Below are 112,430 nucleotides of genomic sequence, written 5' to 3'. Positions count from 1 at the left end.
ATCGGTGATCGGGTAGCCGAGCGGACCGGCCTCCCAGCCCAATTCCTCGAACTTTCCCCACAGCGTCTCCGGGATGGCGTGCGCACCGGTGTCCGGATGCCAATAGATGTACCCGTGCTCGAATTGGGCGAAGCGGCCCGCGCCGTCAGGCGTCGCGATCTCGCCCTCTGTGATCCGGCGACCGAGCCACGGATTCGCGGCCGCGCAATCATTGATCGCGTTCGGCTCCGACCCGCCCGGCTCGCCGGTGGCGAAGCCGCGCACGTCGTCGGCGAACACGTCCCAGGGGAAATTCGGCCCGACGTCGGTGTGCGTGCCGATGCCGAGACACTCGGTGACGTACTTGTGGTCGGAGATTCCCTGGCGCCGCTGGTAGGGCGGCGCGATGACATGCGTGTCGAAACCGTATTTGCGCGCGTCCTGCACCGCGAGCCAGGCCGCGATCCGAATGTCGTCGCGAATGCGCAACCAGTCGTTCCGGCTCCACGCCACGCGGCTGCCCGCGAAGCAGAGGTTGATCGTGAACGGGTTCGCGTCCAGCACCGACCAGCTGGCCAGATCGGTGTCGACCACGTCGACCACCACACGATCGCGAACCGTGTAGTGGTAGCTCACCCCATTCGCCGGATTGTTCAGATAGTTGGCCAGGCTCTCGGCCGTTCCGTTGCCTTCCTGGGTGTGCAGCAGGAAGTTCTCGACGCGCGCCCCGTGACGGCTGGACGCGGAGTTGCCCATTCGGTCCAATTCGACGTAGTCCGGCTTCGGCATCGCTCCCCCTGGATTCGAGCTGGCCTTCGACCACTGGCCGTAGTCGTCGGCGAGGACTTTGTTGACATCCACCACGACGCCTGCGACCCAATCGCGGTCGATGCGGATCTGATGGAGGTGCGCGGCCGGATGGTCGCCGTTGATCGAGGAATCGCCGGACCAGTTGTGCTGCCAGAACCAGGTGGCGACGCCGTCCTCGAGCGCCCACTCGATGCATCGGGCATTGCCGTACATGCCGGTCCATTCCAGCCCGACGACCGATGCCCAGCCCCGCAGAAACGGTGCGATCAGCGAATTCCACTCGTTCAGCGACGGATTCGCGTCAACGGGGGCATACAGCGGACGGAAGCCGGGTCCACCGGCCGCGAAGTGGTAATCGAGCGCGATCCGCGCATGATGCACACCCGCCTCGTAACCGCCTTTCCAGTCCGATGTCTCACCCTTGCCGTACTGGTAATTGGTCACTATTTCCAGTCCGATGGCGCGCAATCGGTCGCAGTATTCCCGCCGCAGCGGCTTAGCGCCGAAATTCGTGCCCGGGCGGGAATCGCTGAAGTAGCCTATGACGCCGGCGTATCCGGCGTCCTTGATCGCTTGCGGCTCGATGAGTGCGGCGGAGAAGTCGATCAGCTCAGTCATCGCGCACCCCCTGGTTCGTACGAGCCCGCGTATCGGTCGGTGGCAACGCGTTGTATTCGTACATCTCAGCAACTTTCGGCAGATGGAGAACCCGACACTGCTGATTTTCCCGCGTGTGCGCGAAGTATGCCAGTATGTCTCGTTTGTGGCTCATCCGGTGTTTGCGCGTGATCTGAGCAGGCTCATCGCGAGACATGTTTGCGCACACCAGACTACAAACGGACTCGTAACCGAAAACATGCTCGTCAGTCGGTAATCAGATCTGCTGAAAGTTCGCTACCGCCCGCCATACTGGTCGGCCGCTTCGCTGCACCATTCCGGTCGGGATCACCGTGACGAATTGCGCCGAGCCGCTGCGGAATTCGAGGGAAACCATTCGACGGCACGCCGTTCGCCGAACACGGCAACAGCTGCCCACCGCCCCGAGCAGCATCCCTGGGGTGTCCAACCGACAGCAGCAGCGGTTCATTCGAACCACCTCCGTCCTCGCCGACTGCCGAACGGGCGACTCTCCACCCCAGCCGTCGGCACGACCGAACCGCCCAACCGACCTCGGGCCCAGCGCGCCTCACCACGCTCGCAACGGATCCCCTCGCTCGCACGACGAACCAGCCCGGCCTCATCCAGCTCACTTGACACTGCCCGCTACCAGCGGTGGACACGCGGCGGCTGACGGAGCCCCCACCGAGCACGGCCTCTACCACTGAGCTTCAGACGCGCAGCGGCTGACAGAGCCCCCTGTCAGGATTGAACTGACGACCGCTCGCTTACAACATCGAGTACGGCCTCTACCACTGAGCTTCAGACGTGCAGCGGCTGACAGAGCCCCCTGTCAGGATTGAACTGACGACCGCTCGCTTACAAGGCGAGTGCTCTACCACTGAGCTAAGGAGGCGGGAAAGCGGTTGTCATCATAACCGGGCTCGCCGTCTGTGTGACAAACGGAATCCGCGTTCGGCAATGAACGCGACCCGGCCCACAACCGCTTTCGAGTGAAGCGAGATCGAGCGTTGCCCGCGGCCCGCTCAGGCCCGAGCGACCGGCCCGCCCACGACGACGTCACAGGCGGCGGTCGCTCGAGCATGAGCCGAGACAGAGCCGCGAACCTGCCGCGCCGTGGGCGCGGCACTCGGCGGACCGATCAGGACTGGGCGCCCTGACGGGCCGCATCGTCCGCGGCCATGGCGTCGCGCAGGCTCTTCGGACGCATGTCGGTCCAGTTCTTCTCCACGTACTCGACACAGGCGGCGCGGCTGTCCTCGCCGAACACGACTCGCCATCCGGCCGGAACCTCTGCGAAGGCGGGCCACAGGGAATGCTGTTCCTCGTCGTTGACCAGGACGAAGAAGCGGCCGTCTTCATCATCGAAGGGGTTGGTGCTCAATTTCACCTCACTGGATACTGGCGCTATGTACGGGATCGCTCCTGGTTCACACGGTGCCGGGTTGCTGCCAACCCCTGGCGCCGAGAGACCCCGAGCGTTGTTTCGACACTAGCAAGCAAGACGTTACGCCTGGGCGGTTACCTACGCTGTCGCCTCGCCGACGCGCAATCAGCCCGCAAAGAAGTCGAGCAGAATCTTGTTGACCGCCTCCGGCCGTTCCAAATATCCGAAATGCCCCGCGTCCGGTATCTCCTGGTACCGCGCGCCCGGGATCACGTCCGCGATCTCCCTGGACAGATACGGCGGAATCATCCGGTCGTCGGCGAAACCGATCGAAAGACAGGGCACGCGGATCGCCCGGTAGGCCTGCACCCGATCGAAATCGTGGTCCATCCGCCGCTGCGCCCTGATGCCGGGCGAGACCGGCCCGCCGGTGAACTCGAACAGGTCGAGCCAGTCGCGCGCGGCGTTGGGCTCGGCCATGGTCGCGGGCGAGAGGTTCATGACCGCGGTGATCGCCGCCTCGTATTTCGGCGGCAGTTTCACCCCGGCGGCGTCGAGCTCGTGTTCGCCGAGCGACAGCGTCTTCTGGAACTGGTCGAGTCGCCCGTGCCCGGCCATGAACACCGCCTTGCGCACCAGCTCGGGGCGGGCCAGCGCCAGCTCCTGCGCCACGCGCGCTCCCATCGAGGTGCCCACCACCAGCGCCGGGCCCTCGTCCAGGAACTCGATCAGGGCGGCGGTGTCCGCGACCAGCTCGTCGACGGTCATGCCGGAGGCCGCCTCGAAGGACGGCGCGATCCCACGGTTGTCGAACGTGCACACCCGGTAACCGGCCGCGACCAGGGCGGGGACCTGGTGCAGCTCCCACACCCGTCCGGGACTGCCGGTGCCCATGATCATGACGACGAGCGGCGCGGAGCCCTTGGTGTCGGTGCCCCTGGCGCGGTCACCCTTCACCTGGTAATTGAGGGAAATCCCGTTCACCGTGGCCAGCGGCATGTCGACCCTTTCGTGGAGTTGGTGCTGCTCCCCCACGGTATAGGGACCGGCGGGGGCGACGCACCGACCGGGGTGCCCTGGTGGCGCGTGCCACGCTTGCGCCAACGCCCCGGCGGGCGCACCTCCCAGCGTCGCATACCATTGACTTTTCGCAGGGTAAGAGCGCACTAAGCCGGGAGGACTTGACGATGGCCGCGAAGGGCAGCGCGAACGACATTGCGGACGACGATCTGGAACCGCTCGCCGACGAAACCGCGCGTCAGGCTCAGCGGGTGGTCGCGGCCTACGCCGAGGACGCCGATGAGTGCCGGATGTTGTTGTCCATGTTGGGTATTGGACCGAACGCTCGAGGCGAATAACCTCGTTCTCGACGCCAACGGCGACGTCGACTACACAACTCCAGCGGGATACAGCAACGCGCAAAGGATGCGTGAGTGGACCAGATGAACCCGTCCGACGACTCCGAGCACGCCAGAGAAACCTCGACTGCTGACACCGCGGCGGGAACCACCGGCTCCGGCGCGGGCTCCGGTTTCGTCGTCGTCGCCAATCGGCTCCCGGTCGACCTCGAACGACTTCCCGACGGCAGCACCCGGTGGAAACGCAGCCCCGGCGGTCTGGTGACCGCCCTGGAATCGGTCCTACGCAACAACAAAGGCGGCTGGGTCGGCTGGGCGGGCGTCCCGGACGTCGACGTGGAACCCATCATCGAGGACGGCCTGGAGCTGCATCCGGTCCCGCTGTCGGCGAAGGAGGTGGCCGACTACTACGAGGGCTTCTCCAACGGCACCCTGTGGCCGCTCTACCACGACGTGATCGTGCGGCCGGTCTACGACCGCAGGTGGTGGAGCGCGTACGTCACCGTGAACCGGCGCTTCGCCGAGGCCACCGCCAAGGTCGCCGCCGAGGGCGCGACCGTGTGGGTGCAGGACTACCAGCTCCAGCTGGTGCCGAAGATGCTGCGCATGCTGCGCCCCGACCTGACCATCGGGTTCTTCCTGCACATCCCGTTCCCGCCGGTCGAGCTGTTCATGCAGATGCCGTGGCGGACGGAGATCGTGGAGGGCCTGCTCGGCGCCGATCTCATCGGCTTCCACCTGCCCGGCGGCGCGCAGAACTTCCTCTACCTGGCCCGCAGGCTGGCCGGCCAGCCGACCTCGCGCGGCTCGGTGGGCGTGCGCTCCAAGCTCGGCGTCGTCCAGGTGGGTTTCCGTACGGTGCGGGTCGGGGCGTTCCCGATCTCGATCGCCTCCGCCGAAATGGACGAACACTCCAGGCGCAGGTCGGTGCGCGAGCGCGCCGCCAAGATCCGGGCCGAACTCGGCAACCCGAAGAACATCCTGCTCGGCGTGGACCGGCTGGACTACACCAAGGGCATCGACATCCGGCTCAACGCGCTGGAGGAATTGCTCATCGATGGCCGGGTGGATCCCTCCGAGACCGTCATGATCCAGCTGGCCACTCCGAGCCGCGAACGGGTCGAGAGCTACATCCAGATGCGCGGCGACATCGAACGCCAGGTAGGCCGGATCAACGGCGAGTTCGCCCGGGTCGGTTACCCGGTGGTGCACTACCTGCACCGCCCGATTCCGCGCGACGAGCTGATCGCGTTCTTCGTGGCTGCCGACGTCATGTTGGTGACGCCGCTGCGCGACGGCATGAACCTGGTGGCCAAGGAGTACGTCGCCTGTCACAGCGGGCTCAACGGCGCCCTGGTGCTCAGCGAGTTCACCGGCGCCGCCGCCGAGCTGCGGCAGGCGTACCTGTGCAACCCGCACGACCTCGACGACGTGAAGGACGCCATCGTCGCCGCGCTGGAGGACGAGCGCGACGTCAAGCGCAGGCGGATGCGTTCACTGCGCAGGCAGGTGCTGGCCCACGACGTGGATCGCTGGGCACGGGCCTTCCTCGACGCCCTGGCGCAGGACCAAGTAGCGGGTAGCGCGCTGCTCACCGACGACGACGTCTACCCCGAGGACCGCGAACCACGCTGAATCCCGCGTTCACAGGAACCACCCAGCTTCGGTCCAGGAACTTCGCAGGCGGATACCGGACCATGAAGCCATGAGTGGCGCGTCCGTGCAGCAGACACCCGAAGCCAGGGTCCTGGTGGTCGACGACGAGCCGATGATCGTCGAACTGCTCGCCGTCAGCCTGCGCTACCAGGGCTTCGAGGTCGACACCGCGGCAGACGGCGCGCAGGCGCTGGACAAGGCGCGCACCTTCCGCCCGCAGGCGCTCATCGTGGACGTGATGATGCCCGGCATGGACGGCTTCGGCCTGCTGCGCAGGTTGCGCGCCGATGGGGTGGACGCGCCGGTGTTGTTCCTGACCGCGCGCGACGACGTGCAGGACAAGATCACCGGCCTCACCTTGGGGGCCGACGACTACGTCACCAAGCCGTTCAGCCTGGAAGAAGTGGTGGCCCGGTTGCGGGTCATACTGCGCCGCGCCGGGCATGCCGCTCGGCGGCGGGAGAGTTCGCGTCTGCGCTTCGAGGACATCGAGCTCGACGACGACACCCACGAGGTGTGGAAGGCGGGCGAGCCGGTCGCGCTCTCGCCCACCGAGTTCACGCTGCTGCGCTACTTCATGGTCAACGCGGGCACCGTGCTGAGCAAGCCGCGCATCCTCGACCACGTGTGGCGCTACGACTTCGGCGGCGAAGTCGGCGTGGTGGAGACCTACGTCTCCTACCTGCGCAAGAAGGTCGACACCGGCGATACCCGGCTGATCCACACCTTGCGCGGCGTCGGCTATGTGATGCGCGCGCCGCACCGTAAGAGCGGTACATGAGCCCGGGCCGGACCGTCACGGCGCGCGCGAAGATTTCCGGCCTGCTCTCCTCGGTCCCGCTACGCGTGACGTTGATGGTTCTGCTGGTGCTCACCGCCGGGCTCGGCCTACTGGTCTCCGGCATGGTGGTCACCTCGGCGCTGGAACAGCAGCTCACCGACCGCACCGACCAGCAATTGCGTGACGGCGCGATGGAATGGGCCAGGCGGGGGCCGCCACCGCCGGTGCTGCCTGCCGAACCACGCCACGCCCCCAGCCAGTTCTACGTGCGCGTGATACGCACCGATGGGCGCGCGTTCTTCCTGCGGGCGTTCGGTGTCGAGGACGCCGAACCCGATCTGCCGACCACGCCACGTTCGGGTCCGTACACGGTCGGCTCCACGGACGGAGGTCCGATCCGGTGGCGCGCGCTGACCGTGCGCACACCGGACGGCACCACGACCGTGGCGCTGCCGCTCACGCAGAACACCGACACCGTGCACCGGCTGGTGATGCTGGAGCTGATCGTCGGGGCGATCGTCCTGGCCGTGCTGGCGGTGATCGCGTACTTCGTGGTGCGCAGCAGTCTGCGACCGCTGCGCCGGGTGGAGAGCACCGCAGCGGCCATCGCCCGCGGCGACCTGCACCGCCGTGTCCCGGTGCGCGGCACGAACACCGAGGTCGATCGGCTGTCCAGGTCACTGAACGGGATGCTGGCGCAGATCCAGCGCGCGTTCACCGCGACCGCGGCCTCCGAGGAGGCGGCGCGCCGGTCCGAGGAGCGCATGCGTCGCTTCATCGCCGATGCCAGCCACGAGCTGCGCACCCCATTGACCACGATCCGCGGGTTCGCCGAACTGTATCGCCAGGGCGCCACGGACGATCCCGCCACTTTCATGGACCGCATCGAGCGGGAGTCCCAGCGAATGGGTGTGCTGGTGGAAGACCTGCTGACGCTCGCCCGCCTGGACGCGCAGCGCCCGCTGGAACTGGGCCCGGTCGACCTCCTCGCCGTGGCCAGCGACGCGGTGCACAACGCGCGGGCCGTGGTCGCCGCCGGGCACACCGACGGACCCGTCCGCACCATCGAGCTGACCATCGAGCCGGGCGAGGGGACGCTCGAGGTGGTCGGCGACGAGGCGCGACTGCGTCAGGTGCTGGGCAATCTGCTGAACAACGCCGTCACGCACACCGCGCCCGACGCGAAGGTGACGGTGTCGCTGACGCCCGCCCCCGATCACGTGCTGCTGGAGGTGGCCGACACCGGGCCGGGCCTGCCGCCGGAAGACGCCGAACGCGTCTTCGAGCGTTTCTATCGCGCCGACACCTCCCGCGCGCGAACCAGCGGCGGCACCGGGCTCGGCCTGTCCATCGTGCAGGCGCTGGTCACCGCACACGGCGGCGAGGTGGGCGTGCGGAGTTCGACCGAGGCCGGGACGACGTTCACGGTGCGGCTGCCACGCCGGGCGTCCTCGGAGTCGTCCTAGCGCCTCGGGCCGCGGTCTCTGCTCAGACCGGCGTGACCGCTTCGACCAGCCAGCGCGAGTCGGACTTCGTCAAGGCGACGCGCACGCGGCTGCCGGTGGTGGTGCCCTGCGGAGTGTCCTTGCTCGTCATGACCTGGTTGAGGAACAGCAGAACCTGCGCGTGCGAACTGTCGGCGGAGATGACACCGCCCGCCTGCGTCGTCGCGGTGACGGTGAGCTGCTTCTCCTTGGCGCCCGGCGCGATCTGCTTCTCGATCAGGGTCAGGTAGTCCGCGCGGAAGTCGCCGGTCAGGTTGTCGGCGGACTTGGGCAGCTCGGTGTCCACGGTCTGCGGGTTGTAGGTGAACATGGCCTCGACGGTGCGGCCCGCCGTCGCGACCGCGTCCTTGCGCGACTGCTCGGCCTGACGGTCGTCCCAGTAGCGGTATCCGTTGACGCCGCCGATCACCGCGGCCACGGCGACCACCACACCGAGGAGCGCGAGCAGGATCCTGCCTCGAATTCCGTTCATGGTGTGTCCTCTCTGGCATGAACGGGGCCTTCCGTGGTCACGCTCCGCTGCCGCCTCCAGGCCTGACCGTTCATGCAGTGTCCTCTCCGGCATGAACGGGGCCTTCCGTGGTCACGCTCCGCTGCCGCCTCCAGGCCTGACCGTTCATGCCACGAACTCCACATCGGATACGGTCAGCCCGGAATCACCGCGGGAGACGGTGACCCGGAACCGGTAGTACCTGGTCTGCGGCTCGGCTTGGCCGGCATTGGTCAGCGACTGCTTGGCGGCGACCAGCACCCGCCCGGAGCGATCGTCGTCGCTCTCCAGCGCGGCCTCCACGATCTCGCCCGTGGAGACGACCTTGGCCTGCTGCACGATGCTGGTGAACGGATCGACCCGGCCGTCGAACTCGGTCTTGAACTCGCCGGAGGCCAGCGAGAGGATCCGGTCGATGTCCTGCTTCGCCGAATCGGCGCGGATGGTGGTCAGGTTGACGATGGCCTGCCTGGCGGTCTCCACGTATTCCGCGCGGCGCTCGTCGCGTTCGTGCGCCGAGCGCGTCGCGAGCACCGAGAGGGTCGCGCCGCAGACGAGCGCGATGACCAACAGCGCGGCCGCTGCCATCGCGAGAATGCGCGAGACGCCGCGGCCCTTGCTCGGGGCGGGTTTCCGCTCGGTCGACGGCGCCTCGGAGTCCGGCGCGGCCTCGGCTTTCGCCAGGGCGACCGTCGCCTTGCCCGCGTCGGCGGTGGACGTGTCCGAGGCCGGTACCGGTTCGCCCGGAGGGTTCGACTCGGCCGCGACGGAACCCTGCCCCTTGTCCGCGACGGCGGTGCCCGTCGCGCGGGCGGCGGAAGCCGCAGGGGCCGAAGTCTTCCCGTCGCTGGTGGCCGCGTTCTCCTCGACCGGGGGCCCGGCCGAGCGCACCGCACGCCGCCGCGAGCGGTGACCTTCTCCGTTGCTCTCACTCATCGTTGCTGCTCCTCGAGCATCGCCTGCCAGCTCGACGGTACCGTGCCCGAACCGCCCGGTCCGATATCACCCTGTCGGTAGGTCCGCCCGTCGGTGCCGATGTACACGCCGGTGGACGGGTCGTACGCTCGCGCGGAGGCTGGTGTGCCGCCGCCGTAACTCGCCGGTGCGACAGCGGGGGGCTCGCCCGCGGACGCCGCCGCGGGCGCGACCGGCTGCGGCGGCCCGAACGGCGGGTTGTCGCCCAACGGAACGTACCCCGTCCGGCACAGTTCCGGCGTCGGGGCGCGCACACCGGGCACCTCGGCGCACGGCGTGTTGCGGATGCCGCGCACCGCCTCGGGAGCGTCCTGCGGCACCTTGCAGTACAGGCCCGGCGGCGTTTCCGGGGTGTCGTACTCGCTCGGCGAGCGCCGCTGGTCCGGCGGGAGGAAGCCGGTGGTGCACGCGGGCGGGTCGTTGACCAACGCCATGAAGTCGACCAAGGCGCCGTATTCGAGCGGGCCGCGTACCGCGGTCAGCAGCGCGGCGACCAGCGGCGGGTAGATCACCAGGATCTGCTCCAGCCCGGCGTGATACGTGACCGCGACCTGGCCGACGCTGACCAGGTTCGACAGCAGCAGCGGCAGCGTCGGACGCAGATCGTCGAACAGGTTGGTCACCCGCTGCATGGACGAGGGGCCCTCGCGCAGGATGCCGCGCAGTGCGGGGTCGTGGCCGCGCAGCTGATCGGTGACCGTCGCCAGATCGGCGGTCCAGGAACGGATCGCGGCGTCCGAGCGGATCTGGGTGTCCAGCAGCGGTCCGATCTGGTCGAGCAGCTGTTTGGTGGGTTCGGCGTTGGCCTGCGCCTCCTGCACCAGCAGCGACGCGGAGTCGATGAACCGCTGCAGGTCCGGTCCCGCGCCGTTGAAGGCGAGGAACGCCTCGTCGATGACCTGCCGCAGCCGGGTGTCCGCGACGCTCGACAGCAACCGGTCGGCCTGGTCGAGCAGCGCACCGACGTCTTGCGGCAGCTTGGTGCGCTCGACCGGGATCACGCTGCCGTCGCGCAGGTTCCCGCCCGTACGCTTCTCGGCGGGCACCAGGTCCACGTACTGCTCGCCGACCGCGGAGACGCTGCGCACCCACGCGTCGACGTCGGCGGGGATCTTGTAGTCGCTGCCGATGGACAGTTTCGCGTCGACGCCGACAGGGGTGAGCCGGACTTCCTTGACCACGCCGACATTCGTGCCGCGGTAGGCGACGTTCGCCGTCGGATAGAGACCACCGGTCGCGGCGAGCTGCACCGTGACCTCGTAGCGGCCGATGCCGAACATCGCGGGCAGCTTCACGTATGTGCCGCCCATGACCACCAAGCCGATCACCGTCAGCACGGAGAAGATGATCAGCTGGGTACGAACGAACCGGGTGAGCGTCACTGTCCCGGACCCCCTTGCGGCACGGTGTTGCCCGGCATGGGCACGGTCAACCCGGGTATCGCGGGCAGGCCGGGTATCGGCGGCAATCCCGGAATGGACGGCGGCGGCTGACTCGCCGCCGGAGGTGGCGCCTGCAACGGACCGGTGGCGGGGTCGCCGTTCTGCGCGGCCGTGCCCGGCGCGAAGCTCCCGAGTGCGCCTTCCACGCCGCCGAACCGCCCGCCCAGCGGTGTGCCGGTGAGGAAGTTCGAATCCAGCCGCTTACCGGTGATGTCCACGGTCATGAACAGATTCAGATAGTCGCCCTTGATGGCGTGGTCGAGGTTCTTCATCGGAAACGGGAAGGTGGCCAGGATCTTCAGCGCCTCGGTGAGGTTGTTGCCGGTGTCCGACAGCGACTTCAGCGCGGGCACGAGGCTGTTCAGGTTCGCCTTCAGGTCCTCGCCGCTGGCGGCGACGATGCGCCGGACGACGTCGCTGAGCTCGCCCAGCGCGCTGAGCGCCCGGGTGATGTTCGCCCTGCGGTCGGCCAGCACGGTCAACGCCGGATGGATCTGCTCGATGGCCGCAGCCACCACGTCGCGCTGCTGCGCCAACTGACCGCCGAGCCGGTCCAGTCCGCTCATGGCGGCGATGATGTCGCCGGTCTGGCGGTCCAGGTTGGTGGTGAGCTCGTTCAGCTGCGGCAGCAGGTCCCTGATGGCCTCCTCCCGCCCGGTGAGCGCGGAATTCAGTTCGCGGGTGATGGTTTCCAGCTGCGCCACACCGCCGCCGTTGAGCACCACCGACAGCGAGGACAGCACCTGCTCGGTGGTCGGAAAGATCCCGGCCCGCGCCAGCGGGATGACGTCGCCCGCCTTCAACCGACCTTCGGGGGCCTGATCGGTCGGCGCGGCGAGCTCGAGATGGTTGGACCCGAGCAAACTGGTCTGCCCGATCTTGGCGACGGTGTTCGCCGGCAGATGCACGTCCGGGTTCAGCATGACGGTGACCAGCGCGTGCCAGTCCTCCACCTCGATCTTCGAGACCGTGCCGACCGTCACGTCGTGCACGCGCACCGGCGAATTCTGGGTCAGCGTGGTCACGTTCGGCATCTGGATGCGCACTTCGTAGGAGCCGGGCGCGGTGCCCTCGGTGCCGGGCATCGGCAGCGAATTCAGTCCGTCCCACTGACAGCCGGAGACGCCGAGCGCCACCGCCAGCCCCACCGCGACGGCGGCGGTGCGGCGCAATCGCCGCGTCGGCATCATCGGACTCCTCCCGGAATGGCCAGTCCGGCGATGCCGTCGGGCACGCTCACCGGAGCGGGCTGCGGCTGCGCCGGCGTCTGGTTCGCCACCTGCCCGGCCAGACTGGGATCGGTGTACACCAGCTGATCGGGGAACGCGGTCACGCCGCTGGCCGGGTTGGTCATGATCGGCACGTAGTTCATGCTCAGGCTGTTGATCACCGGCGCCAGGTACTGCGCGCAGAGGTCGGCGCTGCGATCGGCGTCGTTGGTCTCCAGCGCGCGGACCGAACCGCACAGGAATCCGAGCGGGTCGGCCGGGTTGTTCAGCGCGATCGCGCCGGTCAGGGTGCCTTGGGCCGGTTTGTAGATCTGGTAGAAGTTCACCAGCGCGGTCGGGCCGGAGTGCAGGACCCGTTCCAGCTCCGGCCGCTTGTCCACCAGTACCTGGGTGGCGTCGGCCAGCCGCTGCACGCCCTCCGTGAGCTCGGCGCCGCTGCCGTCGATGAACCGGCGCACGTCGACGATCGCCGCGTCCAGATTGTCCAGTCCCGCACCGAGGTCCGTGGAGACTCCGGCCAGCACCGACGACACCGAGGCCAGCCGTCCGCCGAACTGCACGATCTGCTCGTTGCTCGCCGACAGCACCTCCACGAACTTCTGCAGGTTGCGCACCGTGCCGAACAGGTCGGTGCGGCCGTCCGACAGCGTGCTCAACGTGGCCGACAGTTCGCGCAGGGTGTCGCGGAACCGCTGCCCGTTGCCGTCGAGGTTGTCGGCGGCGGTGTCGACGAAGCGGCCGAACGATCCCTGCTTGTCGTCGCCGACCGGGCCGAGCGCGGTGGCCAGCTTGGACAGCTCCGCCTTGATGTCGTCCCATTCGACCGGCACCGCGGTGTGCTCGATCGGGATCACGCTGTCGTCGGCCAGCTTCGGGCCGCCGGTGTAGGCGGGCGCGAGCTGGATGAAGCGTGCCGAGACGAGCGAAGGCGAGATGATCACCGCCTTCGGATCGGCGGGCACATCGATGCCGCGATCGAGGGTCATCGTCACCTTCACCCGGTCCGCGCCGGGTTCGATCGCGTCGATCCGGCCGACCTTGACGCCGAGCACCCGCACGTCGTCGCCCGCGTACAGGCCGGACGTGGACGGGAAATACGCGGTGACCTTGGTGGTTCCGATCCGGGTCAGGCCCGTCCACGCGACGGCGACCACCAGCGCCGCGACGACCACCGCGGCCGGCACCAGCGCCCAGCGGGGCAATTTCCGTACGGCGTTCAGCATGTACATGCCCCCAGACGCAACTCCCTCGTCGTCGAGGCCGAACTATCGAGGGCTCGAGACGGGTAAGGGATGGACGGGTAAGGCCCTCTCATCGCGGCGGCTCCTGTATCGCGGGTTCGATCGACGGGGGCGGCGTGAGGTAGCTCTCCAGATCGTTCGGCAGGTGTTGCGGCCACACCAGCGCGTCCACCAGCGGCTGGAGCGTCTTGCTCGCGGCGTTGACCACGTACGCCTGGAAGTAGGGGCCGCTGCCGACCTGTTCGCCCAGGGCGGCGGCGAACGGGCCGAGCCCGTCCAGTGCGTCGGCGAGGTTCTGCTTGTTCCGCTGCAACAGCGCCACCACCGAATTCAGCTTGTCGAGCGCGGGCCTGAGCTGTGCCTCGTTGTCGGCGACCAGGCCGGACAGCTGCTGGGCCAGCCCGTTGACGTAGACGATCAGCTGCCCGAGCGCGGTGCGCCGCCGGTCCAGTTCACCGAGCAGTTCGTTGCCGTCCAGCAGCAGCGCGTTGATCTGGTTGCCGCGGTCGGCGAGGATCTTCGTGACGTTCTGCGCCCGCTTCAGCAGATCCGTCAGCGCTTGGTCGCGCGCGTTGATGCTGCGCGAGAGCGCGGTCACGCCGTCGAGCGCCGAGCGCAGCGGCGCCGGTGTGTCGGCGAACGTTTCCGAGAGCACGTCCAGGGTCTGGTCGACCCGGTCCAGGTCCAGGTCGTGCACCGTGCCCGCCAGGTCGCTCAACGCCTCGTTGAGCGAGTAGGGCGAGGTGGTGCGCTCGAGCGGGATGGTGTCGTCGGTGCGCAACGCGCCGGGGCCGGACGGCGTCACCTCGAGCGACTTGCGGCCGAGCACCGTGTTGGTCTTGATCGCCGCGGAGGTCTTCTCGCCCAGCACGATCGATTCCGCGAGGGTGAACCGGACGAGCACTTTCGCGCCGTCCAGGCCGACCTTCTCGACCCGCCCGGAGCGCACACCCGCGACCTGCACCGGGTCGCCGGGAAGCAGGCCGCCCGCGTCGGCGAAGTAGGCGGTGAACGTCGCGCCGGAACGGATGAACGGCAGCCGGTCGAATTGCAGTGCCGACAGCGCCACCGCCACCGCGAGCACGAGGCCGACGATGCCGATGGTGATGGCGGGTGATCGCTGCTCGTTCATCGGTTGTCCGCACACCTTCCGGTCGTCTGCGCCCCGGGCATGTTGATCTTCATCGTCTGTCCGTTCGGGCCGTCCACCAGGAAGTTCGTCGAGCAGACGTAGAGCTGGAGGAAGGAGCCGTATGCGCCGATGCGGATCAGCTGGCGATAGGTCGTCGGCAGCCGTTCCAGGACCCACTCGACGGTGTCCGACCCGGCGTCGAGGTTGGTGGCCAAGCGACCGGTCTGCTCGATGGTGCCCTGCAGGTCGGGGCGAGCCTGGGCGAGCAGGTCGGTCAGGTCGCCGGTGGCCCCGGCGATCCGCGGGATAGCGTCGCCGATCTGGTCCTTGTCGGCCGCCAGTCCGCTGATCAGCCGCTGCAGTTCGGCGATCGTGGTGGCGAATTGGTCGCCGCGCTGATCGATGGTCTGCAGCACCGCGTTCAGGTTGTCGATCACGCTGCCGATCAGCGCGTCGCGGTCCGCCAGCGTCTTGGCGAAGGACCCGCCGCTGTTGAGCAGGGCCACCAGCGTGCCGCCTTGCCCCTGGAAGATCTGCAACAGCGCGTTGGTCAGGTCGTTCACCTGACCGGGGTCGAGGCCGCGCAGCAGCGGCCGGAAACCGCCGAGCAGCATGTCCAGGTCGAGTGCGGGCGCGGTCTGCTCTTCGACGATGGTGCCGCCGGGCTGCAGCACGCGGTTGGAGCCGGGCCCTTCGGACAGCTCGAGGTAACGGTCGCCGACCAGGTTCTCGTACCTGATCGCCGCACGGGTACTGGTGAGCAGCCGGTACTTGCGGTCGACGTCGAACTCGACGTGCGCCAGGTAGTCCTTGCCCACCTTCACCGAGGTGACCGAGCCGACCGGCACGCCCGCGATGCGCACCTTCGCCCCGGGCAGTACACCCGAGGAACTGGTGAAGACGGCGTGGTAACCGTGCTCCCGTGCGAAGCGCATCTGGCTGAACACGACCGCGAGGCCGGCGAAGATCAGCGACATCACGAGCGTGAAGATGGCCAGTTTGACGGTGGTCGCGGTGTTCTTCACGGGCGCGGCACCCCCGGCAGTCCGGCGAACAGGATCTGGAAGATCTTCGGCGGATTGACGGTCAGCGTCGTCGACGGCGTGTACACATGCCCCTCCGAGGTGTCGGTGACGACGTAGTCCGCGTGGCTGCCCGGCTCCCGGTCCAGTAGGCCCGCGCACTGCGGGCCGCCGGTCGCGTTGACCTTGGGCAGATCCTCCGGGTAGGTGTACGGCTTCGCGCCGTACATGAAGCCGGTGTTCAGCGCCACGCCTTCCTGTAGACCGCCGAAGACCGCCTCACCCAGCGGCAGCGCCTTGCCGAGGCCGCCGATCAGGCAGTACAGCGCGGGCGCGTATTCCTCCAGCAGCCCGGTGGTCGGGCGCAGCAGATCCAATGCCGTGCCGAGCTGGTTCTCGTTCTCGCGCAGAACAGCACCGGTGGTGTCGGCCAGCCCGGTGAGATTCACCAGGACGTTGTCGAGGCTGTCCTGCTCCTGGGCCAGGGTCTTGCTGGTGACCGTGAAGTTGTCCACGGTGCGCAGCAGGTCGTTCACCGTGTCCGCGTACAGGTCGGTGACCTCGCCGGTCTTCGCCAGATCCTGTTGCAGCGTGGGTAGATAGGGGTTGATGTCGCGCAGGTAGGCGTCGCTCTGCTCGAGCAGCTCGCCGAGCTTCTGCCCACGGCCCTGCAGGGCCGTGCCGAGGGCCGACAGCGTCGCGTTCAGCTTCTCCGGCTCGATCTTGGCGAGCACATCCGACAGGTGCTGGAACAGCGTGTTGAACTCGACGGTCACCCGCTGCGCGGTCAGGGTCGCGCCCGACCGCAGCGGTGTGGACGACGGCTGTTGCGGGACAACGAAGTTGACGTACTTCGCGCCGAACACCGTGGTGGACCTGATGTCGACGTCCGCGTTGGACGGCACCAGCCGCAAGAGATCCGGATCGAGGGCCAGTTTCAGTCTAGCGCCCTCGTCGGTGTGGTCGACGGACGCGACGCGGCCGATCTCCACACCGCGGACCTTCACCTTGGCGTCCGGGTCGAGTACCAGGCCGCTGCGCGGCGCGTCCACCGTCACGGTGGCCGTCGGCGTGAACCCGCCGACGAACATGATCAACGCGACCGCGACGATCGCGACCAGCGCCAGCACCATCGCGGCACCGGCCAGTTTCAGGCCGAGCCCGCCGCGCAGCGCCCGCACGAGGCCGCTTTCCGTTTGCTTCGATTCCGCCATGTCGCTTATCCGGAGAGATGGAAGTTGCCGGAGGTGCCGTAGATGGCCAGCGAGATCAGCAGGGTCACCATGACCACCGCGACCAGCGAGGCGCGCACCGCGTTGCCCACCGCGACGCCCACGCCGACCGGCCCGCCCGCGGCGTTGTAGCCGTAGTAGGTGTGGATCATCATCACCGCCAGGGCCATGAAGATCGCCTGGGCGAAGGACCAGAGGATGTCGCTCGGGATGAGGAACGTGGAGAAGTAGTGGTCGTAGACGCCCGCCGACTGCCCGTAGATCACCACGGTGGCGAACCGGCTGGCCAGGAACGAGGCGATCACCGCGAGCGCGTACAGCGGGACGATCGCGATCATTCCGGCCAGCACGCGGGTGCCGACCAGGTAGGGCACCGGCCGGATCGCCATCGACTCCAGCGCGTCGATCTCCTCGGCGACCCGCATCGCGCCCAGTTGCGCGGTCGAGCCCGCCCCGATGGTGGCGGCCAGGCCGATGCCGGAGATCACCGGCGCCGCGATCCGCACGTTGATGAACGCCGCGAAGAAGCCGGTCAGCGCCTCGACACCGATATTGCCCAGCGAACTGTAGCCCTGCACGGCGATGGTGCCGCCCGCGAAGAGGGTGAGGAACCCGACGATCACCACCGTGCCGCCGATCACCGCCAGCGCGCCGCTGCCCATGCTGATCTCGGCGATCAATCGGATGGTCTCGGTCCGATAGTGCAGCAGCGCCCGGGGAATCGCCCCGATCGCCTGGGCATAGAACACGGCATGCTTGCCGAGCGAATCGAGCGAGTCCGACATCCGGCGCATCCGGCGCACGGTGCGGGGAAAGCGGGATTCGATAACGAAGGCCATCGCGTCACCGCGCCGTGAACTTGATGCCGACGGCGGTGACCACCACGTTCACGACGAACAGGGCCATAAAAGCGAAGACTACGGTCTGATTCACCGCATCACCGACACTCTTGGGACCACCTTTGACATTCAGGCCCAGATAACAGGCGACCAGTCCGGCGATCAGCCCGAACAACCCGGCTTTCACCTCCGAAATGATCAGCTCGGGCAGATGGGTGAGCAGCGTGATGCCATTGACGAACGCGCCGGGGTTCACGTCCTGCAGATACACCGAGAACAGAAATCCGCCGACTATGCCGATGGTGCACACCAGGCTGTTGAGCATCAGTGCGACGAACATCGAGGCGAGCACCCGGGGCACCACCAAGCGGTGCACCGGATCGATGCCCAGCACCCGCATCGCGTCGATTTCCTCGCGGATGGTGCGTGCGCCCAGGTCGGCGCAGATCGCGGTGGCGCCGGCCCCCGCGACGATGAGCACGGTGACGATCGGACCGACCTGGGTGACCGCGCCGAAAGCCGCGCCGGCTCCGCTGAGGTCGGCCGCGCCGATCTCGCGCAACAGAATGTTCAGCGTGAAGCTCACCAGCACGGTGAACGGAATGGCCACCAGCAATGTGGGCACGATCGAGACCCGCGCGATGAACCAGGACTGGTCGATGAACTCCCGCCATTGAAAGGGTCTGCGCACGCTGGCGCGTGCGACATCGGCGGTGAGTTCGAAGAATCCACCGACGGCCCGCAACGGCACGGCAAGGACCTCGTTCATCCGCGATCCTCCTTGCTCAACCGGCGTACACAGCACACGGCGCGAATCAACCGTGGCCGCACCGCCGGAACGATTAGAACATGTTCACCGTGTTGCCGGTAGCATTTTTCACACTTTTGAAGTGCAATTTTTCGAAATATCGGCATATAAATTTGGAACCGGTGTCAGTGGGGAAAGATCCCACCTTTGTGAGGTAGGACATAACCCGTCCCTATGTCTACCAAGCGCCGATCCCATGATCAACAGTTGGACAGCTGATCAGTAGCGCACCGGCGGCGAGCCGCCGCGGCTCACCCCAGCTCGGTCAGCGAAGATGCCGAGAAGGTTCGGCCGTCCGGACGATCGGCGAAGTAGCCGCCCAGCGTGTCGGCCAGGTCCTGGGCCGACCACTGCCCCGCGTCCGCGTCGAACCGGCGTTCTACGACCGGCGCGGCCATGAGTGCCACCATCCCCCCGTAGACGACGAACAACTGCCCGTTCACGCCCTCCGCCGCCGGCGAAGCCAGGTAGGCGACCAGCTGGGCCACGTGATCGGGCGACAGCGGGTCCACCCCGCCCTCCGGAGCGGGGCTGAACACCGCCTCGGTCATCGCGGTTCGCGCCCGCGGCGCGATCGCGTTGGCGCGCACCCCGTAGCGGGACAGCGCCCGCGCGGCGGAGAGCGTCAGCGCGGTGATGCCCGCCTTCGCCGCGCCGTAGTTCGCCTGACCCTCCGGGCCGAGCAATCCGGCCTCCGACGAGGTGTTGACCAGCCTGCCGTAGACCGGCGCGCCCGCCTGCTTCGACTTGCCGCGCCAGTAGGCGGCGGCATTGCGCGACAACAGGAAGTGACCGCGCAGGTGCACCGCGAGCACGGCGTCGAAGTCTTCGTCGGACATGTTGAACAGCATCCGGTCGCGGGTGATGCCCGCGTTGTTGACCACGATGTCGACCGACCCGAAGGACTCCTCCGCGGTGCGGATCAGCGCATCGGCGGTCGCGCGCTCGGCGATACTGCCCGCGACGAACTCCGCCTTGGCACCGAGCGCCCGGATCTCACCCAGCGTGTCGGCGACCGCGTCCGACTCCGAGAGGTCGTTGACCACGACCGACGCGCCCGCCCCGGCCAGCGCGAGCGCTTCGGCCCGCCCAAGTCCGGCGCCGCCGCCGGTCACGATCGCTACTCGGCCCGCCAGGCTCAGATCATTGCTCACGCGGCCGACTCTAGAACGTGTTCCAACTTACGGCAAGGGTCGCTCACTGCAGACGCAGCGCCGCCTTGGGGCACTGCGCCACGGCGTCCTCGACATCGGCGAGCCGATCGTCGGGCACGTCGGCGTTCGCGATGTGCAGTACGTCCTCGTCATCGAGTTCGAACACGTCGGGGGCGATTCCGACACAGATTCCATTCGCTTCGCACTGATCCGGATCGACACTGATCTTCATGGCAACTCCTTTACCACCGCTCTGGCCGAAGCCTAACAAGCCGATCCGCTCCACCGGGGCGGCATCGGGGGGATTCGGTATCAATACTGGAACATGTTTCAGTCCATATGCAATGATCGGGGGAACCCGATCCAACGAAGGCTCGGTCCTATCCGCCCCGCCGACTCCGCAAGCTCCGTCGGCCGACCATCCCCCATGAGGTATTGCCATGCGCATTGCGTACACGCCGCAACAGGAGCAGCTGCGCGCGGAGTTGCGCGACTACTTCGCGCGGCTCATCACTCCCGAACGCAGGGAGGCCCTGAGCGCGCAGACGGGCGAGTACGGGCAGGGCAACGTGTACCGCGAGGTGGTTCAGCAGATGGGCCACGACGGGTGGCTGGCGCTGGGCTGGCCCAAGGAATACGGCGGCCAGGACCGCCCCACGATGGACCAGTTGATCTTCACCGACGAGGCCGCGATCGCGGGCGCGCCGGTGCCGTTCCTGACCATCAACTCGGTCGCGCCCACGATCATGCATTACGGCAGCGAGGAACAGAAGAAGTTCTTCCTGCCCAAGATCGCGGCCGGTGAACTGCACTTCTCCATCGGATACTCCGAGCCGGGCGCGGGCACCGACCTGGCCAGCCTGCGCACGACCGCGGTACGCGACGGCGACGACTACGTGATCAACGGCCAGAAGATGTGGACCAGCCTGATCGCCTACGCCGACTACGTCTGGCTGGCGGTGCGCACCGATCCGACGGCCAAGAAACACAAGGGCATCAGCATGCTCATCGTGCCGACCACCGCCGAGGGCTTCTCGTGGACGCCCGTGCACACCATGGCGGGGCCGGACACCAGCGCCACCTACTACCAGGACGTCCGGGTGCCCGCGAGCGCGCTGGTCGGCCAGGAGAACGGCGGCTGGGCGCTGATCACCAACCAGCTCAACCACGAGCGCGTCGCGCTGACCTCGGCCGCGCCGCTGGCGCTGGCGCTGCGCCAGACCGTCGAATGGGCGAGCGACACCAAGGCCGGCGACGGCTCCCGCGTGATCGACCGGGAATGGGTGCAGCTCAACCTGGCCAAGGTGCACGCCAAGGTCGAATACCTCAAGCTGCTGAACTGGGAGATCGCCAGCCGGGCCGACGCGGGCGGCGACGCGGCCCCGCGGCCGTGGGACGCCTCGGCCTGCAAGGTGTACGGCACCGAGCTGGCCACCGAGGCCTACCGGTTGCTCATGGAGGTGCTCGGCCCGCAGGCATACCTGCGCCAGGACTCCCCCGGCGCGCAACTGCGCGGACGCCTGGAGCGGATGCACCGCGCCGCACTCATCCTCACCTTCGGCGGCGGCACCAACGAGGTGCAGCGCGACATCATCGCCATGACCGCCCTCAAGCAGCCGGCCGCTGCGCGCTGATCGAAAGCAGGGACCCCACCATGGATTTCACCCCCACCGAAGCCCAACTCGATCTCGGCCGGCTGACCGGCGAGGTGTGCGGCAAACTGGTCACCGCCGATCGGCTGCGCGAGCTCGACAACAGCCGGGGCGGCGCGGCGGGAGCGGACACCGAGCGGTTCGACCAGCCCCTGTGGAGCTCGCTGGCCGAGACCGGTGTGCTCGCGGCGGCGCTGCCCGAGGCGGTCGGCGGCAGTGATCTCGGCGCGCTCGAGCAGACCGCCATCCTGCGTGAGCTGGGCAAGCATCTCGCGGCCGTGCCGTATCTGTGGTCGATCGTGCTCGGCGCGGGCGCGCTGGCGCGATTCGGTGATGCGGCGCAACAGGATCTGGCCACCCGAGCGGGCGCGGGCAGCGTCATCCTCACGGTGGCGCTGGCCGAGGAACGCAACTGGGAACCCGCCACGCCGACCACCACCGCCGTGGAGACCGCCGACGGCTGGCGGCTGACCGGCGCCAAGACCACCGTGCCCTTCGCGAACCGGGCAGAGCGAATTTTGGTGCCCGCCACGGTGTCCGGGGCGACCGCGGTGTTCCTGGTCGATCCCGCGACGGCGACGGTGACTCCGCAGCAGGTCGTCGACCGCAGCCCGGAGTTCGCGGTCGAACTCACCGATACGCCCGCCGAACTCGTCGGCGCCGTCGCCGACGGCGCGGCGATCCTGGACTGGATCCTCACCCGCGCCTGGCTCGGCCTGAGCGCCTCGCAGCTCGGCACCCTGGAACGGGCGCTCGATCTGGTCGCCGAGTACGCCAGGGAGCGTGAGCAGTTCGGCAAGGCGGTCGGCAGCTTCCAGGCCGTCGCCCAGCGGCTCGCCGACGCCTACATCGACGTCCAGGGCCTGCGCCTGGCGGTGACCCAGGCGGCGTGGCTGCTGTCGGAGGACCTGCCCGCGGCCGAGGCGGTGCACACCGCCAAGTTCTGGGCCGCCGACGCGGGCCACCGCGTGGCGCACACCGTCGTCCACGTGCACGGCGGCGTCGGCATCGACCGCGACCACATCGTGCACAACTACTTCACCGCCGCCAAGCACAACGAGTTCGCCCTCGGCGCGAGCACCGACCACCTCCGCGCCCTCGGCGCGTTGCTGGCCACGTAACCGCATCCGAACGATTCGGCCCGCACGGCGTCCTGCCGCGCGGGCCGATGTGCGTCTCGTAGCGTGTCAGCTCTCGAACTTCGCCATATGCTCTGCGATTGCCGGTACGTCCAACACACCCTGACATACATCGAGCACGAACTGCTCAGCGTCGTCGACGTCGAAGCGAGGGTCCAGCCGATGACCGTTCATCTGCAGGAAAACCCAGCTGGCATACCACGCCAGTCGCTTGTTGCCGTCAACCAAGCCGTGGTTGCGGGCGATCGACTCCATCAGCGCGGCGGTCTTCTGCCATACATCGGGGTAGGCATCCTGTCCGAACACGCTGGACTGCGGGCGCGCCAGAGCGGAGTCCAGCAAGCCGTAGTCGCGCACCGTCGGAGTGCCCAACCGCTCCGCGAGATTCAGCAACTCGGGTAGCGTCAGGTACTCCATCAGGCCAGCCTCCGGTTCAGCTCCTCACTGACGCGCAGGACATGATCGGCTGCCTCATTGAACAGTCTGGAATGCTCGTTGATCGCCTTGATCACAGCATCGTGGACGAACTGCTGCATACTGCGGCCCTCAGCCTCCGCACGTTCGCGCAAGGCGCCCAGTTCCTCGTCGGAAAATCGAATGTTCAGGCCGGCCATAGCCATATAGTACTACGTGGTACCACCCGATACCGCTCCACTCTCAATCGGCCGGAATCGACGTCAGATAGCGCTGAAGGGTGGGGCCGACCTCGGCGATGATCTGGTCTCGGGTCAGGGCGACGACCGGGGGCAGGCGCAGAACGTAGCGGCACAGAGCCAGGCCCAGCATCTGGGTGACGATCAGGCCACCCCGGCGGGGGGCGTCGGCGGGATCGCCGAAACGCAGGACGGCGGGCAATATCTGCTCGGCGAAGATGGCGCGGACGCGTTCGGCGACCGCCTCGTCGGTGATCGATGAGCGCAGCAGAGTCAACAGCACCTCCTTGTTCGGCTGTCCTTCCCAGATTTCGAAGAAGCGACGCACCAGCAGCTCGCCCAGGGTGTCCGGCTCCGCGGAGCCGAGGTCGGGCAGATCCAGCCGCACGTCGACCGCGGCCGCGAAGAGCCCGTCCTTGCTGCCGAAGTACCGCATGACCATGGACGGGTCGATGTCGGCGTCGGCGGCGATGGCGCGGATGGTCGCCTTGCGAAAACCCTCGGCGGCGAACCGTGCGCGGGCCGCCTCCAGAATCGCCGCACGCGTCGCTTCCGAACGGCGAACGGGGGCTTGATCAGGCTCAACGGTCATGCCAACAAGTGTAGGCCAACAACTGTTGACTTCCCAGCCCAGCCGGGGCTACGGTTATGCCAACAAACGTTGGCCTACAAACGTTGACTTGAGGAGTTCCGATGAACGCCACGCCGAACCCGCTGCCCGCCACCACCTCCGTCGTGATCGTGGGCGCGGGCCCCGCCGGACTCACCGCCGCCATCACGCTGGCCGACGCTGGCGTGGATTTCGTCCTGCTGGACCGGCTGAGCGAAGGCGCGAACACCTCGCGGGCCGCGGTCGTGCACGCCAGGACGCTGGAGGTGCTCGAGGAACTCGGCATCGCCGACGAGTTGGTCGCCTCCGGTGACGTCGTCGCGCGCTTCACCGTGCACGACGGCGGCCGCACGCTGGCCACCATCGACTTCGACGGCCTCCCGACGCGATACCCGTACACCCTGATGACGCCACAGGACATCACCGAGGCGGTGCTGCTGAAGCGGCTGCGGAAGGCGGGTGGCGACGTGCACCGGCTGTACACGGTCAGCCGGGTCGCCGAACAGAACGAAGGCGTCACCGTCGAATACACCGACGCCGCTGGCACGCCGGGCAGCATCCGCGCCGATTACGTCATCGGGACCGACGGCATGCACAGCGTCGTCCGGGAACAAGCCGGCATCGGGTTCACCGGCGCCACCTACCCGGAATCCTTCGTCCTCGCCGATGTGCGGATGGACTGGCCGATCCCGCGCGACGAAGTGGCCCTGCATCTCTCGCCGGAGGGGGTCACCGTCGTCGCGCCGCTGCCGGACGAGAACGAGCCGAACCGCTACCGCGTGGTCGCCACTCTGGAAACGGCGCCCGAGCACTCGACCGTCGAGGACGTCCAGGCCCTACTGGACGCACGCGGCCCCGGTGGCGCGGTACGGGTGCACGAGGTGCTGTGGAGCTCGCGCTTCCGCGTGCACCACCGTGTCGCCGACCGCTACCGCAGCGGCCGCATCCTGCTCGCGGGCGACGCCGCCCACGTGCACAGCCCGGCGGGCGGCCAGGGCATGAACACCGGCATCCAGGACGCCGCCGCCCTCGGTCCTTTGCTGGCCCGCGTATCGGCAGGCGAGCCGGACATCCTGCTGGACGACTACGAGACGATCCGCCGCCCCGTCGCCCTCGGCGTCGTCTCGTTCACCGACCGCATGACCAAGATGGCGACCCTGCGTCAACGCCCCGCCCGCGCCCTGCGCAACCTGATCCTCACCACCCTGGCCCGCGTTCCCGCCTTCCGCTACCGCCTCGCCTACCAGTTGGCCGAACTCGCCAACCGCTGAAGGACGCGAGGGACTTATTTCGCGCTCGCCACCGCGTGGTCGTCGGCGGGGCGAGACTGGGTTTGTTCCTTGGCCCAGCGGTAGTCGGGCTTGCCCGCCGGGGAGCGCTTGATCTCGTCGACGAACCACAAGCTGCGCGGGAGTTTGTACGGTGCGATCTCTTGGGTGAGCATGGGGCGCAGCTCCTCCAGGGTGGGGCGGGACTCGCCCCGGCACTGCACGACCGCGACCACCCGCTGGCCCCAGCGCTCGTCCTCGATGCCGACCACGAGCGCGTCGAAGATCTCGGGGTGCGTCTTGAGCGCGCCCTCGACCTCCTCGGGGTAGATCTTCTCGCCGCCGCTGTTGATGCTGACCGAGCCGCGGCCGAGCATGGTGACCGAGCCGTCCTCCTCGACCCGGGCGAAGTCGCCGGGGATGGCGTAGCGGATCCCGTTGAACTCCTTGAAGGTCGCCGCGGTTTTCGCCTCGTCCTTGTAGTAGCCGAGCGGGATGTGCCCGCGCCGGGCCAGGATGCCGACCTGGCCGGAGCCGGGCTGCACCGGATCGCCGTTCTCGTCGAGCACGTCGGTGGAGGCGTCGATCTTCACGCGCGGCCCCCCGGTGTGCGTCGCGCCCTTGGCCACGATGGCGATACCGCCGAAACCGGTCTCCGACGAGCCGATCGAATCGGAGATCATCCGGTTGGGCAGCAGCTCGAGGAACTGGTCCTTGAGCGCGGGCGAGAACAGCGCCGCGCTGCTGGCCATCACGTACAGGCTCGAAAGGTCGTAGGGCTGCCCGGTCTCCGGGTTGCCCTCGATCAGCGCGTCGAGCATGGGGCGCGCCATCGCGTCACCGGTGATGAAGATCAGGTTGATCTTGTGCTTGTCGATGGCCCGCCACACCCCGTGCCCGGAGAACTCCGGGATCATCACGGCCTTGCCGCCGCCGAACAGGCTGTGGAAGGTGGCCCACTGCGCGCCGCCGTGGATCATCGGCGGAATCGGGAAACGCGTCATCGGCGGGCTGCCCGCGCCGACCTTCGCCAGTTCCCACTCGTCCTTGACGTATTCGCCGGTGATGAAGTTGATGCCGGCGCCGAGCACGCGCCACACGTCCTCCTGACGCCACATCACGCCTTTGGGCATGCCGGTGGTGCCGCCGGTGTAGACCATGTACAGGTCGTCCGGGGAGCGTTCGCCGAAGTCGCGCTCACCCGAGGACTGCGCGAGCACCGTCTCGTAATCCGCCGAATCCGCTGCGGTGGGAATCGTGCCGGTCGTATCGTCGTCGACGACGACGACCGTGCGCAGCTGCGGAGTCTTCGGGCGCACGGCCGCGACCCTGTCGCTGTAGCGCCGCTCGTGGATCAGCGCGACCATGTCCGAGTTGTCGAAGATGTATTGCAACTCGTTCTCGACGTATCGGAAGTTCACGTTGATCATCACGGCCCGCGCCTTGAAGATCGCGACCATGGCCTCGACGGCCTCGATCGTGTTGCGTGAGTAGATGCCCACCTTGTCGCCCGGCTGAACTCCCTGTTCTTGCAGGTAATGGGCGAGTTTATTGGCCCGCTCCTCCAACTGGGCGTAGGTGACCTCGCGGCCGTCGTCGGCCAGCGCGACGCGGTCGGGCATCAGGTCGATGGCATGTTCGACAAGGTCCGCTATGTTGTAGCTCACAGCCTTAAAAATAGAACGTGTTACTGTTTCTGACAAGGCTCGAAGTCAGGAGATATCAGCGATGCCGCACTGCCTCATCGAGAAGCGCGACCATGTCCTCATCGTCACCATGAACCGGCCCGAGGCGCGCAACGCGCTGTCCGGGGAGATGATGGCGATCATGAAGGACGCCTGGAACCAGGTGGACGACGATCCGGACATCCGGGTGGCGATCCTGACCGGCGCGGGCGGCGCGTTCTGCGCGGGCGCCGATCTCAAGGGCATGACCTCCGAGCACCCCGGCGACACCATCGACGGCGGCGGCTGGAATCCGGCCAAGCTGGAGGCGCTGCTCAAGGGCCGCAGGCTGACCAAGCCGCTGATCGCGGCGGTCGAGGGCCCGGCCATCGCGGGCGGCACCGAGATCCTGCAGGGCACCGACATCCGAGTCGCCGGGGAGAGCGCGAAATTCGGTGTGTCCGAAGCGCGATGGGGACTGTTCCCGCTGGGCGGCTCGGCCGTGCGGCTGGTCCGCCAGATCCCCTACACCATCGCCGCGGAGATCCTGCTCACCGGCAGGCACCTCACCGCGGCCGAAGCCAAGGAGATCGGCCTGATCGGGCACGTGGTGCCGGACGGCACGGCACTGGACAAGGCCCTCGAGATCGCCGGGCAGATCGCCGCCAACGGCCCGCTCGCGGTGCAGGCCATCCTGCGCACCATCCGGGAGACCGAGGCCATGCCCGAAGAGGACGCCTTCCAGATCGACGCCGAGCTCGGCATGACGGTGTTCCGCTCGGCCGACGCCAAGGAGGGCCCGCGGGCGTTCGCGGAGAAGCGCAAGCCCTCTTTCACCGGAAGCTGACGATGCTGAGGATGCTGACGAGAGCCCGACGCCCCCGGTGCGCGTACGCATCGGGGGCGACCCCTCGCCGGGCTCAGTCGGCGCCCGGGTAATCCATCCAGAACGGCTCCCACTGGTGGCCGTCCGGGTCGATGAAGGTGCGGCCGTGCATGCCGACCTGCGCCTCCTGCGCACGCTTGTCCTCGTTCACCTCTTCGGTGCCGCCTGCCGCCAGCGCGGCGGCGGTGAGGCTGTCGACCTCGGCGGCGCTGCCGAGCGCGAGCGCATACGCGGCGTTGATCGCCGCCGTGGTGTCGGCGACCGGCCGCTTGCTGAAGGTGGTGAAGAAGTCCTTGATGAGCAGCATCAGGCAGATGTTGTCGTCGACCACGATGCAGGCGGCGTTGTCGTCGGTGAATTCCTGGTTGACCTTCCAGCCCAGCGCTTCGTAGAACGCCTTCGACCGGTTCAGATCGGCAACCGGGAGATTGATGAAGATCATCTTGCTGCTCATGGCCTCTTCCTCTCGAGCAAGTCCGTTTCGTATCACCGGATATGACGGGCCACCCACGACAAACTCATCGCCCGAGCGCCGGTGACGCGTCCCACAGGCCGGGCAGGTTTAATGATCTTGATCAGCGGAGCCCCTCGAGTTCGAGGGCCTGTTTTGTGTCGGTGGCCTGTGGCAGGGTGACTCCCATGAACGACTCGTCCGGCTCCCCAGCCGGCCTCGCTCCCGATGTGCTCGCGGCGTTCGAGACCCATCGCAGAGAACTGTGCGCTTATGCCTACCGCATGCTCGGCTCCTCCTTCGAAGCGGAAGACGCCGTGCAGGAGACCTATACCCGGGCGTGGAAGTCCTATGACTCGTTCGAGGGCCGCGCCAGCCTGCGCTCCTGGCTGTACAAGATCACCACGAACGTCTGCCTGGACATGCTCGACGGCCCGCAGCGCCGGGCCCGGCCGATGGATCTGTCCGGTCCGTCGCGGCCGGATTCGCCGCTTCCCGCGCCGCAGCCGGACTACGTCTGGATCGAGCCCATCCCGAACGCGCTGGCCTTCGGCGCCGATCCGGCCGAGCGCGCCAGCGCCAAGGACACGCTGCGCCTGGCCTTCGTCGCCGCCTGCCAGCACCTGCCCGCCACCCAGCGCGCGATCCTGATCATGCGTGAGGTGCTGCGGTTCTCCGCCAATGAGACCGCCGAGGCGCTCACCATGTCGCCCGCGTCGGTCAACAGCGCGCTGCAACGGGCGCGCGCCACCATGTCCAAGGTGCAGCCCGCGGCCACCGACACCTACGACGAGACCGACGAGGACCAGCGCCGGCTGGTGGACAACTTCGTCAAGGCGTTCGAGGCCTACGACATGGACACGCTCACCACCTTGCTGAAAACGGATGTGGCGCTGTCCATGCCGCCGATCGAGCTGTGGATCTCCGGCCCGGAGAACGTGGCCGCGTTCATGCTCGGGCACGGAAGCGCTTGCCGCGATTCGCGAATGGTCCGCCTGGAGGGCGCTAACGGCCTGCCCGCCTTCGGCCACTACAAGCCGGGCGAGGAGCCGGGCGTGTGGGTGCCGTGGTCGATCACGGTGCTGGAACTCGACGGCGACACCATCGCCGGGCTGAACTTCTTCCTCGACACCGAGAAGCTGTTCCCGCTGTTCGGCCTCGCGCCCGAACTGCGCGAGCGCATCTGACCCGGAACCCGCGAATGCGCCCTTCGCGGTAGTCGCGAAGGGCGCATTCGCTTTTCGGCGTCGTCGCGCGGCCGGACCGCAGCCCCAGCGGACCGGCTACTCCGCCGCCTCGCCCCCGCCGGATCCGGGGCGGACTCTCACCCGACGCCGTCCGGCGGCGCGTGTCAGGACGCGGGGATGTACCGCTCGCGGAGCTTGCGCTTGTAGAGCTTGCCGTTGGGGTCGCGCGGCAGTTCGGGAAGATAGTCGATCGACTTGGGCATCTTGTACTTCGCCAACTGCGTGGCGGCGAAAGCGAGAAGCTCCTCGGTGAGCGCGTCGCCCGCGGCCACCCCGTCGGCGGGCTGCACGACCGCCTTCACCTCCTGGCCCCAATCCGGGTGTGGGATGCCGAAAACCGCCACATCGGCGACCTTCGGGTGGGTGATCAGAACGTTCTCGACCTCCGCCGGATAGATGTTCACGCCACCGGACAGGATCAGGTCCGAGCGCCGGTCGTGCAGGTAGAGATAGCCGTCCTCGTCGAGGTGGCCGATGTCGCCGACGGTGAACAGGTCGCCGACGCGCGAGTCCTCGGTCTTCGCCTTGTCGTGGTGGTACTCGAAACTCGAAGCGCCCATGCGCATGTAGACCAGACCCGTCTCACCCGCCGGGACCTCGGAGCCGTCTTCCTCGCTGAGCACCTTGATCACCGACCAGGGCCACGCCTTGCCGACCGAGCCCGGCTTGCGCAACCACTCGGAGCCGTTGATCACCGTGCCGCCGCCCTCGGTGGCCGCGTAGTACTCGGTGACCGTCGGCCCCCACCACTCCAGCATCTGCCGCTTGGTCTCCTGCGGGCAGGGCGCGGCGCCGTGCACCATGCTGCGCAGCGAGGACACGTCGTACTTGGCGCGCACCTCCTCCGGCAGCGCGAGCAGGCGGTGGAACTGCGTGGGCACCATGTGACTGTGCGTCACCCGGTGCTTGTCGATCAGCCGCAGCATGTCCTCGGCGTCCCAGCGATCCATCAGAACGAGCTTGTGGCCCAGCTGGATCGAGATGGTGGCGAAGTTCAGCACCGCGGTGTGATACAGCGGCGAGCCGCAGATGTGCACGTGGTCGTCGTAGGGCGTGAGTTCGAACAGGCCGAAGAACGCGGTGGTGTGCGGCGGAACGACATCGGGGTCGGCTCCGGTCAGCGGACGCCGAACACCCTTGGGCCGTCCCGTGGTTCCCGACGTGTACAGCATCGGCGCGCCCGTGCTGCGATCGGACGGGCGGCCGGTGTCCGCGGCGCCGAGCCAGGCCACCGACTTGAAGCCCTCGATCTCGCCCACCGCGAAGCGCGCCGTCGCGGGCAGCCCCGCCTCGTCGGCGGCGGCCTTCGCGGCGGCGGCGAAACGATCGCTGGCGATGAACGCCTTGGCCTCGCTGTCGGCCAGGATGTAGGCGACCTCCGGGCCGGTGAGGTGCCAGTTCACCGCGACGATGTACAACCCGGACTGGTAGGCGGCGAAGTAGGCCGCGATCGCCTCCACGCAGTTGTGCACCATGCTGACCAGCACGTCACCGGTCTTCAGGCCCAGCCCGCGCAGGCCGGTGGCGTAACGATTGGCGAGCGTGGCCAATTCGCGATACGTCACCTCCCGGCCCCAGGGATCGACCATCGCGATCCGATCGGGTTCGGCTTCGGCGATGTTCCACAGACCGAGAATTTTCACTGACTCCTGCATGGGGGGATTGTGAGGAGGCGGAGCCGACGGGGCTGGTGAGGCAGTCACCCCATTGAATCTAGAACGTGTTCTACTGTTCGACAAGGGGTGCGAGCCGATGCAATTGCGCGACATCCGGAACCGACACCAGCATCATCGTCACGCCCGCGGCCTCCCACACCCGCAGTTGCTTGCGGACGTGCTCCTCGTCGCCGATGATCGCGGTGTCCAGAATCAGCTCGTCCGGCACCACCGCCGCCGCCTCGGCCTTCTTGCCCGACTGGAACAGCCGGCCGATCTCGTCGACCTCGCGGTCGTATCCCATCCGCCGGTACACCTGGGCGTGGAAGTTCAGCTCGGGCGCGCCCATGCCGCCGATGTAGAGCGCCATGATCCAGCGCATCCGCTCCAGCTCGCTCGCCGGATCGTCGGTGATCACCACCTGGCAACTCGCGGCGATCTCGAAATCGTCCCTACCGCGCCGCGCGCCCGCCCGCGCGAAGCCCTCGTCGAGCCAGTCGTCGTACATCCCGGCCAGCCGGGGCGCGTAGTAGATGGCCAGCCAGCCGTCGGCGATCTCGGCGGTGAGCGCGACGTTCTTCGGACCCTCCGCGCCCAGCCAGATAGGCAAATCCGCACGTAGCGGATGCACGATCGGCTTCAGCGGCTTGCCGAGGCCGGTCGAGCCCGAGCCGGTGTAGGGCAGCGGATAGTGCGGGCCCTCGTTGACGACCGGAGCCTGGCGCGCCAGCACCTGGCGCACGATCCCGACGTATTCGCGGGTGCGCTGCAAGGGCTTGGCGAACGGCTGGCCGTACCAGCCCTCCACCACCTGCGGACCCGAGACGCCCAAACCGAGGATGGCGCGTCCGCCGCTGAGGTGGTCGAGGGTGAGCGCGTGCATGGCGGTCGCGGCGGGCGTGCGCGCCGACATCTGCACCACCGACGTGCCGAGGCGCACCCGCCGCGTGGACGAGCCCCACCAGGTGAGCGGGCCGAACGCGTCCGACCCCCAGGACTCGGCGGCGAACACGGCGTCGAACCCGGCTTCCTCGGCCGCCACCACCAGCTCCCCCGCGTTCACGGGCGGCTGGGCCATCCAGTACCCGAGTTGCAATCCGAACTTCACGCCGGACCCCTTTCCGATCAACTGCTTGCCACCAGAGTTAGAACCTGTTCTACTCGATATCGTGACTCAGGGGAATACTGCATCCACGGCAATCGCTGGTGGTAGCGGCACGGCATTGAACACAGCCGCCGTGCCCGATGTACTCAGCGCGCCCCTACGGATGCGTTTCGATTACACCCGCTCCGTCGGATCCACCATCGGGACATTTCTGACCCAGTTGCGCGACCACAAGATCGTCGGCGCGCGCGGCTCGGACGGCCGGGTGATCGTGCCCCCGCCGGAATACGACCCGATCACCGCCGAACCGCTGACCGAATTCGTCGACGTCGCCGACACCGGCACCGTCGAATCGTGGACCTGGGTGCGCGAGCCCCTGCCCGGCCAGCCGTTCGACCGCCCGTTCGCCTGGGCGCTGATCCGGCTGGACGGCGCGGACACCACGCTGCTGCACGCGGTCGACGTCGCCGCGCCCGAGGACATCAGCACCGGCTTGCGGGTGACCGCACGGTGGGCCGAGCAGACCGAGGGCAGCATTCGCGACATCGCCTGCTTCGAGCCGGGCGAGAACTCCGCCGCGCCGGTCCAGGCCGCGTCCGCCGATCCGGTGGCCGTGATCACCACGCCGGTCGATTTGTCCTACAAGCACACCGCGTCCCCGCAGGAGACCGTCTACCTGCGCGGCCTCGCCGAGGGCAAGCTGATCGGCGCGCGCACCGACGCCGCGGGCAAGGTGTACTTCCCGCCGCGCGGCGCGAACCCGACCGACGGCAGGCCGACCGACGAGTTCATCGAGCTGCCCGACCGCGGCACGGTCACCACCTTCTGCATCGTGAACGTGCCGTTCCTCGGGCAGCGGATCAAGCCGCCGTACGTGGCGGCGTACGTGCTGCTGGACGGCGCCGACATCCCGGTGCTGCACCTGGTGCTCGGGTGCGAGGCGAGCGAGGTGCGCATGGGCATGCGGGTGGAGGCGGTGTGGAAACCGCGCGAGGAGTGGGGCTACGGCCTGGAGAACGTGGACCACTTCCGTCCCACCGGCGAGCCGGACGCCGAATACGAGACCTACTCCCATCACCTCTGAGAGAGGCGCACGTTGACTGACAACGCCACCGACATCGCGGTCGTGGGTTTCGCCCACGCTCCGCACGTGCCGGAGACCTTCGGCACCACCAACGGTGTCGAGATGCTGGTGCCCTGCTTCCAGCAGCTCTACGACCGACTCGGCATCACCAAGGCCGACATCGACTTCTGGTGCTCGGGCTCGTCCGATTACCTTGCCGGACGCGCGTTCTCGTTCATCTCGGCGGTCGACGCCATCGGCGCGGTGCCGCCGATCAACGAGTCGCACGTGGAGATGGACGCGGCTTGGGCGCTGTACGAGGCGTGGGTGAAACTGCGCTCGGGGCAGGCGACGACGGCGCTGGTCTACGGCTTCGGCAAGTCCTCCGCGGGCACGCTGCGCCAGGTGCTCACCATGCAGCTGGACCCGTACCTGGTCGCGCCGCTGTGGCCGGACGCCTGGTCCATCGCGGGCTTGCAGGCGCGCGCCGGCCTGGACGCGGGCCGCTGGACCGAGCGGGACATGGCGGCCGTGGCGGCGAGCGACTCCGGTGACGTGGACAGCCTGCTCGACCAGCCGTATGTCGCCGATCCGCTGCGCGCGCACGATATCGCGCCGATCACCGACGGCGCGGCCGCGATCGTGCTCGCCGTGGGCGACCGAGCCCGCGAACTGTGCGAGCGTCCCGCCTGGATCACCGGCATGGCGCACCGGGTCGACACTCCCGTGCTCGGCGCGCGCGACCTGAGCGTCTCGCCCTCGACGGCGGCGGCCGCCCAGGCCGTCACCGGCGGCGATGTCAGCGGCTTCGACATCGCCGAGTTGCACGCCCCGTTCAGTCATCAGCAGTTGATCCTCGCCGAGGCGATCGGACTGAAGAACGGCACGAAGGTGAATCCGTCCGGCGGCGCGCTCGCGGCCAACCCCATGTTCGCCGCGGGCCTCGAACGCATCGGCTTCGCGGCCGAGGCGATCATCGCGGGCTCGGCGAATCGTGCGCTGGCCCACGCCACCAGCGGCCCCGCCCTGCAGCAGAACCTTGTGACCGTTTTGGAGACCCGATGACTACAGCTGGGGGCTTCCCCGCCGCGGTGCTCGGCACCGGACAGACCCATCACGTGACAAAACGGACCGACGTGTCCATGGCCGGGATGTGCCGTGAGGCGATCGACCGCGCCCTCGCCGACGCCGGTCTCACCATCGCCGACATCGACGCGGTCGTGGTCGGCAAGGCGCCCGATCTGTTCGAGGGCGTCATGATGCCCGAGTTGTTCATGGCGGACGCCTTGGGCGCCACCGGAAAGCCGCTGTTGCGCGTGCACACCGCCGGTTCGGTCGGCGGGTCCACCGGCATCGTGGCGACCAACCTGGTGCAGGCGGGTGTGCACAAGCGCGTGCTCGCGGTGGCCTGGGAGAAGCAGTCGGAGTCCAACGCCATGTGGGCGCTGTCGATTCCGGTGCCGTTCACCATGCCGGTCGGCGCGGGCGCGGGCGGGTACTTCGCGCCGCACGTGCGCTCCTATATCCGCCGCTCCAACGCACCGGGCCACATCGGCGCCATGGTCGCGACGAAGGACCGCCGCAACGGCGCCAAGAACCCGCTGGCCCACCTGAAGCAGCCCGACATCACGCTGGAATCGGTACTGGCCTCGCAGATGCTGTGGGACCCGATCCGCTTCGACGAGACCTGCCCCTCCTCCGACGGCGCCTGCGCGATCGTGCTCGGCGACGCGGACGCGGCGGCCGAGGTGGAGGCCACGGGCCGGAAGGTCGCCTGGGTGCACGCCACCGCGATGCGCACCGAGCCGACCACGTTCGCCGGACGCGACCAGGTCAATCCGCAGGCGGGACGGGACGCCGCCGCGGCGCTGTGGGAGGCGGCGGGCATCACCAACCCGCTCGAGGAGATCGACGTGGCCGAGATCTACGTCCCGTTCTCCTGGTTCGAGCCGATGTGGCTGGAGAACCTCGGCTTCGCGCCGCCGGGTGACGGCTGGAAGCTCACCGACAAGGGCGAGACCGAGATCGGCGGCACCCTTCCGGTCAATCCGTCCGGTGGCGTGCTGTCGTCCAACCCGATCGGCGCTTCCGGGCTCATTCGGTTCGCCGAGGCCGCCAAGCAGGTGATGGAGCGTGCCGGGGACTATCAGGTAGAGGGCGCGCGCAAAGCGCTCGGGCACGCGTATGGCGGTGGTTCGCAGTACTTCTCGATGTGGGTGGTCGGATCGGAGCGGCGGTGACCGCGCTGAAGTTCACCGTCGGCATCGCGCTGAGTCCCCTGGACCAGCTGTCCGAGCTCGCGAAAACCGCCGAGGAGTGCGGCTACGCGTCCATCGCGCTGCCGGACTCGCTGTTCTACATGAAGTCGGCGTCGGCGAAGTACCCCTACACCGCCGACGGCAGCCGGTTCTGGGGACCGGACACTCCGTGGGTCGACCCGCTCATCGGCGCGACCGCGATGGCGGCCGTCACCAGCCGCATCCGCTTCTACACCAACGTGCTGAAGCTGGGTTCGCGCAATCCGCTGCTGCTGGCCCGGCAGGTCGGCTCGGTGGCCAACCTGTCCGGCAACCGCTTCGGCTTCGGCGTCGGGATCGGCTGGGCTCCGGAGGAATTCGAGTGGTGCGGCGTGCCGTTCGCGCGCCGCGGCGCTCGGGTGGACGAGATGATCGAGGTCATCAAGCTGGCGCTGGCCGGTGGCATGGTCGAGTACCACGGCGAGTTCTTCGATTTCGATCCGCTGCAGATCAGCCCGGCGCCGAGTGCGCCGGTGCCGTTCTACATCGGCGGGCACACCGACGCGGCGCTGCGCCGCGCCGCGCGGGTGGGCGACGGCTGGACCTCGGCCATGATGACCTACGACGAACTGCGCGGCACCATCGGCAAGCTCGACGCGCTGCGCGCCGAGTACGGCCGCGCCGACGAGCCGTTCGAGATCCAGGCGGTGTGCGTCGACCGGTTCGGCCGGTCCGGCTATCAGGACCTCGTGGACGCGGGCGTCACCGACGCGATCGTGGTGCCCTGGCTGGCCGATGGCATCGGATTCGACGGCGAACTCGCCGCCAAACAGGACTCGCTGCGCAAGTTCGCCCAGCAGTACATCGCCGAACCCGTAGTCGCCGCATGAGACCATCGCACCGGCCGAGGGAGGCCCTATGACCAGCACCGATCATCCGGCCAGGGCAGCGGGCCTGGCCTCGCAGGCCGCCGTGCGAGCGCGGGACAAGCAGGCCTGGGTCGCGCTGTTCGCCGAAGACGGCATCGTGGAGGACCCCATCGGCCCTTCGGGCTTCGACCCGGAGGGCAAGGGCCACCGCGGCACGGAGGCCATCGCCGCGTTCTGGGACAAAGCGATCGCGAAGACCGACCTGATCGAGTTCCTGTTCGGCGACTCGTTCGCGTGCGGCAACGAGGTCGCCTTCACCGGCACCATCCGCAGCACCATCGGCGGTCACCGGATCGACGCCGACGGCGTGTTCACCTACCGGGTGGACGACGCGGGCAAGATCGCCGCGCTGCGCGCGTTCTGGGAGGTCGATCGCGCCATGAAGACCGCGCGACCGGTCGACTGAGTAGCGGGCATACGAAAAGGGGCCCTCGCACCATGGTGCGAGGGCCCCTTTCGTGTCTCAGTGCGCGACCGGGCAGGTCTTGTAGTCGACCGGGAGCTCCTTGATCCCGTTGAGCCAGCCCGAACGCAGCCGCTTCCCGTCGGCCACCTTGGTGATGTCGGGCAGGTGATCGGCGATGGCGTTGAAGATCAGGTCGATCTCCAGCCGGGCCAGGTTGGCGCCGATGCAGAAGTGCGCGCCGGTGCCGCCGAAGGCCAGGTGCGGGTTGTCCTTGCGCATGATGTCGAACTTCTCCGGCTGTTCGAAGACGTCCTCGTCGAAGTTGGCCGAGCGGTACAGCATCACCACCCGCTGGCCCTTCTTGATCTGCACGCCACCGAGCTCGGTGTCCTCCAGCGCGGTCCGCTGGAACGAGGTGACCGGAGTGGCCCACCGGATGATCTCGTCGGCGGCCGTGGCGGGGCGTTCCTTCTTGAACAGCTCCCACTGGTCCGGATTCTCCAAGAACGCGATCATGCCGTGCGAGATGGCGTTACGAGTGGTCTCGTTGCCCGCGACGGCCAGCATGATCACGAAGAAGCCGAACTCCTCCTCGGTGAGCTTGTCACCGTCGACGTCGGCCTCGATCAAGGTGGTCACGATGTCGTCGGCCGGGCACTGCTTGCGCGAAGCCGCCATCTGGTACGCGTAGCCCAGGATCTCGGCCGACGCCGCGACCGGGTCGGCGGTGCTCTCCGGGTCGTCGTAGCCGGTCATGTCGTTGGACCAGGTGAAGACCTTCATCCGGTCTTCCTGCGGGACGCCGATCAGCTCGGCGATGGCCTGCAGCGGCAGTTCGCAGGCGATCTGGGTGACGAAGTCCCCGGAGCCGGCTTCGGCCGCCGCCTTCACGATCGATTCCGCGCGCGCCGACAGCTCCGCTCGCAGGCCGTTGATGGCCCTCGGGGTGAAGCCGCGGGAGATGATCTTGCGCAGCTTGGTGTGCTCGGGGGCGTCCATGTTCAGCAGGACGATCCGCTGCAGCTCGATCTGCTCGCGGGCGATGTCGTCGTTGAACCGCGGGATGGCGGTGTTCTCGAAGCTGGAGAACACATCGCTGCGCCGCGAGACCTCTTTGACGTCGGCGTGCCTGCTGACCACCCAGAAGCCGTCGTCGTGGAAGCCGCTGACGTCCGGCGACTGCGGGTTCCACCAGATCGGCGCCGTCCGGCGCAGTTCGGCGAACTCTTCGACCGGAACACGCTCGGCGTAGATGTCCGGGTCCGTAACGTCGAACCCGTCCGGGAGATTCGGCCGGGCATTCCGAGTGTCTACCACCAGATGTCTCCTTCGACAAACTGAAACACGTTCTATAATCATTGAAGCACAGGCGCGAGTATGAGGAAAGAAACCGGACAGATCCGCCCCTGGCGAGCGCTATGAACGCGTTTCAGTTTTCTGTCCCATAACGAGAGGTTGGACATGGGCACACCCGTGATCGTCGAGGCCGCACGGACCCCGATCGGTAAGCGCGGCGGCTGGCTGGCGGGCCTGCACGCGGCCGAACTGCTCGGCGCGGCCCAGCGCGGACTGCTCGAGCGCGCGCACCTGGACCCCGCGCAGGTCGAACAGGTCATCGGCGGCTGCGTCACCCAGGCGGGCGAACAGTCCAACAACGTCACCCGGGTCGCATGGCTGCACGCGGGCCTGCCGTGGCAGGTCGGCGCCACCACGATCGACACCCAGTGCGGCTCGGCCCAGCAGGCCAACCATCTGATCGCGGGCCTGATCGCGGCCGACGCCATCGAGATCGGCATGGCCTGCGGCGTGGAGGCGATGAGCCGGGTTCCGCTGGGCGCCAACGTCGGCGAGAACGCCGGGCCGCGCAGGCCCGCGTCGTGGAACATCGACCTGCCCAACCAGTTCGAGGCGGCGGAGCGAATCGCCAAGCGGCGCGGCATTACTCGCGCGGATGTGGACGCGTTCGGCGCGCGCTCGCAGCGCTTGGCGGGGCAAGCATGGGCGGAAGGCCGATTCGATCGCGAGGTGCTCACCGTCACCGCCCCCGGAGTGGACAAAGAGGGCAATCCCACCGGAGAAAAGCTCGACGTGGCACGGGATCAGGGCCTGCGCGAGACCACCGTCGAGGGCTTGGCGAAGCTGAAGCCGGTGCTGGAAGGCGGCGTGCACACCGCGGGCTCGTCCTCGCAGATATCCGACGGCGCCGCCGCGGTGCTGCTGATGGACGAAAAGGCCGCTCAGCGGGCCGGTTTGCGGCCGCGGGCGCGGATCGTCACCCAGGCAGTGGTCGGCGCCGAGCCCGAGTTCCACCTCGACGGCCCGGTGCAGGCGTGCACCAGGCTGCTGGAGCGGTCCGGCATGAGCATCGGGGACATCGACCTCTTCGAGATCAACGAGGCGTTCGCGTCGGTCGCGCTTTCCTGGGCGTCGGTCCATCAGCCGGACATGGACCGGGTCAATGTCAACGGCGGCGCCATCGCCCTCGGGCATCCGGTCGGTTCCACCGGATCTCGCCTCATCACAACGGCTTTGCACGAGCTGGAGCGCTCCGATCGCTCTACCGCAATGGTTCTCATGTGCGCCGGTGGCGCACTCGCGACAGGGACGATCATCGAACGTTTGTGACTTCAACCATTTCGCACGCGTTGGTTGAACGTTCATCCCCTAGGGGCACAAACGTGTCGTACGCCACACAAACTCATGTACCGTCGAGTCCATGAGACGTCAGCTATCTTGCGGCTATCAAGACCCCTTGCGTCGAGACCCCAGCGACGGGCCAGAACCGGTTCGTACCGCGGCTTCTCGAGAGGCCTTGGCGTGACCCGCAAACGCGACCGTCCCAGTGCCTTCGCCGCCTTCCGACCTAGAAGCTTCAAGGAAATCCGGAATCAGGCGTAGGTTTTCAGTTACTGAGCCGCTAATATCAATGATACGTATCCGAGATAACGACTGTTAGTACAGCGAAGGGAATTGGGCGGCTCACAATGGCTGATTTCGCGGCGCGGCTGAACAAGCTGTTCGAAACCGTGCATCCCCCGGGGCGTAAGCCGCACACCAACGCGGAGGTTGCGGCGGCGCTGACGGCCTCCGGACATCCGATCTCGAAACCGTACCTGTCGCAGTTGCGGTCGGGACAACGGACGAACCCGTCGGATGAGACGGTGGCCGCCCTGGCGAAGTTCTTCAAGGTCAAGCCGGACTACTTCTTCAACGACATCTATGCCGCCAAGATCGATCACGATCTGGAGCTGCTGTCCCAGCTGCAGGGCTACGGACTGCGGCGGCTGTCGAGTAGAGCGTTCGACTTGTCCGAAGAATCACAGAACCTGCTCACGTCCATGGCGGAGAAGTTGCGGGCCAGCGAAGGCTTGCCCGAAATTCCTCCGGACGGCACCGAATAGGTTCTCCCGCACGGCAGCACAGTGCGACCCGCTGGGTCGCACTGTGCTGTGTTATGCACGCGCAAAGATGCGCAGCACACAACCGGCGCGGGTACGTGCCCCGAGAATTTCGGACACGTACCCGCTCCGGCCCTCGCTGTGGTCCGGATCACATGCCTGCATAACCGCTTTCGGCGCGATAGAGCGGTCTACGTTCGCGCCGAACGAGATTCCCGATCCAACCGGTCTGTCCGAAAAGTCCGATCAGTAGCGCTATTGCGTCGGATTGATCGTATTCGCGCGAAGTCGGTCAATTTCGCGCGGCCACGGACGAGGTGGCCCGATAGGCCCGCGCGATGGCCTGAACCCATCCCCGAGGACTAATGCCTTCGGGCGGAGCAATCCATCGGGCGTCCACCGCGAACTCTCCCACGGGATCGCGCGCCCACCGCGCGACCCGATCGGCCCGTTCCGGCACGGAGGTGGGCGGCGGTGCGAGTTCCGCCAGCACGAGCCCCCCACCGGACTGTAGATACAGCGCGTCGATGATCTGCGCCACCTGGTCGGAAGCCGCTAGCTGCGTGGAGAATCCGGTCTGTTCGTGCGCGACCACTTCGGGAAAGCGCCCGACCATGACCCGGTGCAGCGGACGGATCCGGCGCATCAGCACCCGCGCGCGCACCCAGAGTTCCACCACGATCCACACCGCGCCGAGCGCGATGAGCAGGCTCGCGATCCCCCAGACGGGCCAGGCCCAGGTCCGGTCGCCGGGCGCGACGCGGGGCGCGTGCTCGAACGCGCGCCGGATCTGCCCCACGGCCAGCACCGCGACCAACGCGGTTCCCGCCGTATAGAGCGCGATGCCACGGCCGAGCGCGGTCCAGTCCAGATTGCGCAATCCGGTCACGACGACGAAGGCGCATCCCCCGGCCACGGCCACCCAGCCGACAGTGAACGACCAGGCCAGCGTGACCACGACCGCGAACAGGCCGACGCCATAGATGCCCAGGCCGATCTGCCGCAGGTTCTGCCGCGACACCACGGGCCAGGCCGCCGCGGCGACGACCGAGGTGGCCGCCGCGAACGCGATCCAGCTCGCGGTGACCACTCCATCGGACAGCCAGCCCGCGTGCACACCGCCGGGAACGAGATTGTTCACGGCGACCGCGACCTCGGGCACGGCGACGGTGGCGGCGAGCGCCACCGCGGCCACCGCGACGACGATGGCCACCCGGGCCGTGGTCGCGGGTTTGACCAGGACGCGCCCGACCCGTGCGCCGGCGGCCGTCCAGACCAGCAGAGCCGTCGTCCACAGGGTCATCCGAGTGCCTCGTCGAATCGAAGGACCGAGACGCCCGCGCCCCGGTTGTCGAACACGCGCAGCCGGGTCATCAGCATGGCGGCGAACGTCTCGGCCTCCCATTCGGCGAGTTCGTCGGCGCCGTCGTCGACGATCTGCTGGTGCGCGCGCTGGCTGAGCATGTAGGCGATCAGGTCGTCGCTCGCCGCCAAGGTCACCTCGGGCGCGGGCACGCCTTCGTGATCGAAGACGATGTGCCCCAGTTCGTGGGCGAGGGTGTGCTCGCGGCTCGGCAGGGTCTCGGCCAGCACGATCACGTCGCGGTCGGGGTAGAACCGGCGCTGCCCGCAGACGCCGGGACCCAGACGCGCACTGGCGATCTCGATCTCGCGGCGCCGCTCGCCCGCGATCGCGCGAACGACCTCGTCGAGGGTGGTCGCGTCGAAGTCGGCCGCCACCGCGCACACCGCGTCGACGGCGGCGGCGACCCGCCGGTAGGACCGCAAGTCATCGCGTATCCGGCTCACGCTCATCGGCTGCCCCTCACGGCCTCGGGAAGAACTGGGCACGGGCAGCGTCGATCCTGGCCTGCGCGGCCGCCGCGCTGTGGAAGCTGATCACCCCGGATCCCACGCCCGCGAGGGTGAGCGCGATCAGTCCGCCGATCACCGGCAGCAGCTGCGGTGCGGGCAACAGGTCGGTGCTGTTCGCCGGGCGGACCGCCGGGGACACGTGCTGCTCGTGCAGGGGCGCGGGCGCGGCAAGATCGGGCGCGGGCGCGGCGAACGGCGGAATCATAGGCGCACCAATAGGAATCGGCGAGATCCACGGCGCCGCGGGGGCGGGTACCGGAGGAACGGTCACCGGTGGCAGCGCGGGGGCGGGCGGAACCGTCGCCTGCGGGAGCGGAATCAACAACAGCAGCAAGGGACTCGCGGAACCAACGGCCGCCGAGCCCACCGCGGCGGAACCAGTTGCGGCCGAACCGGTCACGGCGGAGCCGGTGCCGCCCACGATGGCGGACCCGGTGCCCAGCACGGCGGAACCGGCACCCAGCACGGCGGAACCGGTACCGAGCACGGCGGAACCGGTGCCGCCGACGACGGCGGATCCAGTGGCCAGCGCGGCCGAACCGGTACCCAAGACCGCCGACCCGACGGCCGCAGAACCGGTACCGAGCGCGACACCCAGACCGGCCGAGCCGGAACCGAGGGCGAGCGCCAGCCCGGCGGACCCGGAACCGAGCACCACACCGAGACCGGCCGAACCCGATCCGAGCACCGCGCCGAGACCGGCCGAACCGGAACCGAGGACCGTGCCGAACCCGGCGGAGTCGGCAGCCGCCGAACCCGCAGCGGCCGAACCGGTCCCGGCGACCGGGCCGGCCGAGTCGGCCGGAGCCGCGCTGATCTCCGATCGCTGCCCTGGCACCGTCAGCGGGTACCAGGCATCGCCGCTGTCGTAGGGCGGCGGAGTGGGGTCGGCGACGCACGAGGGGCAGGGAGGTTGCGCATCGGCGGAGGCCGCGCCGCCGAGCAGCGCCGAGCCCGCCACAGCGCAGGCTGCTGCCAGCACATGGAATGCGCGACCTACCGCCATGCGCCGAGCCTTCCCCTCATCAGTCGAAGCGCAGTTCAGTGCCCGGTCGCCACTCTCACACGGGACTTTCCGAACGGATGGGTGCCCATAGTAGACCCCGGTCCGCGAACGCGCCCCGAAAGGGGCGAAGCCGGTCAGGCCCCGTACACCGGCTCCGGCGCAGGCGCCTTGGCGATCAGATCGGCCACCACCGGGCCGAGTTCGGCCGGCTCCCAGCGCGCGCCGCGATCGACGGCCACCCCGTGCCGCCAACCGTCGGCCAGCGCCACCTTGCCGCCCTCGACCTCGAACACCCGCCCGGTCACCGCCGCCGACTGCGCGCTGCCCAACCACACGACCAGCGGAGATATGTTCTCCGGCGCCATCGCGTCGAAGCCGTTCTCCGGTTTGGCCATCATGTCCGCGAACACCGTCTCGGTCATCCTGGTGCGCGCGGACGGGGCGATCGCGTTCACCGTCACGCCGTAACGGGCGAACTCGGCGGCGGCGGTCAGCGTCAGTCCGGCGATGCCCGCCTTGGCCGCGCCGTAATTGCCCTGACCGACGCTGCCTTGCAGACCGGCGCCGGAGCTGGTGTTGATGATCCGGCCGTCCACCGGGCGGCCCGCCTTGGCTTCCGCACGCCAGTATTCGATCGCGTGCCGCATGGTGGCGAAGTGGCCCTTCAAGTGCACGCGGACCACCGCGTCCCACTCGTCCTCGCTCAGGTTGACCAGCATCCGGTCGCGCACGAAACCGGCGTTGTTGACCAGCACGTCCAGCCTGCCGAAGGTGTCGACGGCCTGGCGGACGAGCCTGCGAGCGCCTTCCCAGTCGGCGACGTCGTCGCCGTTGGTCACGGCCTGGCCGCCGAGCGCCTCGATCTCCGCGACCACCTGCGCGGCAGGCGTTTCCGCGGTGGCCGCGCCGTCGAGCGTCGACCCGATGTCGTTGACCACCACGCGAGCGCCCGCCGCGGCGAACGCGAGGGCGTGCGCCCGGCCGATGCCCCGGCCCGCGCCGGTGACGATGACGACGCGTCCGGCGCAGATCTGCTCGGTGTCCATACTGTGTCCCTTTCCGATGTGAGCGGGCCCTCCATGGTCACGCTCCGCTGCCGCCTCCGGGCCTGATCGCTCCTGCCCGGTGTCCCTTCCGATATGAGCGGGGCCGGCGTGCTCACGCTCCGCCGCCCATGCCCGTGTTCTTCTTCCTGTCCGGCGTGTTCAGGACTGCTGGTCGGCAGTTGAGGCGGCGAGGAAGGCAGGCCGCTCGCCACCGCCGTGCACCAGCAGGGTCGCGCCGCTGACGTAGGCGGCCAGCGGCGAGGCCAGGAACACCGCGCAGCGGCCGACGTCGTCGGGGCGGGCCATGCGGCCGAGCGGAATGGTCCGGCCCACCGCGTCGACGCCGTCCTGATCGCCGTAGTGCAACCGGCTCAGTTCGGTGTCCACCGGGCCGACCACCAGCGAGTTCACCCGCACTTTCGGCGCCCACTCGACGGCGAGCGAGCCGGTGAGACTGTCCATGCCCGCCTTGGCCGCGCCGTAGGCCGCGGTCCCCGGCGACGGGCGGTGCCCGCTGACGCTGGAGACGTTCACGATCGAGCCGCCCTCGTCCTGCCGCTGCATCACCGCGTTGGCGGCCTGCGCCATCAGCAGCGGAGCGAGCAGGTTCAGCTCGACGATCTTGGTATGGAAGTTCTTGCTCGCCTCGGCGGCGAGCGCGAAAGGAGCACCGCCGGCGTTGTTGACCAGATGGTCGAGGCGGCCGTGGCGCTCGGTGATCGTGTCGACCAGCGCGTGCACCGCCTCCGCGTCCCGCACATCGCAGGGCAGATAGTCGATCGCGCGCCCGTCGACTTCGACCGGCGCGTCGGCCGGTCGCCGCGCGCACGCCACGACGGTCGCGCCCGCGGCCAGGAACGCCTTGCTCACGCCCGCGCCGACGCCGCGCACACCGCCCGTCACCAGAACGACGCGCCCGGCCAGATCGATTTCGAGTGCCACCGTGCTAACCTACCAAGCAACTGCTTGCTTTGCCAATGCGCTGGTACACACGATGGGACTTGCCATGGGGATCAACCGCCACTCCGAATCGACCGGCATCAGCGTGGTCACGGTCGACTATCCGCCGGTCAACGCCATCCCTACCGACGGTTGGTTCGCCATCGCCGACGAAGTGCGCGCGGCGGGCCGGGATCCGGACACCAAGGTGGTGGTGCTGCGCGCGGAGAACCGCGGGTTCAACGCGGGTGTGGACATCAAGGAGATCCAGAGCAAGCCCGGCCACCAAGCGCTGATCGACGCCAACCACGGCTGCTTCGAGGCGTTCGCCGCGGTGTACGAGTGCCAGGTGCCGGTGATCGCGGTGGTGCAAGGCTTCTGCCTCGGTGGCGGTATCGGGTTGGTGGGCAACGCGGACGTCGTGATCGCCTCCGACGACGCCACTTTCGGACTGCCCGAGGTCGACCGCGGCGCACTCGGCGCGGCGACGCACCTCGCACGGCTGGTGCCCCAGCACCTGATGCGCGCGCTGTTCTACACCGCGAGCACCATCACCGCGCAGCAGTTGCACCACCACGGCTCGGTCTACCAGGTGGTTCCGCGCGCCGAACTGGACGCCGCCGCCTTGGAGCTGGCCAAGAACATCGCGGCCAAGGACGGCCGGGTGATCCGTGCGGCCAAGCGGGCCCTCAACGGCATCGACGTGCAGGACGTGCACCGCAGCTACCGGTACGAGCAGGGATTCACCTTCGAACTCAACCTCGCCGGCGTCGCCGACGAGATCCGCGCCCGGTTCGACGACGACCTCGCGGCGCGCAAGAGCGAGCAGTGAGACGCGGCGCGAACGACGGGCCCGGCGGCGGCAGCGTGCGCGACCACCGAGGGCCCCGAGAGCGCCGCCAACCAGGAGAGGAAACACCCATGCGAGACAAGCGGATGTCGCTCGACGAGGTCGTCGGCGAGCTGCGCAGCGGGATGACCATCGGCATCGGCGGCTGGGGGTCGCGGCGCAAGCCGATGGCGCTGGTGCGGGCCATCCTGCGTTCGGACATCACCGACCTGACCGTGGTGAGCTACGGCGGGCCCGATCTCGGGCTGCTGTGCTCGGCGGGCAAGGTGCGCAAGGCGTACTACGGATTCGTGTCGCTGGATTCGGCCCCGTTCTACGACCCGTGGTTCGCCGCGGCGCGCACCTCCGGTGCACTGGCCGCCCGCGAGATGGACGAGGGCATGCTCAAATGCGGGCTGGAGGCGGCCGCGGCGCGACTGCCGTTCCTGCCGATCCGCGCCGGGCTCGGCTCCGACGTACCCAACTTCTGGGAGGGCGAGCTGAAGACGATCGAATCGCCCTACCCCGTCGACGGCACGCCGGAGACTCTGATCGCCATGCCCGCGCTGAATCTCGACGCGGCGCTGGTGCACCTGAACCTCGGCGACGCGCACGGCAATGCCGCCTACACCGGCGTCGACCCGTACTTCGACGACTTGTTCTGCCTTGCCGCGCAGCGCCGCTACGTCTCGGTGGAGCGTGTGGTGGAGACCGACGAACTGGTGAAAACCGTTCCGCTGCAAGCACTGCTGCTCAACCGCATGATGGTGGACGGCGTGGTCGAGGCCCCCAACGGCGCGCATTTCACCCTCGCCGGTGACGACTACGGCCGAGACGAGAAGTTTCAGAAACACTATGTGGCAGCGGCGAAGACGCCCGAAACGTGGCAGCAGTTCGTCGACACCTACCTGGCCGGCTCCGAGGAGCAGTACCAGGCCGCCGTCCGCCGATTCGCCGAGGAGGCGTGATGACCACCACCGAGACCGTCACTCGCGCCGAGATCTGCGCGGTCGCCTGCGCGGACATCTTCAGCGGCGCGGGAGAGATCATGGCCAGCCCGATGTCGCCGATGTCGATCATCGGCGCGCGCCTGGCCAAGCTCACCACCGAGCCGGACCTGCTGCTGTCCGACGGCGAGGCGCTGCTGCTCGCCGAGACTCCCCCGCTGGGTGGCAAAGCGCCGATCGAAGGCTGGATTCCGTTCCGGAGGGTCTTCGACGTAGTGGCCTCCGGGCGGCGGCACGTGGTGATGGGAGCCAACCAGATCGACCGGTTCGGCAACCAGAACCTCTCGGCGTTCGGCTCGTTGCAGCAGCCGACGCGGCAGATGTTCGGAGTGCGTGGCGCGCCGGGCAATACGATCAACCATGCCACCAGCTACTGGGTCGCGCGGCACACGAAGCGCGTGTTCACCGACGGGGTCGACATCGTCTCCGGGGTGGGATACGACAAGGTCGACGCCGCTGACCCCGCCTACCGCTTCCATCACCTGCATCGCGTGGTGACCAACCTCGGCGTCTTCGATTTCGAAGGTCCCGGGCACACCATGCGCGCCCGCAGCCTGCACCCCGGCGTCACCGCCGACGAGGTCGCGGAGAACACCTCGTTCGAGATCGCCGGTCTCGCCGAGGCGGGCGAGACCCGGCAGCCGACCGCCGATGAGTTGCGGCTGATCCGGGAGGTGCTCGATCCCAAGAAGATTCGCGAAACCGAGGTCCCGTCATGAGCCCGCGCCTGCGCACCGCGCTGACCGATCTGGTCGGCGTCGAACACCCGATCGTGCAGACCGGCATGGGCTGGGTCGCGGGCCCGAGCCTGGTGTCGGCCACCGCCGAGGCCGGCGGCCTCGGCATTCTCGCCTCGGCGACGATGACTTTCGCGGAGCTGGAAGCGGCCATCGCGAAGACCAAGGCGCACACGGCAAAACCGTTCGGCGTGAACATCCGCGCCGACGCCGCGGACGCCCCGGAGCGGATCGACCTGCTGATCCGGGAGAAGGTGGCGGTCGCGTCGTTCGCGTTGGCGCCCAAACAGGACCTGATCGCGAAGCTGAAAGACGCTGGCGTGGTGGTGATCCCGTCCATCGGCGCGGCCAAGCACGCGGTCAAAGTCGCGTCCTGGGGCGCGGACGCGGTGATCGTGCAGGGCGGCGAGGGCGGCGGGCACACCGGCCCGGTGGCAACCACCCTGCTGCTGCCCTCCGTGCTCGACGCGGTGGACATTCCCGTGGTGGCGGCGGGCGGGTTCTTCGACGGGCGCGGCCTGGCCGCCGCCCTCGCCTACGGCGCGGCAGGCGTGGCGATGGGCACCCGGTTCCTGCTCACCCAGGAGAGCACCGTTCCCGACGCCGTCAAGCAGGAGTACCTGCAACGGCAGCTCCAGGACACGGTGGTGTCGCTCAAGGTCGACGGCATGCCGCACCGCGTGCTGAACACCGAACTGGTGCAGCGGCTGGAGCATTCGGGCCGCTGGCGGGGGCTGACCGCCGCGGTCGGCAACGCGGCCCGGTTCAAGAGCATGACCGGGATGAAGTGGTCCACCATGGTCCGCGACGGGCTGGCCATGCGAAAGACCAAGGACCTCAGTTGGTCCCAGGTCGTGATGGCCGCCAACACGCCGATGCTGCTGCGTGCCGGATTGGTCGAGGGCAACACCGAGGCGGGCGTGCTCGCCGCAGGACAGGTGACGGGGATCATCGATGACTTGCCCACGTGCGAGGAACTGATCGAGCGGATCGTCACCGAGGCGGTAGCGCGGATCGAGGCGATCTCGGCGCTCACCAGGAATCCGCACTCGGCGGCGGCGCGGTCCGAATGAGGAGCGGCGGCCACCGGTTCAGACGGTGGCCGCCGTTATCGCTATCGGAAAAGACCACCCGCTATCGGGACGACCCGCCCCGGTGTCAGGGCCCTGCGACCGGAGCCTCGCCCCGGCGGAAACCTCGGTCGGCGCGTACGTTCGCCCACGGCCGCCGATAACGGCATATTTGCCACCTGGCTTGGAGGTCGCCGCTCAGCGGCCTACGCTGGACTGACAACGACATACCGGGTTCGCCTGGTATCCGCCGCCGTCGTGCGCCGGTTCGTCCCGCTCGGGTTGCGACAGGTGAATCGCCGGACTCGATCACTGTTCCCTCCACTCGAGCGGAGGCCGCGATGCCCGCGACGAACGAAATCTCCGTGCGTAGTACCGCTTTCAACAATGGCGACCCGATCCCGGTGGTCTACACCTGCAACGGCAGAAACGAGCCGCCACCGCTGACCTGGACAGCTCCCCTACAAGCCGCCGGCCTCGCGCTGATCGTGGACGACCCGGACGCCCCGAGCGGCCTGTTCACCCACTGGGTGGTCAGCAATATCCCGCCGACCACCACGTCCACCGACGAGGGGCAGTCACCGGCAGGCGGGCTGGTCAGCCTGAACAGCGCGAACCGAGCCGAATACTTCGGCCCGTGCCCACCCGCCGGTACCGGCGTCCACCACTACCGCTTCATCGTGTACGCCCTCTCACGCCCCGTGCCGGTGGACACGGACACCCCACCGGACGAGGCGCGAACCGCGATAGTCGACGCGAGCCTCGGCGACGGACAGCTGATCGGCACCTATACGGCCGACCGGTGAATGTCCTGAAGCGGTCGCCGCACCGAACTGATCGGATCGTTCGACACGGTAGGGCGTGGCGCATTGCTTCGATCAAGTCCTGAAACCACTGACGCGCAGGAACTCTGACCCGCTATCGGCAACTCGATGCTGCTGTCCCTGTGCGTCGCAGGACAGCTCGGTAACCGTACGATCGAGAGCCGTTACGGCCTCGACCCCTGCCCTCGACCATCTCGAATGGAACCAACAAGGAGGTCGGTGCGTCCAAGAAGGCAAGATCGCTGATGCAAGAACGCTTGGCGTATCACGCAGACAGGGGATTGCATGACCGACACCGCAGGCGCCGACACCGATTTCGCGATTGTCCCGGCCGACGTGTCCGATGCGGGCCGCTATGTCCAGCAGGCCGCTCGAACGCTCATCAACGGCATCCGTTCGGCTGACACCGAGGTGGCCGGGCTCATGGCGACATGGCACGGCCCAGCCGCCGACGCCTACTCCGCGGCATGGGATGAGGCGCGCCGCGGTGCGGTGCGCATCCTCGAAGCGCTGGACGGCATGGGCGATCTACTCGGCGTCTCGGTGGATGCCGTGGTGTCGGTCGACGTCGACCGCGCAGCGAGCACGTCCTCACTGGAGTTGCCATGACGGCGGCGTTCGGTGTGGATCTGGCGCACCTGGACGCCGTGACCGCGCGCATCGGCGGATTGGCCGGATTCACCGAGGACACATTCACCGGGGTGGAGCAGCGCGTGACCGCGCTGCACCGCACATGGACCGGCGCCGCTGCGGCCGCACATGCCGAGGCGCACCGGGATTGGGCCGAAGGTGCGGCCGACGTGCGCGACGGCATCGCCGCGATGCGTGCCGCTGCCGCAGCGGCACATGCCGCCTACAGCGAGGCGATCAACACCAACATGCGGATGCTGGAGAGCTGAGCCCGCATGACCGTGATGGATCTGGACCCACAAACGTACTATTCGACAGCGAACAGATTGCAGGAAGCCGCGACGAACTGGTTTTCCGCTGTCGACGGACGTTTCGGGGCGCTGTCGAATTGCTCCAGTATGGCGGGAAGCTATACCGAGGCCCGGGAGTGGGCCGACGCCTACGACAACGGCGCCGCTGAGCTCCTGCGACAGACCACGCTCATCGCCGAAGCAGCGGGAAATTTCGCGTCCGTCCTCCAAACCGTGGGCTACAACTACGCGGTAGCCGATTTCACGGCGACCATCAACGCGGGCGGTTCCGGTCCGGAGAAACCCGCCGCATTCCCTCCTGCTGTATACCTGTGCCGCGTTCCACTGCCCAGCGCGGGCGGCCCGGGAAATGGGTTGGTGTCCGATTCGGTCGAGCTCATCGAGAAGATCGGTGTCACCGTCCCGGATGGGGATACCGACAAGTTGCAGGCTGTAGCGGATGCGTGGAAGCAGATCCAAGGCGATCCGGCCGTGTCCGGTTTCTCGGATGCGCTCGATCAGATCGCGAAGGAAATCGATCAGAACACCGCCCCGGAAATCTCGCTCATCGTCCAGAATTTAAACACTCTGCGGGATTCCGCGAACGACGCTGTTGCCGCTTTCGGCGAGTTCTCCACGGCGTGCCTGGACCATAAAGCCGATTTGAAAGACTTGCGGGACAAGCTGATCGTTCTGCTACAGGACCTCGGCAAGCAGATCGCCGCAGAAGTCGGCATCACGATTGCGCTGGCGGTGGCCGCGTCGGTGATTACGGCCGGTCTCGGCGCGGCGCTGGGTGCCGCACGGGTCACCCAGATCATCGCGCGATGCTCGGCACCTATTCGTGCGCTGGTCGACGGGTGGAAGATCGCACGGAAGGCCAAACCGTTCAGCGCCAATCGTCTCGGTGGCCTGGCGCAGAAGGAAAAAGAGTTACAGCGGCTCAAGCGGATGGGCCAGCAGGCGACGACGCCGACGCGGCCTGCGTCCCTCTCCCGTGCCGAGGTGGACGCGATCGCCGATTACTCCGGCTCGGGTCACCAGTACGCGAATCTCCCATTGCGGGCCGGGCGACCCCTCACCCCGGAACAGCAGCGCTATGTCGACACCCTCAATTCCGCGTTGGACAAACTGCCGAACCATCAAGGCCCGGTCACCCGCGTCACCAATTTGGAGCCCGAAGAACTCAACAAGTACTACGCGGCATACAACAGGAACGGAAATGTCACAGAGGACGCATTCACCAGCACATCACCATTGAAAGACGGCGGCGGTGTCCGAGAAGGCAATGTCGAATTCCGATATTTCTCGCAAACCGGTAAAGACATCACGCAGCATTCTGCACCAGGCAACCCTGAAGTGCTTTTCAAGACGGGCACCACTTTCAAGCCCACGCACATCGAAACCGACTGGACGACCGGCCGGACAGTCATTCAAATGATCGAAGTAGTGCCGAAGTAGACAGGAGAACATCATGGAGCATGAGCAGGAAACTTTCAGGGCTTTCGGTAAGACTTTTAGTCCGGGCAGCCCCGACGATATTCCTCCGGATGTGAGGGCCGCAGCAGAAGCGGCCTTCGCAGAGTTCGACGCGCGGCCCCCGCAAGTGAACTGGGACGATCTGCCCGAGCGATTCAAGGATGATCTGGCCGGTACCGAGAAAGACGAGTGGTATCGGCAATCGAACACCGAGGAAGCCCGCGACCGGCGCGAAGCGGAATGGTTGCGCCAAAAGGCGGAGTGGGAGCAGCGCCAACAGGACAACCCATAGGCGGGGTGCGCTCGAGCGTCCCGCGATCAGCCACCGGCCGACCCGATGCCAGCCGCGGCTACCGTGCTGAGACAGCCTGTCGCGGAGGCATTTACACCAGCTCAGCGCGCGCCTGAGAAGGTGGCGATCGGTGCCGCACAGTCGAATTTCGCCGCAAGCCGGGTTCGCAGTAGCGGCATTCGATTACGCCATGATGACGGGGTTCAGGTGGCTGCTTCGTCGGCCAGGCGTTGGAGGTAGGTGGCGAAGCGCCGGCGGTCGGGTTCGGCCCAGGTGGCGGTGAGTCGGTCGAAGCAGCGGCGTTGCCAGTCGTGGGAGGCGGTGAGGAGGTCGTGGCCGTCGTCGGTGAGGTGCAGGACTACGCGGCGGCGGTCGTGGGCGGAGTCGGTGCGGGTGAGGTAGCCCGCTGCCACGGCGTCGCGGACCATGCGGCTGGCTCCGGAGTGGTCGAGGCCGAGTTGGGTGGCGACGGTGGTGACGGTGGCTTCCTCGGCGGTGCACAGCGTGGCCGCGACGGCTTCGACGACCTGGACGTGTTGAGCCTGGCGCATGTCGTGATCCGGTTGCGCCGGAACGCCGGTCAGCGCTTGATTGATCCAGCGGCGGGACCAGAAGCGGACCAGCCGGAAGAGCGCGGGTCCGCCGTTCACCTCGGAGGCATCGGCGCTGGAGCGGTTCACGGCCGTCAACCTATCAGTACGCGAGTCGGGACACGGCTCGACATTACATGCGATACGCATATATATTTGCATGCGTATCGCATACAGATGAGCGGAGCGTGTCGTGCCCATCGTCCTGAATCACACCATCGTGCCTGCGGCCGACAAGCAGGTGGCGGCGAGTTTCTTCGCCGAGCTACTGGGGTTGGAGGTGGCGGCTCCGGCGGGGCCGTTCGCGCCGGTGCACGTGAACGAAGACCTGACCTTCGACTTCGATCAACGCGGGCAGGTAGAGCCCGGTCACTACGCGTTTCTGGTCGATGACGGCACTTTCGACGCGGTGTTGAAGCGCCTTTCGGAATGGGCGGACGTCGACTACGGTTCCGGCCCGGAGTACGGATGGGACCGGCGGATCAATCGCCTCGGTGGAGGTCGAGGAGTCTATGTGCGCGATCCCAATGGGCACAGCTATGAACTGTTTACTGCGGTGCCGTGAGCTGAGTCCTCGCGCCACCTTTCGACACAAGCCGATGCCCCGGAGCCGACGGGTTCCGCGACATGGTTGATCAACCACATACACGCGTGGCCGCCTCGGGCTGCAGGTGAGGGAGTGTGCGGCTGGTCTCCGCAGCGTCAGGTTCTCAGAAGGTGGCGATGGTCTCTATCAGGCTTGCGAAGCTGTCTCTGCCGTGGCCGGCTTCGATGCCTCGGTGCGTGAGCGATCTGATGAGTCGGGGGAGTTCGGTATTGATACCGCGCTCTTGGGCGGCTTGGATGAGGTGGTCCATGAGGGGTGCGTCGAGTTCGAGCCATTCCTCGTCGCCGGGGTACCGACCGTTGTCTATCTGTTGGCCGTAGTCGGCGATGACCGACGCGATCGTGGTCGACATCCAGTGATTCAGCAGTGGTGTCGTGGTTGTTGCGCGAACCTCGGCCGTGCGCAGCAGAGCTGCGCTGTACAGGTATCCGATCAGGGTCGCCCACGCGAAGTTCAGCATCGCGAGGTCGTAGAGCGCCGCCGTGCCGGGGTCCGGCCCCAGATAGGTCGCGCTACCCAATTGCCCGAGCAGTCGTTCGTGATGGGCGAACAGTTCTTCCGAACCGCTGTACACCAGCACTGTCTCGGGCTTGCCGACATGTTCGGGATGCGCCATCAGTGCACCATCGAGGTACCGGCCGCCACGTTCGCCCACCCAGGTGGCCAATTGCCGGGCCTGCACACCGGTGCCCGAGGTCACGTTCACCACGTCGCGGGATGCGATGTGCTGCTCGGCTTGTCCGAGTATCCGAGCCGCAGCGTCGTAGTCATCGACGCACACGACGACCAGGGACGCGCCGTCGAGAGCTGCATGCAGTGAATCCGCTCGTAGAACCGAACGCGGATGAGCGGTGTCGCCGTGCTCGTCCCAGAACGTGACCGCGCTGTCCATCGCAAGAACTTCGGCCAGCGCTGCTGCGCGGACGCCACGTCCGAGCACGGTCACGGATATCCCCGCAGGTGTACGCATCATGTCTTCTCTCGCATCGCTGCCCACCCGAAACCTGGGCGAAGGGCTTGGTGCGGCTACGCTAAACCTTCACATGGATGTGAGAGTCAAGTCGGAGAACCACGACAAGGCCTTCTAGCGCCCCTTCGCGAGCCGAGCGGTTACCGAAGCTACCGCGACAGCGATATCAACCGAGTCCGCCGCGGAGCGGCAGCGCTGAGGACGTAAGACGATCACCGTTGCACACGATCGTTGCTGGTGAGGTGCGTTGCACGACTTCACAATTGTGGTGGCGTGAATCAGCACCGAACTGGTTGCAACCATGGGGACGGGGCCAGTAGCGTCGATCTCAGCTTGCAGGGGGCGGAGAAGCCGGTCCGACCCCCGTCGATGCGGTACGGCACCGGCGGTGAGGAACCGATGACGAGCTGGGGGAAGGTTCTGCGCGGTGCCGCGCTCGCGTTCGGTGCCACTCTTGTTGTCGTGGGATGCGGCGATTCCACGGACTCGCCCTCGGCGACCACGACCACTGCTGTGGCGGCACCCTCCTCATCAGCATCAAAGTCGGCCGACCCCGACGCCGCCCTCTGGGATCCGTGCACGTTGCCGGACTCGGCAATCTCCGTCGCCGGCCTCAACCAGGCGACCAAAGAGAAGGATGTCGCCGGTGTGGATTTCACCGGGTGGAAGGTCTGTGGCTGGCAGGCGTCGGCGCGATGGTACGACCTCGGTGTCCTATCCGGAGCATTCGCTTTGGACGAAGTTCGTCAACGTCAGGACAAGGAGTCGTTCACTCCCTTGACCGTGGGCTCGCATCGCGCACTGCAATACCTGGACGTCGGTGACAGCAAGCGACTCAAATGCAGTGTCGCGGTCGAAAACGCCCACGGAACGGTCATCTTCAAGGTGACGACACGCTATTCGATCGGCAAACAAGGCGAACCGTGCCAGGAGGCAGGTCGTCACGCCGACGACCTGGTGCGTTACCTGCCCACGAACTGAGGAGGGGCGATGGCCATAGGGGTCGATCCGGCGGAATGGCGCAGACTGCTGGACCAGGCGAACGCTGGTGAGCTGATCCTGCATCCGGATGTCGGCAAAGGTCTGGATAAAGCTTGTGATGACTACCTCGATCGTCTCGATGACATCATGCGAATGACCGACAGGATCATTGATGTCACCGGGTTCGGCCCCTTCCCGTCCGGTGTGGCGCTACAAGAGAAGTTCAAGCTGAAATCAAGCGGAACCGAGCAATCCCTGGACGCCGTCCTCATGCAGCACATCGACGCGGTGAAGATCGCGAAAGAAGTTGTGGCCAAAGCTATTGCGAACTTCGTGGAGCTGGACCGGTCCAGGGCCGACCAGTTCACCGGTTTGGATGCCACCCCATGACCTACGAGGAGTACCGCGAGCGGATCATCGCCGCGCAGGAGCAGTGGAATCGGGAGCGCGACACGATCTACGACTTCACCAGTCGGTTGGGGACGTCGTTTCAGGGGGAATACGAGCCGCCGCGGATTCCGGGGCCGGACAACTACGACAGTATGACGTTGGCGCAGATGGTCGATGCCGTGAACGCGATGCGGCCGGGGACGGTGCGGGAGGCGTCCGAGGCATGGTTGAACATCGGGATGAACCTGACCGGTGCGATTCAGGCGTTCAACGAGCAGTTCGGCCGCACCGTGACCGGCGACGGCACCAATCCGGGCTGGACGGGCCAATCCGGCAAGGCGGCCGCTGACGCGGTTACGAACTACCGGAACCAGTCGGGGGATCTGGCCGATGCCGCCGCCCTGGTGAGTTTCAAACTGTCCGAGATGCATACCGGCCTCGAGCAGACGCAGGCGTTGATGCCACAGGCCACCGAACGCCCGGACCTGGCGGGTAAGACATTGCCCCAGGACGGCGTCATGAAGGCGGGCGATTACACCGAGGAGGAAGCCACGCAGGAGGCGCGGCGGATCCTGCGCACGGTGTACGGGCAAGTCGCCACTCAGACCGACCACGGCGTGCCCGTCCTTCCGACCGCTCCGCAGATCGTGGCGGATTCCGGGCAGCAGCCGGGTACGGCGTCATCAGGTACGTCGAATTCCTCTGGACCACAGGCAACGTCCGACTCCGGCAGTTCCGAAAGCTCGCAACCGGCGTCCACCGAACAGTCCGACGGCGACCAGCAGCAATCGCCCGAGACCGACCCGGCCGCCACCACGCCGCAGGCGGTCACTCCGGCGGGTGTCGACCAGCCGACCAGCGTGCAGCAGACCACCTCGAACACGCCGTCGACCTCACCGAGCAGCACCAATACGCCGACCCCGGCCCCCAACACCGCAGTTCCGACGGCGCTGGGCCGACCCGGCACGACGCGCCCGAACACTCCCCCGCGCCCCACCACCCCGAGCGTTCCCGGCACCCCGAATACCACCGGCACTCCTGCACCGGGCCGCAATATCCCGGCCGGTCCGCAGCAGCCGAGCGTGGTTCCGACCGCCACGGCAACGGGCCACCCGACGGCTCGAGCCGGCGCGGCAGGCACGTCCGGCATCGCACCGGGAATGGCGGCTCGCGGCAAGGACGACGAGCGGGAGACGTCGGGAGCCAAGGACTACCTGATCAATCAGCACAACGGCGAGGAAGTCACCGGTCTGGATTCCTTGCCGAAATCGGTTCCTCCGGTCATCGGTGGAGACAACCCGAATGGCTGACTGGCGATTCACCGGGCAGGAATTCGAGATCCTCTGGGCCGCCTATGGTCGCGACCGGCTGCCCTACCCGCTGCAATACCGGCCGGAAGAGATGGATTTCGCCGATCTGAAGCGTCAGCGCGAGGCGGCGGTCGACGCGCTACTCGGTCGATACGCGGTCGACCTGGAACGGGCGCTCGACGTATTGCTGGAACCGGAGGTCCGCGTCGAGTCCAAAGGGATGGGTGGCTCGGACATGTCGATCGTTTTCCGTTTCCACGGGGCCGTGCGCGGGAGCATCGGCGCCACTCTGGTCCAGCTTCCCGGTACAGCGCCGGACACCGGCGGTGACGTGATCGTGAGTTATTGCACCGCGCAACGAGTCGCCGCGAAAGCGGTCGCCGCGCTGCCCAAGATGCCGGCGGGCACACACCCTCCGATCGAAGTGCGCCGGGAAGAAGTGGCCGCCGACCGGGAACGGCCGGTCCGCAAGCCGTACGAGATCGGCGTCGTCGCGCAGTTGGACCGGATCTTCAAACGCGAGCGCCTCGGCCTCGGTGAGATCACGGTGCTCGCGGGCCCGGCGGTCGATGCCCGCCCGGGTTTCGGACGCGGGTTCTGGTGGATGGACTACGCGGACGGCCGCTACTACGTCAAGACCGGCGACCCCATCGTCGCAAAGCCCCTCGAACCCGCCGCAATGGCGGCCGAGATCAACCGCCTCGCCGTCCTGACCCAGCGCTACTACCGCGAAGACCGCGAACACGACGAGTATCTGCGCTCCCAGCGATAGGACTTTCCGAACAAATCGGGTGTGCGTCACGGCGGAATGTCGACCTTGTCACGACGGCGATCAGGGCGTGGCGAGCCTGAGGAACCCTGTTCGCGCCGGTGCTAATTTCGCGCTGCTCCACCAACGAAACCGATCACCAGGGAGGTTCGGTAGTGGGAAAGTCATCCGTTCGAACCGCCGCGACGGTAGCGGCGGTCGCCGCGGGCGCGTTGACCGTGGGACTCGTCGCGCAACCCGCCGCGAGCGAGACGATCGGCGGCGGGCCGGTCGCGTATCTGGCACAGGACGAAACGCAGGGACAACCCGGCGCGAGTAACGCCGACGAAGACGAAGACAAGGGAAAAGGAAAGGGGAAGGGCAAAGGAAAAGGTAAAGGCAAGGGGAAAGGTAAAGGCGAAGGCGGCGAAGGCAAGCCCGCCGCCCGCGCCGACGAGGACACGGACTCGTCCGGAAGCCCGGCCGCCCGTGGCGACGAGGGGACGGACTCGTCGGCAGGAACCACCGCCCGCGGCGACGAAGAAACCGACCCCGCCGGCAGGCCCGACGCCCGCAGCGACGAAGAAACCGACTCCTCCGGGAACTCCGCGAGCCGCAACCCCGTCAACGACGGTTCGTCACAGGGTCAGTCGGACCACGAGGTGCAGTCCGACTGAACTGAACCCGGCCCCGCGTGCGGCGTCGAAGACCGACAATGCGTGCCGAGCGGCACGTCGGACGACTCGATCTCGCCGACGTGCCGCTCGTCGCCGGTCAGCGGGGCAGGCGCTCGATGATGGTCGCGTTGGCCGTGCCGCCGCCCTCGCAGATGGTGAGCAGGCCGTAACGGCCCTCGATCCGCTCGAGCTCGTTGAGCAGCGTCGCGAAAAGCTTTGCGCCGGTGGCCCCGAGCGGGTGGCCGAGGGCGATGGCGCCGCCGTTGACGTTGACCTTCTCCGGGTCGGCCCCGGTCTCCTTCAACCAGGCCAGCACCACGGGCGCGAACGCCTCGTTGATCTCGATGACGTCGATGTCGTCGATGGTGAGACCGGACTTCTCCAGCGCCCACTTGGTCGCCGGAATGGGAGCGGTGAGCATGAAGATCGGGTCCGCGCCGCGCGCACTCACGTGGTGGATGCGCGCTCGCGGCGTCAACCCGTACTCCTGGACTGCCCACTCCGAAGCGAGCAGGGTGGCGCTGGCGCCGTCGGAGATCTGGCTGGCCACCGCGGCGGTGAGCGGGCTGCCCTCGGCCAGCGGCGGCAACGACGCCATCTTCTCCAGGCTGGTCTCGCGCGGCCCCTGGTCGATCCCGAAGTCGCCGACCGGAACGATCTCGTTGTCGAAGCGGCCGTTCTTGATCGCGTCGCGGGCCCGCTCGTGGCTGCGCAGCGCCCAGCGCTCCATCTCTTCCCTGCTGATGCCCCACTTCTCGGCGATCAGCTGGGCCGCGCGGAACTGCGTCACCTCGCCGGTGCCGTAGCGGTGGTCCCAGCCCTGAGCGCCGACGAACGGGGAGTCGAAACCGTACTCCTTGCCGGCGAGCATGGCCGCGGAGATCGGGATGGCGCTCATGTTCTGCACACCGCCTGCGACGATGACCTCGGCGGTGCCGCTCATGATGGCCTGCGCGCCGAAGTTGATGGCCTGCTGGCTCGACCCGCACTGGCGGTCCACCGTGACGCCGGGAACCTCTTCGGGGTATCCGGCGGTCAGCCACATGGTGCGGCCGATGTTGCCCGCCTGCGGGCCGACGTTGTCGACGCAACCGACGATGACGTCGTCCACGACGCCCGGGTCGATCGGGCCGCGGTCCAGCAGGCCGCGCAGCGCGGCCGCACCCAGATCGGCCGGGTGCACGCCCGCCAGCGCACCGCCGCGCTTGCCGACCGGTGTGCGTACCGCATCGATCACGTAGGCGTCCCGCAGCGGGGCATACGGACGGCGGGACGTGGAAGGTGCTGACATGTGAGGACTCCTACGTGGTGCGCTCGGGGACGGTGAGCCCGTCGAGCACGATGGTCAGGTACTGCTTGGCGAGGTTCTCGACGGTGATGGAGCCACCCGGCTGGTACCACCGCACCGCCACCCACACCGTGTCGCGCAGGAACCGGTAGGCCAGTTCGACGTCGAGTTCCGCCCGGAAGCTGCCGTCCTGGACGCCGTTGGTGAGCACCCGGTGCCACAGCTCGCGGAATTCGCGGTTGTAGTCGGCGATGTAGGTGAACCGCTCCGAGGCGCGCAGCCGCTTCGCCTCGGCCTGGTAGATCGCCACCGCGGCGTGCCAGCGGTCGAACGACTCGTAGGACGCGAGCACCAAGGCTTCCAAGGTGTCTCGCGAACTCAGCCCGGAGGCGACGATCTCGCGGTAGCGGCCGAACAGGTCGTCGAGGAATCCGCGCAGGATCTCGTCCACCATCGACTCCTTGGAGTCGAAGTGGTGATAGAGGCTGCCCGATAGGATTCCGGCCGCGTCGGCGATGTCACGCACTGTGGTGGCGCGCAATCCCCGCTCGGCGAACAATTCGGCCGCCATAGCGAGCAACTCGCTGCGCCGTGCTGATTTGGAGGCGTCTGGTGCGGTCACACGGCCATCATACAACCAAGCATTTGCTTGGGCAGCATTATCGGGCCGAGTAGCGCAGCGGCGACGAGACGGAGAGGTCGGCGAGCAGGCGATCACAGATGACCACCGGCGAGACGCCTGCCCGTGCCATCCGCGCGACGAGCGCCAGACGACGTTCGCAGCTGTCCCACTCGACGGTGAGCTGACCGCGGTCAGGGCCCGCGTCCACCGTGGCCATCACCCGTGGTGGCCCGCCCCGCACCGGCTCCTCGATCAGCTTGAGCACCATGCCGCGCTGCCAGGCGTGATAGGTGTCCATATCGGCGCCGATCACCAGCTTGTCGGTGGCCGCGCACAGCCCCTGCGCGATCTCGTCCGCGAAAGTCACCCGATCGAAGCGGAACTTCCGGCATTTGGCGACCACCGCGAGCAGATCCGCGCGCACCTCACACAGCAGAGCCGTTTGACGCTGTCTGCGGCGCTCCTGTTCGGTGTCGGCGCCCTCGGCGCTGAGCCCGATGCGGCGGGCGCGATCGCGGTCGCGCGCCAGATCGGCCCGTAGCGCGCCGCGCGGGTCGCGAGCGACCTCGCCCTCGTCGACGGCGTGTTGCTCGAGAATGCGCACGGCGGCCGTGGCGACCGTGCGGACGGAGGTGTGCTCGATGAGCTCGGCGCCGAGGGTGAGCGCCGAGAGCACGAGGCTGTCCAGTCGTCGCCTGGCCAGCACGACTTCGCGCACCACGTCGAGTTCCAGTTGTTCGCGGGCAGGTGGGCGATCCAGGCCCATAGCCATCGCCCCCTTGAAGAGCGCGGATCCGATCTCATCCAGCATGGCACACCTCGGCGGCCTCCTGCTCGCGCTTTTCCAGCTGATCAGCCGCCCATTTTGCGCAGGGTGCGCGATGCGAGAAGGCGATCGCAATACGGCGCGCGAGGCCCGTCCCGAACAGTCGAACAAGCGGCTGCTCGGCGGTCGCCGGGTGCGCTCGTCCGCCCGCCAGAGAGCGGACGAGCCCGGAAAACCGTGTGGCTCAGGCGCGCTGGCTGCTGATCGAGACCACCTCGCCGGTCAGGTAGGTGGTGTAGTCACTGGCCAGCATGGCGATCGTCGCGGCGACCTCCCACGGCTCGGCCGCGCGGCCGAACGCCTCCCGTTCCGACAGCCGGTCCAGCAACTCGGTCGAACTGACCTTGTCCAGGAACGCGTGCCTGGCGATGCTCGGAGCCACCGCGTTGATCCGGACGCCGAGTTCGGCGGCCTCGACCGCGCTGCACCTGGTCAACGCCATCACGCCCGCCTTGGCGGCGGCGTAGTGCGCCTGGCCGTACTGTGCGCGCCAGCCGAGCACGCTGGCGTTGTTCACGATCACGCCGCCGTGGCCCGCCTCGCGGAAGTAGCCCAGCGCGGCACGCGTGCAGCGGAAGGTGCCGTTGAGGGTGATGTCGAGGACGCGGTCCCACTGCTCGTCGGTCATGTCGACCACGGGCGTCTCACCGCCCAGACCGGCGTTGTTGACCATGACGTCGATCCGGCCGACGGCCTCGGCAGCGCCGCGCACCAGCGCGTTCACCTGTTCGGTGCTCTGCACGTCGCACGCGATCGAGGCGACCCGCCGGTCCGGGAACTCGGCGGCCAGCTCGGTCGCGGTCTCCGCCAGCCGCCGCTCGTGCCAGTCGGAGACCACCACGTCCGCGCCCTCGGCCAGCAGCCTGCGCGCGGTGGCCGAGCCGATGCCGGTGCCCGCGGCCGCGGTGATCACGGCGGTGCGGCCGGTCAGCAGGCCGTGCCCCGCGACGGGCGCGGGGGCGACCGACAGCGGCGCCGGACGGCCGGCCCCGGACGTCACGGGCGAGCCTCGCGCGGTAGGCCGAGCACCCGCTCGGCGATGATGTTGCGCTGCACTTCGTTCGAACCTCCGTAGATGGTGTCGGCGCGGGTGAACAGATACAGCCGCTGCCATTCGTTGAGATCGTCCTCGCCCGCCACCAGGCCGCGAGCGCCGAGCACCGCCATGGCCAGCTCGCCGAGCCCGCGATGCCAGTTGGCCCACAGCAGTTTCGCCACCGAGGCCTGGCCCGCGCCGTCGTCCACGCCCGCGCCCTCCATCGTGCGCATGGCGTGCGCGCGCAGGACGCGCAGCCCGACCCAGGCCCGGTCGATCCGGTCGGCGATCAGCGGGTCGTCGGCCGCGCCGGTGCGGCGGGCCAGCGCCTCGATGTCGGCCAGCTCGCGGGCGAACCGGATCTGCTGGCCCAGGGTGGAGATGCCGCGCTCGAAGGTGAGCGTGCCCATGGCGATGCGCCACCCGTCACCCGGCTCGCCGACCACCAGGTCGGCCGCAGTGCGGGCATTGTCGAAGAAGACTTCGTTGAACTCCGAGGTCCCGGTCAGCTGGATGATCGGGCGCACGTCGACGCCCGGCTGCTTCATCGGAACCAGCAGGTAGGACAGGCCCTTGTGCCTGGCGGACCCGCGCTCGGTGCGGGCGATGACGAAGCACCAGTCCGCGACGTGCGCCAGCGAGGTCCAGATCTTCTGCCCGTTGATCGACCACTCGTCGCCGTCCAGGTGCGCGGCGGTGGTGATGGCGGCCAGGTCGGAGCCCGCCCCGGGTTCCGAGTACCCCTGGCACCACAGTTCGCTGACATTGCGGATGCCGGGCAGGAACCGGTCCTTCTGGGCCTGCGTGCCGAAGGCGAGCAGGGTCGGGCCGAGCAATTCCTCGCCGACGTGCGACACCCGCGCGGGCGCGTCGGCCTTGGCGTACTCCTCGTGGAAGATCACCTGCTGGCGCACCGTGGCCTCGCGGCCGCCGTACTCCTTCGGCCAGCCCAGGCAGGTCCACCCCGCCGCGGCCAAGTGCCGGTCCCAGGCCAGGCGTTCGTCGAACGCCTCGTGTTCGCGGCCGGGACCGCCGAGGCCGCGCAGCTCGCGGAATTCGCCGTTGAGGTTCTCCTCCAGCCACTCGCGCACGTCGGCGGCGAATCGCTCGTCCTGTGCGGCGGAAAACCGCCCGTCCGGCGCGGCGGTATCGGATTCTGAGGTCTGGATCGCACCCACGCCGGTAGGATAACCTACCAAGCACTTGCTTTGTAGAGCACTCGCATAAGTGGCTCGCGGACGGTAAGGACAACCGTGACAACCCCTGCACAGACGACACCGATGGCACTGCACCACGCCGCTCGGACCTTCGGCGACGCCCCCGCTATCGCCGACGGCGAGGTCCGGCTGGACTGGGCCGGGCTGCTCGAGGCGGTCCAGGAGGTCGCGCGAGCGCTCATCGCACGCGGCGTGCGGACCGGCGACCGCGTGGCCATGTGGGCGCCGAATACCCACCACTGGGTGATCGCCGCGCTGGCCGCGCACTACGCGGGCGCGGCACTGGTGCCGCTGAACACCCGCTACGTGGCCGACGAGGCCGCGGACGTGCTCGGGCGGGTGCACGCGAAGGCGCTGTTCATCGCGGGACCCTTCCTCGGCCGCGACCGGCTCGCCGAACTGCGCACGACGGCGCCGGACCTGGCCATCGATACGGTGGTGGTGATCCCGGCCGAACCGGGCACGGAGAACACCGACATCGCCGCGCTGGACTGGTCGGAACTCGCGACCGTCGCCGAGCAGGTGACCGCGGCCGACGCGCAGAAGCGCGCCGAGTCGGTGCGTCCGGACGACCTGTCCGACATCCTGTTCACCTCCGGCACCACCGGCCGCAGCAAGGGCACCCTGGTCGCGCACCGGCAGGCGCTGTCGGTGGTGCGCGCCTGGGCCGAATGCGCCACGTTGCGCGGCGACGACCGGTACCTGGTGGTGAACCCGTTCTTCCACAACTTCGGTTACAAAGCGGGCATCCTCGCCTGCCTGGTCACCGGTGCCACGATCATCCCGCAGGCCACCTTCGACGTGCCGGAGACGATGCGGCTGATCGGCGCGGAGAAGGTCACCGTGCTGCCCGGCCCCCCGACCATCTACCAGACGATCCTGGACTTCCCGCGCCGCGCCGAGTTCGACCTGAGTTCGCTGCGGGTGGCCGTCACCGGCGCGGCGACGGTGCCGGTGGTGCTGATCGAGCGGATGCGCTCGGAACTGGCCTTCGACGTCGTGATCACCGCCTACGGCCTGTCCGAGAGCGCGGGTTTCGGCACCATGTGCCGCGTCGAGGACGACGCCGAGACCATCGCGAACACCTGTGGCAGGCCGATCGCGGACTTCGAACTGCGCATCGGCGCGGCGGGTGAGGTCCTGCTGCGCGGACCGAACGTGATGCTCGGGTACCTGGACGATCCGGACAGCACCGCGGAGACGATCGACGCCGACGGCTGGCTGCACACCGGTGACATCGGCACGGTCGACGACCGCGGCTACCTGAAGATCACCGACCGGCTCAAGGACATGTACATCTCCGGCGGTTTCAACGTCTATCCCGCCGAGGTCGAACAGGCATTGGCCCGGCTGGACGGCGTGGCCGAGTCCGCGGTGATCGGCGTGCCCGACACCAGGATGGGCGAGGTGGGCAAGGCGTACGTGGTGCGCAAGCCCGGCTCGGCCCTCACCGCGGACCAGGTGCTCGCCCACGCGGGCACCGTGCTGGCCAACTTCAAGGTGCCGCGGTTCATCGAATTCCGCGATCAGCTGCCCTACAGCGCCGCCGGGAAAGTGCTCAAGCGTCAACTACGTGAGGAGAAGTCGTAATGTCGGAACCGGCAACCCCGGACGAAGGTCCGGCGATCCCGGACGAGGGTGAGGTCGTCACCTACGAGCGGCGCGGTCGCGTCGCGATCGTCACGCTGAACCGGCCGGACTACCGCAACGCGCAGAACTCGGTGATGACCTACGCGCTCGACGCGGCCTTCGAGCGCGCCGTGCAGGACCCCGAGGTCGGGGTGATCGTGCTGGCGGGCAACGGGAAACACTTCAGCGCCGGGCACGACATCGGCACGCCCGGCCGCGACCACCACGTGCGGTACCCGAACAAGGCCGCGCTGTGGTGGGACCACGTGGACCGGGCAGGTGGCGATCAGCGCTTCGCCCGGGAACTCGAGGTCTACCTCGGCATGTGCAGGCGCTGGCGGGAGATTCCCAAGCCGACCATCGCCATGGTGCAGGGCGCCTGTATCGCGGGCGGGCTCATGCTGGCCTGGGTGTGCGATCTGATCATCGCCTCCGACGACGCGTTCTTCTCCGATCCGGTGGTCCGCATGGGCATTCCGGGCGTCGAGTACTTCGCGCACCCGTGGGTGATGGGTCCGCGCGCGGCCAAGGAGTTCCTGTTCACCGGTGACCGGTTCGGCGCCGCGCAGGCCAAGGAGTGGGGCATGGTCAACCGGGTGGTGCCGCGCGCCGAACTGGAGGCCGAGACGCTGGCGCTGGCCGAGAAGATCGCCACGATGCCGCAATTCGGTCTCGCGCTGACCAAGAAGGCGGTCAACCAGGCCGAGGACCTGATGGGCATGCGGTCGGGCATGGACTCGGTCTTCGGCCTGCACCACTTCGCGCACGCGCACAACGCCGAAGTCGGCGCCGATTCGCTCGGCGGCATGAACGCCAAGTCGATGAAGGCTTCCGCGAGCACCGCAGAACAGAACGGAACGACGTAGTGGATCTGGATCTCGACCAGGCGACCCAGGAATTCCAGCGGGAGGTCCGCGAATTCCTGGCCGCGAACAAACCCGCGAAACCACTGCCCTCGATGGACACGAAAGCGGGATTCGAAGCGCACCGCGCGTGGGAGCGCACCCTCGCCGACGCCCGGCTCTCGGTGGTCTCCTGGCCGGAGGAATTCGGCGGGCGCGACGCATCGCTGCTGGAATGGGTGCTGTTCGAGCAGGAGTACTACGCGGCGGGCGCGCCGGGGCGGGTCAGCCAGAACGGCATATTCCTGCTGGCGCCGACGCTTTTCGAACACGGCACACCCGAACAGCTGGAGCGGATCATGCCGCGGATGGCCCGCGGCGACGACATCTGGGCGCAGGCCTGGTCCGAGCCGGAAGCGGGCAGCGACCTGGCCGGTATCCGCTCGACCGCACGGCGCACCAGCGGCGGCTGGGTGCTGAGCGGCCAGAAGACGTGGAGCTCGCGCGCCGCCTTCGCCGACTGGGCCTTCGGCCTGTTCCGCAGCGATCCCGAGGCCGAGCGGCACAAGGGCCTCACCTACGTGATGTTCCCCTTGACCGCCGACGGCGTATCCGTGCGCCCGATCCCGCAACTCGACGGTGAGCCCGGCTTCGCGGAGATCTTCCTCGACGACGTGTTCGTGCCCGACCGCGACGTGATCGGCGCGCCCGGCGAGGGCTGGCGCGTGGCGATGAGCACCTCCAGCAACGAACGCGGCCTCTCGCTGCGCAGCCCCGGCCGGTTCAGCGCCACCGCGCAGCGGCTGATCGAGCTGTGGCGCGAGGCAGGCGAGCAGGACAACACCGCCCAGCGCGACGCGGTGGTGGACGCCTGGATCGGCAGCGAGGCCTACCGGCTGCACACCTTCGGCACGGTCACCCGGCTGAACGAGGGCGGCAAGCTGGGCGCGGAATCCTCGATCACCAAGGTGTTCTGGTCCGAGCTCGATATCGCCATGCACGAGACCGCGCTCGAGGTGCTCGGCGCGTCCGCGGAGCGTTCCGGGCCGTGGACCGACGGTTACCTGTTCGCGCTGTCCGGCCCGATCTACGCGGGCACCAACGAGATCCAGCGCAACATCATCGCCGAGCGGCTGCTCGGACTACCGAGAGGAAGCAGCCGATGAGATTCGCGCTCAGCCCCGAACAACTCGACTTCGGCGCCAGCCTGCGCAAGCTGCTGGAGGCGGGGCGTACGCCCACCGCCGTGCGCGCGTGGGCTTCGGGTGACAGCGGACCTGGCCGCGCGCTGATCCGGCAGCTGGCCGAGGCCGGTGTGCTCGGTCTGGCCGTCGCCGAGCAGCACGGCGGCATCGGCGCCGAGCCGATCGATCTGGTCGTGGCGTTCCAGGAAATCGGCCGCGCGGCCGTGCCCGGACCGCTGGTGGAGACCGCGGCCGCGATTCCGGCTCTGCTGCAAGCACTTCCGGACCAGGAGCCGGCCGCGCGGTGGTTGCCGGGATTCGCGGAGGGCACGGCGCTGGGCACCGTCGCCTTCGCCTCGCCCGGCCCCGGCAACGTCGCACTGGACGCCGACGCCGCCGAGGTGGTCCTGCTGGCCGAAGCGAACCAGCTGGCCACCGGACACCGCGCCGGTCTGGTGCGATCGGTCGATCCCGCCCGCCGCCTGTTCGCGGTCACCGCGGTCGAGACCGTCACCGAGGGCGAGCAGGTCGGCGCGGCCGTCGCCGCGGGATTCGACACCGGCGCGCTGGCCTGCGCGGCGCAACTGCTCGGCGCCGGTAGGGCCCTGCTGCACGCGTCGACCGAATACGCCAAGCAGCGCAAGCAGTTCGGCAAGCCGATCGGAGAGTTCCAGGCCGTGAAGCAGAAGCTCGCGGACGTGCTGATCGCGCTGGACCTGGCCGAACCACTGCTCTACCGTGCGGCGCTGACGATGACCGGCCCCACCCGTGGCCGGGACGTCTCGGCCGCGGTGATCGCCTGCGGCGACGCGGCTCATCGCGCGGCTCGCGCCGCCCTCCAGGTGCACGGCGCGATCGGCTACACCGCCGAGTACGACCTCTCGCTGTGGTTGACCAAGGTGACCGCGCTGCGTTCGGCGTGGGGTACGCCGAACCTGCACCGTTCCCGGATCGCGGCGGCGCTGCGCGAGGACTCCGAGCGGGATCGCGCCGAGCGAGGTATCGCATGAGCACCCCGCGTGACTCCGCACGGCCCGTGCGGGAGGGCATCGTATGAGCACCGCCGAACACCAGGAATTCCTCGCGTCGGTCCGGGCGCTGCTGACCAAGCACGCCGGGTCCGCGGCCGTGCGCGCGGCGATGGACACCGAACTCGGCTACGACCCTGCGCTGTGGCGGCTGCTGTGCGAGCAGATCGGCGTCGCCGCGCTGGCGATCCCCGAGGAGTACGGCGGCTTCGGCGCGAGCCTCGTCGAATCCCTGCTGGTCGTGGGCGAATTGGGCCGCACACTCGCCGGGGTGCCGATGCTCGGCTCCGCCGTCCTCGGCGGGCAGGCCGTGCTGCTGTCGGGCGACGCGCAGGCGTGCGCGCGGCTGCTGCCCCAGGTGGCGGAGGGCACGCGCACGATCGCGGTCTGCTGGGCAGGCGAGCGCGGCTGGGACGAGCCGGGCGTGCGTGAGACGGACGGCGCGCTCACCGGGACCGCGCATTACGTGCTCGACGGGATGTCGGCGGACACCCTCGTCGTGGTGACCCCGACCGGTCTCTTCGAGGTCGAGCCCACCGCACCGGGCGTCACCCGGCGATCCGCGCCCACCATGGACCCCACCCGCAAGCTCGCCGAAGTCGGCTTCGCCGAAGTACAAGCGCGGCGGCTCGGCTCGGGCGAGCCGGCGGCGATCATCGCCCGGCTGCGGGAGATCGCGTGGGCCGCGCTGGCCGCCGAGCAGGTCGGCGCGGCGGACCGCTGCCTCGAGATGACGGTGGACTACGCCAAGTCCCGTGTGCAGTTCGGGCGGGTGATCGGCAGCTTCCAGGCGCTCAAGCACCGCATGGCGGACATGTACGTGCTGCTGGAGTCGGCCCGGTCCGCGTCGATCGCGGCCACCGCGGCGGTGGCGGCGAACAGCCCGTCGGCCGCCGAGGACGTCTGGGCCGCCCGCGTGCACTGCTCGGAGGCGCTCACCGCGATCGCGGCCGAGACCGTCCAGTTGCACGGTGGCATCGCGATCACCTGGGAGCACGACGCGCATCTGTTCTTCAAGCGCGCCCACGCGGATGCACAGCTGTTCGGCGCCGCACACCGTCCGGTGACGCAGCCCGCATGAGCCGGGGCAGCGGCGCACCGCTGTGATCGGCGGTGCGCCGGTCCGGAATTCTGCCCGGTGCGGACGCGATGAACTAAGATGTGACACGCGCCACACGCGCATGCTCGGGGGTGCGTTTTCGAGTGGCACCGCAGGTCGGGATCGGTGCCGTAGCGAGTCGAGATCGCGGCTCGCCTCCATCAAGTCGTCGGGGCCTACCAGCCGGGAGGATGCCATGACGCAAACAGTGAATTCCGATCTCGAGGTATTACGGTCCACCATGGACGGGCCGGTGTACGGCCCCGCGGACATCGGATACGACCGAGCCCGCGCCATCTGGAACGCGGACATCGACCGGCACCCGGCGGTGATCGCCCAGTGCCTGTCGCCCCGCGACGTGGCCGCCGCGTTGGCCTTCGCCAGGGACCGCGGGCTGGAGATATCCGTTCGCGGCGGCGCGCACTCCTACAGCGGGACCGCGGTCGGCGAGGGCGGCCTGATGATCAACCTCTCCGCACTGAAGGGCGTCGCGGTGAATCCGGAGACCGAGCGCGCCCGCGTCGGCGGCGGGGCGACGATGGCCGACATGGACGCCGCGACCCAGGCGCACGGGCTGGCGGTGACCGGCGGGGTGATCAGCGATACCGGCGTCGGCGGCCTCACCCTCGGCGGCGGCATGGGCTGGCTGACCCGGATGGCCGGGCTGGCCATCGACAATCTCGTCTCGGCGCAGGTGATCCTCGCCGACGGCCAGGTGGTGCGGGCGTCCGAGACCGAGAACGCGGAATTGTTCTGGGCATTGCGCGGCGGTGGCGGGAATTTCGGCGTGGTCACCGAATTCGAGTACCGCCTGCATCAGGTCGGCCCGGAAGTGCATCTCGGCCTGTTCTTCTGGGACATGCCGGACGGCACCGACGCACTCCGCCTGATCCGCGAGTTCATTCCGACGCTGCCGCGCCGGTCGGGAGCGTTGATAGCGCTGGCGATGTCGGCTCCGCCCGCGCCGTTCGTCCCGGAGCGATACCACGGCCGAGCGGGCCACGCCCTGATCGTCGCCGGTTTCGGCACCGCGGAGGAGCACGCCGCCGCGGTGGCGCCGATCCGGGACGCATTGCCGCCGCTGTTCGAATTCCTCAGCCCGATACCGTATGCCGGGTTGCAACGGATGCTCGATGAAGCGGCGCCGTGGGGCATCCGCGGCTACGAAAAGGCGCTCGACCTGGACGATTTCTCGAACGACGTCATCGCGGTGCTCACCGAGAAGGCCGCCGAGAAAACCGCGCCGCTGTCGTTCATGCCGATCTTTCCGCTCAACGGCGCGTTCAGCACTGTCGGCGAGGACGACACGGCATTCGGCGGGGCGCGCACCCCGCATTACGGGTGCAATATCAACGCGATCGCTCCCGACGCCGAGACACTCGCCCTCGACCGGGAATGGGTGCGCAGGACGTGGGAAGCGCTGCGCCCCATGGCGTCCAACCGCGGCGGCTACGTGAACTTCATGGCGGACGCGGACCACGGCCGGGTCCGCGAATCCTACGGAAGCGCCAAATACGCGAAGCTGGCCCGGATCAAGTCCCACTACGACCCGGGGAATGTCTTCCACCGCAACGCCAACATCGCACCCGGCTGACCCAGCCGGATCACCCGTCCGCGCGTGCGCGGGCCGCATCGGCGGTCCGCGGACGCAGGCCGTCGAGCACGATCTCCACCAGTCGCCGCCAGTCGCCGCTGCCACCGGCGATGGTCGCGGACAACGCGCCGACGATCATGTAGACGTCCGCCACCGTGCAGTCGTCTCGTAGCGTTCCCGCGGCGCGCTCGCGCTCGAGCAGTTCGCCGATCACAGTTTCGAGCGCGGCGCGGGATTCGCCCCTCGGCTCGCTGCCCGCCGACTGCCGCGCCGCCCCGATCGCCGCCGAGAGTCCACGATCGGCCGCCAGGACCGCGCCCACGTGGTGCAAGTAGCAGGCCAGGCCCGTGCCGGCCTCGGCAGGCAGGCATTGGGTGCGGGCGAAGTCCTCGATCTCGGCGAAGCGCTGTTCGGCGACCGCCTCGACGAGGTCGGCATGGGTGGGGAAATGGCGATAGACGGTGCCGACCCCGACTCCGGCGGCGCGAGCCACCTCCGGCAGTTGCACCGCCGCACCGCGTTCGGCGAACAGCGTGCGAGCCACGGCAACGATGCGGGTGCGGTTGAGCGCGGCGTCGGCGCGCTGCCGCCGGGGCGTCGATGGCCTTGACACTGGCGATCCCTCCATGTTTACGCTTCAAACGGAATCGGACTCCGTTTCCGTTTCATGCCATCGAAGGGTAGCAGTATGTCCGACAATCGTTTCCGCCTCCTGAGCCCCGGCCAGGCACGTCCCGGCCGAGTGCCGTTACCGCCCGCGTTCGCGGTGAAAGCCACCACCGCCGACACCGAAGGCAGGTTCTCCCTGCTCGAGGTGACTCTCGCACGCGATATCCCCCGGCACACACACCACGTCGCCGACGAATGCATCTACGTGCTCGAGGGCACGCTCGAGGTGGAGTTCGACGACCGGACCCTCTCCGCGACCGAAGGCATGTTCGTGCTGCTGCCCCACGGTGTGCCGCACGCCCTGCGCTGTGGATCGCAGCCGCCGCCGCGGGTACTGCAGATCTCCTCACCCGGCGGCTGGGAGTGCTACCTGGAAGACCTCTTCGAAGCCGGGGCGTCGGTGCTGACCGACGGCGTGCTGGACCCGGTGAAGATCAATCCGATCGCGGCGGCCTACGACATCCGCTACGAGGAAACGAAGCCCGATCCCGTTGCCGTGCAGGATGATTGATCCCAGCACGAGCCCCGCGGAGCCCGCCGCCGCGCGGGGCTCGTCCACGGATCCGGATCGTGTGGCCAACTTCACCGCAGATAGATAGTTAGCCTATGTAATAATATTTTGGTGCAGCAAGCTCCGGTGAACGCAGCGGATGACATCGTCGTCGACCTTCTCGTCACCGCGGGCAGGCTCACTCGGCTGGCCGGGGTGATCAGCGGCGACGACCTGCCGCGGGCCATGTTGCGGGCGCTGGCGGTGCTCGACGAACACGGCGCGTTGCGGGTCAGTGAGTTCGCCAGGATCGACCGATGTTCACAGCCGGCGGCAACGGCGCTGATCGGCAAGCTGGTCGCGGAAGGATTCGCGGCCAGGCGCAAGGACCCGGAGGACTTCCGGGCCGTCATCATCGAGCTCACCCCGGCCGGGCGAACCCGGCTGGCCGAGTTCCGCCGAGCATTCGCCGCCGTGATCGGCGGACACCTTCCCGGCTTCGACGCCGAACGCCTGGCACGGCTGGACACCGAATTGCACGACCTGCTGGAGGCCCTGAAAACGGCTACGCGACAGCACGATCCGATATCGAGGGGACATCGATGAGCACATTGGCTCCCACCCGCGCCGCGGCACCGGCCGCGGACGACACCGAGCAACCGAAAGCCGTCTGGGCGGTCGCGTTCGCGAGCGTGATCGCGTTCATGGGCATCGGCCTGGTCGATCCCATTCTCAAACCGATCGGCGAGCAGCTGCACGCCTCGCCCTCCCAAGTGTCGCTGCTGTTCACCAGCTACATGCTGGTGACGGGCGTGGCCATGCTGGTCACCGGCGTGGTGTCCAGCCGCTTCGGCGCCAAGAAGACGCTGCTCGCGGGCCTGGCGATCATCATCGCGTTCGCGGCGCTGGCCGGTATGTCCGGCACGGTCACGCAGATCGTCGGCTTCCGCGCGGGCTGGGGTCTGGGCAACGCGCTGTTCATCGCCACGGCGCTGGCCACCATCGTCGGCGCGGCCAGCGGCGGCGTGGCCCGCGCGATCATCCTGTACGAGGCGGCGCTCGGCATCGGCATCGCGACCGGTCCGCTGGTCGGCGGCGTGCTCGGCGGAATCAGCTGGCGCGGACCGTTCTTCGGCGTCTCCGTGCTGATGGCCGTCGCGCTGGTCAGCATCGTCGTCCTGCTGCCGGAGGGCCCGAAGCCCACGCACCACACCTCGATCGCGGCGCCGTTCCGCGCGTTGCGCCACCGCGGGCTGCTGATCGTGAGCATCACGGCCCTGCTGTACAACTTCGGCTTCTTCACCCTGCTCGCCTACACCCCGTTCCCGCTGGACATGGGCACCTACGCGATCGGCTTCATCTTCTGCGGCTGGGGCGTTCTGCTGGCGATCGCGTCGGTGTTCCTGGCTCCCCGGTTGCAGCGCCGGTTCGGTTCGTTGCCGATGATGGGACTGTCGCTGGGACTGTTCGCGGCGGATCTGGCGGTGATGGCCGTCTTCGCCGAGCACAAGCCGGTGCTCATCGGCGGCACCGTGCTGGCGGGCCTGTTCCTCGGGGTGAACAACACGCTGATCACCGAGGCCGTGATGATCTCGGCGCCGGTGGAACGGTCCACCGCGTCGGCCGCGTACAGCTTCGTCCGCTTCGCGGGCGGCGCCGCGGCGCCCTACCTCGCTGGCAAACTCGGTGAGCACAGCATCTCGCTGCCGTTCTGGGTCGGCGCGGCGTGCACGGCCGCCGCGGTCGTCGTCCTGATGACCGGGCGCGCCGCCCTGGCCCACCTCGACGAGCACGATCCCGCACCGCACAGCGTCGAGGAAGCCCAGGCCATCACGGTCGGCGACGACTGATCCGACGGCACATCGAAGGCAGTCACCGGCGTGGCTGCCTTCGGCGTTTCCACCCCTGGCGCCGGCCGGTGCGAGGAGTACGGTCGAGAAATATGACCGAAGCGAAGCGGGGCCGCGTCAGCGTCGAGACCAGCCGGAAGCGGGTGCGCGTCTACCTGGGCGGCCACTTGGTGGCCGACAGCGTGCGCCCGGTGCTCGTGTGGGAGAACCCGCACTACCCGGCCTACTATCTGCCGGTCGCGGATCTGCGCGCGAAGCTCGAACCGAACGGACATACCGAGCACTCCACGAGCCGCGGCGACGCGACCGTCTACGACGTCATGGTCGACGGCACGACCGCGGGCGGGGCGGCACTGCGGTATCACGACTCGCCGATCATCGAGTTGCGCGATCTGGTGCGGCTGGAGTGGAACGCGATGGACGAGTGGTTCGAGGAGGACGAACCGATCTACGTCCACCCGCGCAACCCGTACTCGCGCGTCGACATCCTGGCCAGTTCACGCCATGTGCGTGTCGAGATCGGCGGCGTCACCGTCGCCGACTCGCGCGCGCCGCGCATCCTCTTCGAAACCGGCTTGCCCGCGCGGTACTACCTGCCGATGACGGACGTCCGCATGGATCTGCTGCACCCGTCGGCCACCCACACCAGTTGCCCCTACAAGGGCACCGCCGACTACTGGACCGTGCGCGTCGAGGGCAAGGAGTATCCCGACTACGTGTGGGGTTACCGCACACCTCTTCCGGAAAGTCAGAAAGTCGCCGGGCTGGTCTGCTTCTACAACGAGAAGGTCGACATCTACGTGGACGGTGAACTCCAGGAACGGCCCCGCTCGCCGTTCAGCTGAGTTCAGCGATAGCCCGACAGACCGTCGGCCCGTTCCGCGTCGTCACCGTCGCGGTGTCCGTCCAGGGCCTGCTGCAAGGCGAAGGTGCCCTGGATGGCCATGATGCGTTCGGCCAGTCCGGGCTCCGGCGGCAGGTGGGCCAGTATCCGGCGCAGCATGTCCGCGCCGTACCCGGCGCCGAGCGCCGCCAGATCCTCGGCGGGATCGCCGAGACAGACGCCGTCCCAATCCACCACACCACGCAGCACTGGAACACCGGAGTCCCTCTCCCACAGCAGGTTTTCCCCGCCGAGATCGCCGTGGACCACCGCGTCGGCACGGGCCGGAAGGTCGCGGAGCGCGGTGAGTTCCCGCTCCGCGCGATCGCGCCCGTGGTCGGCCATCAGCGGGTACAACTCCGTGCGCACCGCTCGGGCGAAGTCGTGCCAGCGATGGGGCGCGGCCGCCGGAAGCAGGGCGCGGATCCGCCGATCGGCCGCCGCTGCCGTAAGCGCGGCCAGCAGCGAGTGACATTGGCTCGCAATGGCTTCCACGGACTGCGGATCCGTGAGCATCGTGTCGTCGAGCGGCTCGCCGGGGATCCGCGTGAGCAGCAGGAATGCGACGTCCTCGTCCAGCCCCGCGAGCTCGATCGGTTGCGGAACGGCGATGCCCAGACGCGGCTCGGCGAGTGCTCGCAACGTCGCCGCCCGAGCGGACAGACGCGCGGCGGCGGCCTCGGTGCGCGCCAGGCACACCACCCGCTGTGCGCCCAGCACCACGAGGTGGAATTGGCCCTCGCGCACCGTGAGCGCGGCGCGGTCGTCATCGGGCAGCAGCCGGTCGAGCAATGGGCGATGGGCTTCGATCAGCGCGGCGGCGCGTGCGGATTCCACGCGTCGATTCCTACCCCGGTGGACCGCGTCACCGCGCCCTCGGGTCAGACCGCGACCAAGGGCGTGCTGTCGGCCGCGCGGCGGTACTGGCCCGGAGCAAGGCCGTATTCGCGTTTGAAGGCTTTCGCGAAGGCGAATTCCGAGGTGTACCCGACGCGGCGGGCGACGGCGCCGAGGCTGCTGTCGGTGTCGCGGAGCAGGCGGGCGGCGGTCAGCATGCGCCAGCGGGTGACGTAGGCCAGAGGCGGTTCACCGACCGTCGAGGTGAAGCGGCGGGCGAGGGTGGCGCGGGAGACGCCGGCGACGTGACCGAGATCGGAGACGGTCCAGGCTCGGGCGGGCTCCTCGTGCACGGCGCGCAACACCGCCGCTACGGCCGGATCGGCGAAAGCGCCTGCCCAACCGGAGGATTGCACGTCGGCCTGCTCGTCGAACCAGGCCCGCAGGATGAACAGCAGCAACGTCTCCAGGATCGCGGGCACGGCCGCGTCACTGCCCGGACGCGGCTCGGCGATCTCCGCGGCCAGCAGATCGACGGCGCCGCGCAACGCCGGATGACGCCCTGGGCGCGCGGGCAGGTGGATGAACTCGGGCAACTCGTCGAGAATCGGATGGCTGCGACCGCGGCCGAGTTCGTAGGCGCCGCACAGCAACGCGGTCCGAACACCCGGCCCCACGATCTCCCTCGGCTCTCCGGGCATCGCGTGCTCGGTGACCGGGGAGTCCAAGCTGTCGACCAAGTCGTGATCGGCGCCGCGCGGCATGAACAGCACGTCACCCACGCCGAGCGCCATCGGCCGGCCGTCCGGCGGCACCACCCAGCACGACCCTTGCAAGACGACGTGGAACCCCGCGCCGGGCACCACGGGATACCGCCGACCCCACGGAGCGTGCCGAACGAACAGACCCGAGGTCGGGCTACCGGTGCGGATGGCGGCGATAGCCTCGCTGAGGATGTCCACCCGAACACCGTAGCACTCCTAATGTGAGCGTTACAGACAAAGTATCGAGCTAATTAGGCATTGGACGACTCACGGATGGGCAATACATTTCTCTCATGACATCAAACGAAGCCACCCCCACCATCGCCGTCTACGGCGCCACCGGCCACACCGGCAGCTACCTGCTCGCCGAACTGCGCCGCCGCGGCATCACCCCGATCCTGGTGGGCCGCGACGCCGATCGCATCCGGGCCGCCGCCCATGCCGCGGACCTCCCGAACGCCGACATCCGGGTGGCGGAGCTGACCGACCACGCTGCCCTCGTCACCGCGTTCACCGGAGCCGGCGTCGTGATCAGCAGCTTGCCCGCCTACGTCGAGAACGGTGCGGCGGTGCTCGGCGCGACCATCGAGGCGGGTGCGCACTACACCGACATGTCCGGCGAACAACTGTTCCTGCGGCGGGTTTTCGACGAGTTCGGTCCGCGTGCCGCGGCGGCGGGCGTCACCGTGGTCTCCGGCATCACCGACAGCAATCTCCCCGGCGACCTGCTCGCGCACCTCACCACCCGCCGGGTGGCCGGACCGGCCGAGGTGGTGCTGAGCCACCTGAGCAAGAGCGGCGGCAACGGTTCCAAAGGAAGCGCGAAGACGGTGTTCGCCAGCCTGGACTGGTTCCGTAGCGGCGGCTGGCACTACGAGGGCGGCGAACTGCGCACCGGAACCACCGCACGGCGGGACAAGATGACCTTCCCCGGCGACGCGCAGCCGACTCCCGTCGCGAAGTTCCCGCAGCCCCCGGTCGTCACCATCCCCCGGCACTCGGAGGTCTCCTACGTCGAGGGCGTACTCGCCACCTCGATCCTCGAAATGCTCAGCGGTTTCACCGCCGAAGTCATCGAGACGCTGCCCGACGAGCCGAGTTCGGATCTGCGCTACGACCTCGTGGTGGATACGTTCGGTGCGGACGGCGGCCGGGTCCGCGGCGTGGTGAGCGGGGTGGACTCCTACCGCGATTCGGCGCTGATGGCGGTGGAGACGGCCGTCCGGCTGGCCGAGGGCGCGGCCGCACCGGGTGCGCTGGCCCCCGCCGAAGCGTTCGACGCTGCCGACTTCCTCGATGCGCTGGCGCCGTTCGGGATCACCTGGCGCATCGAGGAGAGCTGAGCGGCGGGGCGGATCGGGCAGTCGGCGGATCGGGCATAGTCGAACGATGACCGACAATCGACCGCCGCTCGCCGTCGCCCTCGATCTCGCGCCGCATCCCGAGGGCGGCTGGTATCGCGAAACCTGGCGCAGTCCGGTGGAATTCACGCCGGAGGGCTACCCCGGTCCGCGCGCCGCCGCCACGGCGATCCATTTCCTGCTGCTGCCGGGCGAGCGGTCGGCGCCGCACACCGTTCGCTCCGACGAGCTGTGGCTCTGGCATCGCGGCGGACCGCTGGCGCTGGACATCGGCGGCGAGACGGTGATCCTCGGCCCCGACCTGGAGCGCGGTCAAGTGCTCCAGGCCGTGGTGCCCGGCGGTGTCAGCCAGTCGGCACGACCGGCGGACGCGGAATATGTGCTGGTCAGTTGCATCGTCGCGCCGGGATTCGACTTCGCGGACTTCCGGCTGGACTGACCGGGCTCAGCGCACCGGCGCCGTGGCGAATTGAGCGAGTTCGTATGGGTCGTGCGCGCAGAACATCCGCACCCGATCACCGTGGTCGGCGCGCAGCGTGCGCAGGCGCTCCAGATTCTCCACCCGCGCGCGCCCCAGCGTGCCCGCCAACACCTCGAAGACGCCGAGCCCGACCGGCGGACGAGCCTTCCCCACCGTCGGCTGCCGGTGGTGGAAGTAGGCGTCACCGCAGTGCAGCAGCCACCCGTCGCTCTGCCGGACCGCGACGCCGCTGTGCCCGCGAGTGTGCCCGACCAGCGGAATCAGCATGATGTCCTCGAGCACCGGGACAGCGGTGAAGCCGAACCACGTGTCCGCGCCGGTTTCGTGGGCCAGCCAGCGGGGTCCGTGCTCCCATTGGCGCGGCTGGTAGCGCAGCTTCTCCCCGATGGTGAGCCGTTGGGTCGCCGCGTCGAGTTCGTCGGCGAAGACGTGCACGGTGGCGTCCGGAAAATCGGACAGCCCGCCTGCGTGATCGACATCGAGATGGGTGAGCACGATGTGCCGGACATCCTCGCGCCGATAGCCGAGCCCGCGGATCTGGTGCAGCGCGGTGAGTTCCGGACGCAGCCGCGGTCGCAGCAAGCGCGCGGTACCGACACCGAGCCGGCCGCGGTCGAGCACGTCGGCTATGCCGAACCCGGTGTCCACCAGCACCAGCCCGTCATCGGACTCGACGAGCAGGCAATGCCCGACCAGCCCGCCGGTCAGCAGCCCACCGCTGCCCAGCAGCGCGCGCCCGCCGACCGGGCACATGGTCGCGCAGTCCAGATGCCGCACCAGCATCACGGAAACTCCCTCCTGCGGCGCCGGATCGGACGGGATCCGTTCCGGCACGAAGGTCTTCTTGTTCCCGTCAACGTAGCCCGAGCACGACTCGGCCGCGACAGCACGGTCACCGCCGCGGCGATCGGCGGGCAAACCGATCCGTGCCGAGCGCCCCCGAATACCCTGCCTAGTCAGGGATTTCGAGCAGTCCCTCGGTCACGGCCCAGGCGATGGTGCGCTCGAGGTCGGGACACGAGTCAGGGCGGCCCGGCCCGTGGCCGCCCGCACTCAGCTCGGCGAAGACCGGGCAGCGTTCGGCCGGGTCGCCGGTCCACTGCACCGAAGTCTGGTGCGTGCTGCTCTTGCGCACCAGCACCTGGCTCTGGCAGGCCTGACACCGCAGCGGGGTCAGGCCGTCCTCCAGGTACCGCTGTTTGTCGACCACCGTCTGGGCGTGCACTTCGGCCCGCCGCGCGGGTTGATCGGCGAAATCGGGTGCCTTCGCCCAGGTGGCCGCCATCAGACGCTTGCCTCGGCTTCCTCGGACTCGCGCTTGCGCCGCAGGTTCTCGGCGACCTCTGCCTCCCACGCCTCGTTCGCCTTGGTGGTGTCCACCTCGAACTCGAAGCGCTGGGTCATCTTGTCGGTGACGTCGGCCAGGTCGACGTAGAACTGGTCGTACCAGCGGCGCAGCTGGTAGACGGGCCCGTCCTCCTCGCACAGCAGCGGATTCTCGACCTTGGACTTGTGCTTCCAGATCTCCACGTCCTGCAGGAAGCCGACGCTGATGCCCTCGGTCATCTTCTCCGCCAGCCGGTCGGCCATCTCGCCCTCGACGCCCTTCGGCTTCTCCAGCGTGATGCCCCATTGCAGGACGAAGGAGTCCTGGGTGACCGGATAGTGGCAGTTGATCAGGACGCTTTTGACCTCGTAACCGCTGTAGATGTTGATCAGCGGGTTGATCATGTACGAGGGTCCGAAATACGAGGCCTCGGACTTGAGCAGCGTGTCACCGCCGTACTTGGAGGCCATGCCGATGTCCGGCCTGCCTTTGGTCTCCAGGAACTGGGTGGCGATATGCCCCTCGAAGACGTTCTTGAAGTACGTCGGGAAGGCGAAATGAATGTAGAAGAAGTGGGCCATGTCGACGACGTTGTCGATGATCTCGCGGCAGTTGGCGCCTTCGATCAGCATCGAGTTCCAGGTCCAGTCGGTCCACCCGCTGTCGAGCTGCTCGGCGGGGTTGCCGTCCGCGTCGGTGTAAGGGCCCTTGATGTGCGGAATCGTGATCTCCGGCGGCGGCTGGCTGCCCTCGTGGTCGTGCCAGACGAACAGCTGGCCGTTGCGCTCGAGCGTGGTCCACTTCCTGGTGCGCGCCAACGGCGGCACCCGGCGCGCGTACGGAATCGCGGTGCACTTGCCGTTGGTGCCCGACCAGCGCCAGTCGTGGAACGGACAGGCGATGTCGTCGCCCTTGACCTCGCCCATGCTCAGGTCGCCGCCCATGTGCCTGCAGTAGGCGTCGAGCACCCGCAGTTCACCGTTGCTGTCGGCCCATACGACGAGCTTGGTGCCGAAGACGTCCACCGCGTGCGGCTTGCCGTCTCGGAACGTCTTGGCCAGACCCAGGCAATGCCATCCCCGCGCATAGCGGGTCGGTGCGGTGCCGACATCCAGCTCCCGGACCTTCGCGCCGCCCTGTGGGGTAACTGCCATCGCGATTCCTCCTCCATCTGTACTAGAACACGTTACAAAACTGGGGGCTCGGACGCCAGCGATTCACGCCACTTCCTGCATGAGCGCATGTCCGCGCGGGGGTGAACACCGGTTCTCGACAGAAATAGGAACCTGTTCTAGTCTCAGAGGCAAATGACATTCTGGACATCACCGACCAGGCAGGAGCAGGTCCCGAGATGACGCAAGAAGTGACCGAACGGGTCGAAGCGCTGTTGCCGACGTTGCGCGAACGCGCACAGGAGGCCGAGGACCTGCGGCGCATCCCCGACGAAAGCATGAAGGCGTTGCAGGAGACCGGCTTCTTCCGGTTGCTCCAGCCCAAGCAGTGGGGCGGTCACGCCGCCGATCCGGTCGTCTTCTACGACACCGTGCGCAAGATCGCCGGCGCGTGCGGCTCCACTGGCTGGGTGGCGGGCATCGTGGGCGTGCACAACTGGCACCTCGCGCTGTTCGCGCGGCAGGCGCAGGAGGACGTCTGGGGCGAGGACACCGAAGTGCGGATCTCCTCCTCCTACGCACCCATGGGCGCAGGCACGGTGGTCGACGGCGGCTACCTCGTCAACGGCGCGTGGGCCTGGTCATCCGGCTGCGATCACGCCACCTGGGCGGTGCTCGGCGGCCCGGTGATCAAGGACGGCAAGCCGGTCGACTTCGGCAGCTTCCTCATCCCGCGCGACGACTACCGCATCGACGACGTGTGGAACGTGGTCGGCCTGCGCGGCACCGGTTCCAACACCGTCGTGGTGAAGGACGTCTTCGTGCCGTCACACCGTTTCCTCAGCTTCCGCGCGATGAGTGAGCTGAAATCGCCCGGCCTGGAGCAGAACACCGACCCGGTCTACAAGATGCCGTGGGGCACCATCCATCCCACCACCATCTCCACCCCGATCGTCGGCATGGCCTACGGCGCCTACCAGGCGCACGTCGAGCACCAGGGCAAGCGGGTGCGCGCGGCCTACGCGGGCGAGAAGGCCAAGGACGACCCGTTCGCCAAGGTGCGCATCGCGGAGGCCGCCAGCGACATCGACGCCGCGTGGCGCCAGCTGTCGGGCAACGTGGCCGAGGAATACGCGCTGCTGGTGGCGGGCGAGGAGATCCCGTTCGACCTGCGCGTGCGGGCCCGCCGCGACCAGGTGCGCGCGACCGGCCGCTCGATCGCCGCGATCGACAAGCTGTTCGAGAGCTCCGGGGCCACCGCGCTGTCGAACGGCACACCACTGCAACGCTTCTGGCGTGACGCGCACGCCGGCCGGGTGCACGCGGCCAACGATCCAGAGCGCGCGTACCTGATGTACGGCACGCACGAGTTCGGGCTGCCCGTCACCGACGGCATGGTCTAGGAGGGGTGACCGTGACATCGACCGTGGAACTCACCGCCGAATCGACTTCCCGCTACGCGCAGGTGCGGCCCGATCTGCGGCTGCACTACCACGAGGCGGGCGTCGGCAACGGGCCGACGATCGTGCTGCTGCACGGCGGCGGTCCGGGCGCGTCCTCGTGGTCGAACTTCGCGCGCAACATCCCGGTGCTCGCCGAGCACTTCCACGTGCTCGCCGTCGACCAGCCGGGCTACGGCCGCTCGGACAAGCCCACCGAGCATCCGCAGTACTTCGTGCACAGCGCCTCGGCGCTGAAGGACCTGCTCGACCACCTGGAGATCACCTCGCGGGTGCACCTGCTGGGCAACTCGCTCGGCGGCGGCGCGGCGGTCCGGTTCGCGCTGGACTACCCGGATCGGGCCGGAAAGCTGATCCTGATGGGACCGGGCGGGCTGAGCACCAACCTGTTCTCGCCCGATCCGACCGAGGGCGTGAAGCTGCTCTCCAAGTTCAACTACGAGCCGACCAGGGAGAACCTGGCGGCGTTCCTGCGCATCATGGTCTTCGACCAGTCGCTGGTCACCGACGAGCTGATCGACGAGCGGTTCGCTTCGGCGAGCACGCCGGAGGCGCTGGCCGCGACCCGCGCCATGGGCAAGTCGTTCGCGAGCGCGGACTTCGAGAAGGGCATGCTCTGGCGCGACGCCTACAAGCTGCGTCAGCCGGTGCTGTTGATCTGGGGTCGCGAGGACCGGGTCAACCCGCTGGACGGCGCGCTGGTGGCGACCAAGCTGATCCCGCGCGCACAGCTGCACGTCTTCGGCGGGTGCGGGCACTGGGCACAGCTGGAGAAGTTCCACGAGTTCAACCGACTGGCCATCGATTTCCTCGCGGGCGTCAAGGAGAAGTGATGGGAATCCGTTCACTGGGATATCTGCGAATCGAGGCGACCGACATGGCCGCCTGGCGGGAGTACGGCCTGAAGGTCCTCGGCATGGTCGAGGGCAAGGGGGCCGACCCCGAAGCGTTGTATTTGCGCATGGACGAGTTCCCGGCCCGGCTGGTGATCGTCCCCGGCGAAAAGGACCGGCTGCAGATCTCGGGCTGGGAGACCGCCAACGCCGCGGAGCTGCAGGACATTCGCAACCGGTTGGACGCGGCGGGCGTGCCCTTCAAGGAGGGCACCGCCGCCGAACTGGCCGATCGCCGGGTGTACGAGCTGATCCGGTTCGACGACCCCTCCGGCAACACGCTCGAGGCGTTCCACGGCGCTGCGCTGGAGCATCGCCGGGTGGTCAGTCCCTATGGGCACAAGTTCGTCACCGAGGAGCAGGGGCTCGGGCACGTGGTGCTCAGCACCAAGGACGACAAGGCGGCGCTGGAGTTCTACCGCGACGTCCTCGGCTTCCGGCTGCGCGACTCGATGCGGCTGCCACCGCAGATGGTCGGCCGCCCGGCCGACGGCGAGCCCGCCTGGCTGCGGTTCTTCGGCTGCAACCCGCGCCACCACTCGCTGGCGTTCCTGCCCATGCCGACGCCGAGCGGCATCGTGCACCTGATGATCGAGGTGGAGAACGCCGACGACGTCGGACTGGCCTTGGACCGCGCGCTGCGCAAGAAGGTCAAGATGTCGGCGACGCTCGGACGGCACGTCAACGACAAGATGCTCTCCTTCTACATGAAGACGCCGGGCGGGTTCGACGTCGAATTCGGTTGTGAGGGCCTGGAAGTGGACGACCACGACTGGATCGCGCGGGAATCCACCGCGGTGAGCCTGTGGGGCCACGACTTCACCGTCGGACAACGACAGCAGTGACCGAGAGGGCGAGCGAAACGATGACCGCGGACGGATCCGAGATCGATCCACGGCAGTTCCGGAATGTGCTGGGGCAGTTCTGCACCGGCATCACCGTGATCACCACCTTCGACGGCGAGCAGGCCCCGATCGGCTTCGCCTGCCAATCGTTCGCCGCCCTCTCGCTGGAACCGCCCCTGGTGCTGTTCTGCCCCACCAAGGCGTCCCGGTCCTGGGCGGCGATCGAGAAATCCGGGCGCTTCTGCGTGAACGTCCTCGCCGAACAGCAGCGCGAACTGTGCGCCCGGTTCGGCTCCCGCGAACCCGACAAGTTCGCGGGCGCCGCCTGGCACACCTCCGACCTGGACCTCCCGGTCCTGGACGACGCGCTGGCCACCATCCAGTGCAAGGTCGACAGCGTCGTCGACGGCGGCGACCACTACATCGTGATCGGCCGGGTCCAGGCCCTCACCGAAACGACAACCACTGGCCGCCCCCTGCTGTTCTACCGGGGCCAGTACACCGCCATCGAACCCGAGAAGACCACCCCGGCCCCGTGGCGCGCCGACTTGGAGCACTTTCTCACCACGACAACCCTGGACACCTGGCTGTAGTAGGGACCGACAAGTTGCACCCCGGCTAGCTCGAGCCGCGCCACTGGTGTGGCTGGCCGGTCACTGCGGCAATGCAGTCGAAGTCGTGGTCCCGGTGCAGCAGCGTCAGCCCACGCAGTTCGGCGGTGGCGGCGACGACCAGATCAACCGGGCCTACGCTGCGATGGAGTCCTCGCTTCGTCAGTTCTCCTTGCACAGTCCAAGCTCGGTCGTACGCGCGATCATCGACCGGCTCCCAGCCGAAGACTGCCCGCACTTCGTCGACCGCTTGTTCGCGGTCAGCCATGGAGCGTGCGCTGAAGAAGAACTCGAGTTCGGTTATCGGACACATGGCGATCAATCCCGCCGCGGCGGCGCGGCCGCGGCAGCCCCGGTGGTTCGTGGACGACGATATCCCTCCCAAAAGTGCTCAATCGTTGAGCACTTTGAGTAGGAGGATCGGGTGTATGCCCAGCACCGCACCACGGGAGACCGCCATGGATCAGTTCGACCCGACCAACGTTCTCACCTTTGCCGACGCGACCCGGTGGGAGAACTGGCTCGCCGCCAATCACGACCGGGCCGAGGATGTTTGGCTGAAGATCGCCAAGAAGGGAGCGGCGGGCGCCACGCTCACGATCACCGAGGCGCTCGACGGCGCGCTGTGCTTCGGGTGGATCGACAGTCACCGCCGCCGCCTGGACGCCGATCACTACCTCCAGCGGTATTCCCCGCGCCGACCGAAGAGCCCGTGGTCACAGGTCAACGTCGACAGAGCGGAAGCGCTCATCGCCGCCGGGCGCATGCACAGCGCCGGCTTCGCGGCCATCGCCGCCGCACGATCCGATGGGCGCTGGTCGGCCGCCTACGAACGCCAGCGCACCGCCACCTGCCCCGATGACCTGCGCGACGCGCTCCACGCGAATCCCCGCGCGCGAGACAGCTTCGAGCAGCTCGACCGCACTGCGCGGTACGCGGTGTTCCTGCGACTGATGAAGGCGCGGACGTCCGCCGAGCGCGCCACCCGGCTGCGCCGGATCCTCACGGAGTTGAGCGGATAACCGCACTCGCCGCGACGCGCGGGCCACACTGCGTTCCGCGCTCCCGCCGTTGCCGTACGCGCGGGGTCGTGCACAGCCGTCCACAACCGCGGATTTGAGTGACGTCGGCTCCTGCGCATCGGCGAGCTTGAGATATATTATGCAGCAAAGCAATTCGGGACGCGTATGCGAAGGAAGCCGATGCTCACCAACTGGTTCCGCCGTGCGGGCACGATCCCCAGGCCCCGGCGCTCGATAGCGCTCGTGCTCGCCGGGCTCGCCATCGCCACGGCGGAGACAACCGCGCATGCCGACGAGGTCGACCGGAGCGCCGCCACAACAGCGGGGCCGGGGTCGGTGGTCAGTTCGCACGACTTCCCGGGCGGGTGGGGCGACATCGAGCCCGCCCGGTTTCTCGAGTACGTCACCGAGGGCCCGACGGGAGCACTGACGACGGCGACCGGGGTGCTCGCAACACCGGCCGGGCCCGCGCCGGTGGACGGCCGGCCCATCGTCGCCTGGGAACACGGGACCAGCGGCCTCGGCCCGGCTTGCGGGATCAGCACGAATCCGCGATACGACGCGCCCATCGTCCGGAGGCTGCTCGAGCAGGGCTATGCGGTCGTCGCACCGGACTACGTCGGTCTCGGGGCGGGCGCGGCCACCGTGCACCCCTACCTCCATTCGCGCACCGAGGCCACGGCGACCGTCGACCTCGTGCGCGCCGCCCGGCACGTCGAGCCCGCGCTCGGACGCAGGTGGGCGGTGACCGGCGTCTCGCAGGGCGGGCACGCCGCGCTCAACACGGGCGAAATCGCCGACCACTACGCTCCCGAACTCGAATTCCGCGGCACGGCGGCGCTCGCGCCGCCGTCCAATATCGAGAAGATCCTCGCCGCGGCCGGGCCGTACATACCCGCGATTCCCGGTTTCGACGGCTTCACCGCGGTGTTCGCCGCTCTGTTGGACGGGGTGCGCCTCGGCGCTCCCGACGCGGTGGCATCCGTCCTGACACCCACCGGCACGCAGGCGCTCGCTCGCATCGACCGACGGTGCCAACCCGACTGGCCCGCCGCGGTCGAAGGCGTCTCGATCGGGGCGATGCTCGACCGGTCGGTGGCAGGCAGCCCCTTGGCCGACACCCTCACCCGCTATCTGCGAGTGCCGACCTCCGGATATCACCAGCCGCTGTTCCTCGCGCACGGCACCGCCGACAACACCGTTCCGCTTGCGCTCACCCAGGCGCTGCTCGCTCAATTCACCATCGCCGGAACGGAATACGAGTTCCACAGCTACAACGCCGACCACGAAGGGATCGTCGACGCCGCTTGGCCCGACGTGCTGTCCTTCCTCGGGGGTGTCCTCCCACCCACGTAACCGAAGCGCACCAGACATCGCGGCCGCGAACGGTAGTTCAGTTCGCGGCCCGCGATGTCCCAACCGGTCAGGCGGTGACGGTCGCCTTCTCTCGCTGCAATTCCAGCGCGATGTCGATGAGCTGGTCCTCCTGGCCGCCGACCAGCTTGCGTTTGCCCGCGCGGACGAGCATTTCGGCGGCCGAGACGCCGTAACGCTCGGCTTGGCGTTCGGCGTGCTTGAGGAAGCTGGAGTAGACGCCCGCGTAGCCCATCATCAGGGCCTGGCGGTCGAGCAGGCACTCCTGGGGCATCGCCGGGCGGACGACGTCTTCGGCGGCGTCGGCGATGGCGAAGAAATCGATGCCGGTCTTCACGCCGAGCTTGTCGCACACCCCCACCAGCGCCTCGACCGGCGTGTTGCCCGCGCCCGCGCCGAAACGGCGTGCGCTGCCGTCGATCTGGGTGGCGCCCGCGCGGATGGCGTAGACCGAGTTGGCGACGGCGAGATCGAGGTTCTCGTGGCCGTGGAAGCCGACCTGCGCGTCGTCGCCGAGTTCGGCGACCACCGCCGCGACCCGGTCGGAAACCTGCTCCAGCACCAGCGCTCCGGCGGAGTCGACGATGTAGACGCACTGGCAGCCCGCGTCGGCCATGATGCGCGCCTGCTTGGCCAGCACCTCCGGCGGCTGGGTGTGCGACATCATCAGGAAGCCGACCGTCTCCAGCCCGAGTTCGCGGGCCAGGCCGAAGTGCTGGATGGACACGTCGGCCTCGGTGCAGTGGGTGGCGATGCGGCAGATCGACGCGCCGTTGTCCTGGGAGATCTTGATGTCTTCCTTCACCCCGACGCCGGGCAGCATCAGCACGGCGATCTTCGCGTGCTTCGCCGTCTCGGCCGCGATGGTGACCAGTTCCTGCTCCGGCGTCTTGGAGAAGCCGTAGTTGAACGACGAGCCGCCCAGGCCGTCGCCGTGGGTCACCTCGATCACCGGGACGCCCGCGCCGTCCAGCGCCGCCACGATGTCCCGGACCTCGGTGGCGGTGAACTGGTGGCGCTTGTGGTGGGATCCGTCGCGCAGCGAGGTGTCGGTGACGCGGATGTCGAGTTCTGCTGAGTAGGCCATTCGAATAGCTCCTTACACCCGGGCCGTGACGATTTGTTCGGCGATGACCTCGCCCACCTGCGTCGCGGCGGCGGTCATGATGTCGAGGTTGCCCGCGTACGGGGGCAGGAAGTCGCCCGCGCCCTCCACCTCGACGAACACCGACACCTTGGCCAGGCCGCCGGAGACCACCGACGGTTCGTCGAACTGCGGCTCGTTCAGCAGCCGGTAGCCGGGCACGTACTGCTGGATGTCGGCGACCATCCGGTGGATCGAGTCGGCGATCGCGTCGGTGTCGGCGTTCTCGGGGATGGCGCAGAAGATGGTGTCGCGCATGATCATCGGCGGCTCGGCCGGATTCAGGATGATGATGGCCTTGCCGCGCTGCGCTCCGCCGATGGTCTCGACGCCGCGGCTGGTGGTCTTGGTGAACTCGTCGATGTTCGCCCGCGTGCCAGGACCCGCGGAAACCGACGACACCGACGCGACGATCTCCGCGTACGGCACCGGGACGACCCGCGACACCGCCGCGACGATCGGAATCGTCGCCTGGCCGCCGCAGGTGATCATGTTGACGTTCGGCGCGTCGAGATTCGCGCCCAGGTTCACCGGCGGCACGACGGCGGGGCCGACAGCGGCGGGTGTGAGGTCGACGGCGCGGATGCCCGCTTCGGCGTAGCGCGGGGCCGCGGCGCGGTGCACATACGCCGAAGTCGCCTCGAAGATCAGGTCGGGCAGTTCGGACTGCCCGAGCAGCCAGTCCACGCCCTCGTGCGAGGTCTCCAGCCCGAGCCCGCGCGCCCGCTTCAGGCCCTCGCTGTCCGGGTCGATCCCGATCATCCAGCGCGGCTGGATCTTCTCCGAGCGCAGCAGTTTGTAGAGCAGGTCGGTGCTGATGTTGCCGGACCCGACGATCGCGGCGGTGACGGTCCCGTTCACGGACACGACAGCCTCCCTAGGTGAATTGCAGACGGACAGAGCCGAGTCCGGCGAACTCGGCGTGGAACGCATCGCCCGGACGGGCGTCGATGGCGCGGGTGCACGAGCCGGGCAGCACGATGTCACCGGCCTTCAGCCGGACGCCGAAACTCGCGACCTTGCGCGCCAGCCAGGCCACCGCGATCACCGGATCGCCCAGCACGGCATCGCTGCGGCCTTCGGCGACCACCTCGCCGTTGCGGGTGAGCACCGCGTCGATGGCCTTGACGTCGATGTCCTTCGGTGCGACGCGCTGGGCGCCGAGCACGAAGCCCGCGGAGGACGCGTTGTCGGAGATGGTGTCGGCCAGGCCGATGTTCCAATCCTTGATCCGCGAGTCGATCAGTTCGATCGCGGGTGCGAAGGCGACCGTGGCGTCGAGCACGTCCGCTTCGGTGCACTCCGCGCCGGGCAGGTCCGCGCCGAGCACGAAACCGACCTCCACCTCGACGCGGGGGAACAGGTAGCGGCCCGCTTCGACCGGAACGTCCTCGTAGACTTCCATTTCCGCGAGCAGGTGGCCGTAGTCGGGCTCGTCCACGCCCATCATCTGCTGCATGGCCTTCGAGGACAGGCCGACCTTGTGCCCGACCACGCGCGCCCCGTCGGCGAGCCTGCGCCGGATGTTGATCAGCTGGATCTCGTAGGCGTCGACCACGTCGATGTCGGGGTGGCGAGTGATCAGCGGATCGATCGCCACCCGTTCGCGCTCGGCGCGCTCGAGTTCGTCGGCCAGTTCGGTTCGTACCGCGTCGGACAGCACGCTAGTTTCCTTCCACAGTTGCTTTTTCCAGCGCCGAGACCTGCTCGCCCGCCGCGGACCGGCCGGCCCTGCGGCCGGAGAAGACGCAATCGGCCAGCGACAGCCCGCTGACGTAGGACTCGGAGCACACGCCGAGCGCGGTGCGCCCGGCGGCGAAGAGCCCGGGGATGTCCTCGCCCTCGCCCGTCTCGACCGCGCCGGTGCGCTCGTCCACGACGACGCCGCCGAGGGTGAGCATGGGGCACGGGTTGGTCAGGCTCGGTTTGATGCCCACATCCAACAACCAGAACGGTCCGGTGCGGACCGGTTCGGTGAACTCGGCGGGCTTGCCGACCGGATCGGGGGCGCCGGTCTCGATCGCGGTGTTGTGCGCGTCGACCGTCGCGCGCAACCCGGCGGGATCGATGCCCGCCTTCGTCGCCGCTTCCTCCAGGGTGGCGCCGCGAACCGCGGTGCGCCGCATGGTTTCGAACTGCCCGCGCTGGAACCACGCGCCCTGCTTGCCGATCTGCCCGATCGCGGTGCGCATCAGCGGGCCGTCGGCCAGCAGCCAGCCCTTGCCGTCGTGCTCGGTGATCAGGGCGTTGCCCACCGCGGCGCCGTAGCGCGTCTCGTCGATGACCCGGCGACCGGCGGCGTCCACCAGCAGCGCAGCGGTGAAAGCGCTGGGCGGGAGCAGGAATCGCCACGCGGAGACGTTGTCCATGCGGTCCACGGCCGCGCCGACCTGCTGCGCCATCAGGATGCCGCTGCCGTCGTCGGCGGTGGTGCCGAGGGCGAGACCGCCGTGGAAGGCGGGCGCGTACTGCCGCACCATGTCGCGATTGGCGATGAAGCCGCCGGCGCACAGCACCACCCCGCGCCGCGCGAGGACGCGAATCGTACTGCCGTACCGGCGTTCCATCCGGTCCAGCCGCTGTTCCAGTGCGCGCCGCAGCGGCGGGTAGTAGATGCCCGGCTTGGCCGCGATGTTCGCCATGCGCGTGTAGCGGTCCCGGACCCGGCCGGGGGCGTCACGCAGGGTGTGGCACTCGACGCCTATCACCGCGCCCGTGCCGTCGGTGATCAATCGGGTAACCCGGGTGAGGGTTTCCACGCGGACTCCCGCCCGGGATGCCGCGGCGGCGAGCGGGCCGGTGAGCTTCTTGCCCGAGGTGCCTCTGCCCTTCACCCGATGTCCGCGCTGAGCGGCCGGGATGTCACGGAACGCGCCGGATATCTCGCTGCCGGAGTAGTACAGGTAGTAGCGGTCGTTGGGGTAGGAAGTCTTGTACGGGCACAGCGAGGCTTCGAACGGGACGCCGTGCGCCTTCAGCCACTCGATCAGCTCCGGGCTCTCGTCGACGAACTTGCGCAGCGTCTCGGGGGTGACCGCGCCGCCGACCTCACGCTCGAGATAGGCGTACATCGCCTCCGGGGTGTCTTCGACCCCCGCCTCCCGCTGTACCGAGGTGCCGCCGCCCGCGTAGATGATGCCGCCGGACAGCGCCGAGGTGCCGCCCCCGGCGAAGCGTTCGAGCACGAGCACCTGCGCGCCCGCCGCGGTCGCTTCCAGCGCGGCCGCCGCGCCCGCGGCGCCGTATCCGACCACGACAACGTCGGTGGCCAGGTCCCATTCGAGGCCCATGTTCTTAACTCCGGTCTGAAACTGAAACAAGTTTCCTCGACAAACGGAACGTCGAGCAAGTCTTCTGCCACACAACATAGACCAATGGCGCGTCCATTCTATAACGTGTTCTACATGACAGATCGGGAATACGACGTGGTGGTGGTCGGCAGCGGCGCCGCCGGCATGACCGCCGCCCTCACCGCGGCCCAGCACGGGCTGAGCGTGGTGGTCATCGAAAAGGCCGCGCACTACGGCGGGTCGACCGCGCGCTCCGGCGGCGGCGTGTGGATCCCGGGCAACAAGGCGCTGCGCGCGTCCGGTCGGCCCGACGACCGCGAGGACGCGCGGACCTACCTGCACAGCATCATCGGCGACGTCGTGCCCAAGGAGCGGATCGACACCTACATCGATCGCGGCGCGGAAGCCTTCGACTTCGTGCTCGACCACACGCCGCTGAAAATGCGCTGGGTGCCGGGCTACTCCGACTACTACCCCGAGGCGCCCGGCGGACGCGCCGCGGGACGCTCGTGCGAACCGAGGCCGTTCAACGCCAAGATCCTCGGTGCGGAACGCTTCAACCTGGAGCCCGCCTACAGCAAGGCTCCGCTGAACGTCGTGGTCACCCAAGCCGATTTCAAGCAGCTCAATCTCATCCGGCGCCATCCGCGCGGCATGCTGCGCGCCATGCGGGTCGGCGCGCGTACCACCTGGGCCCGGCTCACCGGCAAACATCTGCTCGGCATGGGACAGGCGCTGGCCGCGGCGCTGCGCAAGGGCTTGCTGGACGCGAACGTGCCGCTGCTGCTGAACACCCCGCTGACCAAGCTGATCGTCGAGGACGACCGCGTGGCAGGCGTCGAGGCCGAACACGAGGGCGAGACCGTGCGTTTCACCGCCCGGTACGGCGTGGTGCTGGCCAGCGGCGGATTCGAGCACAATGCCGAGATGCGGCACGCCTACCAGCGCGAGCCCATCACCACCGAATGGACCACCGGCGCCCCCGCCAACACCGGCGACGGCATCCGCGCCGGTCTCGAACTCGGCGCGGACATCGACATCATGGCCGACGCGTGGTGGGGGCCGACCATCTTCAAGGGCGGCAAGCCCTGGTTCTGCCTGGCCGAGCGCAATCTGCCCGGCTGCATCATCGTGAACGCCGACGGTGAGCGTTTCGGGAATGAGTCCGCTCCTTACGTCGAGGCCGTGCACACCATGTACGGCGGCGAGTACGGCCAGGGCGAAGGTCCCGGCGAGAACGTGCCCGCGTGGCTGGTGTTCGACCAGCGCTACCGCAACCGCTACATCTTCGCCGGGCTGCAGCCCGGCCAGCGGTTTCCGTCCCGCTGGATGGAAAACGACCTCATCGTGCAGGCGCCGACCCTGGCCGAGCTGGCCGCGAAGATCGACGTGCCGGAGCAGAAGCTGGCCGCCACCGTCGAACGGTTCAACGGTTTCGCGGCCACCGGCGTGGACGAGGACTTTCGCCGCGGCGACAGCGCCTACGACAAGTACTACGGCGATCCGACCGTCAAGCCGAACCCCTGCCTCGCTGCGCTGGAGCAGGGCCCGTTCTACGCGGCCAAGATCGTGCCCGGCGACCTCGGCACGAAGGGTGGGCTGGTCACCGACACGGCCGGGCGGGTGCTGCGCGAGGATCGGACGCCCATCGAGGGCCTGTACGCCTCCGGCAACGTCAGCGCCCCGGTGATGGGCCACACCTACGCGGGACCCGGCGCCACCATCGGCCCCGCGATCACTTTCGGCTACCTCGCGGTGCTGGACATCGCCAAGCGCAAGAAGCAGCAGCCCGCCGCGGCGACGGCGGGGGCCTAGACCGCGGTGCGGGTCGCGCCGGACCCGAGCGTGACCCGCGCCGCGCGGTCCGCCGCGCCGCCGCACGCCGATCCCGCCGACCGGACGACGCACTGGCGAGCCGCTGTCGGGCCGCGCAGGATCGTCGGCAGGGCGATTTCCGGCGCGGCCTCGCTCGCGGCCCGCGGCCCGGATCGATCCACAATCATGCACAAGGAGAACTGATGCCCATCGACCCGAAGATCGCGCTCGGCGCGGAACTGCCGAGCCGGGAGTTCGCCTGGACACCCTCGGACGTGCAGCTCTACCAGCTGGGCCTGGGCGCGGGTACGCGCTGGACCGACCCGGCCGAGCTGCGCTATCTCGACGATCGTCAACCGCAGGTGCTGCCGAGCTTCGCCACGGTGGCGGCGACGGTGCACGAGACCGAGCCGCCGAAGGTGAGCTTTCCCGGCATCGAGATCGACTTGGCGAAGGTGGTGCACGGTCATCAAGAGGTCCAGGTGCACCGGCCGATCCCAGCCGCGGGCAAGGCGACCAAAGCCAGCCGGATCGCCGAGGTGTGGGACAAAGGATCGGCGGCGGTCATCGTGCAGGAGCACACGGTCACCGGTTCCGACGGGGCGCCGCTGTGGACCGAGCGCTCCTCGATCTTCGCCAAAGGTGAGGGCGGCTTCGGCGGCGAGCGGGGCCCCAGCAACAAGTCCGAATTGCCCGACCGCGCACCGGACTTCGACGTCACCACGCCGACGCTGCCGCAGCAGGCGCTGCTCTACCGGTTGTCCGGAGACCGCAACCCGCTGCACTCCGACCCCGAATTCGCCCGTGCCGCCGGATTTCCCGCGCCCATCCTGCACGGGCTGTGCACCTACGGCATCGTGTGCAAGACCGCGACCGACACCGTGCTCGGCTCCGACGCGAGCCGCGTCACCGGGTTCCGAGCCCGTTTCGCCGGCGTGCTCTACCCCGGCGAGACGATCCGCACCCGGATCTGGCGGCAGGACGACGAATTGACCATCGTCGCGACCGTCGTCGAACGCGACGACGCACCGGTCCTCAACGACGTCACCCTGCGCTTCCGGCCCGCCTGAGCGGTGGTTTCACGCCGCGCGACGGCACGCCACGGCGGCACAGTTGTCGGGTGGCGTGCCCACACCGCGGCCGGTGGCGCTGCCCGGATCGGCGGGCGTCAGATTCCGTTTCCGTGGGAGGCCGGAAGTTCTCGGTCGCCGCGCTCGCGGCGTGCGGCGACACCTTGGATCACCAGCGCGTACAGCACGACGACCAGCACCGGTGCGGCCAGCGGGGCCCAGGCCAGGCGCAAGGGGACGAGGGCCGCGCAGACCGCGGCCGCCGCGAAGCCGACCGCTCCGGCCACCGAGGGGATCGTCGTCGGCACGACGCCGTGCGGGGCGGTCACCGTCGCTGCGTTGAGCAGAAAGGTCGTCGCCACCAGTCCCGTTGCGGCGGAGGCGAGCACACCGGCGTCGGCGATCGCCAGCACGCCGAGCGCGAGCAGCACGGCACAGACCGCGAGCGGCCGGAACCACCAGCCGAGCGCGACGAGCAGCAGAGCGGGAAGGCCGCTCCACGGCTCCAGCAGCGCCACCGACGCCACCAGCAGCACCCCGGAGAGAACGGCGAGGAATCTGGTCATCGGCGCACCCGTACCGTCCTGCGGTGCTCCGGGAGCGCCCGCATGATCTGGTCGAGGCGCGCGTCCTGCGGCCACGCCACGATGTCGACGCCGACGGTGCCCATGTCCCGGTACATCGCCGCGCGCTCCAGCTGCCACATCCTGGCCAGGGTCGGCTCGAGGTGCTCATGGAACGGCGGCCCGCGCAGGACGTCCACCACGACCACCACGTGCCCGCGCTTGCGCAGATCGATCAGCGCGAGGGCGAACTGGGTGTCCAGCAGGGTGGAGAACGCCACCACGATCGCGCCGAGCGGTACGGCCGCGTGTGGGGCCAGGGTGCCGGTGGTCGGGATGTGCTCGTCGCCGACGTCGAGCACGGTGTCCACGATGCGGTAGAACTGGCGGCGCCCGATGTCCGGCCGCAGCCAGCGCGGCTCCTGGCCCAGGCAGACCACCGCGGTCCGATCGCCCGCCTGCAAGGTCGACTGCACGACCTGCGCCGCGCCGCGCACCGACAGCTCCAGCGAATCGGTGGCCGGTCCCGGCGCCTGCTGCGAGGTGTCCACCAGCACCACGACGTCCGCCGAGCGGTTGGTCAGCCGCTCGGTGACGTACAGCCGCCCGCGCCGCGCGCTCACCGGCCAGTTCACGATCCGCAACTGGTCGCCGGGCGCGTAGGCGCGGATGTCCGCGTACTCGACGCCGGGACCGTGCCTGCGGGTCAGGTGGGTGCCGAGCCGCTCGGGCAGTTCGGTGCGCGGCAAGCGCATTCGCTGCGGATCGGTGATCGGATAGACGAACAGTTGGCCTGCGGGCAGCACGGCGGTGGCGACCGCCAGCCCGGCCGGGCTCAGCGCCGACACCCGCACCGACACCGGATAGCGCCCCCACCGGCCCGCCGAGAGCGCGAGCCGCAACCCCGCCGGCGCCACACCGGAATCGCTGGCCTCCTCGACTTGGATCCCCAGCCCCGTCGAGCTCTCCGGTTTCAGGCGCAGCAGCGCGTGCCCCTTCTCGACGAAGGCGGCGACGGTGAGCACCACTTCCTCGGTCTCGAAACAGCGCAGTATGCCGCCGCCGTCGACCTGGATCCTGGTCGAGGACTGCTGCCAGGGCGCGGTGGCCAGCACGCCGAGCAGCGGAGCGGCGAACACGATCAGCTGCCACCTGCCGAGGACCACCGCGAGCACCAGGGCCGCCGCGGCGCATCCCGCGAGCATGAAGACCAGCGGGGCGGGCCGCCAACGCAATTCGGCGTCGACCGCGGAGCTGGCGTCGCGGTGCCTCATGTCACGGTGGCGCGCGGGACCGGCAGACGGCGCAGCAGTTCGGTGATCACGTCCTCGCCGCGGATGCGGCGCACCCACATCTCCGGCCGCAGCGTGATCCGATGCGACATGGCCGGGATCGCCAGCGCCTTGACGTCTTCGGGAATCACGTAATCGCGGCCGAGCAGCAGCGCCCGCGCCCGCGACATCTGCACCAGATCGAGTTCCGCGCGCGGGCTCGCGCCGACCTCGACCTGCGGGTGTCCCCTGGTCGCCGAGGCCAAGGCGACCACGTAACTGACCACGTCGGGATGCACGGTCACGTATTCGACGGACTGCCGCATCTCCAGTAGCCCGTTCGCGTCCACGACCTGGTTGACCTGCGGCTGCTGCGCGCCGCGCTCCAGCCTGCGCCGGATCATCTGGGTTTCGTCCTGCTCGGACAGGTATCCCAGCCGCAGCTGGATGGCGAACCGGTCCAGCTGGGCTTCCGGCAGCGGGTAGGTGCCCTCGTACTCGATCGGATTGTCGGTGGCCAGCACGACGAACGGCTGCGGCAGCAGGAACGTCTCGCCGTCGATGCTGACCTGTCCCTCGGCCATCGCCTCCAGCAGCGCGGCCTGCGTCTTCGGCGGGGTGCGGTTCACCTCGTCGGCCAGCAGCACGTTCGTGAACACCGGGCCCCTGCGGAAGGTGAACCGGCCGGAGGACATGTCGTAGATCGTCGAGCCCAGCAGGTCCGCGGGCAGCAGGTCGGGGGTGAACTGCACGCGGGTGAATTGCAGCCCGAGCGCGGCCGCGAACGATCTCGCGATGAGCGTCTTGCCGAGGCCGGGTAAGTCCTCGATCAGCACGTGCCCACCGGACAGCACGGCGATCATGATCAACTGCAACTCGTCCTGCTTGCCGACCACGACCCGGGACAACTCCCGGAGCACGGCCTCGCTGCGCTGGATGGTCACGTCCATCGGCATGGTCATTTGTGTACCCGCACTTGCCTCAACCCATTTCACATTCTCTGCAGGCGGCTCAGGATCTCGTCCAGCGCCGCACGTCCCGGTGCCCTGCTGGTCTGATCTCGAAGGGCCGAATTGGCCGGATCCACCCACCGCCACAGTTCCGGCCCGAATTGGTGGATACCCGCCGTCTCGACCGCTCTGCGGTTCTTCGCCACCCGCTGGCCGCTGGACAACTCGAACTCCTTGGCCAGCAGTGGACGCAAGTGCCGGTCCCAATCGGCACGTGTACCGTCCGCGCGGTCGGCGAGCATCTGCGCCCTGGCGTGCCAGCGCTGCAGCATCTCCGCGGGGCCGTTCTCCATATCGTCGATCCGATCCTCGCCCCTGGCCTCGGCGCGCTCGAGCAGCGACCAGATCAGCCAGCCCAGCGCCAGCGCCACCGGGATCCCGGCGACGACCAGCAGCAACCCGCGAGCGCGTTCGACGGCCACCAGCTCGATCACCCCGACGACGATCACGCAGGTGATCACCACCCCCATCCGGTTCACGCCGTGTCCTTTCTCGCCCGGCCCGTCATGCGGGCACCTCCCCTTGCAGGTCGGCGAGCACGATGCGCAGCAGTTGCTCGGCCCGCATGCGCTGCCACTCGAGCATGGCGTGCGGGCTGAACCTGGCCTCCTCGAACAGGGCGACCAGCTCGCGGGCGGACGCGTCGTGCAGCGCGCCGCGTTCGAACGCGCGGGCCAGCACTTCCATCGGGGTGTCCGAGATGAGCGGGGCGGCGGAGCGGTCGGAGGCGAGGCCGCGCTCCATCGCGACGTAGCACGCGATGATCGCGGTGCGCGGGTCCTGTCCGGGCGCGTTCATCGCGGCCAGCCCCATCTCGGCCGCGCGTGCCAGCGAGTCGGCCACGGTGGGTGCCGCCGCGGCCGCGGGCGACGGGGCGGGCACCGGCTTGCGCCGGGAGGACACCGCGACCACGACCAATCCGCTCATCGCCACCGTCAGCAGGCCGACGGCCGCGATTCCGGCCAGGACCAGCGCCGTCCCGGTGAGCTGCGTGGATGAGGGGTCGTATTCGGCGGGCGGCGCGGTCCCCGGCTCCGGCGCGGCGCCCGTGGTGGTGGCGGGCGCCGCCGGGCGGGCCGGTTCGCTCGGCCCGCTCGCGCCGATGAAGTAGATCGCCGACGCCGCCGCGAGCAGCAACGCGAGCAGTGCGAGCGCGCCGAGCACCGCCAGACCGGCTCGCCCGAGCCGCCACTGCCTGCGCTCGTCCTCGCGTTCCGGTTCTGGCATGGCCAGCGGCAACCGGTGCTGGCTCGCGATCACGCCGGCCAGCAGGATCACGATCGACACCGCCAGCAGGACCGGCATGAGCGCGACCGACAACGCGGACGGAGCATGCCTGCGCGGCTCGGTTTCGGTAATTCCTGGGATGTATCCGTGCAGGGCGATGGCGGCAAAAGCCAGCAGCGTGATCAGCACGATCACGCGCGATATCGGCGCTCGCGCCCGGGCCACTGCGTACCACCAAATCTGAGTACTGCACAAAACAGCCACATAGTTACATGCCGGGTGGTCCGCTCGGGATGGAATGGAATACTTCGGAGTCCCTCCTCTTAAACTGCGACTGTGCCGGGGAGCCGACAGGCGGCCGTCGCGGCCGCGACTACCGGGTGATTTCGGGCGAGGATTGGGACAATTCACAAAGTCGGCTCGTCAAACGTGAGATATCCGGCACCTCCCGGACGCCCCACGCCAGCTCGCCGAGCACCGAAGACGCGACGACGGTGAGTTCCCGATCGGCGTCATAGAGAACATCGACCACGTTCACGAAACGCATCGCCCAGTCGGGCGGAACTTCGCACAGCAGCGGTACATCCCGGATTTCCCAACGGCGAAATCGTTGGGCCAGTGCAACATAATCCGCCGCGGAGGTTGGGACTCCGCACAATGCCGCGAAGTCGATGACCAGCGTATCGTCGTCCGCCGCAATGGCGTGCAATCTTCGAGCGCCGACGGATATCTCGACGGCTGATCCGTTCTCCCCTTGTGCCGCATCGGTATTCCACGCGCCCGCGGTCGAAATCCACGGCCTGTACCACCGTGGCGCCACGACGTATCGCCCAGCCGCGAATCCGGTGCGGGGACCGCGAGAACCGAGGCCGCGATAGTCGATCGCGCCGTCCACCGCCACCACGTCCATGCGCGCGAGGATGCGCTCGATCGTCGGCACGAACCGGTCGTGGAACAGCGGATTCGGCAGCAGCTCGGCCGGCGGGTAGTTCGAGGTCACCACCAGCACGATGCGGCGGGCGAACAGGGCGTCGAGCAGTCGCGCCATCAGCATCGCGTCGCCGATGTCGTGCACGTGGAACTCGTCGAAGCAGACCAGCCGGGCGTCGCCGAGCAGCGCGTCCACGGCGGCGTCGATCGAGCCGGACGCGTGCGCCGCGGCGTGCAGACCGGCGAAGAACCGGTGGAAGTGATAGCGCCGCTTGTGTGGCGAGGCCACCTCCGCGAAGAACCGGTTCATCAGCATGGTCTTGCCGCGCCCCGGCCTGCCGTAGAGGTAGATGCCACGATGACGCCGCACCAGCCTGCCGCGGCGGTCGACCAACTCCCGCAACCGCGCCGCCGCCAACTGCTGGCCGGAATCCCACTGGATGACATCGGGTTCCATGACACCTCCTCGTCCTCTACATTTGTAGAGGACGGGACCGCGCGGCGGCCAGGAAGGGTGATCATGTCCACAGGCGACCGGCGTGTGCTCCTCGTCGACACGGCCATCGAACTGATCGCGACGCGGGGCCTGCGGGCGCTCACGCACCGAGCGCTGGACGCCGAGCTCGGCCTGCCCGGCGGGTCGGCCTCTTACTATTTCCGCACCAAACGCGCCCTGATCGAGGCCATCGTGGACCGGATCACCACCCGCTCGCGCGACGATTTCGCCGCCGCCGCGCTGGCGCCGACCGGCGCCGCGACGCCCGGGGCGGTCGCGGAGGCCATCGCCGCCTGGCTCGACCGGCTGCTGGCCGAGCGGCGCGCCCACCTGATCGCCCGCCACGCCCTACTGCTGGACCTACTGGACGATCACGACCTGCGTCCCCGACTCGCGCACAGCCTGTTCTCCACCGAACGCGCCCGGGAACTGTTCCAGGCCATGGGCGCTACCGACCCCGGCGCCAGGGCCGACGACTTCGTCGCCGTGGTCGAGGGCGCGGTGTTCGACCGCTTCGCGGGCAACCGCACGGCCTTGCGCCCGAACACCTCGGAGAGCGTGCGGCAACTCGCCCGGCTGCTCGGTCCCCACCTGGGCGCCTGACCGATGCCGCCACTCAGTCCGGCCAGCCCCGCTGACTGTAGGTCGCTCCGGTGCGGTAGCCACGGATGCCCGCGGCCGGGTAAGGAATGAGCGTTTCCGGCAGGTTCAGGAGCGGAAACCACCGCAGCTCGTAAGACTTGTCGGGCTCGCGGTTGACCGGTTCGCCCGACCAACGGCGAGTCTCGAAGAACAACCCGACCCGAGCCTCCCGCCCGGAATCGACGACGTGCGCGGTGTGGACATGCCGCAGATCCGCCGGGTCGATCACCACTCCGACCTCTTCGCACGCCTCGCGGACCACCGCGGCCAGCGCCGACTCCCCTACCTCCAGCTTCCCGGCCGGCAGGTGCCACAACCCGTCGAACTCGTCCGCACTGCGCCGCCTGCTCAGCAACAACTCCTCGCCGCGCAACAACAGCACGTGCACGTCCACCAGATGCCGGGCCACCACCGCAACCAACCTACGCGCCCGCCCGTCGCCCCGACGCGACTCAGCCGGTGGTGAGAACGAGCCCGGAGGTCGGGACGCCGGTGCCTGCCGTGACCAGGACGTTGGTCGTGTCGGGTACCGGGTTGACCGAGGTGCCGCGAATCTGGCGCACGGCTTCGGCGATGCCGTTCATCCCGTGGATGTACGCCTCGCCGAGCTGGCCGCCATGGGTGTTCAGCGGCAGGCGGCCCCCGACCTCGATCGCCCCGTCGGCGATGAAGTCCTTCGCCTCGCCCCGGCCGCAGAAGCCGAGCTCCTCCAGTTGCATGAGGACGAACGGGGTGAAGTGGTCGTAGAGGATGGCGGCCTGCATGTCCCGCGGACGCAATCCGCTCTGCGCCCACAGCTGATCGCCGACCAGGCCCATCTCCGGGAGGCCGGTCATGGCGTCGCGGTAGTAGCTGGTCATCACGTACTGGTCGGCGCCGGACCCCTGGGCGGCCGCGGCGATGACCGCGGGCCGCTGCGGCAGGTCGCGGGCCCGTTCGACGCTGGTGACCACGATCGCGACGCCGCCGTCGGACTCCTGGCAGCAGTCCAGCAGGTGCAGCGGCTCGGCGATCCAGCGGGAGTTCTGGTGGTCGGCCAGGGTGATCGGCTTGCCGTAGAAGAACGCCGCCGGATTCACCGCGGCGTGCTTGCGATCGGCCACGGCCACCCGGCCGAAGTCTTCGCTGGTAGCGCCGTAGACGTGCATGTAGCGCCGGGCGACCATCGCCACCTGCGCGGCCGGTGTACCCAGCCCCTGCGGGTAGGACCAGCCCGCGTCGATGCCCGAGGAGGTGGGCGCGGTGGCCAGTGCGGTGGAGAACTGCCCGAACCGCGACACCGACCGCTCGTTGAACGCGCGATAGGCCACGACGACGTCGGCGATTCCGGTGGCCACCGCCATGGCGGCCTGCTGGATGGTGGCGCAGGCCGCGCCGCCGCCGTAGCCGATGTGGCTGAAGAACTTCAGCTGCGGAATGCCGACCGCCCTGGCCACGGCGGCCTGCGTGTTGGTGTCCATGGTGAACGTGGTCAGGCCGTCCACGTCGGCGGGTGTCAGGCCCGCGTCGGCCAGCGCGGCGGTGACCGCCTCCGCGGCCAGCCGCAGTTCGCTGCGGCCGGAGTCCTTGGAGAAGTCGGTGGCGCCGATGCCGACAACGGCCGCGCGGCCGGACAATTTCTGCTCAGTCATCGGCGCTCCGCAACGCGATGACGGCCGTGGCCGTGATGTGGTCGCCCAAGCTGTCCTTGCCGATCACGTCGATGTGTATGTCGTCACCTTCCAGCGCGGTCACCGTGCCGGTCAGCGTCAGCGTGTCCCCCGCGTACAGCGGCACGCCCAAGCGCAATGCGATCGACTTGACGATGGCGCGCGGGCCCGCCCAGTCGGTGACGAAGCGCTGCACCAGGCCGGTGTCGGTGAGGATGTTGACGAAGATGTCCTTCGACCCGCGCGCGACGGCCTTGTCCCGGTCGTGGTGCACGTCCTGGAAATCCCGGGTGGCCAGCGCGGTGCTGATCACGAACGTGGGATCGGCGTCGATCACCAACTCCGGCAGCGCCGTGCCGACCCGCACGGACTCCGGTTGCACGGTGGCGCTCACGGTGTCTCCCTCCTCGCCTGAGCGGTGCCCTGCGTGGTCACGCTTCGCTGCCGCCTCCGGGCCTGACCGCTCATGCGACCACCTGCCACACCGGCAGGGTCGCCTCGTCGTCGAGCTTCTCGAAGCCCACCTCGACCGGCAGGCCGACCCGCACCTCGGCCGGGTCGATGCCGCGCAGTTCGCCCAGCATGCGCACGCCCTCCTCCAATTCGACCAGCGCCACCACGAACGGCAGCTGCCGTCCCGGCACCTTCGGCGCGTGGTGCACGACGTAGCTGAACACGGTGCCGCGCCCGGAGGCGACGACGTAATCGGTCGGTTTCGACTTGTCCTGCCAGATGGCCGGGATCGGGGGATGCCGCAGCGATCCGTCCGGCAGCCGCTGGATGCGCAACTCGCCCGCTTTGGTCCCCTCCCAGAAGAACTCGGTGTCCCAGGAGACCAGCGGCTTCACCCGCTCGCCCGCGGCCGGTTCCGCCGCCGCGGTGCCGGGCGCGAATTTCAGCAACCGGAACAGCATCTCGGCGACCACTTCGTCGCCGACCCGCCAGGTGGTCCGGAAGGTGACGAACCACCCCTCGCCCAGCGCGGTGCGCTTCGGGCCGCGGACGTCCGACAGCGTGCTGGTGACCGAAACCTGCTCACCGACATTGAGGTAGCGGTGGTAGGTCTGCTGACAGTCCGTGGCCACCACGGAGGTGTAACCCGCGGCGTCGAGCAGCTCCGTGGCCGCCCCCATCGGGTCGTCGGCGGGCCGGGACCCGTTGAGCCCGAACATGGTCCACACCTGGGCCATGGCCGGCGGCGCGACGATGCCCGGATGCCCCGCGGCGCGCGCCGCCTGTTCGTCCACGTAGATCGGGTTGGCGTCGCCGAGCGCCTCGACCCAGTTGTTGATCATCGGCTGGTTCACCGGGTCACGCCCGAATCGGGGCGCGCACTCACCCGCCGCCCGAATCGCTTCGGCGGCGGCGACGATCGCGTCCGCAGTTGTGGTGTCCGGCACGCGCGGCTCCTTCACTCGTTATCGGGGTACTCGCGGCAACCGGAGACCGGCCGAGGCGACCAGCTCGCGCATCACCTCGTTGACGCCACCGCCGAAGGTGACCACGAGGTTCTGCTTGGTCCTGCGGTCCAGCCAGGTCAGCAGTTCGCCGGTGGCCGGGTCGGCCGGATCGCCGTAGCGGCCGACGATCTCCTCGGCGAGCCTGCCCGCCTCCTGTAGCGATTCGGTGGAGTAGACCTTGGTGGCCGACGCGTCGGCGATCACCCGGGACTGGTCGCCGTCCACGCCGGCGGCGGGCGTGCCGGGCCCGGAGGCGGTAGCGGAGCGTGACCCCGCAGGCCCTTGCGAACGCCGCCCATCGGACGCGGCGGCCACCTGCCAGTTCAGCAGTTCGTTCAACCGGACCATGGCGTGGATGCGGCCCAGCGCGCGACGCACGTCCAGTTCGGCGAGCACGCCGCGCGGTTGGGCCCAGTCGCGCACCCGGTCGTAGAGCTGCTCGATCTTGCCGGACGGACCCAGGCTCACCCGCTCGTGGTTGAGCTGCGTCGTGATCAGCTTCCAGCCCCGGTTCTCCTCGCCGACCAGCATGTTCGCCGGGACGCGCACGTTGTCGAAATAGGTCGCGTTGGTGTGGTGGGCGCCGTCGCAGGTGATGATCGGCGTCCACGAGTAGCCGGGGTCCGCGGTGTCCACGATCAGGATGGTGATGCCGCGGTGGCGCGACTCGGTCGATCCGGTGCGGCAGGCCAGCCAGATGTAGTCGGCTTCGTGCGCGCCCGTGGTGAAGATCTTCTGCCCGTTGACGATCCAGTCCCCTGACTCGTCAGGCACCGCCGACGTGCGCAGCGCGGCGAGATCAGTGCCCGCCTCCGGCTCGGAGTAGCCGATCGCGAAATGGATGTCTCCGGCCAGGATCCCGGGCAGGAACCGCTGCTTCTGCTCCGCGGTGCCGAACTGCTGCAAGGTTGGGCCGACGGTCAGCAGCGTCACCAGCGGGAGCGGGACGTCGGCCCGGACCGCCTCGTTGAAGAAGATCTGCTGCTCGACGGGGCCGAAACCCTGGCCGCCGTATTCCTTGGGCCAGCCGACGCCGAGCCAGCCGTCGCGTCCCATCCTGCGCACGACGGCGCGGTACGCGTCGCCGTGCCGGTTCACCGCCATCTCGGCCTCCTCCTCGGGAGTCACGAGATCGGCGAAGTAGGCACGCAGTTCGTCGCGCAGCCGACGTTGCTCGGTGGTCAGGTCGATGAACATCTGGCCCCCAATCGATCGAGTCGGAACGATGCGCCGCCGAGCCAGCGAGCGATGTCCTTGGCTTGTGAGTAATAGCGGTGCATCGGGTGGGTCACGTCCACACCGAGGCCGCCGTGCAGGTGATGACACTTCTGCATGGCCGCGGGCAGTTGGTCGGTGACGGTGTAGGCCAGGATCTCCAGGTCGTCGTCGGTGCGCTCGCGGTGCTCCTGGCTCGTATCGTCCTGGGCCAGCGCCCAGTTCGCCGAGACCGCGGCCACGTGCAGCGTCCGCGAGACGACGTACAGGTCCGCGATCTGCTGGGCGACGGCCTGGAACTCGGCCAGCGGCCTGCCGAACTGGCGTCGGGTCCGCAGATGCTCGGCGGTGAGCGTGACCGCCCCCTTGAGCAATCCATCGGCTACCGACCCGATGGAAGCCAGCGCCAAACGGTGCAGGTCCGCCAGGCCGGTTGTCCAGAACTGGTCGGCCGGTATTTCCACCTCGTCCAGCCGCACGGTGTATTCGGGGACGCCGCCGGAGACCGGAGTGGGCGTCAGCGTGAGCCCTTCGGCCTGCGCGTCGACGAGGGCGATACCGGAACTGGTCGGCACGAGCAGCCAACTCGCCTGCTCGGCGTAAGGTACGGCCACCTTCCTCCCGCTGATGCGCACCGTGTTTCCGCTGGTGACCGCGATGGTCTCCGGTTTGACGGTGAACGGCGCCGCGGCTTCGCTCAGCGCTGCCGTGAGCACCGTCCCCTTGGCGATCTCGGGCAGCACCCGCGCCACGACGCTCTCCGGCGCACTGGCCACCAACGGCAGCACGCCGAAGCCCAGCGTCGGAAGGGCGGGCACCGCGACCGCGTCCGTCGCCAGCTCGGTCAATAGCGCCGCCACCTCGAGCAGCCCCATGCCGTCACCGCCGTGCCGCTCCGGCACCGGCACGACAAGCAGTCCGGAGTCGACCAGTCTCGGCCACAGCTCCATATCGCGAGCGGGTTCTCGCTCCAGCAAGCTCACTACGACTTCGGCCACCGCGTCCTGGCCCTCGTCCCTGGTGAAATCCACGTTTTCTCCCGGTTGTCGGCGACTAGCTGTTCGCGTCGCGAGGCAGCCCGAGAATCCGCTCACCAGCCACGGTGAGCAAGATCTGCTCAGTTCCACCAGCGATCGATAGACAGCGCGTAAGCAGAAATTCCTTCGCTACTTCGGAATCCTGCGCGCCGGAAAGCCCTGCCGTCTCGACAGCGAATTCCGCGACCGCTTGGCGGTGGCGCACCCCGACCAATTTGCGAACACTACTCTGCGCGCCGGGGTCTGCCCCCACCAGCAACTTCACCGCCGCGCGTTGCTCGAGCAAAAGTCCGGCGACGGCCTCGGCGACGAATTCGCCGAGCCGGTCGTTCACCAGTTCGGCGCCGGGCCCGGTGGCGGGCGATTTCGCGATCAGCTCTTCGAGCACCGGACCGATCCCGTTTCCACCCATGGCGACCCGCTCGGTCGCCAGGGTGGAGCGGGCGATCTTCCACCCGTTGTGCAGAGCGCCGACCACGCAATCGTCGGGCACGAATACGTCGTCGAGGAACACCTCACTGAAACGCGCCTCTCCGGTGATCTGCACCAGTGGGCGCACTTCGAGTCCAGTACTGCGCATATCGACCAAAAAGTACGTGATGCCACGATGTTTGGGCGCGTCGGGATCGGTACGAGCCAGGCAAATCGCCCAATTCGCTTTGTCGCCCAGGGAAGTCCACACCTTTTGCCCGCGCAACACCCAGCCGCCGTCCACCTTTTTCGCGGTGGTGCGCAACGCGGCCAGATCGGAGCCCGCTTCGGGTTCGCTGAACAACTGGCACCAGATCACCTCGCCGTGCAGCGTCGGCCAGGCGAAGCGCTCGATCTGCTCCGGCGTGCCGTGTTGCAGGAGGGTCGGAATCGCCCAGCCGCCGATGGCCAGATCCGGCGCCGTGAGTCCGGCACGGCGCAGTTCCTCGGAGATCACCAAGCCGGTCATCGGGTCGGCGGCGCGTCCGTACGGGCGCGGCCAATGCGGCATGGCCAGGCCCGCCTCGACCAGTGCGGCGCGCTGCCGATCGGCGGGCAGCGCCGCGATCCGCGCGACCTCGGCCGCCAGTTCGTCCGTGCTGCCGCCTGCCGCGGCCACGCCCTCGGCGAAGACCCGATCGGCCCCGGTGGTACGCCGCAGGCCACGGCGGGTCAGCTCGGTGACCCTGGCCCGCCAGCGCGCCGAGCCGCCGAGCAGTTGCCGCAGCGCCGTCGCCCTGCGCAGATACAGGTGCGCGTCGTGCTCCCAGGTGAAGCCGATACCGCCGAGCACCTGGATGCAGTCCTTGGCGGTCTCGACCGCGGCGTCCAGGGCGATCGCGGCCGCGATGGCGGCGGCGATCGGCAGTTCGGCGCCGCCGTCGTCCACGGCGGCCGCGGTGTCGGCCGCGACGGCGCGAATGAGTTCGGTGCGGCACAGCATCCAGGCGCAGATGTGCTTGACCGCTTGGAAGGAACCGATCTTGCGGCCGAACTGCTCGCGCACCTTGGCGTACTCGACGGCGGTCTCCAGGCACCAGCCCGCCAGACCCGCCAGCTCGGCGGCGACCAGCGCGACGAGGAGATCCTCGGCGGCGTGCGGCGCGACGAACACCCGCTCCGTGGGCACGCGCAGGTCGGCGCAGTGCACCCGGGCCAGCGGCGTGCTCGGGTCCAGCGGCGCGAGCGTCTCCACCCGCAGGCCGTCGGCGTCGGGCGGGACCAGGCACCAGCGCTGCCCTCGCGGGTGGTCGACGGGCAGCAGCACGGCGGTGCCCGGTGCGGCGCCGAGCACGGAATCCCAGGTACCCGTGAGCAACACGCCGTCGCTTGCGGCGGGTACGCTCACCGTCGAACCGACGACGAAGTCGAGCGCCACACCGCAGGGCAGGTCCTCGTCGAGCTGTCCGGTGGTGATCAGGTTGGCCAGAGCCGTCGCCAGCACGGGGCCGCCGACCAGGTCGTGCGCCGCCTGCTCCACCAGCACGGCGAGATCGGCGACCGATCCACCCGCACCGCCCGCGTCCTCGGCCACCGCGACCCGGAAGATCCCGATCTCGGCGAGTGCGGGCCAGTAGGCGCGCCAGAAGTCGGCCGCGCCGGTTCGCATTGTTGCAATTGGACGGACCGAGGCAGCCCATCCGCGCATCGACTCCTGAACGGCTTTATGCTCGTCAGTGGTGGCGATGGTCACACTCCATACCGCCTTTCCGGCGTGACTCCCACACCTAGAACATGTTCTAATATCCTAGCCGGGCGGAAGTCAAGACACCATTGCCGCCGAGGCGAGACCGCGCACGCAGCCGACGAAACGACGTTTCCGGAAAGGACTTTCATCAATGGCCAGTCCGTCCCGATCGCAGCCAGCCGACCCGAGCGCGGCCCGGCCCGCCGCCACGGTCACCACGCTCAGTGAGGACGAGCTGAGTTCGGCGGCGCAGCGCGAACGGCGCAAGCGGATCCTGGACGCGACCTTGGCGCTAGCGTCCAAGGGCGGTTACGACGCGGTCCAGATGCGCGCGGTCGCCGAGCGCGCCGACGTCGCGGTCGGCACGCTGTACCGCTACTTCCCGTCGAAGGTGCACCTGCTGGTCTCGGCACTGTCGCGCGAATTCGAGCAGATCGAGGGCAAACGCAAGCCGCTTGCCGGGCAGTCTCCGCAGGAGCGCATGCACCTGCTGCTCACCCAGATCACCCGGATGATGCAGCGCGACCCGCTGCTCACCGAGGCCATGACCCGGGCGTTCATGTTCGCCGACGCCTCCGCCGCCGCCGAGGTGGACCGCGTGGGCAAGGTGATGGACCGCGTCTTCGCGCGGGCCATGAACGACGGCGAGCCCACCGAACGCCAGCTGGCCATCGCGCGGGTGATCAGCGACGTGTGGCTGTCGAACCTGGTCGCCTGGCTGACCCGGCGCGCCTCGGCCACCGACGTCACCGAACGACTGGAACTGACCGTCGACCTCCTGCTCGGCGAACGCAACCAGTAAGCTCTACCGGGATCTCTCAGCGCACATCGAGCGAATTCGGCGCCCGGTCACCCATCGGGCCCGAATCGACCCCTGTGCTGCGACGAAGCTCACCCGCTCGGATCCCGTTGCCGTTAGCTGGGCAGATCCACCGGACACCGGTTCAGCACCTGCGTTATCGTGCGCACGCGGACCGGCGCGCTTCTGTGCGGCAAATTCAACACAGTATTGTTTTGCCCGCCCCCTGAAAAAACTCCTCCGATCACTAGGTTGGATGCGTGAGCGCACAGGATCTGCCACTGGAACTTCGCCGTGCACTGTCGACGGTCGCGCGCGTGCCACGGCTGCTGGTCGCATCGGACTACGACGGGACACTCGCGCCCATCGTGTCCGACCCGGCCAAAGCCTTTCCCCATCGGGAATCGGTGAGCGCGTTACGAGCCCTCGCCGGCCTGACCGGGACCACCGCCGCCGTGATCTCCGGCCGCGCGCTGCGAGATCTCGCGGCGCTGTCGCGTCTGCCCGTCGAGGTGCAACTGATCGGCAGTCACGGTTCGGAATTCGACGTCGGCTTCGTACACGCGATCGACAACGACGCCAAGCACCTGCTCCAAGAGGTGCAGACGGCGCTGAACCAGATCGCCTCGGACAACCCCGGCGTCACCGTCGAGATCAAACCGGCCAGCGTCGCGTTGCACGTGCGCAACGCAGGCCCGGAGATCGGCCACCGCGCGCTGTCGCAGGTCCGGCTCGGCCCGGCCTGCTGGTTCGGCGTGCAGGTCACCGAGGGCAAGGCCGTCATCGAACTGGCTGTGGTGCAGACCGACAAGGGCACCGCACTGGACACCGTCCGGCATCAGGCGGGGGCCTCGGCCGCGGTGTTCTTCGGTGACGACGTCACCGACGAGAAGGCGTTCCGGGTGCTCTCCGGCCCGGACGTCGGCATCAAGGTCGGCGACGGCGAGAGCCTGGCCAAGTTCCGGGTGGACAGCACCGAGGCCGTGGCCTGGGCACTGGCCTACCTGCTGGAGGAGCGCCGGACCTGGCTGGCGGGGGCGAGCGCGCCGCGCATCGAGCGGCTGACCATGCTCGCCAGCCCGCGCTCGGTCGCGCTGCTCACCCCGGACGCCACGGTGACCTGGTTCTGCCACCCGGAGCCGGATTCGGCCGCGGTGTTCGCGCACCTGCTCGGCGGCCCGCAGGGCGGTCACTTCACCATCGAGCCCGAGCGGCCGGGGCTGCCGCTGTCGCAGCGCTACGTCGACGGCACCATGACCGTCGAAACGCGTTGGGCCAGCTTGCAGGTCACCGACTACCTGCCGCACGACGTGGCGTCCAACCGGACCGACCTCACCCGGGTGATCACCGGTCACGCGAAAGCCGTGGTCACCTTCGCACCCCGGCCGGAGTTCGGCCAGGTGCCGGTGAACCTCGAAGCGCAAGAGGGCGGCCTGCGCGTGCACGGCACCAACGACCCGATCGTGCTGCGCTCTCCCGGCGTGCAGTGGGAGATCGTCTCCGACGGAACGCACGAGTCGGCGCGGGCCGTGGTCGACCCCGCCAAGGGCGCGGTCGTGCTCGAACTGCGTTGCGGCACCACCGATCTGGATCCCGCGGAGAGCAACGAGGCGCAGCGGCGACGGGAGGCGGAGCGGTACTGGTCGGAGTGGGCCTCCAAGCTCACCCTGCCCCCGCTCAAGCCCGACCTGATGAAGCGTTCCGCGCTGACCCTGCGCGGCCTGGTGCACGCGCCGTCCGGTTCGATCCTGGCGGCCGCCACCACCTCGCTGCCCGAGGACATCGGCGGCGTGCGCAACTGGGACTACCGCTACTGCTGGCTTCGCGACGCGGCGCTGACCGCGCAGGCCTTGGTCTCGCTGGGCTCGCTCACCGAGGCCGAGGACTACCTCGGCTGGGTGCACCGGGTGCTGGAGACGCTGCCAGGCCCAGAGCGCCTGCACCCGCTGTACACGCTGTACGGCGAGACGCTGCCGCCGGAGGCCTCGATCGACCAGTTGCCCGGCTACGCGGGCTCCCGCCCGGTGCGCGTCGGCAACGCGGCCAACATGCAGGTCCAGCTGGACGTCTTCGGCCCGATCGTCGACCTCATCGCGACCCTGGCGCACGCCAGGGAGCTGCGCGGCGTCACCGATCCGGCAGGCGTGCTTCCGGACGCCGACTGGGAGCTGGTGTGCGCCATGGTCTCGGCGGTGCAGCGGCGCTGGCAGGAGCCCGACCACGGCATCTGGGAGATCCGCGGCAACCCCCGCCACCACGTGTACTCGAAGGTGATGGGCTGGCTGACCGTCGACCGGGCGCTGACCCTGGCGCAGAAGTTCGATCGTGAGGTCGATCCGGCCTGGCCGGTGCTGCGCGACACCATCGCCGACGAGGTCAAGGCCAAGGGCTGGAACGACGAGGTGCAGTCCTACACCGCGGCCTACGACGGCACCGACCTGGACGCGGCGACGCTGCACATCGGGTTGAGCGGCCTGATCGACCCGTCCGACCCGCGCTTCGCGGCGACCGTCGTGGCGACCGAGGCCGAGCTGCGCAGTGGCTCGACCGTCTACCGCTACCACCACGACGACGGCCTGCCCGGCGGCGAGGGCGGATTCCACCTGTGCGCGGCCTGGCTGGTCGAGGCGTACCTGCTGATCGGCAAGCGCTCGGACGCCGAGGCGCTGTTCGCCCAGCTGGTCGACGTCGCGGGCCCCACGGGGCTGCTCAGCGAGGAGTACGACCCGGTAGCCGAGCGCTCGCTCGGTAACCATCCCCAGGCGTACAGCCATCTCGGCCTGTTGCGCTGCGCGCAACTGCTCGGACAGCCGGTGGAGGCCGCGCTGGTCTGAAGACCCGAGCTCACCCGAGGGCCCGCGAACGAGGAATCGTGAACGGGCCCTTGGTTTTTGCGTTCTCCGTGGGCGTTGCATCCTACCGTCGGGCCGGATTTGCTAGAGTTAAACGGGAACGATTTCCATTTTGATCTGCCGGACTGCCAGGAGTACCCCACGTGAAGACCAGATTCGCCATGAAGTGTGTAGGCATCGCCGTGGGATTGGCGTCCGTAGCGACAACCGTCGCCTGCGGCGACTCAACCGACTCCGACCGGCCGACCGTCGTCACCTCCACCGATGTCTGGGGTGACATCGCCGTGGCCATAGCGGGCCCCGATGCCACGGTCCGGTCGCTGATCACCGATCCGAACGCCGACCCGCACTCGCACGAGACCTCCGCTGTCGAGTCGGCCGAACTGAGCGACGCCGACCTGGTGGTCTACAACGGCGGCGGTTACGACGAGTTCGCCGAGAAGGCGGTGGCGGGCACGAACAAGCGCACGGTGGACGCGTTCTCCTTGCGGGTGGATCAGAGCGACGAGAACGAGCACGTCTGGTACGACGTGCGCACCGTCGGCGTGGTCGCCGACCGGATCGCCGCCCAGCTCGGCGAACTGGACCCGGACCAGGCAGGGGCCTACACCGAGCGTGCGACGACCTTCAAGAACCAGCTCGCCGCGGTCACCGCCATCACCGGCAAGCTCTCCGCCGAGCACCCGAAAACGCCGGTGCTGCAAACCGAACCCCTCGCGCACTACCTCTTGGTCGCGGCCGGAGCCGACGACCTGACTCCGCACGAGTTCCAGGAAGCCATCGAGCAGGAGACCGATCCGGCGCCCGCGGCCGTCGCGGCGACCCAGGATCTGCTCAGCGGCAAGCGGGTCCGGGCCCTGATCTACAACGTGCAGACCGAGGACAAGATCACCAAGGACCTGCGCGGCACCGCGCAGAACGCGGGCATCGCCATCGTCGAGGTGACCGAAACCCTGCCCGAGGGCCAGGATTACATTCAGTGGCAGACGAAGAACGCGCAGGCGCTGGCCGCCGCGCTGGGTTGAGCCGATGAACAAGGGAGCCGCGCTGACCGAGCACACCGACCGGGTGCAACGGCGGCGGCCGGGCACCGGCGACGACTCGGCCGCGGTGCGCCTGGAGGCGGCGCGATTGTCGTTC

At 68.6% G+C, this 112,430-nt stretch carries 115 protein-coding genes, 1 tRNA gene and 1 pseudogene (2 of these 117 running past the window's edge); 56 read left to right on the top strand and 61 right to left on the bottom strand.

From position 1 onward, the window contains the following. The 4 genes from IU450_RS18220 to IU450_RS18205 all read right to left on the bottom strand — a co-directional run. A protein-coding gene (locus tag IU450_RS18220; RefSeq protein ID WP_195150941.1) for a glycoside hydrolase domain-containing protein crosses the window boundary here: on the bottom strand, window positions 1–1,407 show its 5' portion. It extends 303 nt beyond the left edge of the window; 1,407 of the gene's 1,710 nt are visible here — the first part of the coding sequence; it begins with the start codon at window positions 1,405–1,407; its stop codon lies beyond the left edge, outside the window. A gap of 823 nt (window positions 1,408–2,230) precedes the next feature. Then, window positions 2,231–2,302 (bottom strand) — tRNA-Thr (locus IU450_RS18215). A 246-nt stretch (window positions 2,303–2,548) separates the two neighbouring features. Next, window positions 2,549–2,791 (bottom strand): MbtH family protein, encoded by a 243-nt coding sequence (locus IU450_RS18210; RefSeq protein WP_011207082.1) that lies wholly within the window; start codon window positions 2,789–2,791, stop codon window positions 2,549–2,551. Between the two features lie 168 nt (window positions 2,792–2,959). Next, window positions 2,960–3,793 carry an alpha/beta fold hydrolase gene (locus tag IU450_RS18205; RefSeq protein ID WP_195150940.1) on the bottom strand — a complete coding sequence of 278 codons (834 nt, stop codon included), beginning with the start codon at window positions 3,791–3,793 and terminating at the stop codon, window positions 2,960–2,962. A gap of 188 nt (window positions 3,794–3,981) precedes the next feature. Here IU450_RS18205 and IU450_RS18200 point away from each other — a divergent pair, with 188 nt between their 5' ends. The 4 genes from IU450_RS18200 (at window position 3,982) to IU450_RS18185 (ending at window position 8,055) form a co-directional block, all read left to right on the top strand. Next, a complete protein-coding gene (locus tag IU450_RS18200; RefSeq protein ID WP_169334155.1) occupies window positions 3,982–4,152 on the top strand; it encodes a hypothetical protein in 171 nt (56 codons plus the stop codon). Between the two features lie 84 nt (window positions 4,153–4,236). Beyond that, window positions 4,237–5,787, top strand: coding sequence for an alpha,alpha-trehalose-phosphate synthase (UDP-forming) (locus IU450_RS18195; RefSeq protein ID WP_195151086.1), 1,551 nt, complete (start codon window positions 4,237–4,239; stop codon window positions 5,785–5,787). A 70-nt stretch (window positions 5,788–5,857) separates the two neighbouring features. Further along, on the top strand, window positions 5,858–6,589 hold the full coding sequence (locus IU450_RS18190) for a response regulator transcription factor (RefSeq protein WP_195150939.1): 732 nt from the start codon (window positions 5,858–5,860) through the stop codon (window positions 6,587–6,589). Then, entirely contained in the window at window positions 6,586–8,055 is a 1,470-nt protein-coding gene (locus tag IU450_RS18185; RefSeq protein ID WP_195150938.1) for a sensor histidine kinase, read from the top strand. Before IU450_RS18190 ends, IU450_RS18185 begins: the two co-directional genes overlap by 4 nt. A gap of 22 nt (window positions 8,056–8,077) precedes the next feature. On the opposite strand, the gene IU450_RS18180 is transcribed toward IU450_RS18185, so the two are convergent. The 12 genes from IU450_RS18180 to IU450_RS18125 form a co-directional block, all read right to left on the bottom strand. Beyond that, window positions 8,078–8,566, bottom strand: coding sequence for a h domain protein (locus IU450_RS18180; protein WP_195066673.1), 489 nt, complete (start codon window positions 8,564–8,566; stop codon window positions 8,078–8,080). Between the two features lie 144 nt (window positions 8,567–8,710). Further along, window positions 8,711–9,520: a hypothetical protein gene (locus tag IU450_RS18175; protein ID WP_195150937.1), complete on the bottom strand. Its 810-nt coding sequence runs from the start codon at window positions 9,518–9,520 to the stop codon at window positions 8,711–8,713. After that, a complete protein-coding gene (locus tag IU450_RS18170; protein WP_195150936.1) occupies window positions 9,517–10,941 on the bottom strand; it encodes an MCE family protein in 1,425 nt (474 codons plus the stop codon). The genes IU450_RS18175 and IU450_RS18170 overlap by 4 nt, the downstream gene beginning before the upstream one ends. After that, window positions 10,938–12,191: an MCE family protein gene (locus tag IU450_RS18165; protein ID WP_416382882.1), complete on the bottom strand. Its 1,254-nt coding sequence runs from the start codon at window positions 12,189–12,191 to the stop codon at window positions 10,938–10,940. Before IU450_RS18165 ends, IU450_RS18170 begins: the two co-directional genes overlap by 4 nt. Next, on the bottom strand, window positions 12,188–13,459 hold the full coding sequence (locus tag IU450_RS18160) for an MCE family protein (protein ID WP_195150934.1): 1,272 nt from the start codon (window positions 13,457–13,459) through the stop codon (window positions 12,188–12,190). Before IU450_RS18160 ends, IU450_RS18165 begins: the two co-directional genes overlap by 4 nt. 82 nt (window positions 13,460–13,541) lie before the next feature. After that, a complete protein-coding gene (locus tag IU450_RS18155; protein ID WP_195150933.1) occupies window positions 13,542–14,603 on the bottom strand; it encodes an MCE family protein in 1,062 nt (353 codons plus the stop codon). Next, complete coding sequence (locus tag IU450_RS18150; RefSeq protein ID WP_195150932.1) at window positions 14,600–15,628, bottom strand: MCE family protein; 1,029 nt, start codon at window positions 15,626–15,628, stop codon at window positions 14,600–14,602. Before IU450_RS18150 ends, IU450_RS18155 begins: the two co-directional genes overlap by 4 nt. After that, complete coding sequence (locus tag IU450_RS18145) at window positions 15,625–16,839, bottom strand: MCE family protein (protein WP_195150931.1); 1,215 nt, start codon at window positions 16,837–16,839, stop codon at window positions 15,625–15,627. Before IU450_RS18145 ends, IU450_RS18150 begins: the two co-directional genes overlap by 4 nt. A 5-nt stretch (window positions 16,840–16,844) precedes the next feature. After that, window positions 16,845–17,696: an MlaE family ABC transporter permease gene (locus IU450_RS18140; RefSeq protein ID WP_195150930.1), complete on the bottom strand. Its 852-nt coding sequence runs from the start codon at window positions 17,694–17,696 to the stop codon at window positions 16,845–16,847. 4 nt (window positions 17,697–17,700) lie between these two features. Next, complete coding sequence (locus IU450_RS18135; RefSeq protein WP_181718959.1) at window positions 17,701–18,465, bottom strand: MlaE family ABC transporter permease; 765 nt, start codon at window positions 18,463–18,465, stop codon at window positions 17,701–17,703. Between the two features lie 290 nt (window positions 18,466–18,755). Next, window positions 18,756–19,658 (bottom strand): 3-oxoacyl-ACP reductase, encoded by a 903-nt coding sequence (locus tag IU450_RS18130; RefSeq protein ID WP_195150929.1) that lies wholly within the window; start codon window positions 19,656–19,658, stop codon window positions 18,756–18,758. A gap of 43 nt (window positions 19,659–19,701) precedes the next feature. After that, on the bottom strand, window positions 19,702–19,890 hold the full coding sequence (locus IU450_RS18125) for a ferredoxin (RefSeq protein WP_043686375.1): 189 nt from the start codon (window positions 19,888–19,890) through the stop codon (window positions 19,702–19,704). A gap of 208 nt (window positions 19,891–20,098) precedes the next feature. On the opposite strand from IU450_RS18125, the gene IU450_RS18120 reads away from it, so the two are divergent. Then, window positions 20,099–21,292, top strand: a complete 1,194-nt coding sequence (locus IU450_RS18120; RefSeq protein WP_195150928.1) for an acyl-CoA dehydrogenase family protein — start codon at window positions 20,099–20,101, stop codon at window positions 21,290–21,292. A 20-nt stretch (window positions 21,293–21,312) separates the two neighbouring features. Next, complete coding sequence (locus IU450_RS18115; RefSeq protein WP_195150927.1) at window positions 21,313–22,431, top strand: acyl-CoA dehydrogenase family protein; 1,119 nt, start codon at window positions 21,313–21,315, stop codon at window positions 22,429–22,431. Window positions 22,432–22,497: 66 nt separating this feature from the next. Here the strand turns inward: IU450_RS18115 and IU450_RS18110 are convergent, their stop codons facing one another. From IU450_RS18110 to IU450_RS18100, 3 genes are read right to left on the bottom strand one after another with little or no spacing between them, the layout of a single operon-like run. Beyond that, on the bottom strand, window positions 22,498–22,869 hold the full coding sequence (locus IU450_RS18110) for a type II toxin-antitoxin system death-on-curing family toxin (RefSeq protein ID WP_228834784.1): 372 nt from the start codon (window positions 22,867–22,869) through the stop codon (window positions 22,498–22,500). Next, window positions 22,866–23,063, bottom strand: a complete 198-nt coding sequence (locus tag IU450_RS18105) for a hypothetical protein (RefSeq protein ID WP_195150925.1) — start codon at window positions 23,061–23,063, stop codon at window positions 22,866–22,868. Before IU450_RS18105 ends, IU450_RS18110 begins: the two co-directional genes overlap by 4 nt. A gap of 43 nt (window positions 23,064–23,106) precedes the next feature. Beyond that, complete coding sequence (locus tag IU450_RS18100; protein ID WP_195150924.1) at window positions 23,107–23,694, bottom strand: TetR/AcrR family transcriptional regulator; 588 nt, start codon at window positions 23,692–23,694, stop codon at window positions 23,107–23,109. A 101-nt stretch (window positions 23,695–23,795) separates the two neighbouring features. Between IU450_RS18100 and IU450_RS18095 the strand changes: the two genes are divergently transcribed. Next, window positions 23,796–24,983: an FAD-dependent monooxygenase gene (locus IU450_RS18095; RefSeq protein ID WP_195150923.1), complete on the top strand. Its 1,188-nt coding sequence runs from the start codon at window positions 23,796–23,798 to the stop codon at window positions 24,981–24,983. A gap of 14 nt (window positions 24,984–24,997) precedes the next feature. Here the strand turns inward: IU450_RS18095 and IU450_RS18090 are convergent, their stop codons facing one another. Beyond that, on the bottom strand, window positions 24,998–26,647 hold the full coding sequence (locus IU450_RS18090) for an acyl-CoA synthetase (RefSeq protein WP_195150922.1): 1,650 nt from the start codon (window positions 26,645–26,647) through the stop codon (window positions 24,998–25,000). A 61-nt stretch (window positions 26,648–26,708) separates the two neighbouring features. Between IU450_RS18090 and IU450_RS18085 the strand changes: the two genes are divergently transcribed. Then, window positions 26,709–27,491: a crotonase/enoyl-CoA hydratase family protein gene (locus tag IU450_RS18085; RefSeq protein ID WP_195150921.1), complete on the top strand. Its 783-nt coding sequence runs from the start codon at window positions 26,709–26,711 to the stop codon at window positions 27,489–27,491. A 73-nt stretch (window positions 27,492–27,564) separates the two neighbouring features. On the opposite strand, the gene IU450_RS18080 is transcribed toward IU450_RS18085, so the two are convergent. After that, on the bottom strand, window positions 27,565–27,984 hold the full coding sequence (locus IU450_RS18080; RefSeq protein ID WP_195150920.1) for a VOC family protein: 420 nt from the start codon (window positions 27,982–27,984) through the stop codon (window positions 27,565–27,567). A gap of 185 nt (window positions 27,985–28,169) precedes the next feature. On the opposite strand from IU450_RS18080, the gene IU450_RS18075 reads away from it, so the two are divergent. Further along, window positions 28,170–29,168, top strand: a complete 999-nt coding sequence (locus IU450_RS18075; RefSeq protein ID WP_195150919.1) for a sigma-70 family RNA polymerase sigma factor — start codon at window positions 28,170–28,172, stop codon at window positions 29,166–29,168. A gap of 164 nt (window positions 29,169–29,332) precedes the next feature. On the opposite strand, the gene IU450_RS18070 is transcribed toward IU450_RS18075, so the two are convergent. Both IU450_RS18070 and IU450_RS18065 read right to left on the bottom strand, forming a co-directional pair. Beyond that, entirely contained in the window at window positions 29,333–30,883 is a 1,551-nt protein-coding gene (locus IU450_RS18070; RefSeq protein ID WP_195150918.1) for an acyl-CoA synthetase, read from the bottom strand. Window positions 30,884–30,953: 70 nt separating this feature from the next. Beyond that, window positions 30,954–31,991, bottom strand: a complete 1,038-nt coding sequence (locus tag IU450_RS18065) for an LLM class F420-dependent oxidoreductase (protein ID WP_195150917.1) — start codon at window positions 31,989–31,991, stop codon at window positions 30,954–30,956. Between the two features lie 160 nt (window positions 31,992–32,151). Here IU450_RS18065 and IU450_RS18060 point away from each other — a divergent pair, with 160 nt between their 5' ends. From IU450_RS18060 to IU450_RS18040, 5 genes are read left to right on the top strand one after another with little or no spacing between them, the layout of a single operon-like run. Continuing rightward, complete coding sequence (locus IU450_RS18060; RefSeq protein ID WP_195151085.1) at window positions 32,152–33,072, top strand: Zn-ribbon domain-containing OB-fold protein; 921 nt, start codon at window positions 32,152–32,154, stop codon at window positions 33,070–33,072. Between the two features lie 12 nt (window positions 33,073–33,084). Further along, on the top strand, window positions 33,085–34,116 hold the full coding sequence (locus IU450_RS18055) for a thiolase domain-containing protein (protein WP_195150916.1): 1,032 nt from the start codon (window positions 33,085–33,087) through the stop codon (window positions 34,114–34,116). Further along, the gene (locus IU450_RS18050; protein WP_195150915.1) at window positions 34,113–35,291 is read left to right on the top strand and encodes a thiolase domain-containing protein; all 1,179 of its coding nucleotides are present in this window, start codon (window positions 34,113–34,115) and stop codon (window positions 35,289–35,291) included. The genes IU450_RS18055 and IU450_RS18050 overlap by 4 nt, the downstream gene beginning before the upstream one ends. 5 nt (window positions 35,292–35,296) lie before the next feature. Continuing rightward, window positions 35,297–36,178: a TIGR03619 family F420-dependent LLM class oxidoreductase gene (locus IU450_RS18045; protein WP_195151084.1), complete on the top strand. Its 882-nt coding sequence runs from the start codon at window positions 35,297–35,299 to the stop codon at window positions 36,176–36,178. A 28-nt stretch (window positions 36,179–36,206) separates the two neighbouring features. Continuing rightward, window positions 36,207–36,623 (top strand): nuclear transport factor 2 family protein, encoded by a 417-nt coding sequence (locus IU450_RS18040; RefSeq protein WP_195150914.1) that lies wholly within the window; start codon window positions 36,207–36,209, stop codon window positions 36,621–36,623. Window positions 36,624–36,680: 57 nt separating this feature from the next. On the opposite strand, the gene IU450_RS18035 is transcribed toward IU450_RS18040, so the two are convergent. Next, entirely contained in the window at window positions 36,681–37,982 is a 1,302-nt protein-coding gene (locus IU450_RS18035) for a cytochrome P450 (protein WP_228834736.1), read from the bottom strand. A gap of 102 nt (window positions 37,983–38,084) precedes the next feature. Here IU450_RS18035 and IU450_RS18030 point away from each other — a divergent pair, with 102 nt between their 5' ends. Next, window positions 38,085–39,248, top strand: coding sequence for a steroid 3-ketoacyl-CoA thiolase (locus IU450_RS18030; protein WP_195150912.1), 1,164 nt, complete (start codon window positions 38,085–38,087; stop codon window positions 39,246–39,248). Between the two features lie 359 nt (window positions 39,249–39,607). Beyond that, window positions 39,608–40,024, top strand: a complete 417-nt coding sequence (locus IU450_RS18025) for a helix-turn-helix domain-containing protein (RefSeq protein WP_011207048.1) — start codon at window positions 39,608–39,610, stop codon at window positions 40,022–40,024. Window positions 40,025–40,313: 289 nt separating this feature from the next. Here the strand turns inward: IU450_RS18025 and IU450_RS18020 are convergent, their stop codons facing one another. The 5 genes from IU450_RS18020 to IU450_RS18000 all read right to left on the bottom strand — a co-directional run bounded on the left by IU450_RS18020 (window position 40,314) and on the right by IU450_RS18000 (window position 44,890). Beyond that, a complete protein-coding gene (locus IU450_RS18020; RefSeq protein ID WP_195150911.1) occupies window positions 40,314–41,324 on the bottom strand; it encodes a hypothetical protein in 1,011 nt (336 codons plus the stop codon). After that, window positions 41,321–41,836, bottom strand: coding sequence for an ImmA/IrrE family metallo-endopeptidase (locus IU450_RS18015; protein WP_195150910.1), 516 nt, complete (start codon window positions 41,834–41,836; stop codon window positions 41,321–41,323). The genes IU450_RS18020 and IU450_RS18015 overlap by 4 nt, the downstream gene beginning before the upstream one ends. Before the next feature lie 10 nt (window positions 41,837–41,846). Beyond that, a complete protein-coding gene (locus tag IU450_RS18010) occupies window positions 41,847–42,902 on the bottom strand; it encodes a hypothetical protein (RefSeq protein WP_195150909.1) in 1,056 nt (351 codons plus the stop codon). Window positions 42,903–43,036: 134 nt separating this feature from the next. Further along, window positions 43,037–43,948, bottom strand: a complete 912-nt coding sequence (locus IU450_RS18005; RefSeq protein ID WP_195150908.1) for an SDR family oxidoreductase — start codon at window positions 43,946–43,948, stop codon at window positions 43,037–43,039. Between the two features lie 159 nt (window positions 43,949–44,107). Beyond that, window positions 44,108–44,890, bottom strand: coding sequence for an SDR family oxidoreductase (locus tag IU450_RS18000; protein WP_195150907.1), 783 nt, complete (start codon window positions 44,888–44,890; stop codon window positions 44,108–44,110). 64 nt (window positions 44,891–44,954) lie between these two features. On the opposite strand from IU450_RS18000, the gene IU450_RS17995 reads away from it, so the two are divergent. From IU450_RS17995 to IU450_RS17955, 9 genes are all read left to right on the top strand, one after another. Then, window positions 44,955–45,719: an enoyl-CoA hydratase family protein gene (locus IU450_RS17995; protein ID WP_195150906.1), complete on the top strand. Its 765-nt coding sequence runs from the start codon at window positions 44,955–44,957 to the stop codon at window positions 45,717–45,719. Between the two features lie 89 nt (window positions 45,720–45,808). Next, a complete protein-coding gene (locus tag IU450_RS17990) occupies window positions 45,809–46,684 on the top strand; it encodes a CoA transferase subunit A (RefSeq protein WP_195150905.1) in 876 nt (291 codons plus the stop codon). Continuing rightward, window positions 46,684–47,442, top strand: coding sequence for a CoA-transferase subunit beta (locus tag IU450_RS17985; RefSeq protein WP_195150904.1), 759 nt, complete (start codon window positions 46,684–46,686; stop codon window positions 47,440–47,442). Before IU450_RS17990 ends, IU450_RS17985 begins: the two co-directional genes overlap by 1 nt. Continuing rightward, entirely contained in the window at window positions 47,439–48,533 is a 1,095-nt protein-coding gene (locus IU450_RS17980) for an NAD(P)H-dependent flavin oxidoreductase (protein WP_195150903.1), read from the top strand. Before IU450_RS17985 ends, IU450_RS17980 begins: the two co-directional genes overlap by 4 nt. Before the next feature lie 362 nt (window positions 48,534–48,895). After that, window positions 48,896–49,336 (top strand): YbhB/YbcL family Raf kinase inhibitor-like protein, encoded by a 441-nt coding sequence (locus tag IU450_RS17975; protein ID WP_324197720.1) that lies wholly within the window; start codon window positions 48,896–48,898, stop codon window positions 49,334–49,336. 303 nt (window positions 49,337–49,639) lie between these two features. Next, window positions 49,640–49,963, top strand: a complete 324-nt coding sequence (locus tag IU450_RS17970; protein ID WP_195094740.1) for a WXG100 family type VII secretion target — start codon at window positions 49,640–49,642, stop codon at window positions 49,961–49,963. After that, on the top strand, window positions 49,960–50,253 hold the full coding sequence (locus IU450_RS17965) for a WXG100 family type VII secretion target (protein ID WP_195150901.1): 294 nt from the start codon (window positions 49,960–49,962) through the stop codon (window positions 50,251–50,253). Before IU450_RS17970 ends, IU450_RS17965 begins: the two co-directional genes overlap by 4 nt. 6 nt (window positions 50,254–50,259) lie before the next feature. Beyond that, a complete protein-coding gene (locus IU450_RS17960) occupies window positions 50,260–51,735 on the top strand; it encodes a hypothetical protein (protein ID WP_195150900.1) in 1,476 nt (491 codons plus the stop codon). Between the two features lie 13 nt (window positions 51,736–51,748). Next, a complete protein-coding gene (locus tag IU450_RS17955; protein WP_195150899.1) occupies window positions 51,749–52,045 on the top strand; it encodes a hypothetical protein in 297 nt (98 codons plus the stop codon). A gap of 203 nt (window positions 52,046–52,248) precedes the next feature. Here IU450_RS17955 and IU450_RS17950 read toward each other — a convergent pair whose 3' ends face one another. Then, window positions 52,249–52,725 carry a MarR family winged helix-turn-helix transcriptional regulator gene (locus IU450_RS17950; protein WP_324197719.1) on the bottom strand — a complete coding sequence of 159 codons (477 nt, stop codon included), beginning with the start codon at window positions 52,723–52,725 and terminating at the stop codon, window positions 52,249–52,251. 103 nt (window positions 52,726–52,828) lie between these two features. Here IU450_RS17950 and IU450_RS17945 point away from each other — a divergent pair, with 103 nt between their 5' ends. After that, a complete protein-coding gene (locus IU450_RS17945) occupies window positions 52,829–53,200 on the top strand; it encodes a VOC family protein (protein WP_195150897.1) in 372 nt (123 codons plus the stop codon). Window positions 53,201–53,345: 145 nt separating this feature from the next. Here IU450_RS17945 and IU450_RS17940 read toward each other — a convergent pair whose 3' ends face one another. Then, the gene (locus IU450_RS17940) at window positions 53,346–54,188 is read right to left on the bottom strand and encodes an NAD(P)-dependent oxidoreductase (RefSeq protein ID WP_228834735.1); all 843 of its coding nucleotides are present in this window, start codon (window positions 54,186–54,188) and stop codon (window positions 53,346–53,348) included. A gap of 423 nt (window positions 54,189–54,611) precedes the next feature. On the opposite strand from IU450_RS17940, the gene IU450_RS17935 reads away from it, so the two are divergent. The 5 genes from IU450_RS17935 to IU450_RS17915 all read left to right on the top strand — a co-directional run bounded on the left by IU450_RS17935 (window position 54,612) and on the right by IU450_RS17915 (window position 58,318). Further along, window positions 54,612–55,193 carry a DUF3558 domain-containing protein gene (locus IU450_RS17935; protein ID WP_195150895.1) on the top strand — a complete coding sequence of 194 codons (582 nt, stop codon included), beginning with the start codon at window positions 54,612–54,614 and terminating at the stop codon, window positions 55,191–55,193. A 9-nt stretch (window positions 55,194–55,202) separates the two neighbouring features. Continuing rightward, window positions 55,203–55,583 (top strand): hypothetical protein, encoded by a 381-nt coding sequence (locus IU450_RS17930; protein WP_195150894.1) that lies wholly within the window; start codon window positions 55,203–55,205, stop codon window positions 55,581–55,583. Beyond that, entirely contained in the window at window positions 55,580–56,893 is a 1,314-nt protein-coding gene (locus IU450_RS17925) for a hypothetical protein (protein ID WP_195150893.1), read from the top strand. Before IU450_RS17930 ends, IU450_RS17925 begins: the two co-directional genes overlap by 4 nt. After that, window positions 56,886–57,665 (top strand): ESX secretion-associated protein EspG, encoded by a 780-nt coding sequence (locus IU450_RS17920; RefSeq protein WP_195150892.1) that lies wholly within the window; start codon window positions 56,886–56,888, stop codon window positions 57,663–57,665. Before IU450_RS17925 ends, IU450_RS17920 begins: the two co-directional genes overlap by 8 nt. Window positions 57,666–57,817: 152 nt before the next feature. Next, the gene (locus tag IU450_RS17915) at window positions 57,818–58,318 is read left to right on the top strand and encodes a hypothetical protein (RefSeq protein ID WP_195150891.1); all 501 of its coding nucleotides are present in this window, start codon (window positions 57,818–57,820) and stop codon (window positions 58,316–58,318) included. Window positions 58,319–58,415: 97 nt separating this feature from the next. On the opposite strand, the gene IU450_RS17910 is transcribed toward IU450_RS17915, so the two are convergent. The 5 genes from IU450_RS17910 to IU450_RS17890 form a co-directional block, all read right to left on the bottom strand. After that, the gene (locus tag IU450_RS17910) at window positions 58,416–59,570 is read right to left on the bottom strand and encodes an acetyl-CoA C-acetyltransferase (RefSeq protein ID WP_195151083.1); all 1,155 of its coding nucleotides are present in this window, start codon (window positions 59,568–59,570) and stop codon (window positions 58,416–58,418) included. A gap of 49 nt (window positions 59,571–59,619) precedes the next feature. Further along, a complete protein-coding gene (locus IU450_RS17905) occupies window positions 59,620–60,177 on the bottom strand; it encodes a TetR/AcrR family transcriptional regulator (RefSeq protein ID WP_228834778.1) in 558 nt (185 codons plus the stop codon). A gap of 88 nt (window positions 60,178–60,265) precedes the next feature. Further along, window positions 60,266–61,039, bottom strand: a complete 774-nt coding sequence (locus IU450_RS17900) for a hypothetical protein (protein WP_228834734.1) — start codon at window positions 61,037–61,039, stop codon at window positions 60,266–60,268. A 199-nt stretch (window positions 61,040–61,238) separates the two neighbouring features. Further along, window positions 61,239–62,054 (bottom strand): SDR family oxidoreductase, encoded by an 816-nt coding sequence (locus tag IU450_RS17895; protein ID WP_195150889.1) that lies wholly within the window; start codon window positions 62,052–62,054, stop codon window positions 61,239–61,241. Beyond that, a complete protein-coding gene (locus tag IU450_RS17890; RefSeq protein WP_195150888.1) occupies window positions 62,051–63,268 on the bottom strand; it encodes an acyl-CoA dehydrogenase family protein in 1,218 nt (405 codons plus the stop codon). The genes IU450_RS17895 and IU450_RS17890 overlap by 4 nt, the downstream gene beginning before the upstream one ends. A gap of 75 nt (window positions 63,269–63,343) precedes the next feature. Here IU450_RS17890 and IU450_RS17885 point away from each other — a divergent pair, with 75 nt between their 5' ends. The 6 genes from IU450_RS17885 to IU450_RS17860 all read left to right on the top strand — a co-directional run bounded on the left by IU450_RS17885 (window position 63,344) and on the right by IU450_RS17860 (window position 70,683). Further along, the gene (locus IU450_RS17885; protein WP_324197718.1) at window positions 63,344–64,897 is read left to right on the top strand and encodes a FadD3 family acyl-CoA ligase; all 1,554 of its coding nucleotides are present in this window, start codon (window positions 63,344–63,346) and stop codon (window positions 64,895–64,897) included. Next, window positions 64,897–65,802, top strand: a complete 906-nt coding sequence (locus tag IU450_RS17880; protein ID WP_195150887.1) for an enoyl-CoA hydratase — start codon at window positions 64,897–64,899, stop codon at window positions 65,800–65,802. The genes IU450_RS17885 and IU450_RS17880 overlap by 1 nt, the downstream gene beginning before the upstream one ends. After that, window positions 65,802–66,944: an acyl-CoA dehydrogenase family protein gene (locus tag IU450_RS17875; RefSeq protein WP_195150886.1), complete on the top strand. Its 1,143-nt coding sequence runs from the start codon at window positions 65,802–65,804 to the stop codon at window positions 66,942–66,944. The genes IU450_RS17880 and IU450_RS17875 overlap by 1 nt, the downstream gene beginning before the upstream one ends. Next, entirely contained in the window at window positions 66,941–67,972 is a 1,032-nt protein-coding gene (locus tag IU450_RS17870; RefSeq protein WP_195150885.1) for an acyl-CoA dehydrogenase family protein, read from the top strand. Before IU450_RS17875 ends, IU450_RS17870 begins: the two co-directional genes overlap by 4 nt. A 43-nt stretch (window positions 67,973–68,015) precedes the next feature. After that, window positions 68,016–69,071, top strand: coding sequence for an acyl-CoA dehydrogenase family protein (locus IU450_RS17865; RefSeq protein ID WP_195150884.1), 1,056 nt, complete (start codon window positions 68,016–68,018; stop codon window positions 69,069–69,071). 214 nt (window positions 69,072–69,285) lie between these two features. Further along, window positions 69,286–70,683, top strand: a complete 1,398-nt coding sequence (locus IU450_RS17860; protein WP_195150883.1) for an FAD-binding oxidoreductase — start codon at window positions 69,286–69,288, stop codon at window positions 70,681–70,683. A gap of 10 nt (window positions 70,684–70,693) precedes the next feature. On the opposite strand, the gene IU450_RS17855 is transcribed toward IU450_RS17860, so the two are convergent. Further along, entirely contained in the window at window positions 70,694–71,296 is a 603-nt protein-coding gene (locus tag IU450_RS17855; protein ID WP_324197717.1) for a helix-turn-helix domain-containing protein, read from the bottom strand. A 75-nt stretch (window positions 71,297–71,371) separates the two neighbouring features. Here IU450_RS17855 and IU450_RS17850 point away from each other — a divergent pair, with 75 nt between their 5' ends. The 4 genes from IU450_RS17850 (at window position 71,372) to IU450_RS17835 (ending at window position 74,537) form a co-directional block, all read left to right on the top strand. Further along, window positions 71,372–71,863 (top strand): cupin domain-containing protein, encoded by a 492-nt coding sequence (locus IU450_RS17850; RefSeq protein WP_195150881.1) that lies wholly within the window; start codon window positions 71,372–71,374, stop codon window positions 71,861–71,863. A gap of 126 nt (window positions 71,864–71,989) precedes the next feature. Further along, window positions 71,990–72,448 carry a MarR family winged helix-turn-helix transcriptional regulator gene (locus IU450_RS17845; protein WP_324197716.1) on the top strand — a complete coding sequence of 153 codons (459 nt, stop codon included), beginning with the start codon at window positions 71,990–71,992 and terminating at the stop codon, window positions 72,446–72,448. After that, on the top strand, window positions 72,445–73,692 hold the full coding sequence (locus tag IU450_RS17840) for an MFS transporter (protein WP_195150879.1): 1,248 nt from the start codon (window positions 72,445–72,447) through the stop codon (window positions 73,690–73,692). The genes IU450_RS17845 and IU450_RS17840 overlap by 4 nt, the downstream gene beginning before the upstream one ends. A gap of 92 nt (window positions 73,693–73,784) precedes the next feature. Further along, window positions 73,785–74,537 (top strand): DUF427 domain-containing protein, encoded by a 753-nt coding sequence (locus tag IU450_RS17835; protein ID WP_195150878.1) that lies wholly within the window; start codon window positions 73,785–73,787, stop codon window positions 74,535–74,537. Between the two features lie 2 nt (window positions 74,538–74,539). Here the strand turns inward: IU450_RS17835 and IU450_RS17830 are convergent, their stop codons facing one another. Then, on the bottom strand, window positions 74,540–75,388 hold the full coding sequence (locus tag IU450_RS17830) for a phosphotransferase (RefSeq protein WP_195151080.1): 849 nt from the start codon (window positions 75,386–75,388) through the stop codon (window positions 74,540–74,542). A 68-nt stretch (window positions 75,389–75,456) separates the two neighbouring features. Beyond that, window positions 75,457–76,374 (bottom strand): AraC family transcriptional regulator, encoded by a 918-nt coding sequence (locus tag IU450_RS40945; RefSeq protein ID WP_195150877.1) that lies wholly within the window; start codon window positions 76,372–76,374, stop codon window positions 75,457–75,459. A gap of 95 nt (window positions 76,375–76,469) precedes the next feature. Between IU450_RS40945 and IU450_RS17820 the strand changes: the two genes are divergently transcribed. Both IU450_RS17820 and IU450_RS17815 read left to right on the top strand, forming a co-directional pair. Further along, window positions 76,470–77,519 (top strand): saccharopine dehydrogenase NADP-binding domain-containing protein, encoded by a 1,050-nt coding sequence (locus tag IU450_RS17820; RefSeq protein WP_195150876.1) that lies wholly within the window; start codon window positions 76,470–76,472, stop codon window positions 77,517–77,519. 46 nt (window positions 77,520–77,565) lie between these two features. Next, window positions 77,566–77,976 carry a cupin domain-containing protein gene (locus IU450_RS17815; protein ID WP_195150875.1) on the top strand — a complete coding sequence of 137 codons (411 nt, stop codon included), beginning with the start codon at window positions 77,566–77,568 and terminating at the stop codon, window positions 77,974–77,976. A 6-nt stretch (window positions 77,977–77,982) separates the two neighbouring features. On the opposite strand, the gene IU450_RS17810 is transcribed toward IU450_RS17815, so the two are convergent. The 3 genes from IU450_RS17810 to IU450_RS17800 form a co-directional block, all read right to left on the bottom strand. After that, on the bottom strand, window positions 77,983–78,852 hold the full coding sequence (locus IU450_RS17810; RefSeq protein WP_324197714.1) for an MBL fold metallo-hydrolase: 870 nt from the start codon (window positions 78,850–78,852) through the stop codon (window positions 77,983–77,985). 118 nt (window positions 78,853–78,970) lie between these two features. Beyond that, the gene (locus IU450_RS17805; protein WP_195150874.1) at window positions 78,971–79,303 is read right to left on the bottom strand and encodes a hypothetical protein; all 333 of its coding nucleotides are present in this window, start codon (window positions 79,301–79,303) and stop codon (window positions 78,971–78,973) included. After that, on the bottom strand, window positions 79,303–80,499 hold the full coding sequence (locus tag IU450_RS17800; RefSeq protein WP_195150873.1) for a Rieske 2Fe-2S domain-containing protein: 1,197 nt from the start codon (window positions 80,497–80,499) through the stop codon (window positions 79,303–79,305). Before IU450_RS17800 ends, IU450_RS17805 begins: the two co-directional genes overlap by 1 nt. A gap of 197 nt (window positions 80,500–80,696) precedes the next feature. Here IU450_RS17800 and hsaA point away from each other — a divergent pair, with 197 nt between their 5' ends. Genes hsaA through hsaB form a run of 4 tightly spaced genes read left to right on the top strand, consistent with a single transcriptional unit; the run spans window position 80,697 to window position 84,248 of the window. Next, complete coding sequence (gene hsaA / locus IU450_RS17795) at window positions 80,697–81,860, top strand: 3-hydroxy-9,10-secoandrosta-1,3,5(10)-triene-9,17-dione monooxygenase oxygenase subunit (protein ID WP_195150872.1); 1,164 nt, start codon at window positions 80,697–80,699, stop codon at window positions 81,858–81,860. 11 nt (window positions 81,861–81,871) lie between these two features. After that, entirely contained in the window at window positions 81,872–82,750 is an 879-nt protein-coding gene (hsaD, locus tag IU450_RS17790; RefSeq protein ID WP_195150871.1) for a 4,5:9,10-diseco-3-hydroxy-5,9,17-trioxoandrosta-1(10),2-diene-4-oate hydrolase, read from the top strand. Further along, window positions 82,750–83,655, top strand: a complete 906-nt coding sequence (gene hsaC / locus IU450_RS17785; RefSeq protein WP_195150870.1) for an iron-dependent extradiol dioxygenase HsaC — start codon at window positions 82,750–82,752, stop codon at window positions 83,653–83,655. Before hsaD ends, hsaC begins: the two co-directional genes overlap by 1 nt. A 20-nt stretch (window positions 83,656–83,675) precedes the next feature. After that, entirely contained in the window at window positions 83,676–84,248 is a 573-nt protein-coding gene (gene hsaB, locus IU450_RS17780) for a 3-hydroxy-9,10-secoandrosta-1,3,5(10)-triene-9,17-dione monooxygenase reductase subunit (protein ID WP_181719017.1), read from the top strand. A gap of 25 nt (window positions 84,249–84,273) precedes the next feature. Here hsaB and IU450_RS17775 read toward each other — a convergent pair whose 3' ends face one another. Then, entirely contained in the window at window positions 84,274–84,651 is a 378-nt protein-coding gene (locus IU450_RS17775) for a PIN domain nuclease (RefSeq protein WP_195150869.1), read from the bottom strand. Between the two features lie 43 nt (window positions 84,652–84,694). Here IU450_RS17775 and IU450_RS17770 point away from each other — a divergent pair, with 43 nt between their 5' ends. Both IU450_RS17770 and IU450_RS17765 read left to right on the top strand, forming a co-directional pair. Beyond that, window positions 84,695–85,288 carry a YdeI/OmpD-associated family protein gene (locus IU450_RS17770; RefSeq protein ID WP_228834732.1) on the top strand — a complete coding sequence of 198 codons (594 nt, stop codon included), beginning with the start codon at window positions 84,695–84,697 and terminating at the stop codon, window positions 85,286–85,288. A gap of 180 nt (window positions 85,289–85,468) precedes the next feature. Then, on the top strand, window positions 85,469–86,644 hold the full coding sequence (locus IU450_RS17765; RefSeq protein ID WP_195150868.1) for a lipase family protein: 1,176 nt from the start codon (window positions 85,469–85,471) through the stop codon (window positions 86,642–86,644). A gap of 67 nt (window positions 86,645–86,711) precedes the next feature. Here the strand turns inward: IU450_RS17765 and dmpG are convergent, their stop codons facing one another. The 4 genes from dmpG to IU450_RS17745 are packed head-to-tail and all read right to left on the bottom strand — an operon-like array spanning window position 86,712 to window position 91,096. Beyond that, complete coding sequence (dmpG, locus tag IU450_RS17760) at window positions 86,712–87,749, bottom strand: 4-hydroxy-2-oxovalerate aldolase (RefSeq protein WP_195150867.1); 1,038 nt, start codon at window positions 87,747–87,749, stop codon at window positions 86,712–86,714. Window positions 87,750–87,761: 12 nt separating this feature from the next. Next, the gene (locus IU450_RS17755; protein WP_195151077.1) at window positions 87,762–88,667 is read right to left on the bottom strand and encodes an acetaldehyde dehydrogenase (acetylating); all 906 of its coding nucleotides are present in this window, start codon (window positions 88,665–88,667) and stop codon (window positions 87,762–87,764) included. 16 nt (window positions 88,668–88,683) lie between these two features. After that, on the bottom strand, window positions 88,684–89,469 hold the full coding sequence (locus tag IU450_RS17750) for a 2-keto-4-pentenoate hydratase (protein ID WP_195150866.1): 786 nt from the start codon (window positions 89,467–89,469) through the stop codon (window positions 88,684–88,686). Between the two features lies 1 nt (window position 89,470). Next, window positions 89,471–91,096, bottom strand: coding sequence for an FAD-binding protein (locus tag IU450_RS17745; protein WP_195150865.1), 1,626 nt, complete (start codon window positions 91,094–91,096; stop codon window positions 89,471–89,473). Between the two features lie 105 nt (window positions 91,097–91,201). Here IU450_RS17745 and kstD point away from each other — a divergent pair, with 105 nt between their 5' ends. Then, the gene (gene kstD, locus IU450_RS17740) at window positions 91,202–92,911 is read left to right on the top strand and encodes a 3-oxosteroid 1-dehydrogenase (RefSeq protein WP_195151076.1); all 1,710 of its coding nucleotides are present in this window, start codon (window positions 91,202–91,204) and stop codon (window positions 92,909–92,911) included. Here kstD and IU450_RS17735 read toward each other — a convergent pair. Then, a complete protein-coding gene (locus tag IU450_RS17735; protein WP_195150864.1) occupies window positions 92,908–93,099 on the bottom strand; it encodes a hypothetical protein in 192 nt (63 codons plus the stop codon). The genes kstD and IU450_RS17735 overlap by 4 nt on opposite strands. 15 nt (window positions 93,100–93,114) lie before the next feature. Here IU450_RS17735 and IU450_RS17730 point away from each other — a divergent pair, with 15 nt between their 5' ends. Continuing rightward, the gene (locus IU450_RS17730; RefSeq protein ID WP_195150863.1) at window positions 93,115–93,981 is read left to right on the top strand and encodes a MaoC family dehydratase; all 867 of its coding nucleotides are present in this window, start codon (window positions 93,115–93,117) and stop codon (window positions 93,979–93,981) included. Between the two features lie 98 nt (window positions 93,982–94,079). Here the strand turns inward: IU450_RS17730 and IU450_RS17725 are convergent, their stop codons facing one another. The 6 genes from IU450_RS17725 to zapE all read right to left on the bottom strand — a co-directional run bounded on the left by IU450_RS17725 (window position 94,080) and on the right by zapE (window position 99,439). After that, window positions 94,080–94,547 carry a hypothetical protein gene (locus tag IU450_RS17725; protein ID WP_195150862.1) on the bottom strand — a complete coding sequence of 156 codons (468 nt, stop codon included), beginning with the start codon at window positions 94,545–94,547 and terminating at the stop codon, window positions 94,080–94,082. Then, window positions 94,544–95,818 carry a DUF58 domain-containing protein gene (locus IU450_RS17720; RefSeq protein WP_195150861.1) on the bottom strand — a complete coding sequence of 425 codons (1,275 nt, stop codon included), beginning with the start codon at window positions 95,816–95,818 and terminating at the stop codon, window positions 94,544–94,546. Before IU450_RS17720 ends, IU450_RS17725 begins: the two co-directional genes overlap by 4 nt. Next, window positions 95,815–96,777, bottom strand: coding sequence for an AAA family ATPase (locus tag IU450_RS17715; RefSeq protein ID WP_195031995.1), 963 nt, complete (start codon window positions 96,775–96,777; stop codon window positions 95,815–95,817). Before IU450_RS17715 ends, IU450_RS17720 begins: the two co-directional genes overlap by 4 nt. A 29-nt stretch (window positions 96,778–96,806) precedes the next feature. After that, window positions 96,807–97,295, bottom strand: a complete 489-nt coding sequence (locus tag IU450_RS17710) for a hypothetical protein (RefSeq protein ID WP_195151075.1) — start codon at window positions 97,293–97,295, stop codon at window positions 96,807–96,809. Between the two features lie 34 nt (window positions 97,296–97,329). Beyond that, window positions 97,330–98,247: a DUF4129 domain-containing protein gene (locus tag IU450_RS17705; RefSeq protein WP_324197713.1), complete on the bottom strand. Its 918-nt coding sequence runs from the start codon at window positions 98,245–98,247 to the stop codon at window positions 97,330–97,332. Window positions 98,248–98,425: 178 nt separating this feature from the next. Continuing rightward, window positions 98,426–99,439, bottom strand: a complete 1,014-nt coding sequence (zapE, locus tag IU450_RS17700; protein ID WP_195150860.1) for a cell division protein ZapE — start codon at window positions 99,437–99,439, stop codon at window positions 98,426–98,428. A 63-nt stretch (window positions 99,440–99,502) separates the two neighbouring features. Here zapE and IU450_RS17695 point away from each other — a divergent pair, with 63 nt between their 5' ends. Next, window positions 99,503–100,081 (top strand): TetR/AcrR family transcriptional regulator, encoded by a 579-nt coding sequence (locus tag IU450_RS17695; protein ID WP_195150859.1) that lies wholly within the window; start codon window positions 99,503–99,505, stop codon window positions 100,079–100,081. A gap of 13 nt (window positions 100,082–100,094) precedes the next feature. Here IU450_RS17695 and IU450_RS17690 read toward each other — a convergent pair whose 3' ends face one another. From IU450_RS17690 to IU450_RS17660, 7 genes are all read right to left on the bottom strand, one after another. Then, window positions 100,095–100,532 (bottom strand): NUDIX hydrolase, encoded by a 438-nt coding sequence (locus IU450_RS17690; RefSeq protein ID WP_195150858.1) that lies wholly within the window; start codon window positions 100,530–100,532, stop codon window positions 100,095–100,097. A 40-nt stretch (window positions 100,533–100,572) separates the two neighbouring features. Continuing rightward, entirely contained in the window at window positions 100,573–101,751 is a 1,179-nt protein-coding gene (locus tag IU450_RS17685; RefSeq protein WP_195150857.1) for a lipid-transfer protein, read from the bottom strand. Then, window positions 101,744–102,163: a MaoC family dehydratase gene (locus IU450_RS17680; protein ID WP_195150856.1), complete on the bottom strand. Its 420-nt coding sequence runs from the start codon at window positions 102,161–102,163 to the stop codon at window positions 101,744–101,746. The genes IU450_RS17685 and IU450_RS17680 overlap by 8 nt, the downstream gene beginning before the upstream one ends. Window positions 102,164–102,233: 70 nt before the next feature. Beyond that, complete coding sequence (locus IU450_RS17675; protein WP_195150855.1) at window positions 102,234–103,169, bottom strand: bifunctional MaoC family dehydratase N-terminal/OB-fold nucleic acid binding domain-containing protein; 936 nt, start codon at window positions 103,167–103,169, stop codon at window positions 102,234–102,236. A gap of 18 nt (window positions 103,170–103,187) precedes the next feature. Beyond that, window positions 103,188–104,426, bottom strand: coding sequence for an acyl-CoA dehydrogenase family protein (locus IU450_RS17670; RefSeq protein ID WP_195150854.1), 1,239 nt, complete (start codon window positions 104,424–104,426; stop codon window positions 103,188–103,190). Further along, window positions 104,411–105,475, bottom strand: a complete 1,065-nt coding sequence (locus tag IU450_RS17665; RefSeq protein WP_195150853.1) for an acyl-CoA dehydrogenase family protein — start codon at window positions 105,473–105,475, stop codon at window positions 104,411–104,413. The genes IU450_RS17670 and IU450_RS17665 overlap by 16 nt, the downstream gene beginning before the upstream one ends. Window positions 105,476–105,497: 22 nt before the next feature. After that, entirely contained in the window at window positions 105,498–107,645 is a 2,148-nt protein-coding gene (locus tag IU450_RS17660; protein ID WP_195150852.1) for an acyl-CoA dehydrogenase, read from the bottom strand. 145 nt (window positions 107,646–107,790) lie between these two features. Here IU450_RS17660 and kstR point away from each other — a divergent pair, with 145 nt between their 5' ends. The 4 genes and pseudogenes from kstR to IU450_RS17640 all read left to right on the top strand — a co-directional run. Continuing rightward, entirely contained in the window at window positions 107,791–108,441 is a 651-nt protein-coding gene (gene kstR, locus IU450_RS17655) for a cholesterol catabolism transcriptional regulator KstR (RefSeq protein ID WP_043686038.1), read from the top strand. A 257-nt stretch (window positions 108,442–108,698) separates the two neighbouring features. Beyond that, window positions 108,699–111,272 carry a trehalose-phosphatase gene (gene otsB / locus IU450_RS17650; RefSeq protein WP_195150851.1) on the top strand — a complete coding sequence of 858 codons (2,574 nt, stop codon included), beginning with the start codon at window positions 108,699–108,701 and terminating at the stop codon, window positions 111,270–111,272. 161 nt (window positions 111,273–111,433) lie between these two features. Then, on the top strand, window positions 111,434–112,315 hold the full coding sequence (locus IU450_RS17645; protein WP_416382881.1) for a metal ABC transporter solute-binding protein, Zn/Mn family: 882 nt from the start codon (window positions 111,434–111,436) through the stop codon (window positions 112,313–112,315). 4 nt (window positions 112,316–112,319) lie between these two features. Beyond that, window positions 112,320–112,430: pseudogene (locus IU450_RS17640) on the top strand (metal ABC transporter ATP-binding protein); its annotated part runs 753 nt beyond the window's last position; the annotation flags it as partial.

The sequence above is a fragment of the Nocardia abscessus genome (assembly GCF_015477775.1).
GTDB lineage: Bacteria > Actinomycetota > Actinomycetes > Mycobacteriales > Mycobacteriaceae > Nocardia > Nocardia abscessus_A.
This window is presented reverse-complemented; position numbering and strand designations above follow the sequence as displayed.

Bases quoted from the DNA above. Each gene is read 5' to 3' on its own strand.
- IU450_RS17820 (WP_195150876.1), top strand. From the start codon at position 76,470: ATGACATCAAACGAAGCCACCCCCACCATCGCCGTCTACGGCGCCACC.
- IU450_RS17880 (WP_195150887.1), top strand. From the start codon at position 64,897: ATGTCGGAACCGGCAACCCCGGACGAAGGTCCGGCGATCCCGGACGAG.
- IU450_RS18020 (WP_195150911.1), bottom strand. From the start codon at position 41,324: ATGACCCTGTGGACGACGGCTCTGCTGGTCTGGACGGCCGCCGGCGCA.
- IU450_RS18125 (WP_043686375.1), bottom strand. From the start codon at position 19,890: ATGAAGATCAGTGTCGATCCGGATCAGTGCGAAGCGAATGGAATCTGT.
- IU450_RS18030 (WP_195150912.1), top strand. From the start codon at position 38,085: ATGGGCACACCCGTGATCGTCGAGGCCGCACGGACCCCGATCGGTAAG.
- IU450_RS17800 (WP_195150873.1), bottom strand. From the start codon at position 80,499: ATGGCAGTTACCCCACAGGGCGGCGCGAAGGTCCGGGAGCTGGATGTC.
- IU450_RS17980 (WP_195150903.1), top strand. From the start codon at position 47,439: ATGAGCCCGCGCCTGCGCACCGCGCTGACCGATCTGGTCGGCGTCGAA.
- IU450_RS18175 (WP_195150937.1), bottom strand. From the start codon at position 9,520: ATGAGTGAGAGCAACGGAGAAGGTCACCGCTCGCGGCGGCGTGCGGTG.
- dmpG (WP_195150867.1), bottom strand. From the start codon at position 87,749: ATGGCCTACTCAGCAGAACTCGACATCCGCGTCACCGACACCTCGCTG.
- IU450_RS17905 (WP_228834778.1), bottom strand. From the start codon at position 60,177: ATGGCGGCCGAATTGTTCGCCGAGCGGGGATTGCGCGCCACCACAGTG.
- IU450_RS17925 (WP_195150893.1), top strand. From the start codon at position 55,580: ATGACCTACGAGGAGTACCGCGAGCGGATCATCGCCGCGCAGGAGCAG.
- IU450_RS18155 (WP_195150933.1), bottom strand. From the start codon at position 14,603: ATGAACGAGCAGCGATCACCCGCCATCACCATCGGCATCGTCGGCCTC.
- IU450_RS17720 (WP_195150861.1), bottom strand. From the start codon at position 95,818: ATGAGGCACCGCGACGCCAGCTCCGCGGTCGACGCCGAATTGCGTTGG.
- IU450_RS18070 (WP_195150918.1), bottom strand. From the start codon at position 30,883: ATGCAGGAGTCAGTGAAAATTCTCGGTCTGTGGAACATCGCCGAAGCC.
- IU450_RS17955 (WP_195150899.1), top strand. From the start codon at position 51,749: ATGGAGCATGAGCAGGAAACTTTCAGGGCTTTCGGTAAGACTTTTAGT.
- IU450_RS17805 (WP_195150874.1), bottom strand. From the start codon at position 79,303: ATGGCGGCCACCTGGGCGAAGGCACCCGATTTCGCCGATCAACCCGCG.
- hsaB (WP_181719017.1), top strand. From the start codon at position 83,676: ATGACCGCGGACGGATCCGAGATCGATCCACGGCAGTTCCGGAATGTG.
- IU450_RS17860 (WP_195150883.1), top strand. From the start codon at position 69,286: ATGACGCAAACAGTGAATTCCGATCTCGAGGTATTACGGTCCACCATG.
- IU450_RS18190 (WP_195150939.1), top strand. From the start codon at position 5,858: ATGAGTGGCGCGTCCGTGCAGCAGACACCCGAAGCCAGGGTCCTGGTG.
- IU450_RS18010 (WP_195150909.1), bottom strand. From the start codon at position 42,902: ATGGCGGTAGGTCGCGCATTCCATGTGCTGGCAGCAGCCTGCGCTGTG.
- IU450_RS17685 (WP_195150857.1), bottom strand. From the start codon at position 101,751: ATGACTGAGCAGAAATTGTCCGGCCGCGCGGCCGTTGTCGGCATCGGC.
- IU450_RS17985 (WP_195150904.1), top strand. From the start codon at position 46,684: ATGACCACCACCGAGACCGTCACTCGCGCCGAGATCTGCGCGGTCGCC.
- IU450_RS18115 (WP_195150927.1), top strand. From the start codon at position 21,313: ATGGATTTCACCCCCACCGAAGCCCAACTCGATCTCGGCCGGCTGACC.
- IU450_RS17715 (WP_195031995.1), bottom strand. From the start codon at position 96,777: ATGACCATGCCGATGGACGTGACCATCCAGCGCAGCGAGGCCGTGCTC.
- IU450_RS18180 (WP_195066673.1), bottom strand. From the start codon at position 8,566: ATGAACGGAATTCGAGGCAGGATCCTGCTCGCGCTCCTCGGTGTGGTG.
- IU450_RS18040 (WP_195150914.1), top strand. From the start codon at position 36,207: ATGACCAGCACCGATCATCCGGCCAGGGCAGCGGGCCTGGCCTCGCAG.
- IU450_RS17990 (WP_195150905.1), top strand. From the start codon at position 45,809: ATGCGAGACAAGCGGATGTCGCTCGACGAGGTCGTCGGCGAGCTGCGC.
- IU450_RS18135 (WP_181718959.1), bottom strand. From the start codon at position 18,465: ATGAACGAGGTCCTTGCCGTGCCGTTGCGGGCCGTCGGTGGATTCTTC.
- IU450_RS18195 (WP_195151086.1), top strand. From the start codon at position 4,237: ATGAACCCGTCCGACGACTCCGAGCACGCCAGAGAAACCTCGACTGCT.
- IU450_RS18145 (WP_195150931.1), bottom strand. From the start codon at position 16,839: ATGGCGGAATCGAAGCAAACGGAAAGCGGCCTCGTGCGGGCGCTGCGC.
- IU450_RS17770 (WP_228834732.1), top strand. From the start codon at position 84,695: ATGCCCAGCACCGCACCACGGGAGACCGCCATGGATCAGTTCGACCCG.
- IU450_RS17710 (WP_195151075.1), bottom strand. From the start codon at position 97,295: ATGGGGGTGGTGATCACCTGCGTGATCGTCGTCGGGGTGATCGAGCTG.
- IU450_RS17870 (WP_195150885.1), top strand. From the start codon at position 66,941: ATGAGATTCGCGCTCAGCCCCGAACAACTCGACTTCGGCGCCAGCCTG.
- IU450_RS17970 (WP_195094740.1), top strand. From the start codon at position 49,640: ATGACCGACACCGCAGGCGCCGACACCGATTTCGCGATTGTCCCGGCC.
- IU450_RS18095 (WP_195150923.1), top strand. From the start codon at position 23,796: ATGAACGCCACGCCGAACCCGCTGCCCGCCACCACCTCCGTCGTGATC.
- IU450_RS18015 (WP_195150910.1), bottom strand. From the start codon at position 41,836: ATGAGCGTGAGCCGGATACGCGATGACTTGCGGTCCTACCGGCGGGTC.
- IU450_RS18025 (WP_011207048.1), top strand. From the start codon at position 39,608: ATGGCTGATTTCGCGGCGCGGCTGAACAAGCTGTTCGAAACCGTGCAT.
- IU450_RS18085 (WP_195150921.1), top strand. From the start codon at position 26,709: ATGCCGCACTGCCTCATCGAGAAGCGCGACCATGTCCTCATCGTCACC.
- IU450_RS17865 (WP_195150884.1), top strand. From the start codon at position 68,016: ATGAGCACCGCCGAACACCAGGAATTCCTCGCGTCGGTCCGGGCGCTG.
- IU450_RS17920 (WP_195150892.1), top strand. From the start codon at position 56,886: ATGGCTGACTGGCGATTCACCGGGCAGGAATTCGAGATCCTCTGGGCC.
- IU450_RS17840 (WP_195150879.1), top strand. From the start codon at position 72,445: ATGAGCACATTGGCTCCCACCCGCGCCGCGGCACCGGCCGCGGACGAC.
- hsaC (WP_195150870.1), top strand. From the start codon at position 82,750: ATGGGAATCCGTTCACTGGGATATCTGCGAATCGAGGCGACCGACATG.
- IU450_RS17735 (WP_195150864.1), bottom strand. From the start codon at position 93,099: ATGATTGTGGATCGATCCGGGCCGCGGGCCGCGAGCGAGGCCGCGCCG.
- IU450_RS17670 (WP_195150854.1), bottom strand. From the start codon at position 104,426: ATGTTCATCGACCTGACCACCGAGCAACGTCGGCTGCGCGACGAACTG.
- IU450_RS18160 (WP_195150934.1), bottom strand. From the start codon at position 13,459: ATGTACATGCTGAACGCCGTACGGAAATTGCCCCGCTGGGCGCTGGTG.
- IU450_RS18205 (WP_195150940.1), bottom strand. From the start codon at position 3,793: ATGCCGCTGGCCACGGTGAACGGGATTTCCCTCAATTACCAGGTGAAG.
- IU450_RS18120 (WP_195150928.1), top strand. From the start codon at position 20,099: ATGCGCATTGCGTACACGCCGCAACAGGAGCAGCTGCGCGCGGAGTTG.
- IU450_RS17930 (WP_195150894.1), top strand. From the start codon at position 55,203: ATGGCCATAGGGGTCGATCCGGCGGAATGGCGCAGACTGCTGGACCAG.
- IU450_RS18165 (WP_416382882.1), bottom strand. From the start codon at position 12,191: ATGATGCCGACGCGGCGATTGCGCCGCACCGCCGCCGTCGCGGTGGGG.
- IU450_RS17695 (WP_195150859.1), top strand. From the start codon at position 99,503: ATGTCCACAGGCGACCGGCGTGTGCTCCTCGTCGACACGGCCATCGAA.
- IU450_RS17725 (WP_195150862.1), bottom strand. From the start codon at position 94,547: ATGACCAGATTCCTCGCCGTTCTCTCCGGGGTGCTGCTGGTGGCGTCG.
- IU450_RS18140 (WP_195150930.1), bottom strand. From the start codon at position 17,696: ATGGCCTTCGTTATCGAATCCCGCTTTCCCCGCACCGTGCGCCGGATG.
- IU450_RS18060 (WP_195151085.1), top strand. From the start codon at position 32,152: ATGCGTTTCGATTACACCCGCTCCGTCGGATCCACCATCGGGACATTT.
- IU450_RS17815 (WP_195150875.1), top strand. From the start codon at position 77,566: ATGACCGACAATCGACCGCCGCTCGCCGTCGCCCTCGATCTCGCGCCG.
- hsaA (WP_195150872.1), top strand. From the start codon at position 80,697: ATGACGCAAGAAGTGACCGAACGGGTCGAAGCGCTGTTGCCGACGTTG.
- IU450_RS18005 (WP_195150908.1), bottom strand. From the start codon at position 43,948: ATGGACACCGAGCAGATCTGCGCCGGACGCGTCGTCATCGTCACCGGC.
- IU450_RS17935 (WP_195150895.1), top strand. From the start codon at position 54,612: ATGACGAGCTGGGGGAAGGTTCTGCGCGGTGCCGCGCTCGCGTTCGGT.
- IU450_RS17995 (WP_195150906.1), top strand. From the start codon at position 44,955: ATGGGGATCAACCGCCACTCCGAATCGACCGGCATCAGCGTGGTCACG.
- IU450_RS17765 (WP_195150868.1), top strand. From the start codon at position 85,469: ATGCTCACCAACTGGTTCCGCCGTGCGGGCACGATCCCCAGGCCCCGG.
- zapE (WP_195150860.1), bottom strand. From the start codon at position 99,439: ATGGAACCCGATGTCATCCAGTGGGATTCCGGCCAGCAGTTGGCGGCG.
- IU450_RS17835 (WP_195150878.1), top strand. From the start codon at position 73,785: ATGACCGAAGCGAAGCGGGGCCGCGTCAGCGTCGAGACCAGCCGGAAG.
- IU450_RS17960 (WP_195150900.1), top strand. From the start codon at position 50,260: ATGACCGTGATGGATCTGGACCCACAAACGTACTATTCGACAGCGAAC.
- IU450_RS17900 (WP_228834734.1), bottom strand. From the start codon at position 61,039: ATGCTGGATGAGATCGGATCCGCGCTCTTCAAGGGGGCGATGGCTATG.
- IU450_RS18080 (WP_195150920.1), bottom strand. From the start codon at position 27,984: ATGAGCAGCAAGATGATCTTCATCAATCTCCCGGTTGCCGATCTGAAC.
- kstR (WP_043686038.1), top strand. From the start codon at position 107,791: ATGGCCAGTCCGTCCCGATCGCAGCCAGCCGACCCGAGCGCGGCCCGG.
- IU450_RS17730 (WP_195150863.1), top strand. From the start codon at position 93,115: ATGCCCATCGACCCGAAGATCGCGCTCGGCGCGGAACTGCCGAGCCGG.
- IU450_RS18050 (WP_195150915.1), top strand. From the start codon at position 34,113: ATGACTACAGCTGGGGGCTTCCCCGCCGCGGTGCTCGGCACCGGACAG.
- IU450_RS17965 (WP_195150901.1), top strand. From the start codon at position 49,960: ATGACGGCGGCGTTCGGTGTGGATCTGGCGCACCTGGACGCCGTGACC.
- IU450_RS18100 (WP_195150924.1), bottom strand. From the start codon at position 23,694: ATGACCGTTGAGCCTGATCAAGCCCCCGTTCGCCGTTCGGAAGCGACG.
- IU450_RS18075 (WP_195150919.1), top strand. From the start codon at position 28,170: ATGAACGACTCGTCCGGCTCCCCAGCCGGCCTCGCTCCCGATGTGCTC.
- IU450_RS17745 (WP_195150865.1), bottom strand. From the start codon at position 91,096: ATGGGCCTCGAATGGGACCTGGCCACCGACGTTGTCGTGGTCGGATAC.
- IU450_RS18035 (WP_228834736.1), bottom strand. From the start codon at position 37,982: ATGATTATAGAACGTGTTTCAGTTTGTCGAAGGAGACATCTGGTGGTA.
- IU450_RS18200 (WP_169334155.1), top strand. From the start codon at position 3,982: ATGGCCGCGAAGGGCAGCGCGAACGACATTGCGGACGACGATCTGGAA.
- IU450_RS17850 (WP_195150881.1), top strand. From the start codon at position 71,372: ATGTCCGACAATCGTTTCCGCCTCCTGAGCCCCGGCCAGGCACGTCCC.
- IU450_RS18185 (WP_195150938.1), top strand. From the start codon at position 6,586: ATGAGCCCGGGCCGGACCGTCACGGCGCGCGCGAAGATTTCCGGCCTG.
- IU450_RS18105 (WP_195150925.1), bottom strand. From the start codon at position 23,063: ATGGCCGGCCTGAACATTCGATTTTCCGACGAGGAACTGGGCGCCTTG.